100 protein-coding genes, 3 tRNA genes and 1 pseudogene (2 of these 104 only partly in view) are annotated in these 115,343 nt (G+C 40.9%); 52 read left to right on the top strand and 52 right to left on the bottom strand.

Annotated elements, in window-relative coordinates; genetic code table 11:
* Nucleotides 1–874, bottom strand: partial view of an alkene reductase gene (locus QUB80_RS20525; protein WP_289791365.1) — the 5' portion only. Its footprint begins 242 nt before the window's first position; 874 of the gene's 1,116 nt are visible here — the first part of the coding sequence; its start codon is at nt 872–874; its stop codon lies beyond the left edge, outside the window.
* A 254-nt stretch (nt 875–1,128) separates the two neighbouring features.
* Here QUB80_RS20525 and QUB80_RS20530 point away from each other — a divergent pair, with 254 nt between their 5' ends.
* The 3 genes from QUB80_RS20530 to QUB80_RS20540 all read left to right on the top strand — a co-directional run bounded on the left by QUB80_RS20530 (nt 1,129) and on the right by QUB80_RS20540 (nt 3,496).
* Nucleotides 1,129–1,557: a MarR family winged helix-turn-helix transcriptional regulator gene (locus QUB80_RS20530; RefSeq protein WP_289791366.1), complete on the top strand. Its 429-nt coding sequence runs from the start codon at nt 1,129–1,131 to the stop codon at nt 1,555–1,557.
* A 249-nt stretch (nt 1,558–1,806) separates the two neighbouring features.
* Nucleotides 1,807–2,421, top strand: a complete 615-nt coding sequence (locus tag QUB80_RS20535; RefSeq protein WP_289791367.1) for a Crp/Fnr family transcriptional regulator — start codon at nt 1,807–1,809, stop codon at nt 2,419–2,421.
* A gap of 163 nt (nt 2,422–2,584) precedes the next feature.
* A complete protein-coding gene (locus tag QUB80_RS20540) occupies nt 2,585–3,496 on the top strand; it encodes a helix-turn-helix domain-containing protein (protein ID WP_289791368.1) in 912 nt (303 codons plus the stop codon).
* Between the two features lie 69 nt (nt 3,497–3,565).
* Here QUB80_RS20540 and QUB80_RS20545 read toward each other — a convergent pair whose 3' ends face one another.
* The 4 genes from QUB80_RS20545 to pgeF all read right to left on the bottom strand — a co-directional run bounded on the left by QUB80_RS20545 (nt 3,566) and on the right by pgeF (nt 8,535).
* Nucleotides 3,566–4,069: a response regulator gene (locus QUB80_RS20545; protein WP_289791369.1), complete on the bottom strand. Its 504-nt coding sequence runs from the start codon at nt 4,067–4,069 to the stop codon at nt 3,566–3,568.
* Nucleotides 4,070–4,597: 528 nt separating this feature from the next.
* Nucleotides 4,598–5,581, bottom strand: a complete 984-nt coding sequence (locus QUB80_RS20550) for a TAXI family TRAP transporter solute-binding subunit (RefSeq protein WP_289791370.1) — start codon at nt 5,579–5,581, stop codon at nt 4,598–4,600.
* Between the two features lie 243 nt (nt 5,582–5,824).
* Complete coding sequence (gene aqpZ, locus QUB80_RS20555) at nt 5,825–6,583, bottom strand: aquaporin Z (RefSeq protein WP_289791371.1); 759 nt, start codon at nt 6,581–6,583, stop codon at nt 5,825–5,827.
* 1,151 nt (nt 6,584–7,734) lie between these two features.
* Nucleotides 7,735–8,535, bottom strand: a complete 801-nt coding sequence (pgeF, locus tag QUB80_RS20560) for a peptidoglycan editing factor PgeF (RefSeq protein ID WP_289791372.1) — start codon at nt 8,533–8,535, stop codon at nt 7,735–7,737.
* A gap of 77 nt (nt 8,536–8,612) precedes the next feature.
* Here pgeF and QUB80_RS20565 point away from each other — a divergent pair, with 77 nt between their 5' ends.
* Both QUB80_RS20565 and QUB80_RS20570 read left to right on the top strand, forming a co-directional pair.
* Complete coding sequence (locus tag QUB80_RS20565) at nt 8,613–9,425, top strand: biotin--[acetyl-CoA-carboxylase] ligase (RefSeq protein WP_289791479.1); 813 nt, start codon at nt 8,613–8,615, stop codon at nt 9,423–9,425.
* A gap of 89 nt (nt 9,426–9,514) precedes the next feature.
* On the top strand, nt 9,515–11,128 hold the full coding sequence (locus QUB80_RS20570) for a peptidoglycan DD-metalloendopeptidase family protein (protein ID WP_289791373.1): 1,614 nt from the start codon (nt 9,515–9,517) through the stop codon (nt 11,126–11,128).
* A 136-nt stretch (nt 11,129–11,264) separates the two neighbouring features.
* Here QUB80_RS20570 and QUB80_RS20575 read toward each other — a convergent pair whose 3' ends face one another.
* Nucleotides 11,265–11,945: a riboflavin synthase gene (locus tag QUB80_RS20575; RefSeq protein WP_289791374.1), complete on the bottom strand. Its 681-nt coding sequence runs from the start codon at nt 11,943–11,945 to the stop codon at nt 11,265–11,267.
* Nucleotides 11,946–12,285: 340 nt separating this feature from the next.
* Here QUB80_RS20575 and QUB80_RS20580 point away from each other — a divergent pair, with 340 nt between their 5' ends.
* The 6 genes from QUB80_RS20580 to QUB80_RS20605 all read left to right on the top strand — a co-directional run bounded on the left by QUB80_RS20580 (nt 12,286) and on the right by QUB80_RS20605 (nt 20,001).
* Nucleotides 12,286–12,783 (top strand): bifunctional nuclease family protein, encoded by a 498-nt coding sequence (locus QUB80_RS20580; RefSeq protein ID WP_289791375.1) that lies wholly within the window; start codon nt 12,286–12,288, stop codon nt 12,781–12,783.
* Between the two features lie 78 nt (nt 12,784–12,861).
* A complete protein-coding gene (locus QUB80_RS20585) occupies nt 12,862–13,995 on the top strand; it encodes an aldo/keto reductase (RefSeq protein WP_289791376.1) in 1,134 nt (377 codons plus the stop codon).
* Between the two features lie 324 nt (nt 13,996–14,319).
* Nucleotides 14,320–15,906: an NCS2 family permease gene (locus QUB80_RS20590; protein WP_289791480.1), complete on the top strand. Its 1,587-nt coding sequence runs from the start codon at nt 14,320–14,322 to the stop codon at nt 15,904–15,906.
* Between the two features lie 178 nt (nt 15,907–16,084).
* Nucleotides 16,085–17,419 (top strand): deoxyguanosinetriphosphate triphosphohydrolase, encoded by a 1,335-nt coding sequence (locus QUB80_RS20595; protein WP_289791377.1) that lies wholly within the window; start codon nt 16,085–16,087, stop codon nt 17,417–17,419.
* A 585-nt stretch (nt 17,420–18,004) separates the two neighbouring features.
* Entirely contained in the window at nt 18,005–18,892 is an 888-nt protein-coding gene (locus QUB80_RS20600) for a DNA adenine methylase (protein WP_289791378.1), read from the top strand.
* Nucleotides 18,862–20,001, top strand: coding sequence for a restriction endonuclease, SacI family (locus QUB80_RS20605; RefSeq protein ID WP_289791379.1), 1,140 nt, complete (start codon nt 18,862–18,864; stop codon nt 19,999–20,001). The genes QUB80_RS20600 and QUB80_RS20605 overlap by 31 nt, the downstream gene beginning before the upstream one ends.
* Before the next feature lie 73 nt (nt 20,002–20,074).
* On the opposite strand, the gene QUB80_RS20610 is transcribed toward QUB80_RS20605, so the two are convergent.
* Both QUB80_RS20610 and QUB80_RS20615 read right to left on the bottom strand, forming a co-directional pair.
* A complete protein-coding gene (locus QUB80_RS20610; protein WP_289791380.1) occupies nt 20,075–20,305 on the bottom strand; it encodes a type II toxin-antitoxin system HicB family antitoxin in 231 nt (76 codons plus the stop codon).
* Entirely contained in the window at nt 20,302–20,535 is a 234-nt protein-coding gene (locus QUB80_RS20615) for a type II toxin-antitoxin system HicA family toxin (RefSeq protein WP_289791381.1), read from the bottom strand. The genes QUB80_RS20610 and QUB80_RS20615 overlap by 4 nt, the downstream gene beginning before the upstream one ends.
* Before the next feature lie 162 nt (nt 20,536–20,697).
* On the opposite strand from QUB80_RS20615, the gene QUB80_RS20620 reads away from it, so the two are divergent.
* Nucleotides 20,698–23,466, top strand: coding sequence for a U32 family peptidase (locus tag QUB80_RS20620; RefSeq protein ID WP_289791382.1), 2,769 nt, complete (start codon nt 20,698–20,700; stop codon nt 23,464–23,466).
* Between the two features lie 126 nt (nt 23,467–23,592).
* On the opposite strand, the gene QUB80_RS20625 is transcribed toward QUB80_RS20620, so the two are convergent.
* Nucleotides 23,593–24,774 carry a TolB-like translocation protein gene (locus tag QUB80_RS20625; protein ID WP_289791383.1) on the bottom strand — a complete coding sequence of 394 codons (1,182 nt, stop codon included), beginning with the start codon at nt 24,772–24,774 and terminating at the stop codon, nt 23,593–23,595.
* A 461-nt stretch (nt 24,775–25,235) separates the two neighbouring features.
* Here QUB80_RS20625 and QUB80_RS20630 point away from each other — a divergent pair, with 461 nt between their 5' ends.
* A complete protein-coding gene (locus QUB80_RS20630) occupies nt 25,236–26,177 on the top strand; it encodes a tetratricopeptide repeat protein (protein WP_289791481.1) in 942 nt (313 codons plus the stop codon).
* Between the two features lie 314 nt (nt 26,178–26,491).
* On the opposite strand, the gene QUB80_RS20635 is transcribed toward QUB80_RS20630, so the two are convergent.
* The gene (locus tag QUB80_RS20635; RefSeq protein ID WP_289791384.1) at nt 26,492–26,617 is read right to left on the bottom strand and encodes a hypothetical protein; all 126 of its coding nucleotides are present in this window, start codon (nt 26,615–26,617) and stop codon (nt 26,492–26,494) included.
* Nucleotides 26,618–26,632: 15 nt separating this feature from the next.
* Entirely contained in the window at nt 26,633–28,546 is a 1,914-nt protein-coding gene (locus tag QUB80_RS20640; RefSeq protein ID WP_289791385.1) for a thiamine pyrophosphate-binding protein, read from the bottom strand.
* A 361-nt stretch (nt 28,547–28,907) separates the two neighbouring features.
* Here QUB80_RS20640 and QUB80_RS20645 point away from each other — a divergent pair, with 361 nt between their 5' ends.
* Both QUB80_RS20645 and QUB80_RS20650 read left to right on the top strand, forming a co-directional pair.
* Nucleotides 28,908–29,681, top strand: a complete 774-nt coding sequence (locus QUB80_RS20645) for a DeoR/GlpR family DNA-binding transcription regulator (RefSeq protein WP_289791386.1) — start codon at nt 28,908–28,910, stop codon at nt 29,679–29,681.
* A 238-nt stretch (nt 29,682–29,919) separates the two neighbouring features.
* Complete coding sequence (locus QUB80_RS20650) at nt 29,920–30,579, top strand: cytochrome b N-terminal domain-containing protein (protein WP_289791387.1); 660 nt, start codon at nt 29,920–29,922, stop codon at nt 30,577–30,579.
* Here QUB80_RS20650 and QUB80_RS20655 read toward each other — a convergent pair.
* A complete protein-coding gene (locus QUB80_RS20655; protein WP_289791388.1) occupies nt 30,546–32,468 on the bottom strand; it encodes a cation:proton antiporter in 1,923 nt (640 codons plus the stop codon). The two genes, QUB80_RS20650 and QUB80_RS20655, sit on opposite strands and share 34 nt — an antisense overlap.
* 359 nt (nt 32,469–32,827) lie before the next feature.
* On the opposite strand from QUB80_RS20655, the gene QUB80_RS20660 reads away from it, so the two are divergent.
* Nucleotides 32,828–32,900 (top strand) — tRNA-Glu (locus tag QUB80_RS20660).
* A 241-nt stretch (nt 32,901–33,141) separates the two neighbouring features.
* Here the strand turns inward: QUB80_RS20660 and QUB80_RS20665 are convergent.
* From QUB80_RS20665 to QUB80_RS20675, 3 genes are all read right to left on the bottom strand, one after another.
* Nucleotides 33,142–33,756 (bottom strand): SRPBCC family protein, encoded by a 615-nt coding sequence (locus QUB80_RS20665; RefSeq protein WP_289791389.1) that lies wholly within the window; start codon nt 33,754–33,756, stop codon nt 33,142–33,144.
* Nucleotides 33,725–35,806, bottom strand: a complete 2,082-nt coding sequence (locus QUB80_RS20670; protein WP_289791390.1) for a GAF domain-containing sensor histidine kinase — start codon at nt 35,804–35,806, stop codon at nt 33,725–33,727. The genes QUB80_RS20665 and QUB80_RS20670 overlap by 32 nt, the downstream gene beginning before the upstream one ends.
* Nucleotides 35,807–36,533: 727 nt before the next feature.
* Nucleotides 36,534–36,869 carry a ribbon-helix-helix domain-containing protein gene (locus QUB80_RS20675; RefSeq protein WP_289791391.1) on the bottom strand — a complete coding sequence of 112 codons (336 nt, stop codon included), beginning with the start codon at nt 36,867–36,869 and terminating at the stop codon, nt 36,534–36,536.
* A 405-nt stretch (nt 36,870–37,274) separates the two neighbouring features.
* Between QUB80_RS20675 and QUB80_RS20685 the strand changes: the two genes are divergently transcribed.
* Both QUB80_RS20685 and QUB80_RS20690 read left to right on the top strand, forming a co-directional pair.
* Nucleotides 37,275–37,793: an HNH endonuclease gene (locus tag QUB80_RS20685; protein WP_289791393.1), complete on the top strand. Its 519-nt coding sequence runs from the start codon at nt 37,275–37,277 to the stop codon at nt 37,791–37,793.
* A gap of 16 nt (nt 37,794–37,809) precedes the next feature.
* Nucleotides 37,810–38,199: an alr0857 family protein gene (locus QUB80_RS20690; RefSeq protein WP_289791394.1), complete on the top strand. Its 390-nt coding sequence runs from the start codon at nt 37,810–37,812 to the stop codon at nt 38,197–38,199.
* A gap of 31 nt (nt 38,200–38,230) precedes the next feature.
* Here the strand turns inward: QUB80_RS20690 and QUB80_RS35275 are convergent.
* Nucleotides 38,231–38,444 (bottom strand): annotated as a pseudogene (locus tag QUB80_RS35275) (polysaccharide deacetylase family protein); the annotation flags it as partial.
* Between the two features lie 19 nt (nt 38,445–38,463).
* A tRNA-Arg gene (locus tag QUB80_RS20700) sits at nt 38,464–38,537 on the bottom strand.
* A 394-nt stretch (nt 38,538–38,931) separates the two neighbouring features.
* Between QUB80_RS20700 and QUB80_RS20705 the strand changes: the two genes are divergently transcribed.
* The 4 genes from QUB80_RS20705 (at nt 38,932) to cutA (ending at nt 42,023) form a co-directional block, all read left to right on the top strand.
* Complete coding sequence (locus tag QUB80_RS20705) at nt 38,932–39,588, top strand: Npun_F0813 family protein (RefSeq protein WP_289791395.1); 657 nt, start codon at nt 38,932–38,934, stop codon at nt 39,586–39,588.
* 116 nt (nt 39,589–39,704) lie between these two features.
* Nucleotides 39,705–40,586 carry a hypothetical protein gene (locus QUB80_RS20710; RefSeq protein ID WP_289791396.1) on the top strand — a complete coding sequence of 294 codons (882 nt, stop codon included), beginning with the start codon at nt 39,705–39,707 and terminating at the stop codon, nt 40,584–40,586.
* A 24-nt stretch (nt 40,587–40,610) separates the two neighbouring features.
* On the top strand, nt 40,611–41,567 hold the full coding sequence (locus QUB80_RS20715; RefSeq protein ID WP_289791397.1) for a helix-turn-helix domain-containing protein: 957 nt from the start codon (nt 40,611–40,613) through the stop codon (nt 41,565–41,567).
* Nucleotides 41,568–41,696: 129 nt separating this feature from the next.
* Nucleotides 41,697–42,023, top strand: a complete 327-nt coding sequence (cutA, locus tag QUB80_RS20720) for a divalent-cation tolerance protein CutA (RefSeq protein WP_289791398.1) — start codon at nt 41,697–41,699, stop codon at nt 42,021–42,023.
* Nucleotides 42,024–42,175: 152 nt separating this feature from the next.
* Here cutA and QUB80_RS20725 read toward each other — a convergent pair whose 3' ends face one another.
* The gene (locus QUB80_RS20725; RefSeq protein WP_289791399.1) at nt 42,176–42,712 is read right to left on the bottom strand and encodes a DUF4330 domain-containing protein; all 537 of its coding nucleotides are present in this window, start codon (nt 42,710–42,712) and stop codon (nt 42,176–42,178) included.
* Between the two features lie 332 nt (nt 42,713–43,044).
* On the opposite strand from QUB80_RS20725, the gene QUB80_RS20730 reads away from it, so the two are divergent.
* On the top strand, nt 43,045–43,914 hold the full coding sequence (locus QUB80_RS20730; protein ID WP_289791400.1) for a M48 family metallopeptidase: 870 nt from the start codon (nt 43,045–43,047) through the stop codon (nt 43,912–43,914).
* A 46-nt stretch (nt 43,915–43,960) separates the two neighbouring features.
* On the opposite strand, the gene QUB80_RS20735 is transcribed toward QUB80_RS20730, so the two are convergent.
* Complete coding sequence (locus tag QUB80_RS20735) at nt 43,961–44,719, bottom strand: metallophosphoesterase family protein (RefSeq protein ID WP_289791401.1); 759 nt, start codon at nt 44,717–44,719, stop codon at nt 43,961–43,963.
* Nucleotides 44,720–45,506: 787 nt separating this feature from the next.
* Here QUB80_RS20735 and QUB80_RS20740 point away from each other — a divergent pair.
* Complete coding sequence (locus QUB80_RS20740) at nt 45,507–45,725, top strand: hypothetical protein (protein WP_289791402.1); 219 nt, start codon at nt 45,507–45,509, stop codon at nt 45,723–45,725.
* Nucleotides 45,726–46,107: 382 nt separating this feature from the next.
* On the top strand, nt 46,108–46,293 hold the full coding sequence (locus QUB80_RS34920; RefSeq protein WP_336622331.1) for a 4-Cys prefix domain-containing protein: 186 nt from the start codon (nt 46,108–46,110) through the stop codon (nt 46,291–46,293).
* Between the two features lie 342 nt (nt 46,294–46,635).
* Here the strand turns inward: QUB80_RS34920 and ftsH3 are convergent, their stop codons facing one another.
* The 11 genes from ftsH3 to QUB80_RS20795 form a co-directional block, all read right to left on the bottom strand.
* The gene (gene ftsH3, locus QUB80_RS20745; protein ID WP_016876546.1) at nt 46,636–48,480 is read right to left on the bottom strand and encodes an ATP-dependent zinc metalloprotease FtsH3; all 1,845 of its coding nucleotides are present in this window, start codon (nt 48,478–48,480) and stop codon (nt 46,636–46,638) included.
* Nucleotides 48,481–48,574: 94 nt separating this feature from the next.
* Complete coding sequence (locus tag QUB80_RS20750) at nt 48,575–49,393, bottom strand: aminotransferase class IV (RefSeq protein ID WP_336622333.1); 819 nt, start codon at nt 49,391–49,393, stop codon at nt 48,575–48,577.
* 51 nt (nt 49,394–49,444) lie between these two features.
* On the bottom strand, nt 49,445–50,233 hold the full coding sequence (locus QUB80_RS20755) for a hypothetical protein (protein ID WP_289791403.1): 789 nt from the start codon (nt 50,231–50,233) through the stop codon (nt 49,445–49,447).
* Between the two features lie 298 nt (nt 50,234–50,531).
* The gene (locus tag QUB80_RS20760) at nt 50,532–51,908 is read right to left on the bottom strand and encodes a glycoside hydrolase 100 family protein (protein ID WP_289791404.1); all 1,377 of its coding nucleotides are present in this window, start codon (nt 51,906–51,908) and stop codon (nt 50,532–50,534) included.
* A gap of 5 nt (nt 51,909–51,913) precedes the next feature.
* On the bottom strand, nt 51,914–54,610 hold the full coding sequence (locus QUB80_RS20765; RefSeq protein WP_289791405.1) for an MGH1-like glycoside hydrolase domain-containing protein: 2,697 nt from the start codon (nt 54,608–54,610) through the stop codon (nt 51,914–51,916).
* Between the two features lie 27 nt (nt 54,611–54,637).
* Entirely contained in the window at nt 54,638–55,945 is a 1,308-nt protein-coding gene (locus tag QUB80_RS20770; RefSeq protein ID WP_289791406.1) for a phospholipase D-like domain-containing protein, read from the bottom strand.
* Nucleotides 55,946–55,967: 22 nt separating this feature from the next.
* On the bottom strand, nt 55,968–56,585 hold the full coding sequence (locus tag QUB80_RS20775) for a class I SAM-dependent methyltransferase (RefSeq protein ID WP_289791407.1): 618 nt from the start codon (nt 56,583–56,585) through the stop codon (nt 55,968–55,970).
* A gap of 115 nt (nt 56,586–56,700) precedes the next feature.
* Complete coding sequence (locus QUB80_RS20780; protein WP_289791408.1) at nt 56,701–57,336, bottom strand: hypothetical protein; 636 nt, start codon at nt 57,334–57,336, stop codon at nt 56,701–56,703.
* A 489-nt stretch (nt 57,337–57,825) separates the two neighbouring features.
* Nucleotides 57,826–58,992, bottom strand: coding sequence for a glycerate kinase family protein (locus tag QUB80_RS20785; RefSeq protein ID WP_289791409.1), 1,167 nt, complete (start codon nt 58,990–58,992; stop codon nt 57,826–57,828).
* Nucleotides 58,993–59,091: 99 nt separating this feature from the next.
* Nucleotides 59,092–60,579 carry an ATP-binding protein gene (locus QUB80_RS20790; protein ID WP_289791410.1) on the bottom strand — a complete coding sequence of 496 codons (1,488 nt, stop codon included), beginning with the start codon at nt 60,577–60,579 and terminating at the stop codon, nt 59,092–59,094.
* A gap of 98 nt (nt 60,580–60,677) precedes the next feature.
* A complete protein-coding gene (locus tag QUB80_RS20795) occupies nt 60,678–62,222 on the bottom strand; it encodes an SLC13 family permease (protein WP_289791411.1) in 1,545 nt (514 codons plus the stop codon).
* 171 nt (nt 62,223–62,393) lie between these two features.
* Between QUB80_RS20795 and QUB80_RS20800 the strand changes: the two genes are divergently transcribed.
* The 3 genes from QUB80_RS20800 (at nt 62,394) to QUB80_RS20810 (ending at nt 66,250) form a co-directional block, all read left to right on the top strand.
* Entirely contained in the window at nt 62,394–64,010 is a 1,617-nt protein-coding gene (locus QUB80_RS20800; protein ID WP_289791412.1) for an iron uptake porin, read from the top strand.
* Nucleotides 64,011–64,938: 928 nt separating this feature from the next.
* Nucleotides 64,939–65,337: a hypothetical protein gene (locus QUB80_RS20805; protein WP_289791413.1), complete on the top strand. Its 399-nt coding sequence runs from the start codon at nt 64,939–64,941 to the stop codon at nt 65,335–65,337.
* A 643-nt stretch (nt 65,338–65,980) separates the two neighbouring features.
* Nucleotides 65,981–66,250 (top strand): GlsB/YeaQ/YmgE family stress response membrane protein, encoded by a 270-nt coding sequence (locus QUB80_RS20810; RefSeq protein ID WP_289791414.1) that lies wholly within the window; start codon nt 65,981–65,983, stop codon nt 66,248–66,250.
* Nucleotides 66,251–66,355: 105 nt separating this feature from the next.
* Here the strand turns inward: QUB80_RS20810 and QUB80_RS20815 are convergent, their stop codons facing one another.
* Together QUB80_RS20815 and QUB80_RS20820 are read right to left on the bottom strand one after the other, a co-directional pair.
* Nucleotides 66,356–71,587: a translocation/assembly module TamB domain-containing protein gene (locus QUB80_RS20815; protein WP_289791415.1), complete on the bottom strand. Its 5,232-nt coding sequence runs from the start codon at nt 71,585–71,587 to the stop codon at nt 66,356–66,358.
* A gap of 133 nt (nt 71,588–71,720) precedes the next feature.
* A complete protein-coding gene (locus QUB80_RS20820; protein ID WP_289791416.1) occupies nt 71,721–72,245 on the bottom strand; it encodes a L,D-transpeptidase in 525 nt (174 codons plus the stop codon).
* A 365-nt stretch (nt 72,246–72,610) separates the two neighbouring features.
* Here QUB80_RS20820 and QUB80_RS20825 point away from each other — a divergent pair, with 365 nt between their 5' ends.
* Entirely contained in the window at nt 72,611–73,102 is a 492-nt protein-coding gene (locus QUB80_RS20825) for a hypothetical protein (protein WP_289791417.1), read from the top strand.
* 83 nt (nt 73,103–73,185) lie between these two features.
* Here the strand turns inward: QUB80_RS20825 and QUB80_RS20830 are convergent, their stop codons facing one another.
* Nucleotides 73,186–75,180, bottom strand: a complete 1,995-nt coding sequence (locus tag QUB80_RS20830) for a di-heme oxidoredictase family protein (RefSeq protein WP_289791418.1) — start codon at nt 75,178–75,180, stop codon at nt 73,186–73,188.
* A 186-nt stretch (nt 75,181–75,366) separates the two neighbouring features.
* Nucleotides 75,367–76,467 (bottom strand): phosphate ABC transporter substrate-binding protein PstS, encoded by a 1,101-nt coding sequence (gene pstS / locus QUB80_RS20835; protein ID WP_289791419.1) that lies wholly within the window; start codon nt 76,465–76,467, stop codon nt 75,367–75,369.
* A 101-nt stretch (nt 76,468–76,568) separates the two neighbouring features.
* On the opposite strand from pstS, the gene QUB80_RS20840 reads away from it, so the two are divergent.
* Nucleotides 76,569–76,706 (top strand): hypothetical protein, encoded by a 138-nt coding sequence (locus QUB80_RS20840; RefSeq protein ID WP_289791420.1) that lies wholly within the window; start codon nt 76,569–76,571, stop codon nt 76,704–76,706.
* A gap of 378 nt (nt 76,707–77,084) precedes the next feature.
* Here the strand turns inward: QUB80_RS20840 and QUB80_RS20845 are convergent, their stop codons facing one another.
* Together QUB80_RS20845 and QUB80_RS20850 are read right to left on the bottom strand one after the other, a co-directional pair.
* On the bottom strand, nt 77,085–77,255 hold the full coding sequence (locus QUB80_RS20845; protein WP_289791421.1) for a hypothetical protein: 171 nt from the start codon (nt 77,253–77,255) through the stop codon (nt 77,085–77,087).
* Between the two features lie 137 nt (nt 77,256–77,392).
* Nucleotides 77,393–78,676 (bottom strand): flavin-containing monooxygenase, encoded by a 1,284-nt coding sequence (locus QUB80_RS20850; RefSeq protein WP_289791422.1) that lies wholly within the window; start codon nt 78,674–78,676, stop codon nt 77,393–77,395.
* Nucleotides 78,677–78,929: 253 nt separating this feature from the next.
* Between QUB80_RS20850 and QUB80_RS20855 the strand changes: the two genes are divergently transcribed.
* From QUB80_RS20855 to QUB80_RS20865, 3 genes are all read left to right on the top strand, one after another.
* Nucleotides 78,930–80,558, top strand: coding sequence for a cyclic peptide export ABC transporter (locus QUB80_RS20855; RefSeq protein ID WP_289791423.1), 1,629 nt, complete (start codon nt 78,930–78,932; stop codon nt 80,556–80,558).
* Nucleotides 80,559–81,251: 693 nt separating this feature from the next.
* The gene (locus QUB80_RS20860) at nt 81,252–82,442 is read left to right on the top strand and encodes a glycoside hydrolase family 10-like protein (RefSeq protein ID WP_289791424.1); all 1,191 of its coding nucleotides are present in this window, start codon (nt 81,252–81,254) and stop codon (nt 82,440–82,442) included.
* A 426-nt stretch (nt 82,443–82,868) separates the two neighbouring features.
* On the top strand, nt 82,869–83,129 hold the full coding sequence (locus QUB80_RS20865; RefSeq protein WP_336622332.1) for a hypothetical protein: 261 nt from the start codon (nt 82,869–82,871) through the stop codon (nt 83,127–83,129).
* Between the two features lie 226 nt (nt 83,130–83,355).
* On the opposite strand, the gene QUB80_RS20870 is transcribed toward QUB80_RS20865, so the two are convergent.
* The 4 genes from QUB80_RS20870 to QUB80_RS20885 form a co-directional block, all read right to left on the bottom strand.
* Complete coding sequence (locus QUB80_RS20870; RefSeq protein WP_289791425.1) at nt 83,356–83,589, bottom strand: hypothetical protein; 234 nt, start codon at nt 83,587–83,589, stop codon at nt 83,356–83,358.
* A gap of 122 nt (nt 83,590–83,711) precedes the next feature.
* Entirely contained in the window at nt 83,712–84,293 is a 582-nt protein-coding gene (locus QUB80_RS20875; protein WP_289791426.1) for a methylmalonic aciduria and homocystinuria type D protein, read from the bottom strand.
* Between the two features lie 628 nt (nt 84,294–84,921).
* Nucleotides 84,922–85,047, bottom strand: a complete 126-nt coding sequence (locus tag QUB80_RS20880; RefSeq protein WP_289791427.1) for a hypothetical protein — start codon at nt 85,045–85,047, stop codon at nt 84,922–84,924.
* Nucleotides 85,048–85,145: 98 nt separating this feature from the next.
* Complete coding sequence (locus tag QUB80_RS20885) at nt 85,146–85,352, bottom strand: glycogen debranching protein (RefSeq protein WP_289791428.1); 207 nt, start codon at nt 85,350–85,352, stop codon at nt 85,146–85,148.
* A 523-nt stretch (nt 85,353–85,875) separates the two neighbouring features.
* Here QUB80_RS20885 and QUB80_RS20890 point away from each other — a divergent pair.
* A complete protein-coding gene (locus tag QUB80_RS20890) occupies nt 85,876–86,391 on the top strand; it encodes a GNAT family N-acetyltransferase (protein WP_289791429.1) in 516 nt (171 codons plus the stop codon).
* An 82-nt stretch (nt 86,392–86,473) separates the two neighbouring features.
* On the opposite strand, the gene devC is transcribed toward QUB80_RS20890, so the two are convergent.
* On the bottom strand, nt 86,474–87,640 hold the full coding sequence (gene devC, locus QUB80_RS20895) for an ABC transporter permease DevC (RefSeq protein WP_289791430.1): 1,167 nt from the start codon (nt 87,638–87,640) through the stop codon (nt 86,474–86,476).
* Between the two features lie 216 nt (nt 87,641–87,856).
* Here devC and hetI point away from each other — a divergent pair, with 216 nt between their 5' ends.
* The 5 genes from hetI to QUB80_RS20920 all read left to right on the top strand — a co-directional run bounded on the left by hetI (nt 87,857) and on the right by QUB80_RS20920 (nt 93,026).
* On the top strand, nt 87,857–88,576 hold the full coding sequence (gene hetI / locus QUB80_RS20900; protein ID WP_289791431.1) for a 4'-phosphopantetheinyl transferase HetI: 720 nt from the start codon (nt 87,857–87,859) through the stop codon (nt 88,574–88,576).
* Between the two features lie 241 nt (nt 88,577–88,817).
* The gene (gene cbiD / locus QUB80_RS20905) at nt 88,818–89,903 is read left to right on the top strand and encodes a cobalt-precorrin-5B (C(1))-methyltransferase CbiD (RefSeq protein ID WP_289791432.1); all 1,086 of its coding nucleotides are present in this window, start codon (nt 88,818–88,820) and stop codon (nt 89,901–89,903) included.
* 314 nt (nt 89,904–90,217) lie between these two features.
* Complete coding sequence (locus QUB80_RS20910; protein ID WP_289791433.1) at nt 90,218–90,841, top strand: precorrin-8X methylmutase; 624 nt, start codon at nt 90,218–90,220, stop codon at nt 90,839–90,841.
* Nucleotides 90,842–90,944: 103 nt separating this feature from the next.
* Nucleotides 90,945–91,730, top strand: coding sequence for a DUF1350 family protein (locus QUB80_RS20915; protein WP_289791434.1), 786 nt, complete (start codon nt 90,945–90,947; stop codon nt 91,728–91,730).
* Nucleotides 91,731–91,901: 171 nt separating this feature from the next.
* Nucleotides 91,902–93,026, top strand: coding sequence for a PP2C family protein-serine/threonine phosphatase (locus QUB80_RS20920; protein ID WP_289791435.1), 1,125 nt, complete (start codon nt 91,902–91,904; stop codon nt 93,024–93,026).
* Between the two features lie 98 nt (nt 93,027–93,124).
* On the opposite strand, the gene QUB80_RS20925 is transcribed toward QUB80_RS20920, so the two are convergent.
* The gene (locus QUB80_RS20925; RefSeq protein ID WP_289791436.1) at nt 93,125–93,454 is read right to left on the bottom strand and encodes an STAS domain-containing protein; all 330 of its coding nucleotides are present in this window, start codon (nt 93,452–93,454) and stop codon (nt 93,125–93,127) included.
* A gap of 1,276 nt (nt 93,455–94,730) precedes the next feature.
* Here QUB80_RS20925 and QUB80_RS20930 point away from each other — a divergent pair.
* On the top strand, nt 94,731–95,462 hold the full coding sequence (locus QUB80_RS20930) for an acyltransferase (protein ID WP_289791437.1): 732 nt from the start codon (nt 94,731–94,733) through the stop codon (nt 95,460–95,462).
* On the opposite strand, the gene grpE is transcribed toward QUB80_RS20930, so the two are convergent.
* From grpE to QUB80_RS20945, 3 genes are all read right to left on the bottom strand, one after another.
* Nucleotides 95,459–96,121, bottom strand: coding sequence for a nucleotide exchange factor GrpE (gene grpE / locus QUB80_RS20935; RefSeq protein ID WP_289791438.1), 663 nt, complete (start codon nt 96,119–96,121; stop codon nt 95,459–95,461). The genes QUB80_RS20930 and grpE overlap by 4 nt on opposite strands.
* A gap of 114 nt (nt 96,122–96,235) precedes the next feature.
* Entirely contained in the window at nt 96,236–96,730 is a 495-nt protein-coding gene (locus QUB80_RS20940; protein ID WP_289791439.1) for a Dps family protein, read from the bottom strand.
* Between the two features lie 112 nt (nt 96,731–96,842).
* The gene (locus QUB80_RS20945; RefSeq protein ID WP_016876500.1) at nt 96,843–97,106 is read right to left on the bottom strand and encodes a ParB N-terminal domain-containing protein; all 264 of its coding nucleotides are present in this window, start codon (nt 97,104–97,106) and stop codon (nt 96,843–96,845) included.
* A 121-nt stretch (nt 97,107–97,227) separates the two neighbouring features.
* Here QUB80_RS20945 and QUB80_RS20950 point away from each other — a divergent pair, with 121 nt between their 5' ends.
* Nucleotides 97,228–99,042, top strand: a complete 1,815-nt coding sequence (locus QUB80_RS20950) for a SpoIID/LytB domain-containing protein (protein WP_289791440.1) — start codon at nt 97,228–97,230, stop codon at nt 99,040–99,042.
* Nucleotides 99,039–99,236: a hypothetical protein gene (locus tag QUB80_RS20955; RefSeq protein ID WP_289791441.1), complete on the top strand. Its 198-nt coding sequence runs from the start codon at nt 99,039–99,041 to the stop codon at nt 99,234–99,236. Before QUB80_RS20950 ends, QUB80_RS20955 begins: the two co-directional genes overlap by 4 nt.
* A 195-nt stretch (nt 99,237–99,431) precedes the next feature.
* On the opposite strand, the gene QUB80_RS20960 is transcribed toward QUB80_RS20955, so the two are convergent.
* The gene (locus QUB80_RS20960; RefSeq protein WP_289791484.1) at nt 99,432–99,731 is read right to left on the bottom strand and encodes a ferredoxin; all 300 of its coding nucleotides are present in this window, start codon (nt 99,729–99,731) and stop codon (nt 99,432–99,434) included.
* Nucleotides 99,732–100,110: 379 nt separating this feature from the next.
* Here QUB80_RS20960 and QUB80_RS20965 point away from each other — a divergent pair, with 379 nt between their 5' ends.
* From QUB80_RS20965 to map, 3 genes are read left to right on the top strand one after another with little or no spacing between them, the layout of a single operon-like run.
* Nucleotides 100,111–101,091, top strand: a complete 981-nt coding sequence (locus tag QUB80_RS20965) for a Gfo/Idh/MocA family protein (protein ID WP_289791442.1) — start codon at nt 100,111–100,113, stop codon at nt 101,089–101,091.
* A gap of 50 nt (nt 101,092–101,141) precedes the next feature.
* Nucleotides 101,142–101,615 carry a GNAT family N-acetyltransferase gene (locus QUB80_RS20970; protein ID WP_276752531.1) on the top strand — a complete coding sequence of 158 codons (474 nt, stop codon included), beginning with the start codon at nt 101,142–101,144 and terminating at the stop codon, nt 101,613–101,615.
* Nucleotides 101,616–101,663: 48 nt separating this feature from the next.
* Nucleotides 101,664–102,440, top strand: a complete 777-nt coding sequence (gene map / locus QUB80_RS20975; RefSeq protein WP_289791443.1) for a type I methionyl aminopeptidase — start codon at nt 101,664–101,666, stop codon at nt 102,438–102,440.
* A 165-nt stretch (nt 102,441–102,605) separates the two neighbouring features.
* Here map and QUB80_RS20980 read toward each other — a convergent pair whose 3' ends face one another.
* A complete protein-coding gene (locus QUB80_RS20980) occupies nt 102,606–103,226 on the bottom strand; it encodes an antibiotic biosynthesis monooxygenase family protein (RefSeq protein ID WP_289791444.1) in 621 nt (206 codons plus the stop codon).
* A 75-nt stretch (nt 103,227–103,301) separates the two neighbouring features.
* Here QUB80_RS20980 and QUB80_RS20985 point away from each other — a divergent pair, with 75 nt between their 5' ends.
* The 3 genes from QUB80_RS20985 (at nt 103,302) to menD (ending at nt 106,875) form a co-directional block, all read left to right on the top strand.
* Entirely contained in the window at nt 103,302–103,457 is a 156-nt protein-coding gene (locus QUB80_RS20985) for a hypothetical protein (protein ID WP_289791445.1), read from the top strand.
* A 545-nt stretch (nt 103,458–104,002) separates the two neighbouring features.
* Nucleotides 104,003–104,722 carry a DUF8692 domain-containing protein gene (locus tag QUB80_RS20990; RefSeq protein WP_289791446.1) on the top strand — a complete coding sequence of 240 codons (720 nt, stop codon included), beginning with the start codon at nt 104,003–104,005 and terminating at the stop codon, nt 104,720–104,722.
* 287 nt (nt 104,723–105,009) lie between these two features.
* A complete protein-coding gene (gene menD, locus QUB80_RS20995) occupies nt 105,010–106,875 on the top strand; it encodes a 2-succinyl-5-enolpyruvyl-6-hydroxy-3-cyclohexene-1-carboxylic-acid synthase (RefSeq protein ID WP_289791447.1) in 1,866 nt (621 codons plus the stop codon).
* A 78-nt stretch (nt 106,876–106,953) separates the two neighbouring features.
* Here menD and ftsH2 read toward each other — a convergent pair whose 3' ends face one another.
* A complete protein-coding gene (ftsH2, locus tag QUB80_RS21000) occupies nt 106,954–108,840 on the bottom strand; it encodes an ATP-dependent zinc metalloprotease FtsH2 (RefSeq protein WP_289791448.1) in 1,887 nt (628 codons plus the stop codon).
* 488 nt (nt 108,841–109,328) lie between these two features.
* On the opposite strand from ftsH2, the gene QUB80_RS21005 reads away from it, so the two are divergent.
* A complete protein-coding gene (locus tag QUB80_RS21005) occupies nt 109,329–109,634 on the top strand; it encodes a hypothetical protein (RefSeq protein WP_289791449.1) in 306 nt (101 codons plus the stop codon).
* A 110-nt stretch (nt 109,635–109,744) separates the two neighbouring features.
* On the opposite strand, the gene QUB80_RS21010 is transcribed toward QUB80_RS21005, so the two are convergent.
* The 3 genes from QUB80_RS21010 to QUB80_RS21020 form a co-directional block, all read right to left on the bottom strand.
* Nucleotides 109,745–110,242, bottom strand: coding sequence for a hypothetical protein (locus QUB80_RS21010; RefSeq protein ID WP_289791450.1), 498 nt, complete (start codon nt 110,240–110,242; stop codon nt 109,745–109,747).
* Between the two features lie 185 nt (nt 110,243–110,427).
* The gene (gene gltX / locus QUB80_RS21015; protein WP_289791451.1) at nt 110,428–111,873 is read right to left on the bottom strand and encodes a glutamate--tRNA ligase; all 1,446 of its coding nucleotides are present in this window, start codon (nt 111,871–111,873) and stop codon (nt 110,428–110,430) included.
* 194 nt (nt 111,874–112,067) lie between these two features.
* A tRNA-Asp gene (locus tag QUB80_RS21020) sits at nt 112,068–112,141 on the bottom strand.
* A gap of 333 nt (nt 112,142–112,474) precedes the next feature.
* On the opposite strand from QUB80_RS21020, the gene QUB80_RS21025 reads away from it, so the two are divergent.
* The 3 genes from QUB80_RS21025 to QUB80_RS21035 are packed head-to-tail and all read left to right on the top strand — an operon-like array spanning nt 112,475 to nt 114,025.
* Nucleotides 112,475–113,080, top strand: a complete 606-nt coding sequence (locus QUB80_RS21025; protein WP_289791452.1) for a hypothetical protein — start codon at nt 112,475–112,477, stop codon at nt 113,078–113,080.
* A 13-nt stretch (nt 113,081–113,093) separates the two neighbouring features.
* Nucleotides 113,094–113,588 carry an SLOG cluster 4 domain-containing protein gene (locus QUB80_RS21030; protein WP_289791453.1) on the top strand — a complete coding sequence of 165 codons (495 nt, stop codon included), beginning with the start codon at nt 113,094–113,096 and terminating at the stop codon, nt 113,586–113,588.
* A 29-nt stretch (nt 113,589–113,617) separates the two neighbouring features.
* Nucleotides 113,618–114,025 carry a PPC domain-containing DNA-binding protein gene (locus tag QUB80_RS21035; protein WP_289791454.1) on the top strand — a complete coding sequence of 136 codons (408 nt, stop codon included), beginning with the start codon at nt 113,618–113,620 and terminating at the stop codon, nt 114,023–114,025.
* Nucleotides 114,026–114,326: 301 nt separating this feature from the next.
* Here QUB80_RS21035 and QUB80_RS21040 read toward each other — a convergent pair whose 3' ends face one another.
* Nucleotides 114,327–115,343, bottom strand: the 3' portion of a protein-coding gene (locus QUB80_RS21040; protein ID WP_289791455.1) for a dihydrolipoamide acetyltransferase family protein. Its footprint extends 297 nt past the window's final position; the window shows 1,017 of its 1,314 coding nt (coding positions 298–1,314); its start codon lies off the right edge, out of view; the stop codon is at nt 114,327–114,329.

Genomic DNA, 115,343 nt, shown 5'->3' on the forward strand with positions numbered 1-115,343 from the left:
TATAAATGGGACGAAAAATTGGCAAGACGGGATTGAGAACTTCACGATTAGCTAAATCGACTTCATTTGGCTCCATTAAGTGAATGTAAGCCAGATTAAATTCATTGAGTGCAGCGATCGCATAGCTAAAGGTTGCCTTGGGATTTGAGTCTTTCATGCCGTAGAAAGTGTTACTGGGTGAGAGCTTAATGCCAAGACGGTTGCCTCCCCATACACTGCTGACAGCTTGTACTACTTCTAGTAAAAAACGAGCGCGGTTTTCAACAGAACCGCCGTATTCATCATCACGTTGATTAGAGCCATCTTGAAGAAACTGATCTATTAAGTAACCAAAGGCTCCGTGTAACTCAACACCATCAAATCCTGCTGCCATTGCATTTTCTGCTCCTTGGCGGAACTGCTCGACAATTTTAGGGATTTCATGGGTTTCCAGAGCGCGGGGTGCTTCAAGATTAACTTTGCCAACGGGTGTATGTAACGTTCCTTCCGCAGCGATCGCGCTTGGTGCAACAGGTAACTCTCCATTCAGTAAGGAAGGATGCCCAACGCGCCCACTGTGCCATAATTGCAAGAAAATCTTTCCGTCTTTTGCATGAACTGCTTGTGTAACTTGCTTCCATGCCTCCACCTGTGCTTGAGAGTATATTCCCGGACAGTTCATGTATCCATTGCTCAGGGGAGATACCATCGTGCATTCAGTAATAATTAATCCTGCGGATGCCCGTTGAGCATAATAACTTGCCATCAAACTGGTTGGAATTGAACCTACTGCCCGCAAGCGAGTCATCGGTGCCATGACGATTCGGTTGGGCAAAGTATACGCCCCTAGCTGGATAGGCAAGAAAAGATTAGCGATTGAATCTAGAGCTTGCATAGTCTAATCGTGTACAAGTGATTTATCAGTACTGCACTTCGACTCTGTAGAGAGAAGGATTTTTATTGACGCTAAACACACTATCAAAATCAGCTTTGGTTATCTGCCTCCGTAACTCGTATCTTTGGAGTCGGCTTAATTCAGGTATTTGAATAAAAATTTACAGAACAATAGCTACTGTGTCTTTTCTATTCTTGCTAAAAATAGTCAGTTTTTGCGATACTTTTATTTAGTTGGCTAAATAAATTGGTTCTATGTCTTCTAAACCGATGCGAGAAACTATCGGCTACCTGATGGTGCTGGTTTCTAGAGCACATCGCAATCTAGTCAGTGCGGCTCTGGCTGACTTAGGACTTTACCTTGGGCAAGAGATTTTACTGATGTACCTGTGGGAAAAGGACGGGTTAACTCAGTCTGAACTAGTCGAGCGTATGGAAATAGAACCCCCAACCCTAACCAAGATGTTGAATCGGATGGAAAGAAGCGGTTTATTGGAGCGTTGTCGCTGTCCGGAAGATGCTCGCTCCTACAGAGTTTTCTTGACGGAATCAGGACGCAGTCTACAAGAACCCGTCACTCAACTTTGGCATAACTTTGAAAAGCGGATCTTGGCTGATTTTACTCTTGAGGAGCAACTTTTGTTTCGTCGGTTGCTTCTGCAAGTCCGCAGCAATCTGGCTTGAGAAGAAGGCAGTCCCAATGAAACAACGTTTCATCGCCAGGCATGAAAAACCTCACCCCGTTCTGTCGGACACCCCTCTCCTTGCTAAGGAGAGGGGCAGGGGGTGAGGTGACTTTCAAGTCAGAGGGCAGGAGGCAGAAGGAATAAGATTTTTATGCTTTGTTTTGTAATTAAATCACATAGGTATCTAATTTAATTTTTTTGAAGTTTATTTAGCCGGCTAAATGTTTTAGCGATCGCAGGAGGTTGTATGGATTTGTTAACACTGGATAGTTTACCGCCACAGTTGCGGCAACTCATTTCATGTAGAAATTTAGAACCAGGAGAAGTTCTTTTTCAGCAAGGAGACGAAGCAATTGCTTTTTTTGTAGTCGAAACGGGGCGATTGAGACTGGTACGTTATAGCAGTGATGGCAAAGAAGTGACTTTTCAAATTACTCGCTCTGGAGAAAGTTTGGCAGAAATGGCGCTATTTTCAAATATTTACCACTGTGCTGCTGTAGCAGAGGTGTCTTCACGAGTGATTGTTTATCCTAAGCAGCCACTTTTATCAGCATTGCGCAACTATCCTGATCTCGCTGAAGATTTTATGGCAATGCTAATCGGAAAAATTCACGATTTAAAGGTGCGCTTGGAATTACAGCATATCCGGGCGGCGCATGAACGAGTATTACGATACTTGCGGTATATAGCCGATCCTACCGAACAAACAGTGGTGACTTTTGATCGCCCTCTCAAGGATATTGCTGCAGATATAGGTTTGACACCAGAAACTCTTTCCCGTGCCTTGGCTCGCCTAGAGCGAGAAGGAAAAATCAGGCGATCGCGACTACAAATTTTGCTTCAGAATTCATCTGCGGCTTGATTGTAATCAAGGGAATATGCAACAAAAAAATATACTATATTTTCAGTTTTCAATAATGTCTTGCTAATTAAGAATTGCTTAAGCTTTGATTAAGAATGGGCAAGACTGCGATCGCGATGTATGTCTTTTCATGTATGTCTTTTCAAATTGTGCTTGTAACTATATGCTGAGTTGCCAAAAATTAGAGCAAGAAGAAACTTTACTAATTGATTTTCAACAGAAAGATGCTTCATTTGAACTATTTCCCAAACCACCTGTTCTTAGTAGTCACAATTCTGGATGGAGTGGAATTCACTTCGAGTTTCATCACCAGCCTAGTCATGATACTCCAGAACACCGTTTGACAATGCATACTGTTTGTATTGCCTTCAACTCTACTCCTTCAGAACGATGGTTTGATGGATATAGACAAACCGAATACCAAACAGTGGGAGCAACAGCGATTATTCCTGTTGGAACACTTCACCGTTCCCTTTGGTTTCAAGATGTACAATTCATGTTTGTAGCAATTGCTCCCGAACTTTTGATAAATTTAGGTGCAGAAGTAAATTTACCTGAAGATATTGAACTTATTCCTCAGTTTGCAACGAAAAAAGACCCACTTATTCAAGGCATATTTTTAGCTTTTAGAGATGAGATAGAATCAATCAATCAAGGTAATAACTTGTATATTGAGCAACTAAAAACAACATTAGTTATTCATTTATTAAAGAAATATTGTGTTAAACAACCTCATATATTGATTTATAAAGATGGGCTACCCAAATACAAGTTACGACAAGCACTTGAGTACATTAACACCCATCTTAACGAAGATATTAAATTAGCTGATTTGGCTGGAGTCGTTGGTATGAGTCAATTCTATTTTGTACGCCTTTTTAAACATTCAATGGGTGTTACACCTTATCATTATGTAATTCAGCAACGAGTAGAACTGGCAAAGCAATTATTGAAGCAAGGTAAAGTGACAATTACTGATATTGCATTGCAGTGTGGTTTTGCTAATCAAAGTCATTTTACGAGGCATTTTCGTCAACTGACAGGAGTTACACCCAAGGCATATCAAAAGCAATAGAACCAATTAAGTCTTTTGATTGTGTAATTTTAGGCGATCGCTAACAAAATTATCTGTTGATTTCAGTTATTAAGGAACTAAGGCAATATTAGATTCTTCAGTAGACACTAATACATCATATACTTGTTTTATAGCTAATATTGAAACTAATTCAACCAATGCATCAGGATTGAATGGTTTAGCCATATAATTAGAGAAACCTGCATTAAAAGCAAGTTTTATTGCCTTTTGATAGGTAAGTGTTGTAAGAGCTATAGCTGGGATCTGTGCTAATTTCCCCTTAATATTTCTGAGCTGACGAATTAGTGAATAACCATCCTCATCAGGTAAAAAAATTTCGCTAATCAGAATATTTGGTTGCAATTGTGGAATCTTTTCCAAAGCTTCACTTGTTGTTTTTGCTAATACTACCTGTGTATTGTACGGTTCAAAAATAAATCGAACCAATTCTAGAGAATCAAGATTGTTGTCTACTACTATTACTCTTAAATCGCTAAGAGCCTGTGAAGTAATTGTATGTCTGAAGTGATTGTGGATATCTATCGACGGATTCTCACAATAGTCAGATGTCATGCAAATATACTTGGGGTTTGTTCCGCTAATCAAGTTTGCCATCTGTTGGACAAGCATTTGGTTGGTTTTCCTTGTTTTGTCCATTGAGTAACTTTAACTAAGTGCTGCTACTGACTTACTAAAAAATTTCTCACCCAAGCGATGACGCTCTTTATTTGTACTTTTAGTGAAAATCGTAAGAAGAAAAACCTTATAAAAAATGTATTGAGTGTAAAGCCCCAGAAAGGGTAGTGATTTAACTTAGATTTATAACTATCCAAACACTACCAATTAAAGTTTAAATTGAGGTAATAGAATGGTAAAGAATGGAAAACAAAGCTAATACAGTTGTAAAACCCCCTCCTCTCTCCTAAAAATTAGCCGCAAAGCTTTCATGGTAAGCAGAGGATAGGGGGTAACGTGGCTCTAAACTTAGAGGGCAATAGACGCCTTTACATCAGTTGCTTCGATTGAGAGAGTCGCAGTGCTTTGGTTCTTGTTACGAAGTTGAACTTGGTAATGAAGGTTTGTAGGCTTCTGCCTCCAAGCTTACTGCTCTTTGAGAAAATTTCGTACACCCTGATGATAATCTATGCCTTTAAAACGGGGGCTGTTAGCTTCCGCAATACTAAATAAGCTCCAGAAAGGATTTTTACTTCTTAATTGTGACGCTTGAGGGTAGGTAGCTTTTGCTAGCTTATATACTTGTTCTGAAGGTAGAGATTTATTCACAAAAATGAATGAAGTACTAGCAACTGTGTTAACTGCTTCCTTTTGCCAAGGATATGTATTAGCAGGAATTATTGCTGGATTATAAAGAACACTACCACGTGTATAAATCTGCTGAGGAATTTTAAATTGCTGCCGATTGATTGGTAAAAGTTTAAGCGTTGTACCTTCTTGAGCAGAAATATTTTTTAGTAAAGGATTACCAATTCCAGCAGTGTAAAAAGCAGCATCAAGTTCTCCTGTTCTCACTTTTTCAATTGACTCTTTAACTTCCATTGGAAGTAAGGATTCATTAACTACATCTATATCATGAAGTTGGTATAGAAAAATAGCACTGACATAGGTTCCTGAATTTTCTGGGCCAACACCTACATTTTTACCTTTGAGATCTGCAAAAGATTTGATTCCAGATGAACTATTGACTATAACATGAATAGTTTCTGTATTGACTGGAGCAAAAATTTGAATGTTATCAGCAAGCTTTGCAATACTTTTATCGCCTGCATTTCGTAATAGATACAAAGCATCCTGTTGAGCAAATGCCATATTAGCACTGCCATTGCCTAGTTCTATTAAGTTTTGAAATGAACCTGGAGATTGTTCTTTAATTGTTAAATTAAATCCAGATTTTTTGAGCACATCTTTGAGTTCTGTTGCAGCTTGGTAGTAAAGACTTGGTGGTTTAGTTGATACAAAAGATAATGTCTGTTGGGCAATAGTTGAGTTTCCAGCGACCAAGCTTATAAATGTAACTATAGAAGCTGTTAATAAAGCTAAGAGAAAAAACAGTTTAGATTTTCTCATCTTGAAAATTCCTACTCAAAATATAAAAATACTTATACTAGCTTTTCGCTATCAATCTTCTTTGAGCTTTTTCAAAAAGTTACTACAGTCAAACTACATAATGTTTGTAAATTTCGTCGTTCAATCTAATTTAAGACTACAAAAATAGATATACATAAACTGTCCCAGCAATCTCAATTATGTTAATCATAAAACTAGTAGATTGCTGGACATTGCGACTAATCTTTTATGTATGATCGGAAGCTATTTCAGTTGTAGTTCTGCCTCACCTACAACTTGCTCTCCTGATTCACCTAGAACTTTTGAGTAGAAAAATCCTGCTAAGATTGCACCTAAGATAGGAGCAACCCAAAACATCCATACTTGCCTAAATAATTCTACTCCTGCAAAAAGCGCTGGCCCTGTGCTGCGAGCAGGATTAACTGATGTATTGGTAATTGGAATACTAATTAAATGGATTAATGTTAGTGCCAAACCAATAGCAATAGGTGCGAAACCTTTGGGAGCACGTCCATCCGTTGAACCTAAAATCACGATTAAAAAAACAAAGGTTAGTACAACCTCTGTAATAAAACAAGCAACTAGTGAATAACCCCCAGGAGAATGTACTCCAAAACCATTTGTTGCTAACGGGTTAGAACCAGACAGCGTAAAGCCTTGTTTACCAGTTGCAATTAAATAAATTAAGCCTGCTGCGACTATTGCTCCTAATACCTGGGCAATAATATATGGAAGTAATTCAGAGCCTGGAAAACGTTTTCCTGCCCATAAACCAAATGATACAGCTGGGTTAAGATGACAACCCGAAATATGACCAATTGCATAGGCCATAGTTAGCACTGTAAGACCAAATGCCAAAGAAACGCCCACAAAGCCAATTCCCAATTCATTGGCTTTTACATCAGGAAATACTGCGGCAAAAACAGCACTTCCGCACCCACCAAAAACTAGTACAAAAGTTCCAACAAATTCTGCAAGACAACGTGTAAAAAGAGATATCATTTTTTTCTCCATGCTCTATTCAATTTCTGCACAAATTGTTAAGACATTTTTAAAATCTGGCTTGGTTTTAATCTTCATGCCATTTTGTTCCTAGCTATCCTAAATCTGATAAACACGTGAACATAAATTTTTCTACAAAGATACTGGGTATCTTCCCATGCTCCATTCAAGAAACCATTAGGTTAGATGCAAAAAAAAGCAAAGGAAATTTAGAAAAATCTCATGACTAAATCAAGGATTTACACAGTATTTTTCTATTGTTCACGGCAATTTATCTAGACTTAACAATTTTGTGCCGTAAGTATATGGAAGAGAAATAAGAAACTTATAAGAAATTTGTAAGAATAACGAGTGATGTTAGTGATGCAAAAAAATGTGATCGCCTAATCTAAAAACGTTAAATGCATACATATAGCACTTCCAGCTATATTAATACCTGGTGTAGCAATAAATACACTAGCTAACCAATGAATTACATATTAAATTACTCCGAATAAATACAAATAATTAGCTTGCAAAAACTTAATGTTTTGTTAATATTTGTCCATTAAGCTTGGCAATCTACGCCACTCTATATTCAGCAAAAGTGATTATAGAATGTCGCTTTCAAAGTGAATGAACTTATTTGAAAGTAATATTATTTATCTAACTATTGCTTTTATTTTAGCATCTATCTTTAGATATATTTTCTATATTTATTAGATAGTCATTATTTGTGATTGATTATTTTTTACCACGTACTATCAAGGGTTACAAACATTTAAATTATATGATACTTTTGATAGATGTTATATTTTTTATTTAATGCATATAGAATAAAAATAATTTTAATAAAATGTATAAAAATAAATACTATTTGTCACATTAGCAAGAGAAAAACATTTGAAAATAATATTTAATACTATTACTAATATAGTCAAATTAAGAATTTAAATTATCGTAGGTAAAAAAGATTATTCTTAGTTTCTAGTTCTAAAATTTTTGCTTACACCTGTTAAACACTGTTCTAAGCTTTATGTATGATTCAACAGAGAGTTACGTGTACTAATTGTAGAAGCTAAAACCAAAGGGACAGGCAAAAAACCCATCCCATCTGAGACTGACAACTAGAGTACACTAAATTACTTTATGTCACTAGCTTTGAAGTATTCTCAACTATTAGGAGTAATGCTAACAATCCCAGACCACTGAACTTTTTTAAGGTTGTCACGACGGTAGGAAAAGAAATGTTCTGGAGTTTGGTAAGTACAGTAAGGAGCGATCGCTATTTGTTCTATACTGATGCCTAGATTTTCCAGCTGCAAGAAATTTACTTGGCGGACATCCACCCGCATTTTTGTCGGATCAGGATCGGGGAGTAAAGGAGATTTGGGTAGGTCTTGTAATGCCTCAACAATAACAGTTTCATCTTCATGAGAGATAATACTAGCTCCGATTTGGGCTGCAACTTGTGTAGATACCTGGTAAACTTCTCCTGCGATCGCAGGCCCCATCGCTATTCGTAAATCTGGGATTTTACTGCCTTGTGCTTGCAGACGAGCAATAGCTTGCGGCACAATTTTGGCTGCTGTACCTCGCCATCCGGCGTGTAATGCTGCTACCCGACCAGTCTTTTCATCGGCAATCAGTACGGGTGTACAATCAGCAGATGCTACCCAAACAGCTTGTAGCGGTTCCTCGCTCATCAAACCATCCGCAGCTGCCAACGCAGAATTATCATCTTCTTCATTTCCACTCGATAGCTGACTAGAAATTTCTGAAGGTGTGAGAACAGTATTGCCATGCACCTGCTTCAAGCGATATCCTGAAGCATCTGGATGCAATACCACAGTTAACTCTTCTGGAGAGCGAGGCCAAAACTGTTGGGTAAAAAAGCCGTGAGGCCAAGCTTCTAGAAGACTACAAGTCAGGTAAGACATTCCTTCCCAAGTGCGCCAGTACCAAGTATGCATCTTCCACTAAGTCTCAAAACAACATCAAAAAGCAATCAATTCATGCTAACTTGAACAAGCAAATTTGGGTAAACCCTGTGGGATTGAATCAGCAACAGCTAGAAGCAGCCCTGAAAGCAGGGCGAAAAAATGCTTATTTACCATTTTGTTTCTATTTAGTAGAGTCAGTCGCCTCAACAAATCAAACCCTTTGGGCGTTGCTCGATCAAAGAGCGCAACCAGGATGTACAATTATTGCCACTCAGCAAACTGCTGGACGGGGACAATGGGGGCGGCAGTGGGCTTCTGCACCAGGAGGATTGTATCTTTCGCTATTGTTAGCTCCGAATATAGAAGCCAACCAAAGTTATCAATTAACTTTTGCAACTGCTTGGGGCATAGCCTACCAATTGCGAGAATCTGGTATTAATGTTGGAATTAAATGGCCTAATGATTTGGTCATCAATCAGCGTAAGCTGGGCGGTATTTTAACGGAAACGAAAATCAACCAAGGGCAAATCACACAGAGCGTCATCGGCGTTGGCATTAACTGGACTAATCCAGTGCCAGAAACCGGAATCAATTTGGAAATGTGGCAAACTGCCAAAAATCCCAAACCAATTTCCAGTCTGGAAATGCTCGCTGCCAAAGTTTTATTGGGAATAGAATGTGGTATACAGTGCCTTTTTGAAGAAGGAGTAAATATATTATTGGCTCGCTATCTAGAGTTGCTTGCAAATGTGGGCGATCGCATTTGTGTCAACGATATGGCAGGCACTGTTGTTGGTGTAACATCTACCGGGGAACTTCGTGTCCGTTTGCAAACATCTGAATCCCTAACGGTAATAAAACCAGAAATTTATCTTCAGCCCGGTACAATCAGTCTGGGCTATAGCAAAGTCTCTGGCTAATTCTCTAGCTTGTCCAAAATTTTAAATTTGGGCTAAGAAAATACTGAGATGATCATTTTAGGCTAACTACACACAACATCAGAGAACCAATGAAGCAGCGTCATAACTCTGTCCACAATCGCTTGCACCACCTATGGCAGCGCACTCTGCCAGCTCAAAGTCTCTGTTTGGTTGGCAGCTTCAGCCTTGTCAGTAGTGGTTTGGCATTTGCTCAAACCGATTCAGCTATTGACAACATTGTGCCTACAGTTGAAAATTCCCAACCAGCAGCACCAGTAGCAGGAAATATCGTCAAAAAAGAAACGGTTGAGCAGACAATCATAGCTTCAGAAGCAGCTAAACCGCAGCCAGAATTTTCCCAACGCCGAAACAGACTTAAACAAAGACTGAAGAAAGTAGAAAGTTCTCAACCTACCGAAACAGTCAAACCACAGTCTAGAGTTGGTGTGAGAACATTCAAAACTGGGGTAACAGTTTCCCAACCTGCAACATCAACAAAAATTTCTGCACCCCAAACTAATCTTGTCCGAGAGCAAAAACCCAAAGTAGAATTTGCTGCTCCCGTTGCACCTCGTTCTATACCTAAACAATTGCCAACAGTTGCCCAACCCGCAAACGACTCCCCAGGCATCGCCAGTTGGGCAGCAGGAAAAACCAAGGATTACAATAACGCTTACATCGACCCCACTGATTACAATCAAAATACTACGTCTAAATATGACGCACCTAGTAGCGTAGTAGTTATAGAACGCGCTAGCGGTTGTCAAGCCGTTTTAGCAAGAGGAATTTCTAGTCTTAATTGTGCCAAAGCAGCAGGTACTTCTGTTGCCAGTACTCAAAAAACCACACCCGCGTGGTTAAACAAAAGTCAAAACACTCGGATTGCAGCCGTTCCAGCAGTACAGCGTGTTGCTACTAATACAAGCAACACTGGATTGCGCGCTCCACGGGTAGTTTCTAAGCTGGTTACTAATACTGGATGGCGTTCTAACCAACCAGTTTCTACTAATGTTGGTAGAAGTGTTTATCAAGCAAATCGCTTTATTCCCAATCCCAGCGAATTTACTCCTACCACGACAGTTAGTTCTGTACCGATCGCACCGAGTGGTGGTATTTTATCAGCCCCAGTTACAGCCCAAAACATTGCACCCCGACCCAGTACGGTAGCCTACAATATCCCATTGGCAACAACATTGCCACGTATTGCCTTTAGTGGTATTTACGGTCGTGGAATCGCCTACAATCCTTCAGGGTTAATATTCCCCCTGAATGTTCCTGCACCAATTACCTCATTATTTGGTTGGCGAACTCATCCCATTAGTGGCGATCGCCGTTTCCATGCTGGTATGGACATAGGTGCAGCGATGGGAACACCTATTTTAGCGGCATACTCCGGTCAAGTAGAAGCTGCTGGCTGGCAGGGTGGTTATGGCCTAACCGTTGTCATGAGCCACAATAATGCTCAACAAACACTTTACGGTCATATGTCAGAAATCTATGTTCAACCCGGACAAAGGGTAGAACAGGGAAGTGTAATTGGCAGGGTAGGTAGTACAGGTAATTCTACAGGCCCCCACCTGCATTTTGAAGTGCGTCAACTCACACCCCAAGGATGGGTTGCAGTGGATCCGGGCATACAATTACAGTTTGCTCTCAATCAACTAGTAAATACCTTACAAACTGCACAGGTAACTAGGGACTAGGGACTGGGGACTGGGGACTAGGGACTGGGGACTAGGGACTAGGAACTGGGGATTAAGAATAAAGAAATCTTAATACCCCATCCTTGATAACCAATACCCAATCACTAGTACCAAATACCCAATCCCCAATCCCCTTTCACAGATACCCATGCTCTGCTAGAAAAATGGGCGTTATTTGCTCGTGATTGGTGTCTTTTGAGTTTTTTGGCTCTCCCTTGCCCATGACAAGGAATTTTTCTACATATTTACCCAGAATATCCCCTTCTAAATTTACCGAACTGCCCGGAACTAGATAGCAAAGATTGGTCTCGGCATAGGTAAGAGGAATCACCGCTACTTTAAACTGGGAAAATTCTGGCTCGTAATCGGCAACTGTGAGGCTAATGCCATTAATGGCGATACTGCCTTTAGGAACAAGATAACGAGCGATCGCATCGGGAGCACTAAAAGTCATTTCCCAAGACGTTGCCGTCTGTTGTGCGGCAATTATACGCCCTATGCCGTCTACGTGTCCCATCACAAAATGACCACCGATTTTACTACCTACTCGTAGAGAAGTTTCTAAATTGACATATTTTGGTTCTGCTTGTTCTATTCCCAAGGTTGTACGACGTAAGGTTTCTGGTGAAGCAGTGGCGACAAAGCCGCCAGGCAGGACTTTTTCTACAGTCAAGCAAACGCCATCTACTGCTACGCTGTCACCATAAGCTAAATCTTGCATAACTAAATCAGATGATTGGCTGATGCAAGTGATTTGCCAAGAATCCCCTCCCAGGGGACTTATTGTTCCTAATGCTTGAATTATTCCTGTAAACACGGCTTTTTAGTCAATTTAATTCTATTTATTGCGTAATTTGCACTAAAATCAACTGGTAATTTTCCCAAGTATCCTTATTTTTAAAGTATATTTTCTGACTCAATTTTGTATAAAGATTTCAACACATTTACAGCAATTACAAGGCATACTTGGATCAGTAGATTATTGCGGAACCAAACTAATTTAACTTACTCTGGTATTCGCAACCATTTGGGAGTTTAATAGAAGCAATTATAGAGAAAAAAGAAGTATGTTTGTTATTGTCCCAATCTTGCCCAACCAAGGGTATGATTTGTTACAAATGCTCTCTAGCGCTCAAAGGATTGTAGAGGCTTAGCCAATGATTGAAATGAAAGTCGCTGGCATAGCATTAGATGCCATAACTCGTAGCCCAATTGTACTTTTGAAAGATGCTTCAGATCGCCGTGCTTTGCCTATTTACATAGGTCAAGAACAGGCTAGGGCAATCATGAGCGCACTGGAGAATCAAAAGCCTCCAAGACCTTTAACTCACGACTTGCTCGTGAATATTCTAGAGGCGTGGAATATGACTCTAGAACGCGTTATTATTCATTCACTACAAAAGGATACATTTTATGCAGTTTTAATTCTTAAACAAGGGGAAGTCAAAAAAGAAATTGATGCCCGTCCTAGTGATGCGATCGCTGTTGCCCTCCGTACAAATACGCCTATTTGGGTAATGGAAGAAGTAATTGCTGATGCTTCTATCCCTGTAGATAGAGATGCAGATGAAGCAGAGCAACAAGCTTTCCGTGAATTTATCTCTAATCTTCGTCCTGAGGATTTGATCAAACGCTTTGGCAATGGTGAATCTTAGAAAAGTTATTGGTCATTAGTCATTAGTCATTGGTAAAAGACAAATCACAAAAGGCAAATGACATAAGGACAACTAAAGATGCGATACCGACGCTTTGGGAAAACACAGCTGCGCCTTTCAGTGTTTTCCTTGGGAGGAATGCGCTATTTGGCAACACCAGAGAACGTATGGCAAATTATCGAAAAAGCCATAGCGCTAGGGATTAATCATATAGAAACTGCTAGGGGTTACGGTAAAAGTGAGGAGTATTTAGGAGCGGCGATCGCTTTGGGATTGCCAATAACTCGTTCGCAGCTTCACATTACAACTAAAATCCCACCCACAGCAGATGCTGACACAATGCGTCGGTGCATCAATGAATCCCTAGAGAGATTACACCTCGATTATCTCGATTGCTTAGGGATTCATGGCTTAAACACTTGGGAGCATCTCGATTGGGTAAAAGCTAAAGGCGGCTGTATGCAAGCAGTCAAAGAAGCAGTTGCTGAAGGCCGTGTACGACACGTTGGCTTTTCCACCCACGGTTCCCTAGACTTGATTTTAGCAGCCATAGATACAGATTTATTTGAATTTGTCAATCTGCATTATTACTATTTTTTTCAGCGCAATTTACCAGCAATTCAACTAGCCGCCGCAAAGGATATGGGTGTGTTCATTATCTCTCCTGGTGATAAAGGCGGGCGCTTATACACACCCTCCCAAACTCTAGTTGATTTGTGTTATCCTTTCTCACCCCTAGAATTAAACTACCGCTTTTTACTGAACGACCTCCATATTACTACCCTAAGTGTGGGGCCAGCAACTCCAGAAGAATTGACTGAACCTTTAACAGTTAGCGATCGCGATGGAGAGTTAACCTCTGAGGAAATTACTGTCTTAGAAAGACTAGAAAATCACAAAAACGAGATTTTAGGTACTGATAAATGCAGTCAGTGTTATAAATGCTTGCCCTGCCCGGAAAATATTAATATTCCAGAAGTACTGCGACTGCGAAATTTGGCAATCGCCTATGATATGACTGACTACGGACAATACCGTTATGGAATGTTTGAAAATGCAGGTCATTGGTTTCCAGGCATGAAGGCAAATCGTTGTACAGAATGCGGTGACTGCTTGCCAAAGTGTCCGGAAAATTTAGATATTCCCGCCTTGCTAGAAGATACCCATGAAAGGTTAAAAGGGCGAAGTGGTAGGCGGTTGTGGGGTATTTAATAGAGATTACGAACAGGAGTGGGAGAGGGGGAGAATGAGGCAGTAGGAAAAATCCTTGTCCTCTTGTTTTGGATACATAATCCCAATTCTCCTTGACTTTTCCGTTCCCCTTCCCCCAACCCTGTTAAGAGTTCTCTTACCTAACTAGATAATTTATTTTGCACAACTACGTAATACCAAATTGGCACGCGGGAGTCTTGTTTCAAAATTCTGGACTAGCCTATGAATAAAATGTTTTTAATCCAAAATCCACGCATTGGTATAACCATTGCTGGTATCCTGAAGGCGGCAAGACTACTGCAAGAAAATTGTCAAAGTAAAACAATGGAAATTGCTACAACCAAATTCCCCCGTTGGTTCGTTCGCAGAGATATTGACGGTTTCTTTGGGCTAGCGCTCGATAATTTAATCCAAATTCTGTTAATTGTCAGTTTGTGTCAAGGAGTGCTAGGCTTTCCTGTTTCGTTAGTCTATGGACGCATCTTACCAGGAATTGCTTTAAGTTTAATTGTCGGCAACTTTTATTACGCTTGGCTAGCAAAAGAGCAAGGAAAGCGCGAGCAGCGAGAAGATATTACTGCCCTGCCTTATGGTATTAACACCGTTAGCCTTTTTGCTTATATTTTTCTAGTGATGCTGCCAGTGAGATTGGCAGCAATTTCTGGTGGGGCATCAAATGAACAAGCTGCTGAATTAGCTTGGCAGGCAGGATTAGTGGCTTGCTTTGGCTCAGGTTTGATTGAATTGGCTGGAGCTTGGGTTGGCGATCCACTCCGTCGTCTTGCCCCCCGTGCAGCACTGCTTTCTACTTTGGGCGGTATCGCCATTACTTTTATTGCCATTGGCTTTTTATTTCGTACCTTTGCCAATCCTGTAGTAGGTTTAGTACCTCTGGGTGTAATTCTGCTAACTTATTTTGGGCAAGTGCGATTTAGCATTCCTGGTGGATTGTTGGCTGTTCTGTTGGGAATTACCTTGGCTTGGGGAACAGGTTTGTTGAGTTGGGATAACGCCAAGTTTGCCACCGCCTTACAACCGATTGGATTTTATCTACCAGGATTGTGGCTGGGGAAATTGTGGAGCAGTCGTTCAGTATTAATCGAGTATTTCAGCATTATTTTACCAATGGGGTTATTTAACCTTGTTGGCAGTCTCCAGAATTTAGAAAGTGCGGAAGCTGCGGGCGATACTTATCCTGCTACTCCTTCTTTGGCGGCAAATGGTATTGGCACGTTGGTAGCTGCTATTTGTGGTTCTTGTTTTCCAACCACGATTTATATTGGTCATCCTGGCTGGAAAGCTTTAGGGGCAAGAGTCGGCTACTCTATTCTTAATGGCATCATTATGGGCTTGTTCTGCCTAACTGGAACTGTAGCAATATTGGCTTACTTTGTTCCGATTGAAGCAGGGATGGCAATTGTATTGTGGATCGGGATTGTAATTGTCGCTCAAAGTTTTACAGCAACTCCACCCCACCATGCACCTGCTGTCGTTGTTGGTTTATTGCCAGGAATTGCTGGTTGGGGTGCTTTAATTGCCAAAAATGCGCTTCGAGCAGCTGGTTTGGGTACACCAGAAAAACCTTTAACACCCGCTTTAATTGAGCAGTTTAAATTGAGCGATACCTATATTGATGGAGCTTTTGCTCTCGAACAGGGATTTATTTTTTCAGCCATGATTTTAGCCGGTATTACAGTTTACATTATTGAGCGAAAATTTCGCCATGCTGCATATTGGTCTGTTTTAGCTGCTGTACTTTCCTGGGTTGGATTAATGCACAGTTATCGCTGGACTGTTGCAGATACAGTTGTAAATTTAGGTTGGGGAACTGGAACACCTTGGGCAGTTGGCTATATTTTGCTGGCAATTCTCTTTTTCTATGTCGATTGGCAAGAAAGACGTAAAGCTTGAGGCGATCGCACCAGCCACTGCTGTCTAACCCTTTTCATCTCAATAAGGCAGCACAAGTTCTTAGCGAATTAAAAACTCTGCACACCTTTGCGCTTTCCCTGCGTTACTTTGCGTTTAAAAACGCTACAATTTTACGCAAATCTGTACTTAATCTACTCCACTCTCAAACAATCCAACTATGATGGATTGGAAAACACTTTTAACACCTAAAAGACTCGGCAAACAGCAACCAGAAAACCTTCAATTTGGCCGTACTCCCTTTCATAGAGACTACGATCGCCTGGTATTTTCTTCTCCTTTTCGCCGTCTCAAAGATAAAACCCAAGTTTTTTCTTTACCCACAAATGATTACATTCGTACTCGTCTAATTCACAGCCTTGAGGTTTCTTGTGTTGGTAGATCGCTGGGCAGGATAGTTGGAGAGCAAATTGTACGAAAATATCAGCTTAACAAATATGGATTTAGTGCTTCAGACTTTGGTGATATTGTCTCTGCGGCTTGTCTAGCTCATGATATTGGTAATCCTCCTTTTGGACATTCTGGAGAAGACGCTATTCGTACAGGATTTGAATCTTGGTACAGTACAATTTTTAATTCTAAAAAGGAAATATTAACCAAAGCTCAAAAAGCTGATTTTGATTTATTTGAAGGCAACGCCCAAGGCTTTCGGATTATTACAAAACTAGAAATGCCGCAAAGAAAAGGAGGAATGCAACTCACTTGTCCAACATTAGCCGCTTTTACAAAGTACCCGCAAGAGTCTTTTATTCCAAAGCATATACTTAATGGTTATGTAGGTAGAAGTGTAGAAAAATATGGTTTTTTCCAAGCAGAAAAAGAATTATTTACCGAAGTAGCAGAAACAGTAGGGCTAATTCGTCGCAATCATAATACAGCATGGTGGTCTAGACATCCACTAGCATTTCTTGTTGAAGCCGCAGATGATATATGCTACTCCATTATTGATATAGAAGATGGCTATCGCATGGGTTACATTCCATTTGATGAAGCTAAAACTTTGTTAAATGAAATTGCCCAAATTGATGATTTAGAAAATTCTTCAGAAAGCAAAGCAGAAAAAGTAAAACGTCTACGTGCTAAAGCTATCAACAATCTGATTGAAGAAACTATCAAGACTTTTCTAGATAATGAAAACAACTTACTTAAAGGAGAATACGACCAAGGATTACTAAGTCAAAGCATTTATGCTCAACATCTGAAAAAAATTGCTGAAGTGAGCCGCATTTCTGTTTTTCAGCATCCTGATATTGTGGGTATAAAAATTGCTGGATATGAAGTTTTAGGAAAACTATTTGCCGAATTTGTCAATGCAGTTTTATATGACAGCAACAAAGGCAGATTGATTCTTTGTATGCTTCCTCAAGAGTATCACCCCAATGATAATGATGATATATATAACAAAATTCTGAGAATTACCGACTATATATCTGGCATGACTGATTCTTATGCTACCAGTGTATTTCAGCAAATTAGTGGTATTTCTTTGAGATAGAAATTTATCTTTTTTACTTTAAAAAATTTCGTATCGGTTAGTCTAAAAGAATTTCGCAAATCTACAATGGCTTTTACTATGAGCGCGATCGCACCTCATGAGTGCAAAAATTACTGATATGAGTTAGCAAATAAGTAAATTAAGAATGTAATTTGCCGTTTGTCTGCGGAAAACACTAAAATGAGTGCGCGATCTACTGAAATGAGAAAGCAATTAGACATTTTGAGTAAGCAATATGCCTTTTTGCCTGCGGAAAACACCAAAATGAGAAAGCGATCTACTGAAATGAGAAAGCAATAAGGCTTTTTGAGTAAGCAATATGCCTTTTTGCTTGCGGAAAACACCAAAATGAGAAAGCGATCAGGCATTTTGAGAACTCATTTAAGCATTTTGAGAAAGTAATCTGGCATTTTGCTGATTAAATTCGACAAATGTAAATCTCTCTTTATACCTCTTGTGTCATTTTTGCAGCAAAAGCAATAACCATAGCTGAGAAGTGCGATCGCTTACTTCTCAATACTTTTATGGCATATTATTTTAGACTAGATATCTTGAACGGAGCTAAAATCCTACAGGGATAAAATAATGGGTAAAAACAAGCTCATAGCTTTTGGTTGGTATGGTGGCAAATTTAGCCACCTTGATTGGCTTTTACCCCTTCTACCAAGATCTGTGCATTACTGCGAACCATTTGGAGGTTCTGCGGCAGTTTTACTCAATCGTTACCCTTCGCCTGTAGAAACATACAATGATATGGACGGTGAGGTTGCCAACTTCTTTCGCGTACTGCGAGAGCAAAAGGAAAATTTAATTGAGGCTATTGGACTAACTCCCTTTTCGAGAGAGGAGTTTGAAATTGCAATCTCTCAACCTACCCCAAATATATCTGAGTTGGAACGAGCCAGACGGTTTTTTATTAGAGCAAGACAGGTAAGAACTGGATTAGCACAAAAGGCGAGTGCTGGCAGATGGGCGCATTGTAAGCTAACAAGCCGCGCTGGCATGGCTGGAGCAGTTTCAAGATGGTTAGGAAGTGTAGAGGATTTGCCGGAAATTGCTCAAAGGCTCTTACGAGTTCAGATTGAGCATGACTCAGCAATCAGAGTTATTAAACGCTACGACAGTGAAGATACATTATTTTACTGCGATCCTCCATATCCACACGATTCGAGAGGTGATACTCAAGCTTATGCTTACGAAATGACAGATGAACAGCATCGAGATCTTGCCGATGTTCTTCATAATGTTCAAGGAAAAGTTGCGATTTCAGGATATAAATGCTCTCTTATGGAAGAACTCTATAGCGATTGGAAAGCAATACAAGCACCAACTAAAGCTTGCCATTCTACAAAAGGATTACGAACAGAAGTACTGTGGTTAAACTACGACTTAGATAATATTGCAGAAAATGCAGACGATAATTTAGAACAGGTAGAAATAGAATGTCAACCCCATCAGCTATCCTTGATTTAGCTTTTGAAAGGGTGATCGACAAATTTACACAATCATTCATAAATGATGCTGCCATTTCTAGAAACATTAAATTTGTCTGTCGTAATCCTCAAAATCGAGCAGGGGTTCGGTTACTGTTAGCCTGTTTATTAGCAAAAACTCATAGACAAAATTTAGACATTCGCAAGCCTTATACAGAAATTGGTGATAGGGATTGTTATTCAGGTCGTACATACGATGAAGCGTATATTACAACCTTTATAAATAAACATCAACTACCATGTAACCCAACAACAGCTTTTCTTACACCTGCACTTCGTAACAGAAATATTGTTCTGACACCAGAAGTTAATTTAGTTGGGAAACCCCCTATTCTTTACAGAACTGTACTTAATCTGCTTGATGATGTCCATGCAGGGCGAATTTTAGCGGAAGATATGCTAGCTGAAACTCTTAGATATCTTCTTATTATTAGAAATGAAAATCGTCAGCGGCTTGCTAGTCTGATTGCTAATATAAGCACACTTGAAGGAGCAATTCCTCTTTCTGCTGAAGCAATTGTAAAGTTGATTGAGCAGCACTTAAGTTGTCGCAATTCCAGTCGTTTGCCTGTGTTAATTGTTGCTGCTGTTTACCAGACAGCTTCAGCTTATTTGGGAAAACGTGCTTTAACTCTTGCAAATCATAATGTAGCAGACAAGCAAACAGGTGCTATTGGGGATGTTGAAATTACACTAATCGATGATGACAGTGTGATAACCAGCTATGAAATGAAAATGAAAAAAGTTACTGTAGATGATATCAATCGTGCTTTACAAAAAATAAGAGATTCTGATACAAAAATTGAAAACTATATTTTTATTACTACAGATATTATTGAACCATCTGTTCAAGAATATGCCGCAGAAATTTATGAGCAGACAGGTGGAATTGAAGTTATGGTTTTAGACTGCATAGGTTTTCTACGTCATTTCCTACATTTTTTTCATCGGCTACGAATGGATTTTCTAGAGGCTTATCAAAAATTTGTATTAGATGAACCTGACAGTGCTGTTAGTCAAGCGTTGAAAGAGGCTTTTTTAGCGCTACGTCAAGCTGCTGAAAGTGGTAAGGGAGAAGCAGAGGAATAAACACTGAATGATTATTTCACTAATGAGTGCGATCGCCCCACTGCTGCAAACCACATATCGCCCTAACTCTACATCATGCTACATTTAACGACTTCTCAGGAAAAGTTATAGGCTCCGGCAGGGGTTTCCCTTCTTCTTGATACCATTCGATCAAGGACTCAATCACCTCTTGTCCGTGTTTGGCTGCTTCCTCATACGTCTTGCCGTGAGTATGAAATTGCTGCCAAGGAAATTCTGGGAGGTGCACTAGGTAGCAGTTATCCTCATCCGACCATTGAATGACCATACTATAGCGGTAGTTCATTCTTCTTCCTCCCCTTCTTCTGACTTTTGCATTTCCTCTAACTTATCCAAAACTCGATTAACTTGCTTTTCTAGGTATCTCGGTGCATCATCTCCATCTTTTCCAGCAATAGTAACTGGTTCATCAGGTATTAAAGGATGAGTCCAAAAGCTATGGCTACCTTTGGCAGGACGGTAGACAAACCCAGCCTTCAATAAAATTGCTTTTAACTGCCTAATTTTCTTGGGCATCTACATTACATTAATATTTACCATTTAATTTTTGACTACTAAGTATAAGTATTATCTTCATTTATGTGTAGGTAATATTTCGCCTACAGACTCATTCCCCCCCACCATCTCCCTCGGCAACGATAAAATCACAAAGGTGTCACCTATCCTGCCTGAGTAACGATGAAAGCCGATATCCAACTTACCGAAAACATGCAATCCACCTTCCAACTCCCCGAACTTCTCGCGCCCGCAGGTAATTGGGAATGTGCGAAAGCCGCCGTAGAAAATGGTGCAGATGCGATTTACTTCGGTTTGGATCGGTTCAACGCACGGATGCGGGCAGAAAATTTTACTGAGGCGGATTTGCCAGAATTAATGGAGTATTTGCACCGTCGCGGTGTAAAAGGCTATGTCACCCTCAATACGCTCATCTTTCCTCAAGAATTGAGAGAAGCAGAACAATATATCCGTTCGATTATTGCGGCGGGTGTGGATGCAGTAATTGTCCAGGATATAGGAATTTGTCGTCTCATTCGTCACCTTTGTCCTGATTTTCCCATTCATGCCTCTACTCAAATGACTATTACGAGTACCGCAGGTGTGGAATTTGCGGAGGTACTGAGGTGTAATTTAGTTGTTCTTGCCCGTGAATGCTCTTTAAATGAAATCAACAAAATTCAAAGTCAATTGGCATATAGGGGAGTATCGCTTCCATTAGAAGTTTTTGTTCACGGGGCGCTGTGTGTTGCTTATTCCGGGCAGTGTCTCACGAGTGAAGCACTGGGGGGACGTTCTGCTAACCGGGGCGAGTGTGCTCAAGCTTGCCGGATGCCCTATGAGTTAATCGCAGATGGGGAAACTGTAAATTTGGGAGATAAAAAATATCTCCTCAGTCCGCAAGATTTGGCAGGGTTAGATGTTTTGCCTAATTTAGTAAAGTCTGGAGTAAGTAGTCTCAAAATTGAAGGGCGGTTGAAGTCTCCAGAGTATGTTGCTAATGTCACTCGTGTTTATCGGCAAGCGTTGGATCGGGTGATGGTGGAGTTGGAAGAGAACGCGGGAAATAAAAAGGACACGGGGACGCGGGGACGCGGGGACGCGGGGAATAAAGAGGACACGGGGACGCGGGGACACGGGGACGCGGGGAATAAAGAGGACACGGGGATGCGGGGACACGGAGACGCCGGAAATGGGAATAAAAGCTTCTCCGCGTCACCGCGTCTTACAGTCTCCGCGTCTTTAGAAGAACACTACAACTTGGAGATGGCTTTTTCTCGCGGACTTTATACTGGGTGGTTCCGTGGAATTAACAATCAGGAGTTGGTTCACGCCCGTTTTGGTAAAAAGCGTGGTGTTTATCTAGGAGAGGTGATCCGGATTGGAAATGAACAAGTAACTGTGCGATACTCCGAAGGAGTCGCTTCGCGAACGCAAGTACCAGTGAAGCCGGGTGATGGTGTAGTTTTTGACTGCGGGCATCCAGAAGCAAAGGAAGAAGGTGGTCGTATATATGCGATACAAATGAAGGGTAAGGAAGTGGTGCTGACGTTTGGGCGGCGCGATTTGAATTTGCGGCGGGTGCATATCGGTGATAAGGTTTGGAAAACCAGCGATCCGGAACTTGATAAGCAATTACGTCAGAGTTTTGCTGGGGATACACCAAAATTTCAACGTCCTATTCATTTCGAAGTGCATGGGGAAGTTGGGCAGAATTTAGTTGCGATCGCTCGTGATGAAATTGGTCACGTTGTTCAAGTAGAATCTTCAATGCCACTGGTAGAAGCGCATACCAAACCCCTGACTGGAGAACGTTTGCAGGAACAATTTAGTCGTCTCGGTAATACTCCTTTGTGTTTGGGCAATTTGTCAAATCACTTAAATGGAAATGTAATGTTGCCCGTGAGTGAGTTAAACCGAATCCGGCGGGAAATTGTCACGCGGTTGGAAGAATTGCGAAGTCAACCTCAACGCTGGCAAATAAATCCCAATGCTTATCTTTCCGATTTACTTCCCTCTCCATCTCCCCATCTTCCCATCTCCCCGTCTCTGATAGTGCTGGTACGCAACCTCCAGCAACTACAAGCTGTACTCCAAACAGAAATTGAGACAATTTATTGTGAATTTGAAGATCCTCTGAAGTATTGCAAGGCGGTGCAGATGGTACGGCAGCGAAGAGATGAAGAGACGCGGAGACAAAAAGACGCGGTGACGCGGAGAGGGGTAAACTCTTCGTGTCAGCAAAGTTCCCCCACTCCTACAATCTGGGTTGCGCCTCCCCGCATTACTAAACCAGGAGAAAACTGGATTTTGCAGCAGGTGCGTTCCTCTGAGGCGGATGGGTATTTGGTGCGGAATTACGATCACTTGCAGTTCTTTGCCGAAGCTCGTTGCATTGGAGATTTTTCTCTCAATGTTGCTAATCCCTTAACAGCAAATTTCTTGAAAAATCACTTTGGTTTGGAACGCCTAACGGCATCCTACGATTTGAACATTAACCAATTGGAAGATTTGCTGAAGAGTTCTCCTCCTGACTGGTTTGAGGTGACAATTCATCAGCATATGCCGATGTTTCATATGGAACATTGTGTATTTTGTGCTTTTCTATCTACAGGGACGGATTTTCGCAACTGTGGACGCCCATGCGAAAAACATGAGGTAAAATTACGTGACCGAGTCGGTACAGAACATATCCTTCATGCTGATGCTGGTTGTCGAAATACAGTCTTTAATGGCACAGCCCAAACTGGAGCCGAATACGTACAGCGTCTAGTAGAGCTTGGATTGCGCCATTTCCGAATTGAATTTTTGAATGAGACTCCTGAGCAGGTGACTCAAACGATACATCGATACCAGCAATTACTGCAAGGCGAGATTACAGGTTCTCGGCTGTGGCGCGATTTGAAGTTGCAAAATCAATTAGGGGTGACTCGCGGTTCTGTTACTAATTAGAAAGGCAGAGGGCAGAGAGCAGCGCGCCCTTGCAGGTTAAGCGCGTTGTAGCGACTGCCCAGAGGCAGTGGGCAGAAGGAATTAGGTACTAAGGGTTTTTATATTGGTTTACGCATTTCACTAGGGTTATTGTAAGGAGGAGTTTACGATCGCCACATTTTCAATCGAGTTACCAACTAACACACGCTCTGTACACCCATCGGGATCAATTACGTAAATGGCGCTGCCGTTGGTATAGACAATTGTGCCGTCTTCTCCTAAGTCAAAGGATAAAACTCCTTCTGCGATGACTTCGGCTACACCATTGGTTAATTGTCGTACCAACTGCCACGATCGCGGCACCCAAGCAGGGGCATCTTTTTCGTCAAATTTGTTATCTCTCATCGTTTCGGGAGTAAGGAACTCACCCCAAACTTTCATTTGCTGTTTGCGATCAAGAGATTTTCGCGTGCCTGCTGCCATTAAAGGTTTACCTGTATAAATTTGGGTAAAAAAGTTCAACCATTGAAAAATTGCATAGGCAAGCCGGAAAGGTATGAGCAAAATTTCCCGCAACAATCGCAGCAAGTTCACCTGTTGTTTGGGACGGAAGGGGCGACGAATATAATATAGTGTGCCGTCAACCTTCATGCGCGGCCCCAAGAAATCATATTTACGATCGCCTACTAAGGTGGTGATGTCTTTTTGATCGCAATCTAGTTTTTCGATTGTGAAAGGAGCGCGATCACATACGAATCCCTGGCTATTGCGTCCAATTCCTGCGGACTGAAATACCAAAGCCTTTGTTTTTCCAGGAATCCAGGATGGTGCCAAGTCAATAGAGTCTCCTTCTGTCACTTCATGGGGACGAGAACCGTTTTTAGCCATCATGGCGATGTTAGCAATGCCACTGCGATGAAGAGTCGTACAAGCAATCAGTTCATGTTCAAAATGAAAACTTAAATATCCGACTTGAAAATCAGCGTTATGAAACAGGCGTTGTTCATGCTCGCATCCAGGCTCAAGCGTAAAAATGCCACCTACATCTCCTGCCTCTAGTGCATAGAGCAACTTACCCTTTTCTCCTTGGCAAAGGCTATTGATGACTACATTCAGCTTTGCTTCAGGTTGTTGCTGCATTTGCTCCACAACCCCGGGAGGCAACATCATTTCCATTAATCCTCGATTTTTCCATGCTTTGCGTCGCTGAGTTTGTAGCGATCGCTGTTGAACTGATTGCCCAAACTGGCTTTCAAATTCGCGAACGGGTGCTTGAGGATATTTCAGATACAGTTTGCCTTGAGCCAGATACGCAATACTAAGATTCATTGCTGGAATTCCGATTTTTGTACTTAGTATTCCCAAAAACATACACATTCTTAGGGACTAGGGACTCGGTACTAGGGACTAGGAATAAAGAAATCTTAATACCCAATCACGCCAGTCCATACCCTCCGGGAAGCCGCCCGAAGGGCGTCTACAACGGGGGAAACCCCCGCACGTGGCTGGCTCCCCAATACCTAATCACCAGTACCCAGTACCCAATCACCAGTACCCAGTACCTAATCCCCAGTACCCAGTACCTAATCACCAGTACCCAGTACCCAATCACCAGTACCCAATACCTAACCCCCAGTACCCAGTACCCAATACCTAACCCGCATTTTGCGACTTTGCGCAACACCCTAAAGAAAGGTTTTAGATTTGCAATAAAAATCAATTAGGAATTTGGCTATGAAGTTATGTTATTGTTTTGTGAATCGGAAAAATAAATTTCATCCTAAGGTATGATGCCAAACTCCTTTAAACTCACCCTAAATGTGGAGGCAGAATTTTTTTTCCAGCAAGGGTTGCGAAGGAATAACGTCCAAAAGTTTGAAGCGGCGATCGCTAGCTTTGATAAAGCACTCAGATGTAAGCCAGATTATCCGGAAGCCTTATTTCAAAAAGGTTTTGCTCTCGGTTCCTTAGGTCGTCACAAAGATGCGATCGCTTGTTTTGACGAAACTATCAAATTACGTACCGATGACTGTTGGGTTTGGCACAACCGAGCGATAGCTCTAGGAAAGTTAGAACGCCACCTAGATGCTCTCAATAGCTTTGAGCGAGCGATTGAATTTAACCCCAATGCTGCTACTGCTTGGCATAATCGCGGTCTCACCTTGTGCGATTTGGGACTATATGAAAAGGCGATCGCTAGTTTTGAGCGCACCTTGAAATTGCAAGCCGATGCCTATTGGGCATGGAACAACAGAGGTAATGCTCTTAGACAACTGAAGCGCTACGAAGAGGCTCTCAATAGCTACGATCGCGCCATTGAGTTCTTCGTGAATAACGTGTTGGCTTGGCATAATCGAGGCGTAACGTTGAATGAGTGGGGGCGTTATCACAAAGCCATTGCCAGCTTCGATCGTGCCTTAACAATTCAACCCAACCATCACAAAGCTCTACTAAACCGAGGTTTGTCTTGGGAAAAATTAGGGTATTACGAAGATGCGATGAAAGACTACAACCAAGCAGCAGAGTTACAACCCAAAGATCCTGTCGTCTGGTACAGCAAAGCTCGCTGTTATGCCTCACAGAACAATATCGCAGCAGCAATTGAGAACCTACAACAAGCAATTAACCTTAGTCCAGAAACATACCTACCAATCGTCGCCAATAACTCAGACTTTGACAGAATCCGCTCTGATGAACGCTTTCAAGCTTTAATCCAAGAGCAAAAATATTAGAGGTGTTGCGATCGTGTGAGGAGAATAACCTACAAACATCTAATTCAGGAGCAAAGCCAGAGGAACTGGGGGATAATTTAGAATATTTCTCTTGTTATATTCCCCCCACTTCCTGATTAAAATTCTTACAAAAATATGAAATATTTTATGTTACCTTAACCCCAGCTAATCACTTCATCGTTAGAATCTCTCCGCATCAACCTAATACACTATAATCTGGCTCAAGTTCTCGCATCCTATTTGCGATCACCTCATCCTTTCTTTTCCAACCGCAAGTAGAATATTTATCAAAATAATTGAATTGTAAGCACAATTTAACCAACCTGACGACGATGCCCACGCGATCGCTCCAATTTGAGTTGGCGATCAGCCCACAGGCTCAAGCCTGGGGCTATACAAACAAAGCCTGCCAGAAACAGGCTTCGTTTGTGTAGCCGCACCCTTTAAGGTGACGACTATTTAACTAACTCCTTGACTTTATTCATAATGCTCACTGGATCTATGCCTTGATGGGGGAATTGTTCCCACAAACCGCCGCAACCTTCGTGATGAGTGCCAAGATAAGCATATTTGGGAGTATAATCGCGCTCTAACAGCCAGGAACCAAAACGGCTACCCAATCCGGTGCGACGGTTAAAGGATTCTACTACCAAAGCGAAGGGAGCGTTACCAATTTTAGCCATCATTTCTTCATCGATAACGTTCAGGGTTGATTTATTAATCAAACCGACATCTAACCCTTCTTGCTTGAGACGCTCTACAGCATCAAGGGCGCGATAAAGAGCATCGCCAAAGCTGATGATGTAGCCTTGCGTTCCCTCTCTAACCACCTCATCTTTACCGGGAACAAATTTGTAGCTGCTACCAAACAAGTCATTATTATTACTGTCCTTGATATTGGGTACCTTGGAACGAGTGGAGAAAATAAACCGCAGCCCAGGCTCAAAGAATACAGCTTCCACACAGGCTTTCATCTGATTCACATCAGCTGGAAAGTACAGACGTGTTTCGTAGCCATCATCCAAGCCATTGTCAGCGAACATATTATTTAAACCGAAGTGGCAGGTGTTATCTGCCATGTCATCTATACCCGCATGAGAAAAGTGGCAAAGTACATTCGAGTAGTTCAGCCGTGCCATCGTAATTTCTGAGATGCACATTTCCAAGAAAGCGCTGAAGGTTGCGAAAATACCTTGTTTTCCTTCCTCCATTCCAAATCCGGCAGCAGCAGAGAAGTTACCTCGCTCCATAATGCCGGAGGGAACAAAAATTTCTGGGTAGGCATCGTGAATCTTCTTTAAACCACAAGAGCCTTCCAAATCGCTATCGATCACCATGACTTTTTGCTTGCGCTCTGTTTCGCTCATGCGACTCAGCACGGCAACTACTGCTTCACCAAACACATTGCGGTTAGCACCCCATTCGTTACCTGAACCGAGGAAAGTATAGGTTTGTTTGGGTTTGGTAATACTCTTGAGGTGTTCGACAGCAGCCGTCTGTCCGCGAGATTCCAGATATTTAATTGCCAAATCTACCGAAATCACGTCATGTCCGTGATTGGAGCCTTCTAAGCCTTCAATACCGGGACACATGGGACGTTTGTTGATTATAGCGATCGGCCCTGGAGTAGTCACTGCTTCGCACAGACGGCTATATAAATCATCTAAGTCTTCCCCATCTCCCTCTAGTACCTTCAAACCGTGCCCTTGTAAGGTTTTAGCAACGCTGAAACCGGGCAGGTATTTAGAAGGATGTCCGGCGATCGTCACGTCATTATCGTCAATAATTAACTTGACGTTGAGATACTGAGCAACAGCCAAGCGCGCTGCTTCGGCGTCGTTACCTTCCTGCTGAGAACCGTCAGAACCAAGACAGAAAACTACTTTGCCTGGATTTGCCATTGCCACGCCATTGACATACGGCCACATATGCCCCAACCGCCCAGAGCTAAATTTTACACCAGGAGTTAGTCCCAATTCGGGATGTCCCGGTAAGGTTGAGTGTGCTTCGCGATAACGCAGGAGTTGCTCGGGTGGTAAATTTCCATGCAGGGCTGCCATTAAGTACTGAGTTGCTACTCGATGTCCTGCCTCATCGAAGAAAATTGGTACAAACTGATCTGATGCTCCTCGAAAAAATGCGTCGAGAATCATCACCTCTGGTACTGTGTCATAAGGGCCACCAGTATGACCACCTACTCCTTTAGCTGCCCCAGTCGCTGTGAAGAAAACGATCGCATCACGGCAAAGTTGAATGTTTGCTTTGAGGATCTCTCTTTGCTCAGTCTTCAGAGTCGCATTCGCCGGATTAAGTGCCAGAGGTTTGTAAGCACCGAGTTCTATGGGAAATTTGATGTCAGTAAAAGTCATGACTTAATTCCTTGGGAAAGAGGGTACTGGTGATTGGGTACTGGTGATTGGTGATTGGGTACTGGGTACTGGTGATTAGGTATTGGGGATTGGGGATTGGTGATTGGGTATGAGGGATGGGGTATTAAGATTTCTTGATTCTTAGTCCCTAGTCCCTAGTCCCCAGTCCCTAGTCCCTAGTCCCCAGTCCCTAGCCCCTAGTCCCTTTTACTTCCCCTATGCACGAATGTGCTTGAATTATTTAAAAGTAATCCCAAATATGCAAAAACCTGCACGCCTATGAGTATAAACTCACAAAATAAGTATAAACTCACAAACGTGCAATTTCAAGATGAAATGTGCAACTTCAGGAAAACTAGTCATGCTAACTGCGGAGCGACGACAATTAATCTTAAATATTCTTCATCGTGATAAAAAGGTGCTTTCATCGGAACTTAGTACAGTTCTTAAGGTTTCCGAAGATACAATTCGTCGGGATCTGCGGGAACTAGCTGAATCTGGTTTATTGCAGCGCGTGCATGGAGGAGCGCTACTGGCTTCTCCTGCGATCGCCAGTTATGCTGATCGCCAAAAACAAGCACCCAAAGAAAAAGAAGCGATCGCTCGTGCAGCAGCAAAATTGGTTTGTCCTGGGCAAGTGGTAATTTTAGATGGGGGTACAACAACGCTCCAAGTAGCTCGTCATTTGCCTTTAGATTTGCAAGCAACAGTAGTCACAAATAGCCCTCCAATTGCCATTGCCCTAGCAGAGCATCCCAACATTAAAGTTGTGATGCTGGGCGGACAACTCTACAAAAAAGCCTTAGTAAATGTGGGTGCTGCGACAATTGAATCATTACGCATGATTCGTGCAGATTTGTGCATGCTAGGGGTGTGCAGTCTACATCCAGAAATTGGAATTAGTGTGCAGAACTTAGACGAAGCCCACGTCAAACGAGCAATGATTGCTGGAGCAGCAGAGGTAGTTGGATTAGCAACAGCACAAAAGTTAGATACTGCTGCTCCGTATGTCGTGGAGTCAATTCATGCACTCACTTATCTTGTCACTGCACCGATAGTATCTGATGAAATGCTAGTTGCTTACAAAGCTTTGGGTTTAACAATTATTCGCGACGCTCTTAACCCTACAGCCTAGAAAAGAGGAGGGGGACAAGAAAGCACCAGGAGCAGAGGAGAACAACCAACTACTGTACGGGCGGGTTTAGAAGATAAATTGTCGGTTTTAACCCAAGGATAATCAACAAAACCCGCCCCTACTAACCACTAACCACTAACAAATGACCAATGACCAATAAATCTTCACCACTCTTAACTTTTCTTAGCTAGACTTGTAATAAAAATATGTATTTAGCTAAGCAAAGGAGCGGTGAGCCATGCAAAACACCGAGTTCGATAGGGTGATACGGCGCATAGCAACGATACTCTCAGTCGTAATCATTACGCTGTCCTTTATTGCTGCTTCTACTGGAATTTTGCTGTCTTTTTATTACGAGCCTGCAGCAGGGAGAGCTTACCAGTCTTTGAAAATGATTTCAGAGCAAGTACCTTACGGTTGGTTATTCCGTAAAGCCCACAATATTGCTGGTAATGCAGTAATTGCGATCGCTCTGGTGCAAATTGTGGTGATGTTTTTGGGCAGACGCTATCGCAAGAGTTGGCTAGCAGCTTGGATCAGTGGGATTTTGTTTATCTTAATGGCGATTGGGTTGTCATGGACAGCGATGATCTTAAGCTGGGATCAAGAAGGCTTCTGGCGTTTTAGCATTGAGTTGGGAACAATCGAAGCAATTCCTTTAATTGGTTCACAACTGCGAGAAATTCTGACTGGTGGTGCGATTAGTACACTCACGATCCAGCGTCTTTACACAATCCACAGTTACATTCTCTCGCTCGCTGCCATCATTATTTCTGTGGTGCATTTGTTAAGCACGCTGTGGCAAGAAAAGCAAATGCAGCGAGAAGGAGTAAACTCTGAAGTTAGTAACTCCCAACAGTTAATTCAAGGTGCAGGAACGTCACTAGCAGAGAGTTGAGATAATTTATTGATCGGCACTTCTTCAACTTCTGGTAATTTTTCTAGGGAAAGGCGAGTAGATTGACTAGCACCAGAAAGACGTTTTAAAAGGTTTGGTCTAGGATCGTGCAGTAGGTAGATAATGCGATCGCCTGCCTGCCAAGGTTCGCCCGCAGGCATAATCTGCAATTTCTCATCCCGTTCTAAAAATAGGGGTACTAATTCACCAGTGCGGATTAATGCCTGCAATTGCACCTTTTGCAAAGAAAAACCATTCTCCTTGAGAGTTGAGATCCCTAACTTCACTTGCTCATCGTTCAGGTACTGAATCCAAGTTTTAATTTGCAAGTCGCTCAGAAAAGCTTGGTTAACTTTGGTTTTATTTGTCGAATTATTAGCTTGCGGATCGCGAGGGAAAACAGCTAACACCCGTGGCGGGTTAAACTCCTCTGCCGCTCGTTGTGCCAAAACAAAATTTACCTCACCATTTGTGGTCATAGCCAGAAAAGTCCCCATAGCAGACAGTCCTGCTTCTTCTAGAACATTAGCATCTAAAGCACTGCTAGTTATCACCTGAAGATTTTGTGCTTGGGCTTTTTGGCTAGCTTCTTGATCAGTATCAATCATTACTACTGGTTCTCCCCGTTCTTGCAGCAGGCGAGCAACCAAAATACTCAAAGGATTACAACCAACAATAACTGCTCCAGCAGACTCTTTGGGCGTAATTTGCAGCCATTTAGCAATCCAACCAGCAGTTAAACCTTGGCAAAACACTGTCATGATAATTGTCAAAAAAACCAAGGCTTTAATTGCATCACCACCATTGATGCCATGCTCTGTCAGCAAAATTGCAAATAAGGAAGCAACAGAAGCAGAAACAATTCCGCGAGGGGCTACCCAACTCAGAAACAGTTTTTGTCGCCAGTTGAGGTCACTATTCCACGTACACAAGAGAATATTAATCGGACGAACAACAAACATCAATGCCAGAACAGTAAATAAACTGCCCCAACCCAAGGCAAACACACTAGCAATCGATAAATCGGCTGCTAGGAGGATAAATAGCACTGAGACACAAAAAATCGTCAGTTGACCTTTAAAATGCCGCAGTAAGCGTTCTTCTGGTACCGAAGCAGCTCCAAATACAAGTCCTGCCACCACAGTTGCCATTAGCCCCGACTCGCTACGGATCATTTGTGCGAGTGCAAATAAGCCCCACAAGCCAGCTAGTACAACCAGGTTTTTCACCTCAAAGGAAAGAAAACTGGCACGCTTGCAAATCAAAGCCATCAGCCAACCACCCGCAGCACCAATAGCCCCGCCAATACTGAGGCGCATAAATAAACTGCTAATGGCAATCAGGGGGTCGGCATTGTCGTTTAAGATTGTGTTTAGTACCACGACAGCAAGAATGGCTCCGACTGGGTCAATTAAAACTCCTTCTCCTTCCAACAGGGTAGCAACTTGTCGCTCCACATTAATATGTTTTAGCAGGGGACTGATTACAGTCGGCCCTGTAACCACAACCAAAGAAGCGAACAGAAAAGCGATCGGCCAAGGAAACTCCCCCAACCAATGAGCCGCCATGCTGCCACCAAGCAACGTGATCAGAGTTCCCAAGGTGACAAGTAGTTGCAAGCTTGTGGAGACTTTGTTTAACTCTTGCAATTCCAGACTCAGTCCGCCTTCAAACAAAATTATTGCCGTTCCTAAAGCAACAATCACTTCTAGCCCAGTACCCAACAAATGCGGGTGTAACACTCCAATGCCATCAGAGCCAAGCAAGATGCCAAACAATAATAAAAATACAATGCTGGGTACCCGCAGATATGCTGCCAGTACCTGAGCGCTAATGCCTGCAACAACTGCGATCACCATTTGCAGGGTGATTTCAAAAGATGCTTCCATGTGCTAGATTTTGAGCGCTATTTTTCAAAATCTTTGGTAAAGAATGGTAAATCTTCGCTTTTGTGGATGCGATACCACACCCCCATTCTTTACTAAATAGAGAAGTTGTTTCATACTTAGTTGTATATATTACAGCATTTTTGAGTCGGTCAAACATAAGTTGATGCTAACGCTTGAGATATAAGCGCTGCATAATGATACTTGCCCCAAAAGTGTATTTTTTTGAGCATTCGCTGTCAATAACTTTTACTTCCAACCAGTGTAGCTGCTGCAATTGAAAATATTGCTAGAAATTTATTCACAAAACCTGTTGACATCAACTGTAAAAACAGTTAGATTTATAAAAGTGTGAACCACGCGCCCCCATCGTCTAGAGGCCTAGGACACCTCCCTTTCACGGAGGTAACGGGGATTCGAATTCCCCTGGGGGTATCTCAAGTAGATGCGTAAACATGAAAAGGGCAAAGGTTCATTTTAAATTTCTTCTTTTTGTGTGTTTTCGCAGGTAATATCATGTAGAAGTACTCCTGTGATAGTCTTGAGGATTTCTACATTATTTCACCAACACTTTACGAATAAATATTAATTGTGAATCAAATGCGCTGCGAAAATTTGTGAATCGAGAATATTAATGATGACGCGAGTAATATCTAGATGCGTCATCAGCAGTTGTTTAACTTGCTAACACCTCTACACGTTGGCGAATTGCAAGTAGATTGAGTTGTAAATCTTTGGCTAGCCGACGTTCAATGATTCCTACTGGCATAGTGCGTTTCGGCCAAACTCTCAATATGTAGCAAAGATTAGTCCCCATTTCTTGGGCGAGAGAATAAGGCTCTAAGCCCCAACATCCAGAAAAATCTTTAAAATCTCCTTCTACCATCCGGAAAGTAATTTCCTGTGGGAATTTTTCTTCTAGATCGAGAACCACACGAGCAGAAAAATTAAAGCGCAAAAAGCGTTGAGAGCCAATTTGCTCTAAGCGAATACCACCATTGGGATGCTCCAACAGACGACTTGTAGCTAAGTTAGGAATAAAATCAGCCAACGCTTCGTAATCTGTAAGCACTTTCCAGACTTGTGCCACTGGTTGTGGAATTTGGATCTTAGCAGTGATTTGCCGCTGTCGCTCCGCGATTTTCTCAATCTGAACTGCTACAGCTTGCAATTGGTGAGCATTACCTGCCAAATCCTCTTCCAGGTAGGTTTCGTCTTCAGTGACGATTGAATCGAGCTTTTCTGGTGTGTATTGTTCTTCAGTCACTTTCAGAATATGATTTGCTTTCATCAGAAAATTGGGGCAAGGTTAAGCTAAAGCAGATTTTGCTGAGGTTGGTATTCTCAATCGGAATGCTTTCCACCGCAATTTCCCCATTTAAATGCTGTACCAAGGACTGAACTAGGGCAAGCCCCAAGCCTGTACCTGGAATCCATCGTCCTTTACCACGACGGAACTTATCGAATATATAGGTGGCTTCTTCTTCAGAGATACCATTTCCTATATTAATTACCCTTATGATAACTCGATCAACTTGCTGGATAACTTGGTGCTCGGCTTGTAGTTGAACAACTGTGTCTCTTTCTGAAAATTTGCCAGCATTAGTTAACAACTCTTGCAGAATTCGATCAAAGCTCTCTAGTTCTGTTTGTAGCTCTAATGCTTGATTTGCCAAATCAAGATAAATTCTTAATCCGTTATCTACCAGTTTTTTCTGAAAAGATGCAGCTATCTCTTGAATTCTTGTATTTAAATCGATAGTTTCAAATTGTGGACGTTCTTGATGAGTCTCTAGCTTCTGGAGCGTCAGCAAGTCATTAATCAAGTTTATTTCCTTGCTACACTCTTCTTCTAAGATATCTAAATACTTAGTCTGCCGCTCTAGTGTGATTCCTGGTTGACGTAGAATACGTATTGCCATACGCATATTTGTCAGAGGATAGCGCAAGCGATCGCTCATGTTACTTAAAAATTCATCTTTCAGTTCGTTGAGTTCTCGCAGTTGCTCTACGTATTGCCTTTGTTTTTCGTATAATTTAGCCTGAACGTCTAAACTGCGCTGTAATTGAGCTGTACGCTCATCCACCAACATCTGCACCTGCCGCAGAGTTTGCGTTTGAATAATAACATTACTGACTTGAGCGCAAACCATTTCTATAATATTGACTTCTGCTGCTTGCCAAATCCGAGCTTCTGCTTGTTGTAGCACCAGAAATCCTAAGATTTTGCCTTGGCTTTCCAAAGGCATAAGCAGCATGGCAGGCAGTTGCTCCAATCCAAACACTGGTGCAACCTGAAGCATATCGCTGCGATCCATGTAGTCATTCAGGATGATTGCTTTACTAGACTCGCTAAACACACGCTGGCACACGCCACATTCTGAGAGCCAAAAGGAATTCTCCTGAGTATCTAATTTACTGGAGTGGAAACTTTCTGTAGTTCTTACCCATTCTCCTACTAAATTTGCTTTCGCTTTGGGAATCTGTCTTTTCGGCAAAGTTCTAAATAGCGGATCAGCATATTTTAAAAGTATGAGCAAACCACGATCTGCTCCCAAAGACTCCGCAGTTGAAGCGATCGCCAATTGCAGCATTTGGTTTAATTCTAAATTGCTACGACCAAGGATCGTCAATTGCTTAATTAGGTTTTGATGCCGGGCGCAAACTTCTAGATACTGCTGTTGTGAAGCGATTAACTGTCCTTGTGCTATTTGAGAAAAAGCGATCGCGCAAACTGATTCCACTGCTCTGAGCAAATGTTTTTCCGACTCACTCCAATCGTATATCTGTGATTTAATCAGGCTAATTACACCGTTTTTGTTAGTGCCAAACCGAGTAGTAATTGCTAAAACAGCTTTTATGGGTAGCGGCAAAGATTGACATCCTATAGCCAAGCTGTCTTGAATTGTTGAAATATCCTCTATGGTTGGTTCACAAGCACACTGCACTACTGGTAAATCCAATTGTTCCAATGAAAATATTTCGTCAGAACGCTGCAAACCAAAATACTCTTGAGCACACCAGTTCCCAATTATTTCTTCACCGGATGCTTCACCCTTAAACGTCACTAAGCAGCAGCAATCTACTTGAAATGCAATCCCTAGCACTTGGGCTATATCTTGCAGCATACCTGCTGCAGTTGAGCTATTGGCGATAATTTGATTGATCTTTTGTGCCAACCTTAGTGCTGGTTCTTCCTCATACTGCATCAGTTTGACCGGATATTGTGTGAGTCGATCTACTTTATTTATGCACTGTCGGGGTGATGACAAACCCTTTTCTATTTCTGGTAAGCTCTTGAATCTTGACCCCATTGTTTTTGTACCCAAACCTCCTGCCATATGCTTACTCCATTTGTGTGACTACACCCTCCTGAGTCAGACATCTTTAAATTTCAAGAGCTTCTCTCACTTGTTATAGCCCCTTTCTATTCCAGATGGCCAATTCTTATATGCAAAACGCATTGAGTAATAGAATACATAAAATCTACTAAGATGCCGAAGCTGAATAATAGCTGTTTATTAAGCGTTTACTTAATTTACCAACTTTGACCTAAGAATACCCTGTTTGTAACTATACACAAACCGTAATTTCTCTGGAATTATGAAAAAATCTTATGAATTTATACGAATTAATACTTAAATATAGATTTAAAAATGTAATATTTTTTTCATTGTTATTTGGATTAACAAATCAGTATAAGCTTGAGTTAAATAGCACAGATACCTATATATTAAGCATAAAATTACACTTTTATCCTTTTGGTAGGAAAGTAGCAAATAAAACCTTGCTTTTACTATTAATACTTTTCTTTTAGATTTTTTTTAATTTTGACTAGGTTAATATTGTGTGTCTGGTGAATTTGTTTAAAGTCGGCTATTTGATAAATTTTTGAATGCAAAATTTTTCAAAGTTAGCCACCATATCTTGTTATAAGTTTATGTAATAAGTATTTAGTTTTTATTTTTTTAATTATATATATTAAAGTCTACTAGTCCAACGACTATGAATGCAGCCTAGTTGAAATGCCAGTAATAATAACTAGGCTGCACTCACTTGAGTCCAAATTTATCCAGCCAAGCTTTCGATACTTAAAGGAACCATATCGCCATTTCTTGTTAGTCCCAATAGCATCGGTTGTTGCGGTTGAATGACTTGGCCTGTTAATACACAGCGTTCCTCTTGCTGGGCAGTGGCAGATATACTAGCTCGAATATCAGCTTTGGAAAATCGGGGTTTCCATTCTCCTGATTTTTGCTGGACATAGTTCCAGAGAATATCGCGGATCAAGGCTTGATATCCCTGATTGCCAGCTAGTTCCTTCAACTTATCTTTCAATTCTCGCTCTAATCTGATGCTGGTGACTTCCATATCGGTGGTTGGCGTGCGAGCAATCGTATGCATGAGTTTTTTCTCCTTAAAACTATAGACAGGATAGTAATACAAGTGTAGTATGTTTAAAGGAATGTTCAATAGGTGAAATTTTCTGTGAAATTCGTTTACCCCAACTCTACTTTCATGCATGTTAAGAACTCCCAAGTCAATTGGGAATTAACCGCCGTGGAAGTGGAGTATTTATTTATGGGGTGTGGAAACCGAAAGCATCTTCAATTCACAGAGGGTAATCGTGATTTTAGATATGCCAGGATTAGTGTACTTAATCGAGCACCACAAATAGACGAAGAAAGCGGGAGGTACAGGCACCAGGATACTGTACCGATATAGGAATAAAAGACTTAAAAAAGGTCAATTCCCAACCCCCGCTTCAAATAAGAAAGGAGCGGGGGTTTTTAAATGAGGAGTCAAACCGTGACAAGTGCAACGCAAGTTTTAGAGCAATCCGTGGTGGTGTTTTCTCACAATTACTTGCCATTGTGTCGGGTAAATATCAAGCGCGCAATTGTACTTTTAGTAACCAACAAGGCTGAACCACTAGAGATAAACACGGTTAGCGGATGGCAAGTTCATTCACCTAGCTTGGTAGTGTATGTGCCAAAACAGATTCGCTTGAAAATTACTTCTTGCGAGCGAATATGGAAAGTCTCGCCAGTGAATAGGCGAGAAGTATTGCGACGAGATCGTTACAGTTGCCAATATTGTGGTAGTAGCAAAAATTTGACACTAGATCACGTGATTCCCCGTTCTAGAGGCGGGCAACATACTTGGGATAACGTAGTTGCTGCTTGTGAACGGTGTAACTCCTCCAAAGGAGACAGAACCCTCAAAGAAATTGGTATGCACCTGCGTACCACGCCAAAAGCACCAGTCCATCCGGTGATCGCTTTTGCAGAACAATTTTGGTTGGACTTGCAAATAAACCTGGAATAGCATGAGAGCATGAGGAATGCTGAAACTAACTTATACCGAAACAAGCTTTCACCTAGAGTGTCTGACTCAATCCTTAGAGGAGTGGGTAGCGCAGCGAGTGATTTTGGCATTGCGAGTCGGTCAAAGTCTGTGCGTTGAACCCAGCAGTGCTTCCTTTTTGCTTCCTGTCGATCTGCCAGGATTAGAACAGCTCAAGTTTGAGGTGCAGTGGGATGAGAGAGAAACGATTATTTTGTGCGTCTGTGATGCCAATTATATTGAAGTTACTTTGCGGGGTTCTTGGCTTTCGGATGGTTCTGAAGATGTAAAAGGTGTGTTTGTTACCACCATAAGCGATCGCACTGAGCTATTACTGTACAAACTTTGGTTAGCAGCGACAAGCTGTGCTTCGGCGATGAGTGAATGAGCAATTTACAGGGTAGACAAAAAGCCTACCCTCAATTTTTCATTTTCAGTAATTCGGGGATTGTCACAAATTGATAGACTTGCTGTTTAAGACCACTAATAATTTGTGGTTAGGCTTTTACTATTCTTTGAAGATTAACGCCGCCATCATGCATTAGAACAAGAGTGCCTGGATTTGGCACCTTTCAACACATTATTTACAAATGCTTACGGTTCGGTACGAGGGGCGGCATTTGCAGAAGTAAGCTAGAACCTATATATCATACGAGCGCGGCAGGACTCGAACCTGCGACCAACTGCTTAGAAGGCAGTTGCTCTATCCACCTGAGCTACGCGCTCATTCTTAAAAGAGGCTATTTGAAACTAACTTTTAGTTATTTTATCTGTCCTCCTACTATAATGCAATCTAAAATTGCGGAATTTAGGATTGTGAGGCTAAAATTCAAGTCACGACATGAGAGAGCCTTTGGCTCTAGTTCTCGTTACCAGGTTTAACCTAGTAATCAGGATTTCGGGGCTGTCTACTCCAAAATGTTGGTAGGAATGCAAGATGTGAAGTTAGCTATATTTGTATAGTTTATAAATTTGTTTAGACGTATGCCTTTTGTCAGGTTTTGCAAGACGGTTACCACAACAAAACACGCAAAGACGCTGGGTCACTCTGCCCTAATAGAGTTATGATATCTGCCATGTTAATTAAGAATGCCCCTGTGAGGAGTTATTTGCCAGTGTCATGTTTATTCTGAAAAAGCAGGATGTTGAAATATCGACTATTCAGCACCCAAAACGGGATCAGCAGATCCCTGTCCTCCATTATCAGGGGCAAACCTTTAGGTTAATTAGCGTCTTCAAAGCTAGCCAAGAAGAAGAAGCCAGAGCCTTATGGAGAGATTTTACTGATAATCAGGGCAAAGCCTGTGTTCTTTTGGAGGAACCAGATCGCTTTAGCGTTTGGGGCAAAATTCGCCTAGATCAACTTAGCGGTGATACAGGCGATCGCGCTAGACTGGATATATTTACTCAAGCAAGCATTTTGCTGCTACAAGCCGTATACATGGATATAGAAGACTTTTTAGGTACTAGGCAAGCGGCATTATTTAAGAAAGAAATTACAGCCAAACTTCAGCAGTGGCAATTCCCTCAAGTTTCTTCTCCAGAGGAAGTCAAAAATCTGCTAGAGATGAATCCACAAAAAGATAAATTACCAAGTTGGAAAGAAAATCACATCATTACCCTGTTGCAAGAACTGCATAAGCTAGGGAAAGGCTATTTTGGCAATACTAACTTTGCTCATTCAGTGGTTGATAAGCTACAAGGTATGCCTGAAGAAGAGCGATCGCTATTCTTGGGTTGGCTAAATCAATCTCCACTGAGTAAACTGTGGCATTAGTATAACGGTGTTTTTAGCAAGTAGATTTTTATACTATAAAACAACTTCATGAAGGTTGTTTTGCTAGGTTTCTACTCGCGAAACACTGTCAGCATACGTTGACACAGTGAATTTATATGAGTAGCATTTACAACAAGCCTCAAAGTTCTAAGTCTTTATTGACGACTCAAAATATTGTCTTATGTGGCATAATCTGGGGTATATTGGCATTTTTGTACTTTTTGTTATTTAGTGCCAAAATTCCCGGTGCAGATGGGACAGAAACACGTACCGGATGGTACGTTCTTGGTACAAATATTTTTGAAGCACTAGCTTACTTATGGTCTGGTATCCTATGCTTGAGGAATTGGCGTAGCGAGCAAATAGTTAGCGGTCGCAATGTTTGGCTAGCTATTGGTATCGGTATGCTTTCCTATTTCTTGGGAGGGATAATTTTTGGCTATATCGAAATAGTTTTACAAGAAGAACCCTTTCCTTCAGTAGCCGATGTATTTTATGTAATAACATATTTGTCGCTGGGCGTAGGTATGATTTTAGCAGTGGCTTCTAGAAGATTACATTTGGAAATATCGCAGTGGATAATAGTATTGGCAATAGGAGCCTTGGGCAGCACACTAGCATGGTTGATTGGAAATCAGCCACAGACAACAACAGTCGTCAGTCAATCTTCTTGGTTAGAAGTTGTTGCTTCTGTTTTAAATTGGTTTTATGTGCTGAGTGACGTATTGCTGTTAATTTTCGCTACTACCCTACTCCTGGCTTTTTGGGGTGGAAGAGTTTCTCTTTCTTGGCGTATGATTGCAGCTGCGGCATTTTCGCTCTACATTGCAGATATATGGTATAAATACGCCGAGAATTCGATTCCAAATTATCAAAGTGGAGAGATACTAGAAGTGTTTTGGGTGTGGAGCGGAGTTTTATTTGGCATGGGTGCAGCCTTGGAATATGAGGCATCATTAAACCGTTCCCGGCGAGAACGGGGAAAAAAACGTGGTTAGAAAAAAGTTTGCTTGGTGTCTATTGTGAGAAAACTAACAGATTCTGATAAGGAAGAAATCCTCAAATTATATCGTCAAACTGCTGAAACGACCTCAACTTTAGCGGAACGCTATGACGTAAGTAATTCGACTATTAGCCGTTTACTCAAAAGTACTTTGCCAGAAGACGAGTATGAATATCTCGTTTCTTTAAAGCGTGCAGCTAGAACTCCTGAGGGCAGAGCGCAGGTAACCTACGAAAACCCACCTTTATTTACTCAAGTTGAGCTAGAGGCAAAGGAACAGGAACTGCCACAACAGAAGCCTCCTTTAGAGGAGGAGTTTAGCCCCGTTACTGCAACTGAGCCAATTCCTAAGAGCAGAAGAGTGAAGCGGCGTTCTTCAGCAACGGAGGAGGTAACACCATCTGTCGCAGAACAGTTAGAACTGTTACCCAAAACCCAGGAAATCACAAATATTCCCAGCCCGCTCATAGAGGATAAACATCCGAATGCGCAAGCAATAGCTCAGATTTTGGGTGAAGATTTGTTAGATGAATCAGAAGAGTTGGAGGATTTAGACGAAGATCTTGATGAAGAAGACTTCGATGATGAAGACTTCGATGATGAAGAAGACTTTGTGGAAGCACCACGTTTAGTGACAAGAGCTAGAATTGGTGATTCATTTGTGCGGGTTTTGCCGCTCTCAGCAGCTAATTTACCAAAAACTTGCTATTTAGTTATTGATCGCTCTTCGGAATTAATTACCAGACCACTTAGGGATTTTGGTGATTTAGGACACATTCCTAGCCCAGAAACTCAGGAAAGAACGTTGCCCGTATTTGATAATCATCGAGTAGCAAAACGTTTTTCTACTAAACGCGATCGCGTAGTTAAAATTCCTGATAGTAAAATGCTACATAAAGCTCGTTATCAACTGCAAGCTAAGGGCATTACTCGACTGCTAATAGATGGTCAAGTATATTCCTTATCTTCTGTTTAATTCAAAGATGCGATAGACTAAGTCCGAGCAAATTTATTACGTTTCTACAACAGTCAATAGTTAACGGTCAATAAGTAAAGAGATTGACCATAAACTATTGACTCTTCAAAATTCTAAATGATAGGAGCTATGGCTAACTCTACTGCCTATGGTGTAGTGTTGGTAACAACTGCCTCAAAAGAAGAAGCAGAGGTGATCGCTTCTGCTCTCGTAGAAGCCAGACTGGCTGCTTGTGTAAGCTTGTTTCCGATTCAATCTATTTATCGCTGGCAGCAAAAAATACACAATGAGCAAGAATGGCAGTTGTCCATTAAAACTGATTTAAGACTATTTCCACTTTTAGAATCTAAAATTCGCGAACTCCATTCTTATCAAGCGCCAGAAATTATTGCTCTGCCTATTGTTTACGGCTCAGAGCTTTATTGCCAATGGATTTCGGAGCAAATTGGGAGTTAGAACTGTTAAAGCACTTCTCATGTAGTCTGACGCAAAGACGGGGTAACAAGGCGACGCGGACAATAGTATGTAGCAAGATTTTGAAGAATTGATATCACATAAAAAATAGTCCCCATTTCTGAATATGAGATGGAGACTATTTTCCGCATCAGCTATGACTTATCTTTAACCCGAATATCAATAACAGATGCGTTGAAATTGTAATTAAATCCATCCAATTCAATTGGAACTCCAATTTTGAGTTTGCTCGAACCCATAACCGGGCCATTATTTGTGATTGTAGCTTTACCATCTAATGTCACAAGCATATCTGTACTAAAATTGTTTGCTTTTGGATCTGGCATTTCTTTGATAGAACCATCTGGTTGTGGAACTAAGACAGTTCTGGGTAATAGTCGCGCCGATTTAATATTAATAGTACCGTGGGGTTGATTGCGGATAATAACGTTTGTTTTACCGCCTTTTGTTAAACCTTGATCGAATAACTGTTGAGGATCACGCACATTCAAACCACGCACAATCAAATCAATCTCAACTGGTTTTGTTGTAACTCCAACTTGGGCAACAGAACCAGTTGTACCAGGAAAGAAAAAGATGCCAAATATAACTAGCAATATTACCAGTGCAGCACCTACGTCGAGAATGTTGAATTTACCGAATAACCGACCTTTGGAATCTAAAATAGTCATAACCAATTTTTCCAAATCAAAGCAGAGTAAGTATTTCTGGCAGTATGGTAAGAGTAGAAGTGTATGTTTTGTTATCTAAATTGACAAATTTCAATCATTTTTATCCTTAGATCCACTGAACCTCACGCATCACTGCCTTTTATATTTTTTGATCGTGCAACAGTTTATCACGAACGCTGTTTTTAGTTCATATTCAAAATAAATAGGATAAAACAGCCGTATACCCAAGTAAAAATGCTAATACTTGGATCATTAATTCAAAATGCAACTTATAAAACCTTAAATCCGTCTCATCTTTCATGTTCTGCCAAAATACTCCTCAAACGGGATAGATGATGAATAGGAAAAATTTATATTTTAATTACAATTTTTTTTGGCGTCGTTATTTTTATCCTTTAGTTTCTGTATTAGTAGCGCTGAGTATTTGCTTGAGTACAGCCCTGCCTTCCCAAGCTTTGGATTGGTTACCTTTACTTTTACGGGGAGTTCAAGTACTTCAGCTTTCTAATATATCTGATCGCCAAGAAGCTGATATTGGTAAACAAATCAACCAAGAATTGTTAAGCGGTGATGTGCGACTATATCGCGATCCGGAAATTAATCGTTATGTGGAACAAATTGGGCAGCGTCTAGCAGAAAACAGCGATCGCCCGAATCTGAAATTTACTTTCCAAGTAGTTGACAGTGATAGTATAAACGCTTTTGCTACTTTGGGAGGTTATGTGTATATTCATACAGGTTTGCTCAAAGCAGCAGCCAATGAAGCAGAACTAGCAAGTGTAGTTGCCCATGAAATTGGACACATTGGCGGTAAGCACTTAATCAAACAAATGCGGCAAAAAGCTATTGATGAAGGTTTGTTAACAGCAGCCGGATTAGATCGCTCTACAGCAGTGCAATTAGGAGTGCAATTGGCACGTAACCTGCCCCGTAGCCGCCAAATGGAGTTTGATGCCGATCAAAGAGGACTGAAAACTTTTTCACGCACTGGTTATGCTCAATCGGGAATGATTTCCTTTATGCAAAAGTTGCTCAGTAGCAGTAGCCAACGTTCTGTACCAACATTTTTAAGCACTCACCCGGCAACTAGCGATCGCATTGAAGCTCTCAAACGCGCCATGAATAATCAACCAAGTAACAGCAACCAAGGATTAGATAACACTGCTTATCAAGCTAGTATTCGAGCACTACTCAAGTCTTAGTGTTGCTTTGGTTCTTTGCAAATTGTGTCCCCTCCCATCCTTGCCGCTACGCCAGACAATGCCCGCGATCGCTAACTCGAATCTGTTGTGGTTGTATAGTTGTTACCACTTCTTGTAAAGGTAGAGTGCGGACACAGTTTTTGAAGACGTTAACTTGATATACTAAACGATTTGTAATATCTAGTGCTGTTAACCAGCCACTGCGCGGGTGATACGCGCCAGTATCAATATCAATCCATCCTTGTCCTTGCGCTAGTTTCCCAGGTACAACACCAGGCAAAGTAAAGGTGATAGTGTGACCAATAATTATTAACTTATCGGGGAAATAGGGCTTCGGGATGCTGTGGAAGTCATCTCGTACCCAGCACATTTGCTCGGCAGTTTGTTCAGCTAAGGGAATTGAGGGATCAACGCCAGCATGAACTAACCAAATATCTCCCAAATCTAAGTGTGTAGGCAAAGTACTGAACCATTCTAGATGCTCGTGGGGGATAGTAGCTTCTTTATAACTAGCTACTGTTGCTTGCCCACCACTATAAAGCCATGCTTGCACTGTTGGGGTAGGAATACGTTTGGTAAAAATGTTTAATAACATCTGCTCGTGATTCCCCAACAGACACTGATAAGGACTATTTTTGACAAAATTCACTACCTGTGAGCTTTTTGGCCCGCGATCAATTAAGTCTCCTAAAAAATAAACTTGATCGTCTGATGTAGGAGCGATCGCCTCCAACAATCTCATTAAACCTTGATAGTGACCATGCACGTCTCCAATTATTATGCGGCGTTGCCTAATTACGCTCATCGGCTTTTTGCTTGAATAACATTGCCTTATCTTGCTGCTACAGATTAAACTGTCTAAATTTCGCAAACTTATTGCAAAATTCAGAATCTATCTAAATTATTCCCAATTTAACTCTGTATTACTAAATATTTATTTCCTTCTTACAGGTGATTATAGAGTAACCGACTTAAAAGAAGTCAAAAGCTTAAAAATCATCCATGGCTTGTTTTACTAGGCTTGATGATACTTTCTTTGTAGCGTAATAACACACAAAATTTGAAGTTGTGAACAAGCATTGATAATAACACTTTGAATTTTATAGTTGAGAGAGTGCGCAACTAAATCCAGTTTATTACTGAGTATATATATTCTGTGCATACCAGTGTCATTCTCTACTGCAACTCTATGCAACTTGGTAGCACTTCTATGAAAGACTAAATCAGCAAATAATGTATCTATTGTTACACTTAGTCTTTAACAAAAGATTAATAAATTAGTCAGTTTTGTAACAAATTGCTTGAAATCCCACATTTAAAATAACAATACTTAAGGTTTTGATCAAAACAGAAGCAAAGTTAATCTAGATAAAATGCCTATCTATCGAAGATGTACCTCTAAGTAGGTATGTCAAGTCAATGAAATATTTATTAATATATAGGATATATACAATATGTTAAGAAACTGGAAATAATTAATACACTCGAAAGACATGGCACTGAAATACTCCTGATAGCAAGAACTGTTAAAGATGAGTTTTTCCTAATTCCCAAATTTTGAGCCAACTTCTTTACCAACGGAGTAGAAAGTAATGAATAATCAGCAATCATCAGACTCTCAAGGATTTCTAGGCAGTCTGAAGAATGGAATTTGGCTGTTTGGTATCTCATCTTGGTTATTTGGCATTACAGACAGAAGTATTGCTTCTTTCTCAGATGGATATCTATCTGCATTAGATCTGACACAGCTATTTACAGCATCTACCTTTTTTGTGGCATGGCTATTTTTAAAGCCATCAACTAGACCTTAGGGGCTTGAAAGACTTAATTGTTAACCATATTTGTTTTGGTTGGTACTATCTTGTAAAAATTTGCAAGTTCAAGAAGTAAAAAATAAATACCAAGTAACCAGAGTGCGTTAATCAGTGTATCTGTATTTATTGGCATAATATCGGGGTAATTCTGCAAAAAATTGCGAATTATCCCAAAATTTAGCTATAAATTTAATTTCTGAGCAATTTATTGATATAGTTTGATATCTATACATAATTAGAGTTCCGGCTTCTTGAAGAAGTTAGAACTCTGTGTCTTTAAGACTACTAAAAATCTATAGTTTTTATTTAGCTTTGGGTAGATATTACTAACTGCAATTGTATATTTGTTTTATGAGAATATTTAAAACCCGTAGCATCGATGAGCTACTGTATTAACCCTATCTGTTCAAAGCCGCAAAACACACGTAAGACTCTATTTCGTGAGGGTTGTGGCTCTGAGTTGCTCTTGGATGGATGCTATCGAGTTACTCATCTACTGAGCGATCGCAGGTACTTTGGTTTTAAATCGGCGCTCTCCATAAATTTCAACTCAGATAATATTTAGACAACACTAAGAAGTCGTGCAAAATAAATTATCTATTTAGGCAAGGGAACAGGGAACGGAGAACAGTTAACAGTAAAGGAAACAGCAATTTTAGTCGTGTTGAAAAATGGCTAAATATTTATGCATAGGTACTTATCAGGATCTACACCGAGCGCTCGTAATTTTAAATTTGTATAACATGATGAGATTGGCAATTGTCTAACAATCAGGATTTCTTTAATTCTAACTAGATTGTATCTTTTGCCCCTGCGTGCAAAAAAAATTAGAGCAATTGTGGAAAATCCAGCAATTGCCCTGACTTTTAAGATTTTTGAGTTAATTAATAACTTAACTCCCGATTAATTACGCAAACGCCGCAGTCTTGACATCATTATTGCCCAGCAGTTCTTGTAACTCTTCGGCATCCACAGTTTCTTTTTCAACTAACATTTCTGCAAGCTGATCGAGAACGTGGCGGTTATCTGTCAAAACTTGTTTGGCACGTTTGTAAGCCGCATCTACTAATTTACGGACTTCTTCATCAATAGCAGCAGCAGTTTCTTCTGAGAAATCGCGCTCTGACATGATATCGCGACCAAGGAACATATTGCCTTGCTGACGACCGAGGGCAACAGGGCCTAAGGTTTCACTCATGCCAAATCGCGTTACCATCTGCCTAGCAACACGGGCTACTTGTTGCAGATCGTTAGAAGCACCAGTAGTTACCTCTTCTTCACCAAAGATTAATTCTTCAGCGATACGACCACCCAATGCTACTGCCATCTGGTTTTCTAGATAAGAGCGGCTGTACAAACCACTATCCATCCGGTCTTCGCTAGGGGTAAACCAAGTTAAACCACCAGCACGACCGCGAGGAATAATGCTAATTTTTTGTACTGGATCATAGTCTGGCATCAACGCACCAACTAAAGCGTGTCCGGCTTCGTGATAAGCTACTAGTTGCTTACGCTTTTCGCTCATGACTCGGTCTTTCTTCTCTGGCCCTGCTAAGACGCGATCGATGGCATCGTTAATTTCATCCATCGAAATTTCAGTCAGATTCCGGCGTGCTGCCAGAATTGCAGCTTCATTGAGCAGGTTAGATAAATCAGCACCGGTAAACCCAGGAGTACGGCGGGCGATTCTCTCCAAGTCAACATCCTTGGCTAATGTCTTGCCACGGGCGTGAACTTTAAGAATTTCGACACGTCCAGAGTAGTCGGGACGATCTACCACAACTTGACGGTCAAAACGACCGGGACGCAACAAGGCAGCATCCAAAACATCGGGACGGTTGGTAGCGGCGATAATAATGATGCCAGTGTTGCCTTCAAAGCCGTCCATTTCTGTGAGCAACTGGTTGAGGGTTTGTTCTCGCTCATCGTTACCACCACCCAAGCCTGCACCACGCTGACGGCCTACGGCGTCAATTTCATCGATGAAGACGATACAAGGAGCATTGGCTTTGGCTTGCTCAAACAAATCGCGGACGCGGGATGCACCTACACCCACAAACATTTCTACGAACTCAGAACCAGAGATGGAGAAGAAAGGTACACCAGCTTCGCCTGCAACTGCGCGAGCTAGCAAAGTTTTACCAGTTCCAGGAGGCCCAACAAGCAGTACACCTTTGGGGATTTTGGCTCCCACGGCGGTAAAGCGATCGGCGTTTTTCAAAAAGTCTACAACTTCATTAAGTTCCAACTTGGCTTGATCGATACCGGCGACATCACCAAAGGTAACTTGGGTTTGCGGCTCCATTTGCACTCTAGCTTTGGACTTACCAAAGTTCATAGCTTGGCTGCCGGGGCCATTTTGAGCGCGACGCAGTAAGAAAAATAAACCAACCAAAAGTAATACAGGGAAAAATAAGCTGCTAAGTGCCTTAAACCAGAAACCATCGTCGGTTTGGGGTAAAACACTGATATCAACGTTATTTTTGGTAAGAGTATTGATTAGATCTGGATCGTTAACTAAGGTCACCAGCTTTTTGTTGGGGTCGTACTTGGGAGTAACAACCGCTGTAGACCGATCGGAACTGAGGCTGACTTTTTCGACTCTGCCTTTTTCAACTTCTTGAATAAATTGACTGTATCGCCATGTTTCTCTGCTTTGGGGTTGCTTGTCAAAAAAGGCTGTTCCTAAAGCAATGACAACTATAAAAAGCAGCGCGTACAGCCCCGCATTTCTCCATCTTTTATTATTCACCGAGGTCAGTCCTCCTGTACTTTTTTGTGCGAGGGCATTTTTAAGAATTATGTTAACTTATTTTAAGTTATACCAGACTTGACATCTGTAATGCTCAGAAAAACCCCCGCATTTGCTTAAAAATATGATGGTAGGGATTATATTGTAGCTGTCCAGTCGGTTGGATGACAGTGTGGATCGGAACAATTTCAACTACACTGTTGCTGGTAGCGATCGCTTCAAATCCCTTGACTAAATCTGCTGTCCAAGGTTCTTCTCTCACCTCAATTTGCTTTTGCTTCAACCAGTTCATCAGCTGATAACGCATGATTCCCGGCAAAATTCCCACCTTCAAAGGAGGTGTCCACCAACAGCCATCTCGCCAACCCCAAAGATTGCCCGTACTAGTTTCCAGCCAATTTCCTTGTGCATCTACTAAGATAGCTTCTTCAGCATCTAACTTGGTGGCGTTAGTTTTTGCCAACCAAGCACTGAGATAATTTCCTGTTTTGTGACCGGGTAGAGAGCGATACAATTCTGGTGATGTTAAACAGGCTTCAACACCATGTTTTTGTTTTTCCGTCAGATTATTTGGTAATAATCTACCAGTTATCCATTCTCGTCCATCGGGGAAAATGGTGATTCTGAGAATGGGAAAGCGTGTCATGATTAATTTAGCACCTTGACGCAATCGCGCTTCATCTGGTATTGACCAGCTAAAAGTTTGTAAGCTAGATTTTAGGCGATCGTAGTGTGCTTGCCAGTTAGTTAATCTATGGGCAAGAGAGTTGTCATAAACTCGTAGAGTAGTAAAAACAGTCGCTCCATAGAGTAACCCCGGATCGTCAATTGTTAATTCCAGGGTTTGAGATTGAATTAATTTGCCGTCGTACCAGTAAATGTTTGTAACCTCGCGAGAAGGGAAATAGGAAATAGCTAATGGCTGATAGTGAATACAATTAACTATTAGCTATTAGCTATGTAATCAATCTTTTTCAGGTAATTTAATTCTAATAGTTCCGTCATCATTTTTGATAACTTTGCCACCTAAAGCTTCTATTTCTTTAATTGCTCTTTGACGAGTTTTTTCATCTACTTGATTATTTAATACCATTGTCCAAGTAGAAATCTGAGCATATTTGCTATTAGGATTTTTATGTAAAAATTCGGCAGTTTTATAAGAAAGATAAGCTATTTTTTTACTTTCATCATCTGTATACTTACTAGCCCAACTAGCTGTTTCTGTAAACGATTGTTCAGAAGCTTGAGAATTACCTAAAAATAATAATTCATCAATTCCTTTATAACGCCATACATAGTAAGCTCTGTGTGGAACCTTAGGAGATAAAGACTTTAAGCTTTCCTCCATCAATCCTATAGACCGCTCTGGCATGGCAGCATACATAGATGTACTGTTAGAAAGCCCTAAATAAGCCTGTAAAAATCGTGGATCGCGTTTCAAAATTACTTCAAAATACTCAGGACTGAGACTGTAACCTGTTTTGGCGCGAACTTCATCATCGCCAAAGTATTGTAAGAAATTTAGATATACCCAATTTGCAATTAAATTATTATAGCCAAAACTTGGCATTTTTTTTAGTAAATTGAGCCGGGTTTGTTCTAATTTTATCTCTTTTTCTAAAGTTAATATTGAGGTATTTTTTTTAATAGCAATAAATTGTTGCAGGCGTGGATATTGCAGCAAGCCAACTCCTGAAATACACAGACAGGCAGTCAAAAATGAACCAACAGCTTGACGAGTGAAAACTAACATCTGCTTGCTTAAGAAAAACTCAGACTACAGTTACATAGTTCCCGCAAACGTCACTAAAATAACAGTTTGAATTTATCTAAACGTAGGGTGTATTACGGCTATGCAAGGATTTGAGAATTTAAGAGAATTAGAATTAGCCGTAACGCACCATAATTGTGCGGTGCGTTTAAGCAGCGCGTAACGCACCCTACAATTTAAAGCTTGAAGTTATCTAAATATAGGATGTTTATAGCTATATAAGCATTTGTAAAGTTTAAGAGAGTGACAATAGCCGTTACGCACAATATTTATAGATGCTTTACGCAAAGTCACAGCCTAAATTCTGATTATCCTCCTCAAAAGTAATTAAGTCTAAGTAAGCAGGATTGGCGATGATTTCTTTTGCGGCTAACAATCCAGCAATACTCCAAGTTTGGTATATTCTGGCTTCTTTGCCAATTAAGCGCCCATTTTTACCATCGTAGTATTCGGGAAATCTATCTCGTGTCAAACGGCTTTGGGCAATCTCGATCGCGCGTTGGGCAAGTTCTACTCGACCTGTTTTTTCTGCTGCCGCTGCAAATAACCACAGTAAAATTGGCCAGTTGCCTCCATTGTGGTAAGACCAAGGAATGTTTTTAGGATCGCATCCTGTGACAATATGCCATTCCATACCTTCTAAGGCAGGGAAACAAATTTTTAAAGGCATATAACCAATTAAGTCGTGCCAGCGCAACTCAAATAAGTCCATAATGCTTTGGGACTCTTGCTCGCTCGCTAAAGAAACTAAGATTGCTAGCAGGTTTCCTAAGGTAAAAAAGCGAAAATCCATTCTTCCGGGCCCTAAATTTCCGACTAAATACCCTGCATTCTCAGGTAACCATTCGGTTAACCACATAGGAATAGATTCAGCATAAATATTAAACTTATTGGCAATTTCTTTACCGAATTCATCGCTATTGTAGCGATAGATTTCGCCTAATCGCTTTAAGTCCAGCCAGTAATACTCGCGGATGTGGTAATTTAAAGCTCCCATTCGCTGCTTAATTTTATGGGAATAGCTGTAGTTATCTCCATCTGGTAAAAGTAATTCATCAGCAGTGCGGAGAACAGCATAGAATAACACCTGAATTTCCAGAGGATGCCCGTAAACTCCTAAACGACGATCAATCATAAATGCGCCGTCAGGAACTAGCATCGTTGGGTACATGGCAAAGCGATGCACCAGACACATATCGAGAATGAGTTTAATTCCCTCCTGGAAACCTGGCTGATGGGCAAAAGCTATGTCACCCGTGGCTTTGACGTAGGCTCGGAGGAGAAAAATCCACCACAAACAGGAATCTACTGGAGGAACGCGAGCGATCGCATGTTCACCAAAATCGGCAGTTAAATATTCTTTGTTCCCATCAAATTCTACTTTGAAACTGGCAGGCATAAGTCCCGGCCCTGGTTCAAAGCAGTCCATCTGCTTTTCATGGCTTTGCAACAACAGTGTTTCTATTAAGAAATGACGGACAATCTCTGTCTTGCCTTGCATCAGAAACACCAAGGCTGAGGGAACAAAATCGCGGATGAAGCATTGATCGTAGTTCAGTGCATCTAAGTGGGGATCTTGTGCTGCGACTGTACCAACTGCTCGTCCTTGATAGTAAATAATAGATTTTTCCAATAATTCCCAGGCTTCCTGAATCATGGCTGTTATCGGTTTCCAGACAATGAAATTAAATCCGAAGCGATCGCTTGTTGTTGGCGAGCTTGTCTTTGCTTGTAATTATCTCCACAGTGGTGAATCAAATACGCTACCAATCCTGTCCAACCTGTTTGATGATTAGCTCCCAATCCTGCGCCATTATCACCGTGAAAGTACTCGTAAAACAAAATTAAATCGTGCCAGTCTGGATTATTTTGAAATAGATAATTACCACCATGAACGGGACGATAATTCGTACTACCGCGCAAAAAGACGCTCATTAATCTGTGAGATAACTCTGTTGCAACTTCGTTTAAATTCATAAATTTTCCAGAGCCAGTAGGACACTCAATTTGAAAGTCATCACCCAGATAGTGATAAAATTTTTGTAAGGATTCTATGATTAAGAAATTCATGGGAAACCACACAGGGCCGCGCCAGTTAGAATTTCCACCAAACATTCCACTAGTTGATTCAGCAGGTTCATAGTCAACTCGATGCTGTTGTCCATCTACTTCAAAAATGTAGGGATGTTCAGCATGGAATTTGGAGGCAGAACGGATACCATAAGGGCTTAAAAATTCAGATTCATCCAACATTTTTTGGAGAATTGCTTTCAGCTTTTCTGGATTAACAATAGCAAGTAGTCTTCTGGCTTCACTACCTGGAATTTCTAAACAGGCAATATTTTTTTGCAAATCGGGACGATTGTTAATAAACCATTCAAAACGCTTTTTAAACCCTGGAAAAGCATTTAAGAGACTTGCTTCCATCGTTTCGACTGCAAACAAAGGAACTAGCCCCACCATTGAACGAACTTTGAGGCGTTGACGCTCGCCATGAGGTATATGCAGTACATCATAGAAAAATTGATCATCATCATCCCAAAGATGAATATCAGTCTTGCCGATGTGATCCATAGCATCGGCAATATAAAGAAAATGCTCAAAAAATTTGCTGGCAATATCTTCGTATGTGGGATTAGTTTTTGCTAGTTCCAAGGCAATGGTTAACATATTCAGGCAATACATTCCCATCCAACTTGTACCGTCAGATTGTTCTAAATGTCCACCCGTTGGTAATTCTGAACTCCGATCAAAAATACCAATGTTATCTAATCCTAAAAATCCCCCTTGAAAGACATTATCGCCATTGTTATCTTTGCGATTTACCCACCAAGTAAAATTGAGTAGTAATTTCTGAAATACTCGTTCGAGAAACTCGCGATCGCTACGACCATAAAATTCTTGCTCAATCTGATAAACTCGCCACGTTGCCCAGGCATGAACAGGAGGATTAACATCACTAAAGTGCCACTCATAGGCGGGAATTTGGCCGTTGGGATGCAAGTACCATTCTCTTGTTAGTCTCGTCAATTGACGTTTGGCAAAATCTGGATCGATCATAGCAAGAGGAATAACATGAAAAGCTAAATCCCAAGCTGCAAACCAGGGAAACTCCCACTTATCGGGCATAGAAAGAATGTCATCGTTATAAAGATGTGTCCACTCTTGATTACGGGGATTATGGCGCTGGGGTGGTAGTTGAGTAGGATCGCCTTTGAGCCAGTCTTCTAGAACATAGTAATAATATTGCTTTGTCCAAAGTAAACCAGCAAATGCCTGTCGCTGTACATTTTGAGCATCTTCTGAAAAATTTCTACCCGAAATATGCTGGTAAAATTCATCTGCTTCTTGCTGACGTTTGGAAAAAATAGCATCAAAATCTGTATCAAAAGCTGCTATTAAATTCTCATTATCAGTTAAACGTAGATGAATAATTGTAGTTTGTTCAGGAGCAATAGTTAGCTCGTAATGAGCCGCCGCCTTGGTTCCAATTTGTTCAGGATTTACAGCTTCGTTTTGATTGTGAACAATATAATTATTAATCCCATCTTTGACATAGGGAGAATGATTTTTTGTCCCAAATAGTCGCTCATAATTAGTTTCATTTTCAGTAAATAAAAGCGATTTGGGGTTTTGGCAATATAGCCATCTATCTCCTAAAGATGGGTGAGATGCTTTGATAATATTTGGAGAAACTTGAGTCAGAGTAGGTTTGGAAGAGTTTTCTTGCCAAGACCAAGTATTGCGAAACCAAATTGTAGGTAACAAATGGAGATGCTTGGTTTCGGAAGCTCGATTAATAATACTAATTTTGATTAAAATATCTTCGTCTGCTGCCTTAGCATACTCAACGAATACATCAAAATATTCATTGTTATCAAAAATATTTGTATCTGCTAACTCAAATTCTGGCTCATGATAGCCCCTTTGCTGATTTTCTTTTACTAATTGGTTATAAGGAAATTCTTTTTGGGGATATTTGTAGAGATATTTCATGTAGGCATGGGAAGGAGTATTATCAAGATAAAAGTAATATTCTTTGACATCTTCTCCATGATTACCTTCTGGCCCGCTCAGACCAAATAGCCTTTCTTTTAAAATTGGATCTTTACCATTCCAAAGCGCGATCGCAAAACATAACCGTTGATGATTATCACTAATACCAGCAATCCCGTCTTCACCCCAACGATAGGCACGAGAGCGGGCATGATCGTGAGGAAAATAGTTCCAGGCGTTTCCATCAGAACTGTAATCTTCCCGAACAGTTCCCCATTGCCGCTCGCTCAAGTAAGAACCCCATCTCCGCCAGTATGCCTTGCGATTGCGGTCTTCTTCCAGTCTTTTTTGTTCTGCGGTCATATTTTTAATCCTCCTATATAACAAGCATTAAAAAAGTGGTTTTACAATCAGTCCCACACGACCGAGTAGCTTTTCTGTTAAAGGGCGTTTCTCCCATTCTTGTTGAGAGAGACATTGACTCTCAGCTTGTGCCTGCTCAAATAAACTGCCAATTTTTGAAATTAATTGCGGATTTCTGGTGGAGACGTTTAATTCATCGTTGTGATGATAACTACGGGGGTCAAAATTCGCACTACCAGTACTTACCCAATCATCATCAATTAGAGCTAGCTTGGCGTGCATCATACTAGGTTGGTATTCGCACACTTGGATTCCTGCTACTAGCAGTTCACCATATAATTCGCGGGAGGCAAAACGGACTATCGGTTTATCATTTTTTTGTCCCATCGTTAAGATACGTACATCCACACCCTTGTTTTTGGCTTGAATCAACACATTGCGAGTATTGCTGTCAGGAACAAAATAAGGACTGCCAATCCAAATCCGTTGCCGAGCTGCTAAAAAGCTAACTTGAAACAGCATCCTAATTGTGGATTCGCTTAACGTAGACGTATCATTGGTTACGTATAATTTAGTTTCTTCTTCTGGTAATGCTTGCACTACTTGCTGTGCAAGATCTACTGTCGCGCCAGTATAAACCCAATTTTGTATAAAATTTCCTTCTAAAACACTGACAATCGGCCCAGAATAACTCACCTCAAACTCCAGCCAAGGAGCGCGATCGCCAATTTCTGGATCACCATCCCAACTATCCGAAACTCCCGCGCCACCAATCAAAACCCGCTCGCCATCAATTAAAAGTAGTTTGCGGTGTGTGCGAGAATTGTATTCCAATGGTGCTCTCCAATCAAAGTTTCGGAAAAGGCGCACCTCTATACCCGCTTGTCGCAATCTTTGCCAATATTCATTAGGGATAGAACCCGTACCAAAGTTGTCAATTAACAGTTGTACTTGCACTCCAGCTTGGCTGCGTTCAATTAATGCCTGAGCAAACTCGTCGGCGCGGCGACCAGGTGTCATGTAATATGTTTCAAAGCGAATTGTACGCTTGGCATTGCGAATTGCGTCTAATCGAGCAGCATAAATAGCATCTGCTCCAGTCCAAAAGTCAGTGAATTTACCACTAGTAGTTAAAGCATTGGACAAACTTACAACCAAAAGTGGAAAGCGTGGCTCCTCTACAGAAGGAGCATTAGTGATTTTGTACTCAACTTCTTGACGGAAAAAACCTCGCAAATAGAGAAAGCCCAAACCACCGATCAAAAAAACTAAAACTCCTCCACCTAACCACTTCGCTAACTGAAGTTTTTTTGAACTCCTTTTTTCTGTTGGCATTTTGAGTCAGGTAACAGATGCCTTATCGTAAGTTCTGGGGTACGTTCTCAGGAACAACCCATAGATAGATAGTTCTACCTTCCACTCGCACTACTTGCTGTGGCTTCCACTCGCCCATATCGAAGTCGTGGGATACAATCCGGGTGCCTGGTTTAAGTTCTTGCAAAAGCTTGGGTCGAAGTTTGATATTGATATCCGGTAGTAGATAGAGTGTTACCACCGTTGCATCACTGAAATCAGTTTGAAACAAATCTTGTTGCCGAAACTCCACGCGATCGCTTATTCCTGCTTGTTTGGCATTAGCTTGACTTTTCTGCACCAAATCTGGATTAATCTCCACACCAACGGCACGACGAACATTATATTTCTGCACAGCAGTAATTGGTATTCTGCCGTCACCACTGCCAAGATCGTAAAGTACGTCATTACTGCTGACTTGTGCCAATTCCAGCATGGCATTCACCACTGATTGTGGTGTTGGAACAAAAGGTACATCTGGTTTGCGTTCTTGGGCTTGGGGTGTAGTTGTGGCAGTTGGTGTTTGTGCTTCAAAAGTGCGCTCTTGTGTACATCCGGCAATTCCCAAGCCAATGATACTAATACTTGTAAACAGTCCGAAAAGTATTTTTTGCCACAGCATATTTTTGTCCTTTTTCCTTTAGCAAGCTGCAAGCCAGCAGTGTTAATAAGCTAGGCTTGCATACTTTGAGGAAATGGCATTACACAAATGTTTGAATGAGCTAATTTGCAAGTGTTTAGAAGTTATAGCCAACTCCTAACTGTAATCCGACATCAGTTTCATCAATGAAACCAACATTTACACCTGCATTAGCTGTAAATTCATTGGACAGTGGCACATCAACACCACCAGTAATTAGAAAACCAACTGTACTATCCCTACCTGTGGAAATAGCAGCTCCACCGCCGATGTAGGGAGCGACATTGAGTTGTTGTTGTGTAGTTTCTGTGACTGGTTCCACTGGAAAGTCAAGTGTTAGCGGTAGAAGAATAACAGTATTATCACCAAACAAAGCTCCAGGACGAGCAGAGAAGTTATTAGTTAAACCAAACTTACTGAAGACAGCAAAAGCACCTTCACCGATTGTGGTATCACCAGATAATCCAATGTTGCCGCCTACTCCAATGTAGCTAGAACCACCACGGGTAGCTCTGCCAGGTGTGATTGCTTGTGCTACTTCAGGAGCAGACGCTTCAGGTGTAGGTGTCTGGGTTTGTAATTGAGCAGCATTAGTACTGACATTTGCATTTGTAGTTCCTGCTAGTGCTGTAGCTGAAGTAGTTGCTGCATTTGCTTTGAAACCACTAAAAGTAAGAATACAAGCGGTGAAACCGACAAGAGAAAGTGTACGTTTGACAAGACTAGAATTCATTGCTAATTTCTGTGAGGGGTAAGTTAAAAATCAAAGTCAACAAAATTTTTGAGAACTGTTAGTCTACAAAAGTCAATTTAGATTGAGTCAGACTTTATAGACTGCTAGTTCTATCTTTTTAAGAAAAGAAATCACAGCAGTTTGTAACAAGTTTTAGCTACAAAACTTAGAACTCACAACCAGAATTTAAAGCCTGTTTGATTTCTGGCTCCTGATTCTGCTGTAATTATCTTTCCTATCTTTAATGGTTAAAAATAAATGTGACTGGAAAGTGACAAGTAGTCTGTTTTTTGGGGTTTTTCGCAGATATTTTTATAATGTATGCCTTTTATGGGATTTTTTCAAGGCATTTAAAGGTTGAAAACTAACCTTTAGGAAGAGGAGGGGAGGTGGGGAGGTGGGGACAAGGAGACACGGGGACAACTAACCACTAACTAATGATTAGTGACGCACGATTAAATGTGTCAATTGCATACGTAACAGCTTAATTTATCTAACTGACTGAGCGAGTTTTTGACCGACTTTAATTAAGCGCATTACTCGTTCTGTTGCATAGGTTAAAAGTTCAGGTGTGTTGGCGATCGCTTCAGGTAGGCTACAAGGTTCTTTAAGAATTGTGGAAAAGGAGTCAATGCCATAGTCAAAATTCACTCGCGCATCCTTACCGATTGTGCCAGCGATCGCAATCACGGGCAGATTATAGCGCTTGGCACGTTGTGCTACTTCTACCGGAATTTTACCTCGCGGTGTTTGGAAATCAATACTTCCCTCTGCCGTAATTACTAAGTCACTTTCTTGCAAAAGGCTATCTAGTTCTAGATACTGCATCACAATGTCATAGCGCGGATGGAGGGTAGCACCTAAAAAAGCATACAACCCCGTCCCCAATCCACCAGAGGCACCGCTGCCAGGCATTTCTCGCACGTCAATTTTCAACTCTTGCTCAATCACATCTGCATAACGATCTAGTGCGGCTGCTAGTTGTTCGACTGTTTCCGGAGATGCTCCTTTTTGAGGCCCGAAAACCCTTGCTACTCCCTTTTCACCACACAATAGGTTGTGCCAGTTACACGCTACATCAATTTTTACTTGTTCTAGGCGGGAGTCACGCTGGCTCATGTCAATGGTATGGAGTTTAATCAACTCGCCACCGCCTCTTTCTAACTCATTACCAGCTGCATCTAACAAACGTATTCCTAAAGCTTGGGCCATCCCTGCACCACCATCGTTTGTGCCGGAGTCACCACAACCAACCAAAATTTGTTCCGCTCCTGCATCCAGTGCGGCTTTGATTAATTCACCCACACCATAAGTAGTCGTTTTCAAAGGATCGCGAGCATCGCGGGGAACCAATCGCAATCCTGCCGCCGCCGCCATTTCCAATACGGCAGTTTTGACATCTGTACCCCCAAGAAAGCCATAGTGTGATTCTATTAATTGTCCTACGGGGCCAGTTACCCTGACTGAATGCAAACTTCCACCCGTAGCAGCAACCAATGCCTTAGTAAAACCCTCACCACCATCTACCAGTGGCGCTTTCTTAATTGTTGCATCAGGTATAGTACGTAGAACCCCTGTAGCAATACAATCAGCAACTTCATCCGCAGCCAAACTCTCTTTAAAACCAGAAGGGGCAATTAAAACTCGTAAAGTCATAGATTACTCCTTAGTATTTAGTTATTGGTTATTGGTTATTGGTTAGTAGTTAGTGGTTCTCCCCATCTCCCCTGCCCCCCTGCTCCCTTGCTCTTCATCTCACTCCTCACGCCACGGCAAGCGGATCTGAACGTGAGTACCTAAACCAGGTTCGCTGCCAATCGTCAGATGACCTCCATGTTGCTCTATGATCGCTTTCGTGAGCTTGAGTCCTACACTGGGGCGTTGCTTGCGGGAGTCTTCAAAGGTGACAAAGGCTTGGTTAATCAATGGTTGCTCTATACCTGCACCGTCATCGGCAACTTCTATGAGTAGTTCTGTGCTATTGGTAGCATCAGTTTCAAGATATGACCGGATACCCAAACTTCCTCCTACTTTCGGCAGGGCTGAGAGAGCATTGCGTATTAACTCAGCCAAGACTTCGCGTAGCTTGAGCCGATCCACAACAGCGTAGTGAACCTCTGGAGCAATTTGTAATTCAAAGCTGACACCTCGACGCACAAAGTCGTCTTGGAACCGTAGCATCACTTCGTAAAGTAATGCCCGGATATCTGTACGAGCTAGATTTAAATCTAGGGGAAAACCAAATTCGGTGAACCGTGTGACTGCTTGTAATAATTGATCGAGCTGATCAACAAGTGCCTGCTTTTGCTCAACTATCACTGTGCCATTACCATCTACTTCATAGTTATTTAGTCCGGCAACCCGCGATCGCAACTGCGACACCAGTCTGTGCAGTGTCAAGCGGGATGGAAGGTTGTGCCAGTCTCCTCCTGTAGCAGTATCTGTCTCACCTCCAGCCATAGCTTTTAATCCCATCACTTGCTCTCGTTGGGCGATCGCTGCGGTCATGTGATTAAAAGCACGATTCAGCGCTCCTAATTCATCTTTGCGTTCCTCATCCAAGCGACGCTGAAAGTCACCCCGCGCCACATCATTCAGTGCCTGTTCTGCCTCACGTAGGGGAGCGAATAAATCGGAAGCTAGGTAAGCAAACAGCAATAAGATGAGCGATAGAATCCCAAAAGCAGAGATTGTCAGCACAAGTTGTGCCGTTTGGCGAGTGTTTTGAGTTTGCTGGCGAATCATCTGACGGATCTTTTGATCGGAAGCCACCGCTTGTTCAGTTACCTTCTGAAATTGCTCAAAATCTTCCTCTTCTAGTTGCTCCTCCATGATCTCTAAAGCTTCATCTCGTCGGTTGGCGTCTATCAAATCAAAAACTTTACGGGAATTTTGGATCAAATTGTTGTAGGCATTACGAACCTCCTCCACTTGTTGGCGTTCTGCCTCACTATCAGCTAACTCAGCCCATTGCTGGAAGTCTTTTTCCACAGGCTCGATAGATTCTTCAAATTCCTCTTTGGCATCATCATCATCAGCAAGGATTCGATCTGGCACTTCTTTAAGGGCGCGAAAGGTTGCCGCCCGTACACTTTGTAATAGAAGACTGCGTTGGTAGTGTTCTTGAAGGTTATCTTCGCTGGCGTGCCATTGAGCGATCGCCCACACAGTCACCCCACCGCTTGCCAGTGCCAACAATGCTAAACCACTAAATATAGTTAATAATTTCTTCCGTAGGTTCATTATTAGTAATTGGTTAGTGGTTAGTAGTTAGTGGTTAGTTGTCCCCTTGTCGACGGACTCCGCACGGAAGTGTCCTCCCCGTGTCCTCTTCCTAGCCCCTACAACGTCAAACCAACCCAACGCCAGTAACTGTAGTAGAACAACACCATCAGCCCCAAATGGACAGGAAGCAATACTGAACTGAGGCGTAGCAAATCGGTAGGTTTATAAGTTTCGCCTTCGAGTTCTTGAAACATTAGCAGTGCTTTAGAACTGACTGGAAATGTCAAACAGTAATCCATGCCGACGGTACTAATAAACATCACTGCAACGGGGTTGAGTTGTAAACTGTTGCCCAGGTAAAGCAAAGCGGGAACTAATGCTGCTGCCCGTGCAGTATGAGAAGTCATATAAATATGGGATGTCAGTGAAATAAATGCCAGTGACACTAAAATGAGCGATCGCGAATTAGTACTAGCAATACTGCTAATAGTAAAAAGTTGGTCAATAATCCACTGCGCTGCCCCTGAGTCAATCAACGCCCTACCCAAGACTAAAGCTGCACCCACAAAAATTACTAAATTCCAGGAAACAGATTTGAGTCCCTCTTTCCACTTCAAAACCCCTATTCCTGGCAGAGTTAAAATCAGTGCTCCAACTACTGTTACCGTGGCAATCTCAAATCCATGCCAAGATTCTGTTAACCACAAAGCAATCATAATTCCTACCACAATCAGGGTAATCCCTTCTGAGCGAGAAAGCGGTTTGCCCTTGCCTTGAGGAATATGTAACTCCTGGTTGAGGCGTTCTTGATCTAAAAATAAACGCATGATTACCCAGCATGAAGCATAGCTGGCAACTACGCCAAAAGGTAAACCGTAAATTACCCACTCAGTAAAAGAAATTCGCTCTTTGGTTATTTGTTGAAGTAAGTCATTGGCGATTAGGTGTGAACCTGCACCAACCAATGCCACAATTGTTGACACTAAGATGATGGTCGGCATTAGTAATGCTAAAGCACGAATAATGCGGCGATCGCTTGTGGCACTGGTAATGCTGCGAAACACAGGAATTGCTACAGCAGCCCTACCAGAAGTAGAAGGAATTAAAAAGGACATGGGAATTAATACGGTAACGAGCAACCAAAATACACCCTTTACCGTTTTTGCTCTGGACACGACTAATTGCGTGAGTCGTCCTGCCAAACCAGTTTTTTGCACTGCCCCGCCTAGCACAAAAGCACCAATCATCAACCAGACTACATCTGACGCTAAAGCATCAAAAAGTTGTTCCTGAGAAATGCCGCCCACCAGAACTAACAGCATCATCGTAAAGAGGGCGATGTAGTCCGCACTAATGGAGGTAGTTGACCATAAAATTGCCGCTAGTAAGAAGGCAAATAAAGCTAAACGTGCAGGATGAGGCAGCGAAGAGGGTAACAACACGGCAATACTAGCGATCGTAGTCAGTGCTAATGGTAATACCGCATCGACAACCCAACGAAACTTTCGCTTTTTCGTTTTTTTGCCAGCAGCCTGATGCTGAGTACCCAAAGCAGTAGGTGTAACCTGCTGCAAGCGCTTCGTATCAAAACGACTCCAAAGGCTTGCCTTGTCTGATTCAGTTTGCCTGGATACAGATTTAGAGGCAGAAGCTTTTGTCATTTTTATCTTTGTTTTAATTTGTCAAAATCCACAATTTATCTTGGTTTTGGGTTAAGAAAATGTGTCCTAAGGTTAATAAAAGGTTAATTATAGCAAGTACTATACTTAGTTTTGCTATTACAGCATTACTACCCGTAGAGAGAATTGAGACATAGCTTACCTATCGTTGGAATGAAACTTTTAAAAGTGATCTGGAATGTTGGCAAACAGAGCTTATTGCCTGCCATTGCAACCATGCTATTACTAACAGTAGAAACTTTAGCATCTGAAATAGATGAGGGGAGCTATTTTTCAACAAGCACTCCATCTGTGGTTGTAAACCAGAATCTTAACCATGCAGATTCACTCACTCAAATGAATTCTGTATCCGATTTAGCAGAGATTCTACCAAGTGATTGGGAGACTCAATCTCTCCAGTCATTAATGCAGCGTTATGGTGTAACTGAGACAGATAGTACCTTTAGTGGCAACCGAGTTATGACTCGCTATGAATTTGCTGCTAATCTTGGGGCAACTATAAATCACATCAATCAATTGGTACTTGCAGGAAATACTAAATTAGTTGCTCAACAAGATTTAGAAATACTAAAACGGTTGGGTACAGAATTTGCCCAAGAGCTAGAAATTTTGCAAGGACGAGTAAAGCGTTTGGAAGCTAATTTGCCGCTTCTAGAGGTACAACAATTTTCTACAACTACTAAACTTGAGGGAGAAGTTCTGTTTGCGATTGCAGCAGTTGCAAGCGGTGACAAAGCTGATAATTCAGGCGAACCTATTTCTGATAATCTTACCTTCAGCAACCGGGTACGGTTAAACTTGGATACCAGCTTTACTGGCAAAGACCGACTACGAACTCGCTTGCAAGCTAGAAATGTTCCTGAATTAGACGAAGCAACAGGAACTGATATGGCGCGTTTAGCCTTTCAGGGTGATAGCTCTAACAATTTTGAAATGAGCCTTTTGGAGTATCGCTTTCCGATTGGAGAACAAGCGATGGTTTATTTAGAGGCGGTGGGAGGTGACTTAGATGATGTGATTGTAGATACACTAAACCCTTATTTGAGTGGTAGTGGTAGCGGTTCAATTTCTCGGTTTGCCCAGCGTAACCCAATTTACCGTCAGGGAGAAGGTGCAGGAGTTGGTATAGTTTACAACTTTACTGAAGCTTTGAGTTTGAGTTTGGGATATATCGCGGATGAGATTAACGAGCCAGAATTGGGGTTGAGTAAGTCGAGTTATGGTGCGATCGCTCAACTTACCCTACAACCAAGCGAAAACACTGGAGTAGGTTTGACTTACATCCGCTCTTACAATAATTTAGACACGGGTACTGGCAGTCGTCGCGCCAACGATCCTTTTAATGGGCAAAGTGATGCAATCATCGGTGACTCCTTTGGTTTAGAAACAGCGATCGCTCTTAACCCTAGCTTTACTCTTACTGGTTGGGTTGGCTTTACTCTTGCCACAGCCGAAGATTTGCCTAACGCTCCAATGGCAAATATTGTTAACTGGGCGCTGACTTTAGCTTTTATTGATGTTGGTACAGAAGGAAGCATTGTGGGAATCGCGATCGGGCAACCACCCAAAGTTACTAGCAATGACTTTGAAGTTGCAGGTGAGGCATACAAAGATGAAGATACCTCTTGGCATCTAGAAGCTTTCTGGCGTTACCAAGTTAGTGACAATATTGCCATTACTCCGGGATTGTTAGTGATTACTAATCCAGAAAGCGATCGTGACAACAACACAATCTACATCGGCACAATTCGTACAACATTCAGCTTTTGAAGCAAAAGTCACATTTCCTCTTGCCTACCTGCGCTCTTGCACATAGCGTCTACTGCCTCCCGATTTGAAAGAGGGTTTAGGGGTGTAAGGGTTTAGGGGAGCCAGTACGGTTTTAAGCTCATCCCCCGACTGAAGTCTGGGGGATTTCGCGGGCATCGGGAATTGGGAATTGGGCATTGGCCAATGCATGAATGCCCCTTGCCCCAAGACGACGGACGACGGTTCTGAGCGCCCCTTAAAGGAATGGGCTTCCCCGTCGTCTTTTGGTGAGGCAGCACTTTTGGGGGGTTTCCAACGGACAGTTCCTACAACGGGGGAGACCCTCCGAAGTCGCCACCCTACGGGAAGCCGCCCTCCGGGCGTCTACAACGGGGGGCTTTGGGGCCCCCACGGAGTGGGGTTGGGGGGAAACCCCCGCACGGCGCTTCTGTTGGCAACGGACTGTCCTCCGCCGCAGGTGACTGGTGTAGACACGTAGACGGACGTAGTCCGGCTTCTCGCAGAGTAGTGGATAAGCGAAAGTAAGGGTTCCCCGGCATAAAGGAGCCAGTGCGCCCTTGCGGGTTAAGCGCGTCGAGTGCGACTGGCGTCACCTGGCGTGTGTAGGAGAAAAAACCTCTTTCATCTTTGGCGGGTGAAACTTGTTTCATAACGACTGCCTTATTTCTTGAAAGCGTTGTGGATGAACAGCCTGTGGGAAACTAGCTTGATATTATTCCTTTTGGCATACAACCATATCATTGCAAGCAAATCTCCTGGCAGATATACGGTTACTGAGCTTTTGCTACACCTATAATTATGGTTTTGCGAAGCACTCAACACAGAATTAACCACTCCAGATGAGGAGTACAAAATACTTACACAGTATATGTATTAACGCCACAATACACTTACACAAAAATATAAAGACTACCAAGGATAATGAATTATGTATCTCAAGAAATTACCAGTACAAAATATACAAAGCAATACAAATGTAAATCAGGCAACTCAGAGTGAAATAAAAATAGATATTGTTCAACTCAATAAATTTATTCAACCTGATATGGTAATTGCTCTCGGTGGTGCCACTATCAGCTTCGTCACGATTTGGGCAGGAGTTTTATTAGTTCTCTCTAAGATGAGAAGAGTAGCCGAAGATAATAAATTTTATTTCTCGGTCAATTCCTTACAGAAAGTACCCTGTAAAACTTGTCATTACTTTTCCAATAATTATCACCTGCATTGTGCAGTACAGCCTTCTATTGTGCTCACAGAAGAAGCAATGAATTGCAGTGATTACTGTCCTAAATGTATAAACTTTTCGAGCAAAACAAATAATAATTGAAAATAGGGTTTAGGGGCTAGAAGAGCTAGCGCACCCTTGGAGGTTCCACGCTATATGCTTTATGCCGGGAAACTTTAGTTGAGCAGTGGCTCCTATGTTGTAGTGACTGGCGTGCTAGAGATAAGAGAAGTGAAGTTTTTATTTATATAGGTGTCTGTAATTCAGCAAGGGTTAATAAACATCAAATTTTAACTGTTTTTCTTTGTCAATCACTCTCACAAAGGATTTTTCTTAAATTTTTAATTGAATTCATATATGTAAAGATAGATACCTTATATGATTGAGCTTCTAACTATAGAAAGAATATTCCTCTGACTGTGGATAGTTAACTTAGCCAGAGTAGATTTGGTAATTTAAGAATATCAACAAACGAACGCACTGGCAGAACTTTGACACCGCTTTAGTTCTTTGTGGTGGTTTGAAGTCAAGCGATGCCGTAACTACCAACAGTGCATATATGACAACGACATAGATGGTTGTAGAGTTTGCTCGCTTAACTCTACTTTATCAAGAACAAGAGGATTCTGTTTTCCTCTACAGCGGTTGGAGTTCGTGAACATCTAGGGTCTATCGATATCTGTTTTAGCTCTTAGAAAACAATATCTCACAATTATCTTATTCACACACACTAAGGAGTTGAACCATGAATATTCTTGCTTGGATTGTATTAGGTTTGTTAGCGGGTGCTATTGCTAAAGCTATTTATCCTGGTTCTCAAGGAGGCGGCATTCTGAGTACCCTAGTTTTAGGAATTATCGGTGCCTTCATTGGTGGAACCTTAGTTACTTTACTACAAACGGGAACTTTTGCGATTACATCTGCAACCTTAAGCATTCCTGGCTTAGTTGTGGCAGTGCTGGGTGCAATTATAGCTATTTTCTTGTACTACCAATTTGCTCGCAGAGCTTATTAAAGCTTATTAATTAAGTAGAGCAACCAAATCTTTAGATCCCCAACTTCTCACCAGAAGTCGGGGATCTGTGTGTTTTAATCCAAAATTCTTTAATCCAAAATGGTATTAGAACCGTGTTTCATACTCAACTACTGCTCTGCTCTCATCTGCTAAATTTGTGGAACCTCGCAAAAGAACTTGGTCATTGAGGCGGTAAATTATGTTGTAACGGAAGGATTCGTTGGCAGCAAAAACTCGCGATATGGAAGCAGAAAGATCATCAGAAATACCAACCACCGCCTCTGCTGCTAAACCAAGCACTGAAACATTTGATGCCGGATTGGTTATGACAGTAGGAAATATCCGCAAATCTCTTAAACCGATCGCTTCACCAAATTGACTAATGGTTCCTTGCAATCCTGGAAAGAGAGTAGAACCAGCTATAGTAGCAATCCCCAAACCAGGATCGGCTTGTCCGAGAACATTTAAGAAGGAACCTCCGATTAAAGCAATAATTTCCGCTTCACTACGAGCAGGTTCACTAGTTAATTCTAGATTATCAGCCAAATCACTAGCAGGGCCTTGTACTCTGGCTTCAACACGAACAGTATTTAAAGTACCGAAATTGATGGCAGAAATATCTTGAATTTCACTAGAACCGGCTGTAGCTGGTAACCGACTGCCGCGAACTTCAGGTACAAAAGTTACTAGCCGAACATCTAAAATGGGGTCAAAGCCAAGATTAGGAGTAAATGTCGCCGTTTGTTCGTAACCACGAGCCAAGCCGAATTGAGTAACAAATAAATTGACTTGCCCACGTCTAAGACTAATTGTTCCTTGAGGGCGAGGTTGAGCTAATGTGCCGTTGAGGGTAATATCACCTTCTGCCACAAAATTGAAAAGTGGCTCGGCAGTAACGCGAACATTATCTTCTAAGAACACCTGTAAATCTGCAAATCGTATAGGTGGAGTAACAGGAGTTTCGTTAGTGGGTGTTGGAGGAGGTGTTGTATTTGTTGTAATTTGAGTAGGTGTTGTACTCGTTGCAGTTTGAGCAGTACTTAAACCAGCAATTCTTTCCCTTAGGGATATTTCCCCATTACTTAAGCGAACATCTCCACCAATTTGTGGATCTATTGCTGTTCCGGTAATGACAATATTGCCACTAACTCCGCCTTGATACAATTGTGGAAGATTTAGTTGCAGATTTTCTGATGTAATCGTCAGGGGATTTGTTGCTGCTTCTTGTTGAGCATTTTGAGTGGCAAAAATAGGCAAAATTCCCTTAGCAGTTAATTGTCCTCGGCTGTATTCGCCTTGGAGTTGCTCAACGTTGAAGCGATCGCCCACAAAGCGCACCGTTCCAGTTACATTTGTCAGTGGTTCAGGCAGATTTTGCACGTTCAAAGTCGCGTTTTTAATTGTCGTAATGCCGCTAATAACTGGCTGATCTAATGTGCCTTGAATTTCTACATCTACTTGTCCCTGACCTTTAACCCAACTAAATTGATTAGTAAAGGCGTTAACTACTGCTAAACCTTCATCTTGTACGTTAGCCTGGATACTAATTTGGTTACTATCAGGTTGAACGGTAGCGAAAGGTAATCCAAAGGGTAGGCTGCCTGTAATTTGTACTGGTTGTGTACCTGTGCCTGCAATTTGTATAGTACTGCCAAAATTCAAGCGAGCGTCGTTGTAATTGAAGCTAACTTGTGCTGTTTCTACAGATTGTTTATTTACAGTACCATTCACCAGTCCTATTTCGCCTATTGCTCTAGGATTCTCTAAATTGCCTGCTAGAGTGACTAGGGTGTTCAGTGTCCCCGTAATATCAACAGGCAAATCAGGTAAAAAAGGTTCTATGAGTTCTACTGGTAACGCTTCTGCTCGCGCTTGTCCAGAAAGTTGCTCTTGACTCAATTGTCCATTGAAAGCCAGGAGCGAGCCATTCAAATTTGCTCGCAGGGGTAGTAACGTCAAAACTCCATCTGCAAAATTACCTTGAGCAATCACTTGATTGATATTGTATTTACCCCATACCCAATCCGAACCTGTTAAATCAAAACCGATATTCAACCCTTGCTGCAAAGTGCCAGTTACTGTTACGTTTCCATTAATTGCCCCTGTTAACTCTGCCAGTGTTGGTATTCGCTGTGCTTGTTGCTGCTCCTGGCGCTGTTGGGCAACAAGTGCTTGAATTTGCTCAAAAAAGCGCAATTGTGTCAGTAAAGGAGCATCTGGTAAACTTACAGGCTGAGTTTGTAGTGCTTCTGCTCCCGCTAAATCTGGAGTTTCTAAGCCAGTGGCTAAGTCTTGAAAACCAAAGATGCTGACTGCTTGCAATACTTGCTCTATTCTGGCTTGGTTGAAGCCAAGTTGAAATTGTAGCGGGCGATCGCCAACAGTTGGCAACTCACCACTGAGGGAGTAAATGCCCTCTCCTTGGCGGATTTGACCCTGTTGTAAAGTAAAAGTACTATCAGCAAAACCGATACGCCCTCGAAATTCATCTGCGGTGATTCTGCCGATTCTAGGTTGGGCGATCGCTACATCTCCAATAAAGGTATTATTGGTTAAATTAACGACTAAATCCCCAGATATATTTCCGGCAATCGGTCTTAAAGTTGCACCAGGGGGAACGAAATTTTCCAGCACAGCTACAGGAAAATCGCGGACGTTAACAAAAAGATTATCTCCTTCAGTTCTGCCAGTTGCGACAGCGCGATCGCGTTGAATTAAAAATGAAAGTGGGCGATTATTGGGGTCAAGAGTAAGGGCAATTTGGTCTTGTTTGCCAGTTAGTTGAAGTCGTGTTCCTTGTTCTGGCTGAAAATTTACTTGCCCTGTAAGCAGCGGATCGAACGCCACTCCATTAACTGCAAAATTTCTTAACCGAATATCTCCAGAAGCGATCGGAGTCGTAGGAGTACCTGTAAGTTGTCCGGTAAAATCAACTTGACCTGCAAGTGCTACATTTCCAGGTAGGTTAAGGGGAAGATTTTGCAAGTTATAGTCTCGCGCTCGCACATCCAAGTTAAACCCAGTAATTTGGGGTGTTTCCTCCACTTGAACTGCCACAGTACCCACAACGCTCAACCCCGGTGCAGTCGCCTGTAAAATTTGCAAGCGATCGCCATTCCATTGAAATTGGGCAGTTAAAGGTTGTTGGAGTTGGGCTAAACCTTGGGAAAAGCGTACCTGCCCTGCTGCTTGGATATTTGAGAGTTGGAAAGATTCAGTAGTTCCAGTTGCACTTACTTCACCATTGAGCCGTCCCCGCAATTGTGGTGATAAAGTATTTAGTTGAACTTGGGAAATATTAGCTAAAGCTTGCCAGCGCCCTTCATCTAAGCGAATATTTCTCAGGTTTACCGTGCCATCCGCTAAACGTAAATTAGCCTGTCCTGCGGCTTGAATATCTGAAAGTTGAAAAGATTCAGTCGTTCCCAACAGATTCAAGTTAGAACTAACGATTTGTCCTGGCGGTAAATTTTGTGCTATTTGACTGAGTGGAACTTGGGAGGCATTAACAACAGCTTGCCAACGACCGTTATTGAGGCGAATATTACTGAGGTTAACACTGCCTTGTGCCAATTTGACATTTGCCTGTCCTGAGCCTTGAATAGCCGACGGTTGGAAAGATTTTGTCGTTCCAGATAAAGCAAACTCACCGTTTAAAACACCTTGGTACTGGGGTGGTACTTGGGGAAGGCGACTCAACTGAATGCTATTTGCGTCTACAAAAGCTTGCCATTTTTCTTGGGCAAGGCTACCTCTAGCTTGGATTGTACTCCCTGCTACTTTAAAAACACCATCTTGGAACCGGACAACTCCCGTGTTTTCGATTAAAATTCCAACTTGACCAGAGTAGGTAGCACCAGGTGCTTGCAATTGTACTGCTGTTTGGAAATTACCAGGAATACCGGAAACTTGGGCATTTGCGGAAAGATTGCCAATTGTAAATGTCGGAGCAGCTTCATAGATTTTGGCGATCGCATCTCCAGGTAAATTCTGTGCCTGCAAGTTGAAAGCAATTTTGTTTTGAGTTCCTAACCCAACTCTACCGTTACCAGTAATTTTTCCTCCGACTGTTGGCGTTGCCTGAATATTAGAAAGGACAAGTTCAGAAGGAGTCAACCGCAAACGACTGCTGATATTACTAAATGTCAAGCGGTCAATTTGAGCAGGTTTAACACTACTAATTGTTCCCGTTAAAATCGGTTTTTGCAGTTCTCCTTGTAATTGCAAGTTTGCTTGTACTGTTCCAGCTGTTGGAACTGGTAAGTTAACATTTAATGTATCTAAAAGATTTTTAACGCTAGCTGCTTTCACCTGAGCCGTAAGGTTGTAACCAGTTTCGGTATTTAACTTGCCACTGGCTTGCAGAGGAATGCTGCCATAGCTTGTATTTAAGTTTTCTACTGCAATTGTTTGACCCTGAAATTGCAGTTTACCCGTAGTATTATTAAATGCTCTGGGGACATTAGCAATTTGTGCAGTTACTTGATTTAAACCGACAGTTCCAAACAGAGCAGTTTCTGGTTGAGTGGGTTGAAATTGGACTGTTAAGTTACTATCTAAACGACCACCTTGTAAATCGAGTGGCAACTCTATCAATCGAGTCACATCAGAGGCGAGCAGATTAGAGGAATTAATTTTGAGATTAGTTTGGTTTACTTTTAAGTTCGTCTCTCCAGCAATTCGTAAATTTCCTCCTCTCCTGGGTTGACCGTTGAGTGTAAAATTAATGCGTTGATTTTGATCTAGAAAATTAGCTACACCACTGACTTGAGTTATCCCAACAAAAGCCTTAGGTTTTTTTGGCTCAGAATAGGGGAACAACAATACATCAGCGTTTTCTACCCGGATTGACTCCAAATCAGTTCTGATCAAACCGACTCCCTCTGTGGGTGGAGTTTTTATTTCCGTCGTTACCCAGCGACCTTCTTGATCCTGTGCAATATAGACATTAGGTTGAACTAAGGTAACATTTAGTTTTAAAGTTCGATTGAGCAGTAGTTGCCACGGATCAAACTGCACCTCCACCGCCCTAGCCCTAAGATTATCTGGATCTGTGGCTGTTGCAGGTACTGATGATGGGCCGAAGCGTAAACCATTAAAGGAAATATCTTGGATTTCTCCTACCTGTACAGGTCGTCCAAGTATTTGCTGGATGTTCTTTTCTACTAGTGGTGCTAACCTTTCGTTAATAAAGATCCAAGCCCACAACGCACCTCCCACAGCACCAGCAAGCAAAATCACACCTATAGCCATACTGGTGCGACTTAACAGAAGGAGTCGTAAACGCCTGTTAAAACTCGATTGAGGTTGATTATCCCGATTTGGAGAGCGTGTCATCTCTCATATCTCTAAAGAACAGTTCTAGGCAATGCCAAGTTGTATATTGCTCGGCTTACATTTTGACAGATTTAGAACACATCTATCAAAAGTAGAGTCAGAAAACAAGACAAATAAAACTTCATTTATTTGATTATTTGATGACGTTTACCGACGTTCCAAAAGTCACCAGTTGAAATAATTCTTTAATATCTCTGTTGTACATTCGTAAACAACCGTGGGAGATTGCTTGCCCTACAGTTTCAGGATTAGGAGTACCATGAAACCCAACCCAATTTCGCCCATCAGTCCAAAAACCAATCCAATAATTTCCGAGAGGGTTCTCTGGTGTCCCTCCTTTAATTGCTTGACCTGTTATCGGGTGAATCCACGTAGGGTTTTGTAATAATTGCTGTACTTTAAACTTACCTGTAGGAGTTTCCCAGTTACGCCGACCAACTGCGATCGGATAACTTTTAATCAAATTTTTACCTCGATATACAAATACTCGTCGCCGACTAAGATTTACTTCTAATCGAGTTGTTTGAGTTTGAGTTTCATAGGCATCCGGTAATATAAATATTTGCTCATACGCCCAAGAATATTGAGGAAAAACCAAGTTGAGCAATACACCGAGCATCAAAAATAAATAAATGGATTTATTGGTTTTATTCTGCATTTTTCTAGTAAAAGTCTACTGATTTTGCCGTTAATTTTGTTATTCTCTGTTTTTCGTTGATTAATGGTGATTTGCTAGATAATTATTTCTTAAAAAATAGCTATTGTCATTTTATTCTTAATCAAACTCTAGATAGATAAATAGCATTATTACTGTTTCTACACTTAAACAAAACATTCAATTTTAAATTCTTCTGCCAATTTACTTTTTGGTCAGAAAGTGTTGGCAATTCAAGACTTGAGCTACTGCAAAAATATGCAAATAATATCTATGAATTTATTTTGCTATCTTTTGCAAAAACTCTCAGATTGAATACACAAAATGTAAAGCAATTGCTCAAATTTTACCTAATGGAGATTTCATTCATGAGTAAAAAAAACACTAAGAATTTATTCACAAACATTGCTACTTTGATTGGCGTTGCTGGTGTTAGTGCTTTCTTTACCCTTCCAGCCAAAGCCGAAATCAATCTAAATCCTGCTAGTCTTGCTCAAGCTACCCCTGGTACAACTACTCCTGGAACTACAACTCCTGGAACTACAACTCCTGGTATTACCCAACCTGGTACAACTACCCCTGGAACTACAACTCCTGGTACAACTACCCCTGGTATCACCCAACCTGGTACAACTACCCCTGGAACTACAACTCCTGGTATTACCCAACCTGGTACAACTACTCCTGGTGTAACTCAACCTGGAACAACAGATGATACAACTAACATTGACGAAACTACCCCTGGCGCTCAACCCGTGCAAGATACAACTACACCAGGAGGCATTCAACAGGATGACACAACTACACCAGGAGGCGTTCAACAGGATGATAATGGTAATGGTGTAAGAGCTTTATGGTAAATGGTTAAATAATGACAATAATCCCCCTGTACTTTCTGTTTTTAGGAGAGCAGGGGGATTGATTATTTTTAGCGGCGTGATGTTTACGGTAGCACGGCTGGATCATCGTCAATCGAGAGCAGGAAGTTGATCAAGTCGGTTTGCTGTTGTGTAGTAAAACCTGCTTGTTCATCAACCCAGTAGGGGTGTCCTTGACCGGTTATATTTGATCGCTGTAAGTCGGAACTTGCTTTGTTAGCAGCAACCATAGGCTCACGCAGGTTACGATCAACTAGCGATCGCAAGCTAGCTTCGGCATCTGGTAAAATACCACGCATCAAAGTACCTGCCATACCCAATTGTTGGGAGTTTGCAACAACAAAGCCTCCTTTTTCATCTTGCTTGAAGGCTTCTCGGCTAGCTGCAACCCCACCATCATGGAGATAAGGCGCACTGAGGTAAAGTCCAATCAAGTTTTGTACTTTATAGCCACCAGCAGGATCGCTAATAGCATAGGCTAGCTCAATATCTTCCTGAGGCGTAATATCTGTAGGTATTGACAGTACAGCTGGATTAGATGGCAACGGCACAGGTACGTTACTTGGATAAGTATCTGGTGGCGCAAACTGTTCAGCAAAAGACTGCGATGCTGGCGCTCGGTTGCCTTGAGTTTTCACCTCTTGCACAGGAATTACCTTATGGTTGGTAAAGTACCTGCCACTATGGCAATCATTACAATTAGCCTGCGTAAAAATCTTTGCTCCACGCTGGAGAGTTGCAAGATCAGCAGCTTCGTGAGGAGGTGGTGCTAAAGTATTTTGCCAAGCTGACATCCCATTGAGTTGAGCAGCCACAGGTAAACCAGGAGTCACTGCCATTAATCCATTCTGCATGAACAGGGAACCTTTGGGGTATTCTGGCATCCGAATAGTGCTGTTGATTCCAGGTTCTCCAGGTGTAGGATCTACCTTGTCTAAAAATTCGGAAGGTTGGGCTCCTTCTGGAAGACGAAATTCAGATTTGGAAGCGTTTTGCAGCATTGTTCCTAAATAGGTTTCTTTATCAATGCCTAGTACTTCTTCGCTGGTATCTGCTGTTGTTGTTGGATCTGCATTCAATCCAAATACCGCATTATTTAGTGTGGTTAATCCGTGGAACCAACCAATGGAAGCAACGCCACTCCAAGCATAAGGCCAAGAATCGTGGGTATAGGAAGATGGGATCTGAGCTGAGTTATTTTTTAGATCGCCATTAGAAACAAAGTTACCAGGAGGCCAGGATAGAATCGCTTTATCTACTTCGTCTTCCATGATTTTAGAGTCAGGAAGAAATGCTGTTTCTCCGTTCTTGTCGATATAGGTATGCTTTCCAAGGGGAATTTTTGTGGGATTGACATCTGTCTGCCGGAAGAGAGCAGCTGAATTACTAGCCATTGCAATTAATGGCCCCAAATTAACGTCTGTATTAATTGCACCTTCTAATATACGCCCAGTTTCTTGATTGACTGTGGCATGGCATAAAGCACAGGTAATACCTACTCTCGGTTGAGCATGATTGATTTTGAGGGTAATTCCTAAGGGAAACAAAGAACCCTTAGGTACATCTAAACCGGTATTGAGTACCGTACCTGCGGGGAAAGTGCGATCGCCGACGGTGATATCTTGGTCTAAGGGAATCTGAAGATTAGTAGTTTGTTTGCCCTTCAAAGCTAATATTGCTTTGGTGATGCTACCTAGATTAATCGGCCCATCTAGAATGCCAACTATATCTGTAAACAGATATTCATTACCAAAGGTTTCTTGATAAAAAGCATCACGTCCAAGGTTGATTAACTCTTCAGTAATTTCAACTGCACCATTCTCAGCAGAAAGGGCTTCACGTCCTTTTTCTGTTTGCAGAAACTTATTCGCTTCTTCTTTACTAACTACGTAACCCAGCACGTCATAGGAGCCAACTCCTTTGGGTGCAGATTTTGTGATTGGAGTATATGTATTGTTGACTGAAGGTGGTCTTCCTGGCAAAGTTATTTCTAATTGAAAACCCAAAAAGCCAACAAAAAGAAGTAAAGAGATTAAGATAATTATGCTGCGTAATCGCATAGCTTTTTCACTGTGATTTGACTATCAATTGCTACAGTGAATCCTTGCAGTTATTGGTTGTGTTGATGTTCCATTGTCATTTATGAAATTTTGAGCCACTGTTGGATATATTCACATCTTGTATCAGTTCCATCAGCCTACAAACCCTCGTTACCAGGTTCAACCTGGTAACGAGAATTACTATACTTATTGCCCTTGAGCCACTTTAATTGTGTCTAAAGCTGCAATGACTTTTTGTGAGACGTCATCAGGCAAAGGCAAATAACCTAATTCTTCAGCATACTTGTCGCCTTGAGACAAAGCCCACTCAACCACGTTTTTCATTGCTTGTGCTTTAGCAGGATTATCATACTGCTCGTATAGCAGCAACCAAGTTAAACCAACAATCGGGTAGGCTTGCTCCCCCTTTGGATCTGGAACTAGGAGTGCGAAATCTTCAGGAATCTGAGCGCCTTCAATTGCACTAGCAGCCGAACCTGGTTCAGGTGTGATATAATTACCAGCCTGGTTCTCAAGTACAGCCATTTGCAATTTGTTTTCCCTAGCGTAGGCATATTCTACATAACCAATTGCTCCTTGAGTTTGTTGAACTTGAGCGGTTACACCTTCATTTCCCTTAGCACCGATACCTGCTGGCCATGACACAGATTTGCCAGCACCCGCTTGCCATTGTGGGCAAGCACTTTCGAGGTGATTAGTAAAAATAAAAGTCGTTCCGCTACCATCAGAACGATGGATGAAGGAAATCGGAGTATTGGGTAAGTTGACACCAGGGTTTTGCTGTGCAATTTGAGGATCATTCCAGGTTTTGATGTTGCCTTGAGCAATTCCGCAGTATGCTTGTCGAGATAGCCTTAAATTATCTACCCCAGGAAGGTTGTAGGCAAAGACAAGCGCGCCTCCTGTCATTGGCAATTGAATTGGGCGCCCCCGTTGTGCGGGAAACTTATCACGTTCTTGTTGGGTGAGTGGCGCATCAGTAGCTCCAAAATCTACAGTTTGTGCCACAAATTGATTTACCCCGGCACCACTTCCAACTGACTGATAACTAATTTGGATATTAGGATTTTGCTTATTGTATTCAGCAAACCAACGCTGATATAAAGGCGCTGGAAATGAAGCACCTGCACCGCTAATGGACACTCTTTCACTAGGAGCGCCAGGTGTTCCAGGGGCAGTAGCAGTTGGGGTTTGAGGTTGGCAAGAGACTAGCCCGGCTGCTAGTGCAGTTAAAGCAATAGAAGCTGACCAATGATTGACATGAAAGCCAAATAAGTTCAAGTACATTGTATCCTTGCCTCAAAATTGATTAAGTTTGCTATCGCTCTAAAGTTCGATATTTATTACAAAACTACAATTGCCCCTTTTGTGCGCAAGGCAGCTTGAGAGTGAGATTGTTACACCAGCGCAATCCGAATGCTGGCAAAGTTTATCCAGCGTCGATATTAAGCGATCGCCTGGATAAACTCTTGAAAAATAGCGTTCATACCTGGGGTATTTTTACTGAGTACTCTCAACACTCTTAGTGTTGAGAGTAAATGTGATTAGAAAGTGACAATTAAATAAAGTTGTATCTATGTGTCTGTTTATATAAGTATTTTTAATGTAGTTTTGCTTAATATTAGTTACAATAACTTAGTACGTGATTATAAATGACATTAATACTCTAGCGCTTAGGAATAAGCAACATAAGAGCCTTTTCACATAGGACAGAGACTAATCCTATGTAAGTAATTTTTTCAAAAATTAAACGAGATTTCTCTAACAGTTAGAAAACAAAAGAACTTACACCTATAAATTTTGTGTAAGTTCTTTGATTGAGTAAAAACTACATTATAAGATTCAAAGCATTGGAAACTTTTGATAACAGATTAACCTTGCTGATTTCCAAAGCAGAGACAAATTTAATTACCAGCTTGATTGAACGGATAACTAACAGGGCTTCCCCCAGCAGATTGTGTAGATATTCTTCTAGGGGCGCAAGCTTGTGTAAATAACAAAATGCTAATTGATAAGACAATTGTAAACATTCTGTTCCAGCGCATATTGTTCAGATAATTTATTAAGCTCTTCATGAGTTCAACTCCTTGATTGCAGATGTTCTGTTATCTTTATAGAATTTGCCAATATAAAAGTCGATACAGAAAAGTTAAGGAATTAAAGGTAGAAGCTCACTTAACTTAAGACTTAACTTTTACAACCTCATTCTTAACTAAAATAAAATCTTCAATTTTTGACGCGATAACAATTGTTTTTCCATCAATTGAAAAGCAATTCTTTTACCTGTACACCAGCCGTAATAACCATAAGTTGCGGATCTAGCAGCAGTTTTCTCAAAGCCCACAAAGTAAAGTGTAGCGTCAACAATCGATTGACATTTACCATCTGTGTTTGGTAATAAACTATCATTCAGATTAAGATACAATTCAGACTGTTTCAAAAGTTTATTGATACTAGGACGAAAGCCAGTGCCTAAAATAATTGCATCGTAATCTTGTGTTACACCATTGGCAAAGATTACGCCTGTTTTTGTGAGTTGCTGAATATTATTAGAGATAACTTGAATATTTCCTTTTTTAATTTGTTTAACACTACCTCTATCTACCCACGCCACACGTCCCTGATTAACTTCCATATCCATTGGCCCTTTATCTTCTGGATAGATAGAGTAAGCACTCAAATCTAAAGCAAAACGCTGAATAAATTTATCGGTTTCTTTGATATCTGCTTGCAATTCTTCTGGAGAGAAATCTATTGATCTCTCCATAGCTGCTATTTTGCTATCTGTTGTATATTGATTAAATAACTGTTTAAAATATGACCTACTTCGCCATAACCAATGTTGTAGTACTCGTAGTCTCGGATAAAGAGGAAATACCCAACGTTTACCACGTATTAACATATCTATACGAGCAGCACCGTGTTCATATAAATCTAGTGCTATTTCTGCTGCTGAATTCCCTGAACCAACGACTAAAACCTTCTGATTTTGATAAGGGATGCCATTTTGATAGGCACTACTATGAATAATAGTACCCGAAAAATCTTCTTGCCCAAAAAATTTGGGAATTACAGGTTCGTTATTTAGCCCAGTGCAGATAACAAGTATCTTGCAGTGTAAAATGTCTTTGGTTGTTTCTATTTGCCAGTTATAATCTGTTTGATTCTGATTATCTGTTTTGCTAATATTTTGTACTTCTTCACCAAAACGAATATGTGAATTAACTTGGAAATGATGCGCATATTCTGTTAAATACTCTACTATTTCATCTTTCGTCTTAAATGTAGAATATTTTTCCTTACCCTCAAAGAAAGGTAGAATAAAATAAGGATTTTGAGTTACTAATCGGTCATATGAATTTTTCCAGATAGTTGCAACGGTTTCACCTTTTTCTATCACAATAAAGTTATTAATACCAAAATTTTTTAAACTTGCAGCTACAGTAACACCACAAAAACCAGCCCCAATAATGATAATGTCTAGTTCAGCGTTCATAAAATTTATTTTGGTTATAAATATTAACTGTTATCTTTATAAAATCAGGAGCTTTCATAGTCGATATAGATTAGTTAGGGAATTTCAGCTATTTTCTAACCTACTTAACTCTCGTTCCTGCTTCCTCCTTGCATGAGTTAAGTGTGTAAGTTAAGCCATTTCTCTCCCAGTTTCCTTAACTTTTCTATATCGACACTGCAATAATCAACCTCTATATATAAACAGCAAGACTATTTATATCGAAAGAGTTGATATGAACTTAATAACTTTGTTAGTACGCTCTTCTTGGAAAATTCTGACTCTTGCTGCGTTTATCGGGTTATTAAGTGGAGTTAGTACGGCTGGATTGCTGGTAATAATTAATACTCATATTAATCAACCATCACTAACAACATTAATTTGGAGTTTTATCGGACTTTGTTGTCTAAAATTTATTACTAATATCATTTCTAAAAATTTGTTAATAAATTTGGCAGAAAAAGCTATTTTAGAATTACGTCTCACGTTAAGCGAGAGAATTTTAGCCACACCACTATATCATTTAGAAATTTTAGGAAAACATCGTATCTTAGCTACATTAACAGATGATGTTTTAACAATTTCTCAGACAGTTTATATTATTCCTACTTTGTGTATTGACATAACAATCGTAGCAAGTTGTCTTCTGTATTTATTTTGGTTATCGCCAATAATATTTTTTTTAGTACTTATTTCTTTATTGCTAGGAATAATCAGCTATCGACAGGTTGCACACAAAGCAACATTATTTTTTATCTTAGCTCGTCAGCAAGAAGATAGATTATTTAGCCATTTTCGGACTATCACCGAAGGAACTAAAGAACTGAAACTTCACTTTCAGCGACGACAAACATTTTTAAAGAAAGAACTTAAAGAAACTGCACAATTATATCGACGTAAAAATGTAGTTGGGATGACTATATTTGCTGCTGCTGCTGGCTGGGGTAATAACTTATTTTTTGTAGTTGTTGGATTGGTAATTTTTGCTCTACCAACTCTCCAAACTATCCCTATTCATATTTTATCTGGTTATGCGTTGACTATTCTCTATCTGCTTTCACCTTTAGATTACATTATGAGTGCTATTCCTGCTTTTAGCAAAGCTACCGTCGCTTTAAATAAGGTTGACTCTCTCAAACTATCATTATCCAATCACTGTTATGAAAGTAATTTCATGAATTGGGATGAAGCAGATAATTTTTGTCACTGTTTAGAATTTTTGGGTATCACTCATACTTATCATCAAGACTCAGAAGAAGCAGCTTTTACTCTTGGCCCAATTAATTTGACTGTTGCGGGTAGTGAAATTGTTTTTATCGTCGGTGGTAATGGTAGTGGTAAATCTACTCTTATTAAGTTAATCACTGGTTTATACATTCCTGAACAGGGAAAAGTTTATCTTAATGGCAAATTAGTAAATGCAAAAAATCAAGAGTGGTTCCGCCAACATTTTTCAGTGGTATTTTCTGATTTTTATTTATTCAATAATGTCTTGAATTTAGGTAAAAATATTGCTGACGAACAAATTTACTACTATTTAGCTAAGTTACAACTTGACAAAAAAGTTCAAATTAACAATGGTATACTTTCTACGACTCTGTTATCTCAAGGACAGCGAAAACGTCTAGCTTTATTGACAGCTTATTTAGAAGATCGCCCGATATATGTATTTGATGAATGGGCTAGTGATCAAGATCCTGCGTTTAAAAATGTTTTTTATACGCAGATATTACCTGAATTGAAGAATCAAGGCAAAACTGTAATAGTAGTTACTCATGATGATCAATATTTCTATTTATCAGACAGGATAGTAAAGTTAGATTATGGTAAGATAAATAATGTTTATAATTATGTAACATCTTAATCTTAAATGTTAAATTTTTTGTTATATAACATCTTTTCTTAGTAACCATTTGCTACTTTTATGCCCTTGTGGACAAGTAACGACTTTGTGCTCCCAATCTACTAAAATTACACAAATTAACGCTAATCTCCAAGGTGACTCGGCTGCTTGTCCCCATTGGGAGAATAATCTTACACAAGCTTCATCAGACAGCACTTGTCATCTTGCCAAGGGATTGTAAGGAAAAATATTTATCTAGAAGCTTCATTTGCGTAGCATTCTCGTAAAGCTTACCCCATAACTCTTGGGCGATCGCTAGCAATTAGTGTGATTCCTCCAGCAATTCCTTGGTGGGCGTTTGCAGGTGCATTCCTATTTGCCATAGCACAGGATATCTGCTCAAGAAACTTAATCGGCTGTTCTATGTCTTATGAGTTCGAGCACGCCCGTTATGATTAAGCTGTTAAGCGATCGCCAAACTAATTGCCAAATTAAGTAATTTTTCTTTTTTAAAGTAAATTTAGGCACTAATGTCTACTATCTACGTCAATAATTCTAATGCGTAGAAACCTGCTTCAGAACTATAGAAGCAGCAGTTCGATATGCACGGAATGAATCTGGTAAATATAAATACTGGAAGACTTTATGACTAGTAGATTCTTTCACCAAAGCATACGATGGTACGCCTGGGTAGCTAAAACAGTATTCAAACCAATGAAATTACATTTAGTTTTTCCAAATTTGCGGCGATCGCTGAAGAGTTTTTTTCCGATCTTGATAATAATATCATTTTTGACACCAATTTTAATACACGATTTTACCCCAGCCATTGCTCAAATACCCCGTCAGGAAATTCGGGGTGTTTGGATGACGAACAATGATTTTAATATCCTCAGGGATCGGGCAAAAGTGAAAGATGCTGTAAGCCAACTGCGACAGCTGAACTTCAACACAATCTACCCCGTAGTCTGGAATTCTGGCTATACAATGTATCCTAGTGCTGTAGCACAAACAAAAGGTATCCCTTTTTTGTTTCGAGGCTCAGATGGACATGATATTCTTGCAGATCTGATTGCCCAAGCTCATCGCCAAGGTTTGCTCGTGATTCCTTGGTTTGAATTTGGTTTCATGGCTCCCCAAACTTCAGAGTTGGCATTAAGTCATCCCAACTGGCTGACGCAAAAGTGGGATGGTAGCGAGACTTCGATTAGTGCTGCCGGTGAGGTTGTATGGCTCAATCCCTTCCGCCCAGAAGTACAACAATTTATCACAAATCTCGTGCTGGAAATCGTCACTAACTATGATGTCGATGGCATTCAGTTTGACGATCACATGAGTTTGCCCCACGAATTTGGCTACGACAAGTACACAGCTGCTTTATACAAGCAAGAAACCAAGAAAAATCCTCCGACAAATCCCAAAGATCCACAATGGGTGCGTTGGCGGGCAGATAAAATTACGGCATTTATGGTGCAACTTCACAAAGCTGTAAAAGCTAGAAAACCTCAGGCAATTTTCTCCGTTTCTCCCAATTACTATGACTTTGCTTACAAACTTCACCTCCAAGACTGGTTGAACTGGGTACAGCAGGGAATTGTGGACGAGTTAATTATGCAAGTCTATAGTTCTAATATGCAAAATTTTATCGCCAATATTTCTCGCCCAGAAATTCAACAAGCACAAAAAGTGATTCCAACTGGAATCGGGATTATGGCAGGCTTGCGAACTAATCCAATTCCAATCCACAATATTCAGTTCCAAGTGCGCAATGCCCAAGAACGTGGTTTGGGTGTAGCTTTCTTCTATTACGAAAGTCTGTGGGAGTCAGCGCCAGAACCCCCTGAACAGCGATTGGCTGTATTTAAAAATCTCTTCCGCACTCCCGCACTTCGCGCCAGAATATAACAGCCTTTTGATTAGGTGGGGCGATCGCACTTTATTAGGATGGATATTGCCCCCCAATAACAGCATTCTTGCTCTAATTCTCGTTACCAGGTTCAACCTGGTAATGAGGGCTTGGAGGCAATAATACCATTTTGGATTTTGCGAAAAGTTTGTAGACGCGCAGTGGCTTCCCCGACTTGTGGCGACTGCGTACACGCGAAGCAGGTTCTCGTTAGAGTCTCCTCCGGAGGAGACTCTAAGCTTTTCAAGACGGACTTTGGATTAGAAATCGCTTTAATCTATCTGGGTTTTATCAATTAATCATTTTTTAAATTGGCATAAGACATCAGTTAACAGATTGTTACATAGTTTTTATCATATTTTTATATTCTTCCGCACTATAATTTAGATAGCTATCTAATTAGATTGGCAGGAAGACATAAAATTATGCACAAGCACGATGTTCTACTTGGAAATGCAGCTAGACGCTTACGTGTAGGAACTAGAAGACAACAGTTTATGCACAGACACGGTGTTTCGCCTCTGGAAGCTGCCAGACGCTTGTGTGTAGATCAAAGCAATCTGTATATGGCTTTGCAAAAAGGACAAATCCCCACCATGAGAATGAACGGACGAACTTTATTGAGTCATGGAGCTTTAAGGGAATATCAAGCGAGAAAAAACCCTAGAAGTACCTATCGCTATTAAACAAAAAACCTCAGCTGCTCAAGCTGAGGCGATTAGGAGAATTCAAGTTACGATGATGGGAGATAATAAAATTTAGAATTTTGGATTAAAAATGGCTTTGGTGCATCTGAGTTGTGTCAATTTTCCAGTTGATATGGCAACACACAAGTAAAAAAACTAGCTCATAACCAAGGCAACCAAAGTCAAAAGAATAAACAAAAAGCCATAAAACTGTACTTAATTTTGATCAAGCCCTGATCAAACGTGCTTGGGCTAGATCGCGTATTAATGAAGTTTTAGAATAAATGTAAGCTCTCAAGGTGTTAGTCTCTTCACTGCTGAGGGCTTTTTTATCAAGCTGTTCTAATAACTGCTTTACTAAATCTGTATCACCAAGTCTGAGAAGAGTACTGGTTTGGGTTTGTTCAACTACCAACCAAAGTTGACGTAATGTTGTCGAGTTCACAGGGCATACATTCATTACAATCGCTCCTTCTCTAGCTCAATACATAATTAAGTTGTTGAGAATCTAAAGAAAATCTTAAGCTAGAAAATCTAAAGAAAATCTTAAATATTACAAAAGTTAATAATTTAGATGCGTATCTAAATTGATTTCTCTGTAAAAGCTTTCCAACTTTTCTCCTTCCAGCCATGTAAGGGAGCCATACTTTTGATTACACTCTCAATAATGAATGGGTAAGCTGCTGATAGCAAAATGCTAGGATAAACGGCTGTTCCCCAGTGTGGATGTATTAGTACGCGACATTTATTTTTAATAACTGGATAACCGAGTAAAGCTTTTACTGCTGCGGTATCATCATGAGGAAATTTTCCTGGGCGAGAAAATAGGGGATAGCCAGTACGCGGATCAATTAAGTCTGTTAGATAACCGCGATCGCGTAAAACAAAAGCAACATCAAGCCCAAACTTCATAAACTTTTCTCGCAGCCTTTGTTTTTCTGCTTCTATTTCTAGGCTACTTTCCACTATTTCATGTTTAGATTGCTGGAGAAAAATTACAACCCAAAAAGAAAGCTGATTTTTCCAATCCGGTAATATTTTTTCGCAATTAGCACAAATGTACTGGCTGGGAGAGTGAATTGAAATTTCAACTGCTTGTGCGGTTGTGCCTATTAAATGAATGGGATAGTCTACAGCAGAAGTGTGAGCCACTGGGTGATTCATTAATCTTATTTATTTTTTCAAAATCTTAAATTTTTACTATGCTTAGATAATAACTCTTTTACTTTCATAAAAAGCATTCACTTTCTGTTTAAGCACTATCTATTTCAAGTCATAGTCAATCATTTATTATTTCTTAATCTTCATGTTGTATTTTCTTAACCTAATAATTAGGTAGCATCATTTATATCGTCTATGCTACTTCTTTGCTTATAATCACCAAGACGTAGCATTTCCAATCTCTCTTTAGATAGAGGGTTTTAGTAGATGGCACATTTTTCAAGAGATGCCATCAGTCTGTTTAAAGTTTTTGTGATATGTGAAAACCCCTAATGACAAGATATATTGGGGGTTATCTGGTAAAAAGATTACGTAAATTTGATGAGTTGATTAAATTTAATTTGATAGTTGAAATTGGCAAGGCAATTAAGGACGAGGCACCAGGAACAGTAATACCATTGTGGATTTTAGAGAGATTGGAAATAACTGTAATGGATATAGGTTGTATCAATACATATGTCGCAATCTTTTATATAGCGATTCCCTATTAAGTGAGGTACACAACCAATGTTTTAAACGCAGAGGGGCGCTAAGGTAGCGCACACAGAACTACAAGCGCCTGCTTGCAGCGTTAGCGTAAAGCCCTGCGGGCATGGCTGCGCTTACCGCGTAGCGTATCGCTTTGCGACTTAGCTCCTCCACAAGGAGGCTCATCACTTCGGTGGTGACGCAGAGGTTTGTCCAATTTTATTAGCAATGTACTCAGTACCTAAGCAGATTAGGAAACGCTATAAATTAGTAGAATTAGTCAAACTCTTAAGGTAAATTGATTGCGAATATGTGACAACTAACGTCTTAATCCAGCTTTAAAGCATTAACTGGAACTTCATCCCAAGAATCAACTGTCCGTAATTGCGCTACCCAACCAGATGCCTTTTGTGTATCAGTCAAATTCTTTTGAAATGACTCATGGCAATCTTTGGCTTGGGACTCATTACAGCAGGCAATACAAGCATAAATCATTCCAGATGGATCAATTTGTTCGTTTACCCAAATAGTCATGCTGTATTTCCTCGATAACTTTAGTTGAAAGATAGCTTGCTCTTAATCCTAGAATACTGCAAACACTCTCAATAGCTGATGGTTAACAACTAATAGTAAAAACAATTAGTATTTAAGGTTTTGCTTTGGCGATCGCTAGTCTTACACCCAATTGGCGAGCGGGAGTCTTGTTTCAAAATTTTCGACTAGCCTATTAATCAATAGTTTGAATCCAAAATCACGCCACTTGCACTCAACGCGCTTAACCCGTAAAGGCACAGTGGCTCCAAAATCCAAGATCCACGCATTGGTATTACTCCTCCTATCTGACACGAACTATCCATGACTGCCACTAGTTACTTATTAAGGCTAAAGAAGTGAGGAGAGCTTTTAACCAAGAGATACCCATGCCACCCCGTAGTACGTGCTGTTTTTGTACCTCATGCGTCAGTTTTGCAAAGTGGAGAAAAATATCTCCAGAAATCTGAAAATTTATGAATAGGATTTGAATATTTATCAATGAGATAAAACCATAAGCTTTTATATGATACTTGAGACACAACATCTTACAATTCATCGTTACCAAAACGATGATGTAGATAAGCTTTTAGCGATTTTATCCAATCCAATCACAATGCATTATTGGCCGCAACCTTTGACACGAGAAGGTGTAGAGGCTTGGATAGCACGCAATTTAGAGAGTTATCAGGAGCACGGCTTTGGGCGCTATCAAGTTATTTTGAAAGAAACCGGAGAACTGATTGGTGATGCTGGTATTTTAAAATCAACAGTAATAGGTGAAGCTATCAATGATTTGGGGTATATTGTTCACAATCCATTTTGGGGATATGGGTATGGAACAGAAGTTGCTACTGCGCTCAAAGATTACGCGTTCACAAAGCTAAAGCTTGATAGTTTATATGCTAATATGCCTTGGAATCATGAAGCTTCGCGACGAGTAGCTGAAAAAATTGGGATGAAATTTATAAAGAAATTCGCCAATGAACGAAATAGAAATATCCAGACACTACTGTACGTTGTATATAACAATTCAATTTGATTTGTGAAATTTTGCAATTTACTAATAATAATAAAGATTTACCTGCTCTACCTCTACTATTGTTTAATTCGTCGAACTTACGTTAAAAAACATCAGCCGGATCGGCAGAATGCATTTTTCGCATCGTACTGACGGCAGAAATCATACACATTATCACTGTTAAAAGAAAGACGGATACACTTCGTTCCACAGTCATAAAAATAGGTAGCATCGTAGCAGACGCTGCGATTTGATAAAGCCCCAGTGAAACTATAAATCCTGGAATGAAGCCTAACACAGCTAAGAGTAAAGCTTCTTGGATCAGTACAAGTACTAAATAGCGATCGCTATACCCAATTGCCTTGAGCATGGCGTACTCTGGTAAATTATCGGCAACGTCAGCATAAATAATTTGATAAACTATGACGATGCCAACAATAAAAGAAACAATTACACCCAAACCAAAAATGAAACCGATGGGAGTTGTGTTTGCCCAATAAGATTTTTCTGCCTCTGCAAAACCCTCAGGAGTAAGGATGATCGCATCATCGGGTAAACCTGCTGATAAATTTTTTGCTACTTCTTGTACATCAGCATTCGGTTGTAACTTAATCAAACCTACCTGAATTTCACGAGGATGGCGATCGCTAAATAAAAGTAGAAATGTGGAATCGCTAGTAATCACATTGCCGTATGCACCAAATGAGGCACCCAAGGTAAATAAACCAGTAACCCGAACATTAACATCATTTAATTCAGCTTCAACAATTGATTGCTGTTGATATAAACTGGCAATAGGCCCAAACTGTGGTAGAGAAGCTCGATCAAAAAATATGGTGTTTAGCTTTTGCAGTTGACTGAGGTTTTGATTAACTTCAGCAAGTTTAAATGCTTTTGTTCTTGGATCGGTACCAAACACCAAAATTGTCTGTGTGCGAGATGTTTGAGGATTTTTCCATTTTCCTATACCCATGTAGATTGGACTTACCGACTCTACACCTGCAAACCCTAACGCCTGGTACAGTCGCTCTCTGGAAATATTTTTGACTGAATACACACTTTGAAAGTGAGGGTTTACCAGTACTAAATCTGCATCAAGAATCCTTTGTGGAGCTGTGGAACTCTCGAACAGCGAAGCTTCAAACCCCATCTGAGCAAAGATGAGAATATCTGCAAAGGCAATACCTATTATTGCTATCAAAAGACGAGTCTTCTGTTTGATCAACTGCCGCCATGCTAGAAGGGTTGTGCGAAAACATTTGCGAAGCATTTACCAGAGATCCCATTTTTGGACAAGTCCTGCTAACATATCTCTTGCAAAATGGATTAAAAACCGGAGAGCTAGGTAAAGAATGGATAACGGATATAACAGAGAAATTGCTTATAAAGCCAATACATAAGCTAGTCGTGATATCCGCTACGTAATTTTTTGGCAATTTTGATATGAAATTAAAGAAAACTGCAAAATCCCAAATTTCATGAATTGATGACTTTTGCTAATCATGAGTGGTTTCCCGCTCCGACTGATTTAACTTTATTGCCGGATGATGTTCATCTGTGGCGAATCGAGCTTGAGCGATCGCAACTCGAACTAGAAAGTTTGCTGACAACTCTCTGTGGTGACGAAGTCGCAAGAGCTAATCGATTTTATTTTCAGCAACATCAAGAGCGTTTTATTGCAGGTAGGGGTATTCTCCGCGCTATTTTAGGACGTTACTTGCAGATTGAGCCACAGGCAGTGCAGTTTGACTATCAAGCTCAAGGCAAACCATTATTAGCTGGTAAATTTGCCTGTAGCGGGCTATCGTTTAATTTGTCTCACTCTCAGGATTTGGCTTTGTGTGCGGTTACGACTCACCGCCCAATTGGAGTTGATTTAGAATATATCCGCTCTGTAAGTGATGTAGAAAGCCTTGCTCAAAGATTTTTTGCACCTAGAGAATATGCTGTAGTGCGATCGCTTCCTCCCGATCAAAAGCAACAGATATTTTTCCGTTATTGGACTTGTAAAGAAGCATATTTGAAAGCAACGGGAGTAGGAATAGCTCATTTGGAGGAAGTAGAAATTTTCTTGACACCAGAATCACCAGCAAAGCTTAATACTGATGAGGAGTGGAGTCTTGTAGAGCTAATACCCGCTCCCAATTATGTGGCTGCAACTGCTGTGGCTGGTTCAAGATTTAATTTGAAGTGCTGGCAATATTGAGGGGATAGTCATTAGTAGGGGCGGGTTTAGAAGATAAATTATCAGTTTGAACGGCAAGATTATCAACAAAACCCGCCCGTACACTAGTTGGTAGGGCAGGGTTTATTTAGATATTTTTTCATCCTAGAAAGATTGTTGTTAAAATCAGCCCGTACGGTAGTTAATGGTTAACTCGCGATCGCAACCTATTCAATAATATTGAATGTACAAAAATTCTTTAAATCTACTTCATTAACAGCCAATGGCTCGTACAGGTTATACCTTACCAGTTTTTGCAGTAGCTGCCGCGAAGGCGGCTCTAATGCATCTGCTAGAAAAAATAGACTCTCAACAGTCTGTTAAACTTGACATTCTGCCAGGTACAGCAGAAATTTTTATCTCTCAACTAGCAAGGCTAGAGCCTGAAAGTGCCTTAGCAATCACTCTCAGTGAGCCAGGCGATAATCTAGATTTAACTAGAAATACGCCCATCTGGGCTTGGGTGCGGTTGTCTGAGCGACAGTCTCAAGCTTTGGCTTTGGAGGCTGGTGAAGGCTTGGGAAAAACTGCATCGGGAAAACCAGCAATATACAGCTATGCCCGTCAACTATTTGATACCAATTTATTGCCATTGATTCCGCCAGAGCAAACAGCAACAGTATCGATTATTCTGCCCGAAGGACGTCAGTTGGCACAACGAACTTCTAATGAGGCTTTTGGTATTTTGGAGGGATTAGCATTGTTGGGAACTAGCGGTATCTCTCAACCTTTGTCAGCAGCTGAACACTTGGAAGAATTTCGTTTGTCGTTGGGCGATCGCGTTACATTTTCTCCCCATTTAGTCTTTTGTATTGGCAGCAATGGTATGCAAGTAGCACAACGTTTAGGTATACCAGAATCAGCCATTGTACAAACAGGTAATTGGATTGGCGCAATGCTTGTAGAAGCTGGGTTAAACCAGGCAAAATCTGTTTTATTGTTAGGGTACCACGGCAAGCTAATTAAGCTCGCAGGCGGTATTTTCAACACATCTAGCCATTTAGCAGATGCCAAACTAGAAATTATTAGTGCTACTGTAGTTGGAGTTAGTAGCGATTTAGAAGCAGTACGAGCCGTTTTAGATGCAAAAACAGCTGATGCAGCATACAAAAAATTGGTGGAACTAGGCTTGTCAGAATTAGTATTTGAAACGCTAGCTGAAAAAATTAGTCACAGGGCTACTGCATACGTGCAAAAATACGCCAATGTCGCCCTTAAAGTTGGTACGGTTTTATTTAATCGTCAAGGTGAAATTATCACTCAAGACTCACAGGCAAAAGAAATTTTAATGATTCAGCGATCGCTTTAACTGAAAATTTAAGGGCAGGTTTATACCGAGTTGCGTTCAAACATATTAATTTTGGCAGGCAGGGGGGCAGGGGAGCAGAGGGGAGAATAACTACTAACCACTAACTACTAACTACTGTACGGGCGGGTTTAAAAGATAAATTGTCGCTTTTCACCAAAGTTAATCAACAAAACCCGCACGGCAATCGCTACAACGCGCTTAACCCGACGCCAGGTGCTACAACGCGCTTAACCCGCAAGGGCGCACTGACTCCGCAACGCCCTGCCTCCCCTACTAACTACTAACTACTATCCACTATCCACTAACAAACACCTATGAACTACCTTCGGGATGGCAACGAAATCTATCGCCAATCCTTTGCCATCATTCGCTCAGAAGCAAATCTGTCTCTACTTGCCCCAGATGTGGCAAATATTGCCGTGCGTCTAATTCATGCCTGTGGAATGACAGATATTGTGGATGATTTGGTAGCTTCACCAACAGCAGTACTATCAGCACGTACAGCCCTAAGAGCAGGAGCGCCAATTTTGTGTGATGCTCGGATGCTAGCAGAAGGAATTATTCGACGGCGGCTTCCTGCGGAAAATACTATAATTTGCACCCTCAATCATCCAGATGTGCCGCAGCTGGCTCAGAAATTTGCGACAACTCGTTCTGCTGCCGCCTTAGAATTATGGCGATCGCATTTAGAAGGAGCAGTAGTAGCAATAGGCAATGCGCCTACCGCTTTGTTCCGATTATTGGAAATGTTAGATGCTCAAGCAGCAAAACCAGCTGTAATTTTGGGCTTTCCTGTTGGATTTGTCGGAGCCGCAGAATCGAAAGCACTACTAGCAGCAGATAGTCGAGGTGTGCCATTCTTAACATTATTAGGAAGACGGGGTGGAAGTGCGATCGCTGCTGCCGCCGTCAATGCTCTAGCTATAGAACAAGAGTGATGTCGAAACTACGTCTATTTAGCTAACATCAGAGTTAGGCGTAAAGCCTGGTTTAACATAAAAAAGTATTAATTCACCAATTACAACTGCGATCGCCCCTCTAATGGATTGGAAAGAAATCTCTGGTAACTGGGTGTTACTTCCCCAAAAACCTATCGGTATCATTCATTTTTTAGGGGGTGCATTTGTCGCCACTGCACCTCACATCACTTACCGTTTATTACTGGAAAATACAGCAGAAAAAGGTTTTGTGGTTATTGCCACGCCGTTTGTGAATACTCTAGATCATGCGGCGATCGCAAAACAAGTTCTTCTTAACTTTGAACGTGTCTTAGTACGCTTAGAAGATAGAGGCTTATTAAGCAAAGGCTACCTCCCCATTTATGGCATCGGGCATAGTATGGGATGCAAACTCCATTTACTCATCGGTAGTTTGTTTCCTGTAGAACGTGCTGGTAATATTCTCATTTCTTTTAACAACTACGCTGCCCGTGATGCTATTCCCTTAGTAGAACAGTTAAATTCTAATTTTCAGTTTAATGCTAATCTTACTGTTGAGTTCACCCCTTCACCACTAGAAACCACTAAACTTGTGCAGGAGCGGTACAATATTCGTCGTAACCTGCTCATCAAATTTACTAATGATACTATCGATCAGTCAGCAGCTTTAACTGAACTGCTAGAACAGCGCTTTCCAGGTATGGTAACAGCGCAAACACTTCCAGGTAATCATCTCACACCTCTAGGACAAGATGTTAAATGGCAACCAGGCAAGGAATTTAACCCCTTAGATGCGATCGGGCAATGGTTCAAACAAGAAATGTACCGAGATTTGCATCAACTCAAACGCACTATACTTTTTTGGCTCAATCCCCTGTCACCCTTATAATTAGCTTTTTGTTTACATTTATACTAAATTTGGGCAAAGTAGATTGATAGACAGTTAACAAATTACTTCTAGCAGCCAATAAGATTACCTGTGGAATTCTAGCTTCCGCTCGTTTATTTACACTTTGGCTGATAAAGGTAATCTTTGAAATTATAAGCACACCTATCTCTTATGTTTCAAATTTTAGTAATTGATGATGATCCTGCAGTACAGATTCTCTTAAAAAGAATGCTGGAAAAACAGGGTTATGAGGTAGTAGGTGCTAGTAATGGTGAGGAAGGGATAAAACAAGCACTAATCTGTCATCCTGCACTGATAATTTGCGATTGGATCATGCCAGGGATGAATGGGTTAGAAGTTTGCCAGTGTATTAAGGCAAACCCAGAGTTGTCTACTACATTCTTTATTCTTTTAACATCCTTATATTCAGTTGCCGATCGCGTCAAGGGCTTAGATGCAGGTGCAGATGATTTTATTACTAAACCCATAGAACATAATGAACTGCAAGCGCGGGTGAGAGCAGGATTGCGTCTACACCAGCTAAGTCGAGATTTACAAATCCAAAAGCAAATTTTAGAAGCTGAATTGGAGGAAGCAGCCGAATATGTACGTTCGCTCTTACCTCCACCCATGACAGAGCCTTTGAGAATCGATTTTCGCTTCATTCCCTCACGTCAACTTGGTGGTGATTGTTTTGATTACTACTGGCTCGATTCTAATTATCTAGCAATATATTTGCTGGATACTGCCGGACATGGGCTGAGAGCAACTCTCCCTTCTATTTCTGTTTTGAATTTACTCCGCTCTCGTGCTCTTAAAAACTTAAATTACTATCAACCCAGTGAGGTACTCAGAGCATTAAATGACACATTCCAAATTAATTATCAAAATGACAAATATTTTACTATTTGGTACGGAGTTTATAACCGTATTAAGCATCAACTTGTTTATTCTACTGCTGGACATCCACCCGCAATATTAACAACAGCTAAATCAACTGATATCACCAAGGCAAAACTTCTAAGAACTCCTGGTATTCCCATTGGAATGTTTCCACAGGTAAAATATGTGGATGGTTTCTGCGATATCGAAAAAGATAGCACCCTCTATATTTTTAGTGATGGTGCTTATGAAATTGCTAAACCAGATGGTATGCTTTGGGGTTTGGAAAATTTTGTGAAGATGGTTGTTAATAGTAATTACCATCTCGATCAAATCATAAATCAGTTAACTGCATTGAAACAACAAGAATCTTTTGATGATGATTTATCTATACTACAATTAAAATTTCATTAGTTACGTATCTTTCAAATATAATTAAATATTAGTCTAAAATAATTAGACAAAATCTTCTAATTTGACATTGCTTAAATATAACTTTTATATCTTCATGCTTATTCACTTTTAAATACTTCCGCACTCTTAAATTCATCTTGATCGGTAAAAATCTCAAAGACTTTATCCATACCAGTTAACTCAAATAATATTCTCACCTGCTCATTCATAGAACATACTACTAATTTACTCTCTACTGCCCGCAAAGTTTTAAAAGCCAACACAAGAGCACCAAGTCCAGAACTATCCATAAATGTTACGTCTTCCAAATCAACTAATATAATCTTTGCCCCACTTTTTAGAGTTTCGGCAATTTTTTCCCGAAATTCCTGTGACTTTGTAGAGTCTAAAATTCCACTTGGCTTAACTATTCCTACTTGAACCATCATATAATTTCAGTAATGTTTATTGTCATCGAGAATGTTCTAAATCTAGAATTATATCCTATTTCCAATTATTTATGACAATTATGCATTTTATAAATTAATAAATTATTTAGTAATTTAGTAATAAATTCAGTAGCAAATAATAATTGAGATTAATTTAGCTTCTTCACTAAGGTATCTAGATGCTGCTATGTGCAGCGATGAATTAGGCGATCGCTCTCAACAGACAGAGGTAATTTACCCACAAAAGAGTAATTCTAATATTTAGATTAAGTTTGAAGTTATGAAACATTTTTCAATTTGTGTTATTTATTTTGAGTTATTAAATTTACACCTCGTTCAGATGAACATAACCTAACTTAAAATCCTGTAAAAAGCGACTTTTAATCCTATGTACTGCTTATTGCCATATATTACAACAGCTAATAGCCACTGTGTAATTTACACGTCTGCCTCTTTGAGTCTATGTATGGGTAAATTAAATAACTAAACAATTAGTATTATTACTTACACAATTTGCCATGTCTTTTTTAAAAATTTATTTTTTTTATTTCAACTTTACTATCTCTTAACAAAATTATCGCACTGCTTTCCTCTAAGATTATATGGATACATTATTCGTATAACTATAAGAAAGCTGTCCATAATACAATATATTTAGACTTGTGCATCATGACTACAGCAGCAAACTCCACAAATAGGCTGCTAGGGGGCCGTTACAGCAACCGAGGAAGTATTTACTTGTTTGCTCCAATGGTTGACTTCAACATAATGGCTGAAGTTGGAGAGACTCCCCCTTAAATTGATGTACTTTTACTCGGTTAAAATTTTCATAAGTGATTCAACAATTGTATATCAATAAGAGTGTGAGGAGATTTTACTCCCTACTTGGTACAGCTTGAATAGATGTAGCTGAATTAATTAACTCTTTTGCTTGTTGACAACAGAATATTAAAATGACAAATCTATCAAACTTTTACTTAACAAAAGTTGCAAGTAAATTGTTTGTTGTCTGATTATTCAGAGTGAAACTTTGTAAGTGACTAGGTCAAATATAATCGTCTCAACCATGAAATTAACCAAATTTTGACATATTTTGGTTTGTATAGAGTTGATAATTCTGACTACTAGTGCTTATTTTTCTTGATTTACCAAGGTTATTAAGCTTTTTGCTGCCAAAAATCAAAAATTGCGATATGTCATTTCTAAAAGCAAGCTAAAGTTAATAACTTTTCAGAACTCTTTTCAAGAAATATAGTTAGCTGAGAGTTATACAAAGATGAATAGAAATAGCCAAAAATACCCTTCCAAGTGGCAACGAGTTCAAGAAACTATTTTATTTAATTTGTCAAAGGGTATACCAACAAGTATAGGTGTAAAATTAAGAAATTTACTTTACCGTAATATTTTTGCCAAAATTGGTAAATCTGTTCGTATCCAATATGGAGTAGAATTTATCGAACCTAGCTGTATTGAAATCGGTAACAATGTGGCAATTTTTCGAGGTGTTAATATCAACGCCAACGGACACCAAAATAACAAAATTTATCTAGCAGATGGAGTTGTTATTGATTATGGTGTTGACATTAGATCATTAATAAACACGTCTATCTACATAGATAAAGATACTTTCATCGGCCCTTACGTATGTATGGCTGGGCCTGGAAATATTAAAATAGGTAAAAACTGTCTAATTGCATCCCATACGGGCATATTTGCTAATAATCATATTTATTCAGATCCAACCCAATCTATTGAATCTCAAGGCGTAACTTGCCAAGGTATTGTGATTGAAGATGATTGTTGGCTAGGTTCTGGGGTAAAAGTCTTAGATGGTGTCACCATTGGTAAAGGTAGTGTTATTGGTGCCGGTTCTGTTGTTACAAAAGATATCCCTGCCTTCTCTATTGCTGTGGGTGTGCCTGCACGAGTAATCAAAAGCCGTAAGGCAAAGGAATTTATTGACTCTCGATTACAAGGCATCGGGGGAGAGCGACAACCATCTTCTTAATTTTTGTGGGGACTCACCTTAGCTCTATATAACAACTTGTCACCTTGACGATAACCTGTGTAACGCACCTTAACAATTTCTCCTGGTTGCACATCTCCATCCATTAATTGGTGAAATTGAGGATCGTAGGGTAATTCTGATCCTACAGGTGCGATCGCTTCTATTTGCCAGTGCTGTAGAAGTTTTTCCAAAGGTTTTTGCACCAGAGGAACTATGTTAATCGCACTTAACTGTGGATTCTCTCGTGCTTTGTGAGCGGCAGTAGGAAATTGTAATAACAAAGATTCCAGCAGTTGTAAACTTGACTGCTGGAACTGTTGCTGCAAAACTAAGTGCTGTTGCTCTAGTTGTAATTGCAAGCGATCGTATTCATTTCTTAAATCTGTGATTTGTCCTAACAAATCCTGATTTTGTGTAACTTTTGCTTCTATTAACTCTTGGCGAGAAAAAGTTGCCACTAATTCCTGCAATGACACTTGTAGCACTTGCGATAATTTTAGCAGCACATCCACTCGCATTTGCTCCACTCCAAATCGTCGCAACCGCAAAACTTGACGTTCTGAAACGCCAGCAGCACCACTCAAGGCTTTAAAACTAGAAATACCCACTTGCTGCATCAATTTTTGCAACTTTGGAGTGAAATCATTATTATCAGGCATAGGAGTTAGAGGTCAGAGGCTAGAGGCTAGGAGATAGAGGCTAGAGGGTAGAAATAGCGAATTCTGAATAAATCTAAAATCCTTCTAATCCCTAGTCCCTAGTCCCTAATTTTTTTATTCTTCCAGCAAACTTCTCAACATCCAAGCAGTCTTCTCATGTACTTGCATCCGTTGAGTTAATAAGTCGGCAGTGGGTTCGTCGTTTACCTCCTCTACAACAGGGAATATGGAGCGTGCAGTGCGTACAACAGCTTCTTGCCCTTCTACTAGGAGGCGAATCATGTCTGTAGCTTTGGGAACTCCTGGTGTTTCTGGGATGGAGCTAAGTTTGACAAATTCACTGTAGGTTCCCGGTGCTGGATAACCAAGTGCTCTAATCCGTTCGGCAACTAAATCTACTGCTAATGCTAACTCTGTGTACTGTTGCTCAAACATCAAGTGTAACGTTTGAAACATCGGCCCCGTGACGTTCCAATGAAAGTTATGAGTTTTCAGATACAGAGTGTAGGTGTCAGCCAACAAACGAGATAATCCCTCAGCAATTTTTGCTCTGCTAGCTTCGTCAATACCAATATCAACAGGTAAAGATGTTTTGGTTTGAGCTTGCATATGATTCTCCAAAATTAGTTAATAGTCATTAGTTAGTGGATAGTGGTTAGTGGTTAGTAGTTCTCCCTCTCTCCCACTCTCCGTGTCTCCACCTCCCCGTGTCCCCACCGCCTCAGGCTAGATGCCGCATCAAAACGCTTTTGGGAGCTTTACGAACTCTAGCTAAGATTGTTTCTTTGCCTAAACGTTGGCAGGCTTCATAACGATGACATCCAGAAAACCCATAATATTGTCCATCCACTTCTAAGACATCGATTGGCTCTTGCTGCCCAATCTCGCGAATAGATTCCATCAAAAATTCTACTTTCTGGGGATCGTTTTGACGTGGTAAAGGGCGTCTAATTTGATTTAAAGGAATTTCTTGGACTTTTACCATAAACTGTTTATTTAACTTGTCACATCTAAATAAATCATACTCATTATGACTTCACTTTGCAACTGCTTTTTATAAAAGGATTATAAGGATTTATGATGTTGCCAAAACAATTGGCTAACTAATGCCACAAAACAATTACACTACAAAGAAAATTTGTCGTCCCACCCAAGGCGGCACTGCCAGCAGAATCAAGTTAATTGCTATGAAAATCTCGCTCTGGCGTCGTTCCTACACTGTAATGACAACATTTTGTTTATTGGGGTTAACAGCTGCGTCTCGCCCTGAAATGAGTACGGACGTAGAATTGCGGGTTGGAATCGTACAGCGATTTGGAGATAACCCCAAAGAACAGCTACAAATAGAACCCACTCAAGGCGATCGCTTGCGGGTGGAGTTTCTCAAAGGTAATCAACAGCAAACCCTAGTCACCACCAATCCCATTAAACTGGAGGTGATCATGCAACCCTTAGCACAACCAAAAATTGAAGAACAGGTGGTGCTAGGAACCTATCGCACTTATGAAATTGCCGAAGATAGCGCCCAAAAATTCCGTGCTCAAGGCATAGAAGTGGAAATAGCTCAACCGGAGCGTTGGCAAGTGTGGGCAAAACGGGATGTTTATAATACTCCTTTGCTGCGCCGTTTGCTGTTAGAGAGCGTGCGAGCCAACAATAATAAAATGGCATATGTTGATACTCAAGTTCTGCAACAGGTACCAAAAGTCAATTGGATCATCGATGGTAAACGTTATAGTCGCGATCGCCTAGAAATTAGCAGTAACAAAAACTTAATTCGGGTAAAAAAAAGCAATAAACCAGAGAATACTCGTTTATATCCAGGACGTATACAATTACAGCCAAATGCCTACGGTACTTTTACTCTAGTTAATGAAGTACCTTTAGAAACCTACCTGCGCGGAGTAGTACCATACGAAATTGGTACAACTGCCCCAAAAGCAGCACTGGAAGTACAAGCAATTATTGCCCGCACATATGCCCTGAGGAATTTACGGAGATTTGCAATAGATGAGTATCAATTATGTGCAGATACTCACTGCCAGGTATATTATGGGCTTGCAGGAGTAACAGCCGAAACGGATCGGGCAATCAGGGCGACGCGGAGTATGGTACTTACCTACAATAACGAGCTAATAGATGCTTTATATTCATCTACCACTGGTGGTATTACAGCTTCCTTCAGTGATGTTTGGAATGGTGAGGATCGTCCTTACCTACAACCCGTGGTGGATGCTCCTGACAATATTTGGAACTTGGCTACACAAAATTTAGCTGAGGAAAATAACTTTCGGCAGTTTATTAACTTAAGCAAAGGATTCAATGAAAGTGGATGGGATGTATTCCGTTGGCGCAGGGAAAGCAAAATAGAAGATATTGCCAAGGGATTGCAGAAATTTCTCAAGGTTAAGAAAAGCCCCTATGCCGACTTTAAAACTATTAAAAGTATGAACATAGTAGAACGTAGCAGGAGTGGACGTATCCTCAAACTAGCTGTTGATACTGATATAGGCACATTTTACTTACATAAAGACGAGGTTCGCAGTGCCTTTTTCGCTCCTGTAAGCACGCTATTTTACCTGGAACCCTTAAGCAAATCAGATAAGGACAAATCAGACAAAGATAAATTAGATAAGGACAAATCAGACAAAGACAAATTAGATAAGGACAAATTAGACAACAGCAAATCAGACAATGACAAATCAGACAAAGACAAATCGGAACTATGGGGATATGCCTTTGTTGGCGGCGGACTTGGACATGGAGTAGGCTTGAGCCAAACTGGTGCTCAAAATTTAGCTAAACTAGGTTGGTCAAGTGCAAAAATACTTGAGTTTTACTATCCTGAAACTCAAATTAAAGTTCTCAACAATACTATCAAGCTAGACTCCTACGGGCAATTGCTGACAACGAGAGAATGAAAAGTCTTATTCCTTCTGCCACGCCAGATGCTAAAACGCGCTTAACCCGACGCCAGGTGACGCCAGTCGCTACAACGCGCTTAACCCGCGCAACGCGCTGGCTCCTTTATGCCGGGGAACCCGTCCACCGCACTGGCTCCGCAAGGGCGCAGTGGCTCCTCTGCCACCTGCCTTCTACTTATGCCACACTATAAAATAAGTCAATAAAGCAGGAACACGACTAATTGTGTTCCTGCCTCTGACTAAAAAGTAAACATTCTGCCAAATTCTGTTTTAAGAGCAGACACAAAAGAGGAAAATTTTTCTCTAACCGTGCTGCTTTTTTTCTTTCACTATCTCTACAGCATTGATAATCGCTGCTGGAGACAGACGTGTAAGGTGTTTGAGCTTTAGTAGAGTTCTTCTTCTTTGTGGGTTTCGATGGTACAGTCAGAAGTCGGGTAAGCAACGCAGGTTAAAACATATCCAGCTTCTATTTGATCGTCATCCAAGAATGACTGATCACCTTGATCGATGGTACCAGATTTGATTTTACCAGCACAGGTAGAGCAAGCGCCTGCGCGGCAAGAGTAGGGCAAATCTAGGCCAGCTTCTTCAGCAGCATCTAGAATGTATGTGTCGTCGTCAACTTCGATTGTTTGATTCAGCCCTTCAGCGTCGTTAATTAGTGTAACTTTATAAGTTGCCATGTAGTAGTCCTCTCTTTCACAAACGGCAGTATAAGTTATCCTAAAGCAAGCTAAACGGCTTACCTTGTGCAAGTAGCCGCCTGTTAAATTTTGCTTCACTTTTGATACTACGGGAAAAATAAAAAGATGTAACCGGAAATCGACCGCGATTAGTAATGAAATTTGGTTAGGTAATATTAATAATATTTTCTTATACAAAAATGCGTCTATTGGCCAATGTATTAGATAAGTTTATACCTACCAAAGTTCAGTCAAATATATAAAAAAACAAATCCACATACCAATAAAATGGATTGTATTTTTATGACTTAGTGCAAAAGCGCTGTGATCAAAACAAATTACTTTGCCTTTCAAGGCAAGCTGTATAAAATTGGCGAAAATGGAGAAAGCAAAACTGCGGGTGGGTTTGGTTGGTACTGGGTATGCAGCAAAGTTAAGAGCAGAAGCCTTGCTGCGTGATGAGCGATCGCACTTAGTTGCTGTTGTTGGGCATAAACCAGAAAAAACAGAAGCCTTTGCTAAGGACTTTCAGTGTTCTGTTATAAGTTCTTGGCAAGAATTAGTAGCAACAAATCAAATAGATCTAATTGTGATTTGCACTGTTAACCAAGATCATGGTGCGATCGCTAAAACCGCACTTTCCTACGGTAAACACGTAATAGTTGAGTATCCTCTATCTCTAGACATAGCAGAAGCTGAAGAACTGCTCGCCTTAGCCAAGATACAAAACAAACTCCTTCACATCGAGCATATTGAGCTTTTAGGCGGGCTGCATCAAGCCTTAAAGCAACACTTACCACAAGTTGGTCATGTATTTTACGTCCGCTACAACACTATTAAACCTGAGTACCCAGCACCTCGGAAATGGACTTACAACCACAACCTTTTCGGCTTTCCAATGATGGCTGCTCTGTCTCGCTTACATCGTCTTACAGATTTGTTTGGTAAAGTCTTGACCGTTAACTGCCATCATCGATTTTGGGCAACCCAAACAGATTATTACCAAAGCTGTTTTTGTGTCACTCAACTATCTTTTAGTAGTGGATTGTTAGCACAAGTAATATATGCAAAAGGCGAAACTCTCTGGCAAGCAGAACGCAGGTTTGAAGTTCACGGTGAAAGTGGTGGATTAATTTTTGATGGTGAGACAGGAGTTTTAGTGAAGGCAGGAGAAAGCACGCCAATAGAGGTTGGTAGTCGTCGGGGGTTGTTTGCAAAAGATACAACTATGGTGTTAGACCATCTTTTTCATGGTACTCCCTTGTACGTTACCCCAGAAGAAAGCTTGTATACCCTCAAAGTTGCAGATGCAGCAAGGCGTTCTGCCGAAACAGGATTGACTATAGTAGTTGAAGATTAGTTATCAGTCACCCCAGCATCAAAATGGGGAATAAACTGCTGAGGGAAATCATGGAGATTAATCTTAGAGAAATTAATCAGGATAACTGGAAAGAATGCATTCGCCTCAAAACTACTGAAGAACAAGAAAAGTTTGTAGCTTCCAATCTTTATTCACTGGCCGAATCCAAGTTTTATCCATCTAGTGTTGCGTTTGGTATTTATCATAATGAAACTATTATCGGCTTTATTATGTATGACCGGATGGATAGTGGTTATCAAAACAGTGGTTACTTCATCTGGCGCTTTATGATTGATAAAAATCATCAAGGAAAGGGATATGGCAAAGCTGCAATGCAAGCAGTGATAAAATTACTTCAGCAAAAGCCAGACTGTAAAGAAATTTTGATTGGCTACAAACCGGAAAATATAGTGGCCGAAAAACTGTATCTCAGCTTAGGCTTTCAGAAGACAGGTTTAATCGAGCATGGAGATGTCCTTGTATATCTTCCGTTAGAGCCATCAAAGGACATGATAGCAAAGTAACAAAACCCAACCCCCCATACATATAGCCAATTTTGTAAATAAAATTTCATGAACAAACAACAAACAATTGTTATTTTATCCAAAAGAGAATTAGATAAAATGCGTAAGGCTGGACGCTTGGCAGCCGAACTTTTAAACTATCTCGAACCGATGGTAAAGCCAGGAGTTAGCACTCTTGAGTTAAATGATGAAGCAGAACGGTGGACGCAGGCGCATGGAGCCAAAAGCGCACCACTTGGCTACAAAGGTTATCCCAAATCAATTTGCACTAGCATCAACGAAGTAGTTTGTCATGGTATTCCCAATGCCAAGCAGATTCTCAAAGATGGCGACATCATTAATATCGACGTGACACTGATTGTAGATGGTTATCACGGTGATACATCTAAAACGTTTTTTGTCGGAACTCCTTCCCCAGTTGCGAAAAAGCTAGTGGAAGTCACAGAGGAATGTCGTAGAAGGGGTATTGCAGAGGTTCAGCCTGGGGCAAGAATTGGAGACATTGGTGCTGCAATTCAAGAATATGCTGAAGCACAAGGCTTTTCTGTGGTACGAGATTTTGTTGGACACGGCATCAGTAACATTTTCCATACTGCACCAGATATCCCTCACTACGGTACGCGCGGTAAAGGCAGAGTTCTCAGACCTGGTATGGTATTTACGATTGAGCCGATGATTAACGAAGGTACTTGGGAAGTCGAAGTTCTAGATGATGGGTGGACTGCTGTAACACACGATCGCAAACTGTCGGCACAATTTGAGCATACCATAGCTGTTACTGATGATGGCGTAGAAATTCTGACACTGCGGGAAGGGGAAATTTAACGATCAAATTATGTCAACACGACTAGGCGAAGCATAAAACTTGGCAGCATAACACGATTCAATGGTAGTTGAGGTATGAGGAAAGAACTTATCACCACAATCAACATACTCAGTAGGCAATTTGGCTCAAGCATAATTGTGTCCTTCTTCCGTTGCCATGAAGTGTCAGCTGGCTGACGCAACGTGAACAACATTGTATAGATGGAACTCATTGCGGGCTAGCCCCTCCCAATAGGGCTTGTCCGGGTTGAACCCTGGTTGCTTGAGAATTGCTTCAAATGCCTCCTTGCTTTCCCACTGACCATAATTAAACATCCGCGTTCCATCTAAACTACGGTGAAATGTTGCAGAAATTAGCCCTGGCGCATCATTCATAGCCCGATCTAGTTCAACCGTTGTCCGCTTCACCATTTCTGGTTGGTTTGCTGGCATCATGCGAAATTCTGCCAGATGTGTAATGCGATCACCTGCACTAATCTCAACTTCTGTTGTTCTCGATTTGCTTGCCGACACTTCTAACTGCAACGAGTCTGGTGGAAAAAACTCTCTGAACACCACTGGACGCTGCAAACTGCGATGATCAAACTTGGGTTGCCACTGACTGTAGGTGAAGACACGAACCCCATCTAAACTTTGATGCACACTAGCTGATACAAAGTAGGCGTTGGACTTCCAGGATTGGATTTGCTCTTTGATAGCATTCACTAATCCTGATTGATGCCGCTCTGCAACTGTGTACAAATCTAATCCAACGAGCGCGTTATTTAACCGATCAATCTGAACCATAAGCACTCCTCAATATTTGTCGGTTTGCTTGTTCTGATTTGATGTTAAACACCAACGAATAACCTAGCAACTGAGTTGTGCCGCGCTAACACTGATCGCCCCCAATCTCCTTTGACATTATATGTCTTCGATTTTAGAGCATTGCCATTGCAACATGGAATTCGAGTGCGATCGCATTCTCTCAAAGGCGAAGCCACAATATTCAAACCCAGTAGTATCTTTAACCATTAGCTTTTAACCCATACTTAATTGCAGCCTAAGTTTTAATTTTTTATTAAATACATCTACCCAAAGATAGGTATTTTATATAAATTCAATATATTTAGGTAAAGTAAAGGTTAAGTCATTGCAAAGTTGTTAATCTTTAATTAACCTTAGCTTAATCATTTATGCTATTTATGCTAATGTGTTTAAGTACCAAAAGTTATGTTTCAACTAACAACATCACTCTTGATTTAGCTCTAAATCTCAAAGATTTTGAGTAAGAAACTTGATTGATCAAATAAATATTTCACTTCACTAGTGGTTCATGTCATTAGAAGCCATTACCCTACCTTGAAGACGGACTACATCCGTCTACGTGTCTATCCGCAAGGTGGGACACAAAGAGGAGGGTACTGACGTGGGCGGGTTCCCCGACTTGAGTCAAATGTCCGTCGCAAAGAAAGAAAAATTAAGAATAAGTTTACTCCTCAAAATTAATACGACAGACCACTAGTTAGTCAAAATATAGCGAAGCATTCAAATCAATCTCAGACTAATAAAATTGGCTTGGCATGAAATTTAGATTAAATCTATCATCTCAAAATATTAAACATTTGTTTCCAGTAGCACTCAAGGTTTATTTACCAACTTTAATTTTTATCATTCTGGTTTGGTGTCTTAGTAAGATATTTAATATTTCCATGTATGAACTGACTGCTGACCCAGCAGAAGTTGTAGGTAAACCACCCTATACAGGATTATTTTCTAATATTGGAATTGTGTTGTGGAGTTGCACTGCTGCAATCTGTATATTCAGTGCTTTCTTGACTAAATTCAACCAAAGTTGCTTTAAAAAATGGTTTAATTTTTTATTAGCCTCTTTTTTTCTAACATCCTTCTTGCTACTAGATGATTTATTTCAATTACATGAGACATACCCCGTTCTTTTTTTTGGAGTGGATGCTAATCTACCTGAAAACAACAGGTCATTACAAAATCTATTAGAAGGATTATTTTTTATTGTTTATTTTATCTATGTTTTTCTTTATCTGTTTTACTTTAGAAAACAGATTCGTCAAACAGAATATCAGTTTCTTGCTCTAGCATTTATATTCTTTTTCCTGTCCATAGCAGTTGACATGAATTCTATGATCAAGATAGGACATGACATTATAGAAGAAAGCTTTAAATTATTTGGTATTATTACTTGGTTAATATATTTCTCTAAAACCTGTAGCTCAATAGTTCTTCAATTGGCTGGTAACTTAGCTGTACATCCTCAGAAAACTTAATCGCTCTCAAAACCTTACTCATAGCCGATGTTACTCAGGAATCAAAAATTAAATGAGATATTTTGCCAAAAATTGCAGTAGATTGAGTGCGATCGCTTGTGTGAGGAAATCATTAGTGAATAGCATTAGCTGAGATTGTGATAGTATCTGAAACTAATGGGCAAAGCCATTAGACCGTTAAGTCAGGTAGGAGCCATCCTGAGTGAGAAGATAAATCAAACCGGGTAGAGTAAAGACTTCATACTTTTGCACCAGACGGTAATTATTTTCTTGCTCGATTTAATTTCATGTCAATTGGTTTCAGAAATACAAATGAACTATGGGCTGCAATCTTGACGCAGACATTAAAGCGCTTAGGATTAACTTGCGCCGTAATTTGTCCTGGCTCGCGATCGACACCCTTAGCAGTCATTTTTGCTCAAGAATCGCCCACTCTAGAAGTAATTTCCATTCTTGATGAACGTTCTGCTGCCTTTTTTGCTTTAGGTAGGGCAAAAGCAACTGGAACTCCCACCGCAATTGTTTGCACCTCTGGTACGGCAGGGGCAAATTTTTACCCAGCAGTTATTGAAGCAAAAGAAAGTCGTGTACCATTGTTACTGTTAACAGCCGATAGACCCTCGGAGTTGCGAAATTGCCATTCTGGACAAACAATTGACCAGTTGAAATTATATGGTAATTACCCAAATTGGCAAGCAGAGTTAGCGACACCATCCGCAGAGATAGGAATGTTAACTTATCTGCGGCAAACAGTGATGTATGCCTGGGAGCGATCGCTTTATCCTGTACCTGGGCCTGTACATTTGAATATACCCTTTCGTGACCCCCTAGCACCCATTTCAGATGGGACTGACTTCAATTCCTTACAGTTACACTTTCAGTCAGAAGACTTCTGGACAGGTATTTCTCGCCTCTCTCCAACTCTCCCTCTCTCCCCTTCTTCCTCTCCCCTTCTACAAGAATGGGAAAAATCCGATCAAGGTATTATCATCGCCGGAGTTGCACAACCACAACAACCACGGGAATATTGTCAGGCGATCGCCCAACTTAGCAAGTCTTTAAAATTCCCAGTTTTGGCAGAGGGACTATCACCTGTTAGAAACTATGCCGAGCTTAATCCCTATATAATTTCCACCTATGACCTGATTTTACGGAATCAACAATTAGCAAAACAACTAGCACCGGAAATAGTAATTCAAATAGGTGAAATGCCCACCAGCCCAGTGCTGCGTAATTGGCTCAAAACCACAGCAGCAAAACGCTGGATCATTGACCCCAGCGACCAAAATCTCGATCCCCTCCACGGTAGGACAGTTCATCTGCGGGTGAGTGTAGAGCAGCTTGCTGTTACCTTTGGAGAAGACACGAGGAAAGAGGACACGGGGACGCGGGGAAGTGGGGACACGGAGAATATATTTGATAATTTCTCCGCGTCACCGCGTCTTCCCCTCTCCGCGTCTTTCTTTGGGTCTAATGTCACCCCATCCTCTTATCTTCAGAAGTGGTGTACAGCAGAAGCTAAAGTTAGGTTGAATGTCGATCAAACCTTAGCAAATACATCGGATTTACTTGAAAGTAAAATTGCCTGGTTACTGTCTCAAATTCTACCCAGAGAAACACCTATATTTATCGCCAACAGTATGCCCGTAAGGGATGTAGAATTTTTTTGGAAACCCCATCAATCAGGTGTAAACACTTTTTTTAACCGGGGTGCGAATGGAATTGATGGTACATTATCCACTGCTTTAGGAATTGCCCATCACAATCAAAGCAGCGTCATGTTGACGGGAGATTTAGCTTTATTGCACGATACCAACGGCTTTTTAATCAGAAATAAATTTGTTGGACACCTGACAATAGTATTAATTAATAATAATGGCGGTGGCATTTTTGAAATGTTGCCCATTGCCAAGTTCGATCCGCCCTTTGAAGAGTTTTTTGCTACCCCCCAAGATATTGATTTTGCTCAGTTATGTGCCACTTACGGTGTAGAGCATGAATTGATTACTACTTGGGAACAGTTTCAGAACAGATTAAATCTACTACCAACTACGGGAATTAGGGTTTTAGAGTTGCGGACAAACCGCAAATTTGATGCTAAGTGGCGTCAGGAAAATTTGGGTAAGTTTTCAGCAGCCCACACTTTTGAATAGCTTGACTGTAGTTTTATCTAAAAAAAGGAGATGGACAGCGCCATCCCCTTTTCACCCATACCTAATTACTTGGAAAAATTACAAAATTGGTGTATACTGCGGTTTTTCAGGTACGGTTGTGTACTCAGCAACTATTTGGCGGAACTCATTACCGTCAATGGTTTCTTTCTCAATCAACAAATCAACCAAACGGTCTGTAACGGTACGATTTTCCCGGATAATCCGCTTTGCTGTTTCGTAACACTCTTCAACAATGGTGCGGACTTGAGAATCGATACGTGCTGCGCTCGCTTCGGAATATTCTGAACGAGTCATCCAGTCACGACCCAAGAACACTTCGCCTGTCTGGCTTTCTAAGGACATGGGGCCTAAGTCAGACATCCCGAAACGGGTTACCATTTGCCGTGCCATACTGGTTACTTGTTGCAAATCGTTACCTGCACCAGTGGTGACTTCATCTCGACCAAAAATTACATCTTCGGCAGCACGTCCACCTAAAGCACCTGTAATTCTGGCTTTGAGTTGAGCGCGAGTAATCAAACCTTGCTCTTCATTGGGAGTAAACCAAGTCAAACCTTGCGCTTGTCCCCGTGGCACCAAAGTTACTTTTTGTACCGGGTCGTGGTCTTTGAGCACAGTTCCGATTAAAGCGTGTCCAACTTCGTGATAACCAATTAAACGCTTACTCTTGCTATCTACCAGAGGTGTACCTTCCATACCAGCAACCACCCGATCCACAGCATCGTCAATTTCTGTGAGGGTAATAGCTTCTTTACGCCTTCTGGCAGTGAGAATAGCTGCTTCATTGAGTAAGTTAGCTAAGTCTGCTCCTGTAAATCCAGGAGTACGGCGAGCGATCGCTTCTAAAGAAACACCAGTATCAAGTTTCTTATTGCGGGCGTGAACCTTCAAAATTTCCAAACGTCCTTTGATATCAGGTGAATCGACAATTACTTGCCTGTCAAAACGTCCGGGACGTAATAGCGCCGCATCGAGTACATCAGGACGGTTGGTGGCAGCGATGATAATAATGCCTGTGTTGCCTTCAAAACCATCCATTTCGGTCAGCAGTTGGTTGAGGGTTTGTTCTCTCTCATCGTTACCGCCACCGATACCAGCGCCCCGTTGTCTGCCAACAGCGTCAATTTCATCTATAAAGATGATACATGGAGCATTGTCTTTCGCTTTTTTGAATAAGTCGCGGACACGGGATGCACCCACACCCACAAACATTTCTACAAATTCTGAACCGGAGATGCTGAAGAAGGGGACGCCTGCTTCACCAGCAATGGCTTTTGCCAACAGAGTTTTACCAGTTCCAGGAGGCCCTACTAACAGTACTCCCTTAGGAATACGTGCGCCCACAGCAGTAAATTTTTCTGGCTGTTTGAGGAAGGTAACAACTTCTTGAAGCTCTTCTTTCGCTTCTTCGATACCTGCTACATCGTCAAACTTGACGCCTGTTTTGGCTTCCATTTGAAAACGAGCTTTAGATTTGCCAAAGCTCATGGCTTGTCCGGGGCCACCAGGTAAGTTACTGGAACGACGGAACAAAAAGAACAATCCAGTAATCAACAAAATAGGAAAAATTAGGTTTCCTAACAATCCCCAGATTGCCCCATCATTCCGCATAGGATGGGCATCAAAACTTACTCCTTGTTCTTTGAGCTTGGTAATTACTTCAGGAGCATTAACAGGCAAATCCACCCGCACTCGTTGGACACGATTGTCGAGATCCGGATCTACGGCTTCCACAATTGCAGTTCTACCGCCTTCATAAAGATCTACACTCGCGATGCGATCGGCGTCCAAATATTCCAGAAAGCGACCGTAGGTCATACGGGTGCTGGCTGTATTTTTACTCATATCCGCAGGAGCACCAGAAAATGCCCCTTGCCAAAAGAAAAAGCCTATTACCAAAGCTGGCAACGTCCAGAGAACCAGGACTCTCCAGGAGAATTTCATCTTTTTTTTGCCTCTAGATGCCGATACAAATAGTCATTGATATCCACCGGGTGGTGCAATATCTTTCCGCCACTGTAATCAGTGTGAAACGGAGTTTATAAATTCATTTTGTTTAATTTAACGTCTTGACGTAGTTTGCTATAGAACCATTTGGGCGCTATGGCAAAGCCATACCGTCAAAAAGAATCTTAATTAAATTTAACTTAATTTTAATACAATACACCAGACAAAGTGAGAAAGCAGGCAAATAGGGAGTCTGTGAATCCCACAGTGAGTAACAATTAGGAGACATAGAGTCTGATCGCATTGTCTGACTCATGACACTAGTCATACCAAACATTCTCACTTAAGCAAGGGTTTGGTTCATTACTTTTTTCACTAGTTTATGGCAGCTTCTATTTCTATGATTCTGGGAAATAAGATATCAGGCTAGCTCAAGGCTTTGATTGCCTCGAATCTAAATGTTAAAGAAATAGGGAAATTTAGTGATGAAGATAAAACAGATTATCGCTGGTGTCATGCTTACTCTACCCTTTGCTGTTATCTCCCTTCCAACAGAAGCATCAGCATCAGAGCTGATTGCTAGAAAACATATTCACAGATCTCAAGGGAGAGCAAGGGTAGTTGTTCCAGCCAGAAGAAGGGTAGTTGTTCCAGCCAGAAGACGAGTAGTTGTTCCGCAAGCCAGAAGAAGGGTAGTTGTTCCAACTAGACGTCGGGTATGGGTTCCTGCACGTTGGGAGAATACACGTTACGGTCGCAGAATGATTCCTGGTCGTTATATTTACAGATAAGAGCTTCTTTGAGGGTTTCTACCACTTTGGCTTGAAAGAAGGTATACGTAAACAAACTTTTTTCATGCCTGCTGATGCATACAATTCAGCAAAAACTACTTCTATAGTGGTTATTTAACTGCTGTTATTTGCAGACTGTAAGGAAAATACTTGTCTTTTTGGTATGAACCAACCCAAACCTGATAGGTTCCAGGTAACCATTCACCAAGAATGCCAGGATTTTTACTCTCAAAATCATCATTGCACCAAATACCACCAGGGCCACTAACAATCAAGGTAGTATCTTCAGGACTTTCTACTTGCAATTTCAGATAGTCAAACTTACTTGTTAACTTGAGGATGTGGTCTGGTTTTTCATCAATAAAACCGGCACACGGGCCTGTGGAAGTTTCGGTTTTATTGACCACTTGATTTCCTGGCAACGAACCACCACTCATTCCTCTAACTGTCATGGGATCTGGAGAGAATTTAAGACCAATGGTGACATCTGCAAATATGGGTGGTGGTGATTCTTCTGCATATGTCTTATTATTAATTATCAATGCGATCGCTAACATCGCCACTACAAACGATGGCCTGATCGCTCGGTTTAAAAATTTACTTAACATTTAATATTTTCTAAACTTTTTCAGTATTTTGAGTGACATTTATTTTACATACCAAGTTCCCTCATTGAGGGAACTTGCCCATCAGCTATAAATAAGGACGCACGAACGTGCGCCCCACCCATCTGTATTTACTATTCAGATGATATTAGTCTTCTTCAGGTATTATTCCTAAAGTCAATTTTTTACTAATTGCTTTCTAGTGTTGCCTTCATTAAGCGGTGTTTGTCTAATCCAATTTGATTTAGTAGCAACCACGATTGAATTAAATCTGGGCCATGCATATCTCCAGTCAAAGCAGCCCGAAGACTACGCATAACTAAACCTTTTTTCACGTTTTGCTCTTTCACCACCTGTTTAATGATTTCCTGGGCGCTAGCTTCGTTTAGTTCCTGCTGATTTTCTAAACTAGTTATCACCCTGTTAAGGGTAAGAGCAACACCTTCCTGCTTGAGTTGGGTAGCAGCTTCTTCACTAAATTCCACAGAATCGGTGAAAAACAGTTTGCTCATCTCTACAGCGTCCACCAAGCGAGTCAAACTTGGCTGAATTAAAGTCACTAACTGCTCTAACCAAGAGCGATCGCGTCCGCCTGTAAATTGATAGCCAGCTTCTTGCCAGTAGGAAATTATCAAATCTGTCAGTTTATCTACAGGCATGGCATGAATATATTGACTATTGAGCCAATCTAACTTCGCCCAGTCAAACTTTGCGCCTGCTTTATTTACACGCTCAAAGCTAAACTGCTTGGCAGCTTCTTGTAAAGTAAAGATTTCCTGAGTAGAATCTGGAGGCGACCAACCCAACAAGGTCATATAATTTACTAAAGCTTCAGCAGTAAAACCCATTTGTTTAAAGTCAGAGATGGAAGTAACGCCATCTCGCTTAGAAAGCTTACGTCCCTCCTGATTCAAAATTAAGGGTGTGTGGGCAAATTCTGGTAATTTTGCTCCAAAAGCCTCATATAACAGGATTTGTTTAGCAGTATTGGCGATGTGGTCTTCTCCTCGGATCACATGGGTAATTTGCATATCCATGTCATCGACAACAACCGCAAAATTGTACAGAGGTTGACCGATACCATCTGCGACGGCACGAGCGATAACCATATCACCGCCCAAATCGCTACCCCGCCAAACCATCTTCTCTCGTACTAGGTCATTCCAGACAATTTCCCGGTCGTCATCTATTTTGAAGCGAATTACAGAGCTACGCCCCTCAGCTTTGTAAGCTGCTTCTTGTTCTGGAGTCAGATTGCGGTGACGGTTGTCATAGCGGGGAGCCTGTCCTCTTGCTTTTTGGGATTCTCGCAGTGCCTCTAGTTCTTCAGCAGTGGTGTAGCAGCGATAAGCTAATCCCTTGTCTAGAAGGGTTTGTACCGCGCTTTTGTAAATTTCCAAGCGTTGAGTTTGAAAAACTGGCCCCTCATCCCAGTTCAATCCCAACCATTGCAATCCCTGGAGAATACTTTCCGTATATTCGGGACGCGATCGCTCTAAATCTGTGTCTTCTATTCGCAGGATAAATTTGCCGTCGTGGTGACGAGCAAATAACCAGTTAAATACAGCTGTTCTGGCTGTACCTATATGTAGATTCCCAGTTGGGCTGGGAGCAAGACGCACTCTAACAGTCACAGCTAATCCACAAATCCTTTATGATAGCAAAGCACGATCATTGTAGGGTATTCCGCAAATAATCATCATGAGATGAGAACTGAGAAATTGCTATACGCCACAACTGGATGAGAATACAAGCAGAAATTTCAGTTGCAGAAGACAATAAAAATTACGTACTCCACAAGCAAATACTTAATTTTTTAAATATCCAACGGGACTGACGGGGCTCGAACCCGCAACTTCCGCCGTGACAGGGCGGTGCTCTAACCAGTTGAACTACAGTCCCTTAATTGGCAACTTTATTATTATGACGAATACATAGGAGACTGTCAAGTTTTTTTTAAAAGTCATTAGTAGGGGCGGGTTTTATAGATCATTTTTCATTAAAACCGACAATTTATCTTCTAAACTTGCCCGTACGGTGAGTAGTTAATTACTCTCTTTTTCCCCCTTGTCTGTTTGTTCCCCTGTTCCCTGTCCCCTCTCCTTGCGACCGGGTTTGTACGCAAGCTTTATAAAATTTAAGTAATTTTTATGTAAAAATACTTAAATATCTATTCCGTAACTCTACGAATTTAGATAAAAGTTGAATATATAACCACAAATATATACCAACTTAATGAAGCGATATTTACCAACAAAAAGTCTAGCCTCTACACAGTTAATAAAAATCGCTGTAATTGCTTTAATTTCGCTCGGCGGTGTTGGTATGGTTGCCGCAGGATTTGTTTTTAAACAAACTTTTAGCAACTCAAAGGAAAGTCAGACTGTAAACGATCCATCTCGCTACGGAGAAATTAGGCATAAACTTTGGACTAACCAAAATCAATTAAAACACTTTCCTACGGATGTTGCTGCCCATTCTTCAAATGTATACCTTGCTTATTCTCCCGCTTCTTCGCAAGGAAATAGCTTTTTCCAAGTCAGGTTGAAACTTCCAAATCAACAGATAAAAAAATTACTTTCTGAATATAAAACCATTGCTAAATTTAAGTATAGAGGTGGTAATATAAATGACCACGCTAACTTACCTAATGGTGTACCAACTACTTTTTTTTATACCAGTGGTTCTCAAGAAGATTCCTTTCCTTATTCCTATGAAATATTAGTATTAGATGCCCGCGATCGCGGTAATTCTGACTTCAAATGGAATCATGGAGAAAGTTACGGAGTCGCAATTGATAGTTCAGCATCAGAAATAGTTTATTGGGCTGAAGCATGGTAAGAAAATTTGAGTTATGAGAAAAATCATAATTGGAGTGATGGGGCCAGGAGGAAAGGCAACAGCAGTTGATTTAAAAAATGCCTATGAACTAGGTAAGCTCATTGCTCAAGCTGGGTGGGTTTTACTGACTGGCGGTAGAAATGTTGGGGTAATGAATGCAGCCAGTCAGGGAGCAAAATCTGTCAATGGTTTAACGGTTGGTATTCTGCCGGATGCTAATCAACAGACTATTTCTGAGGCAGTCGATATTGCTATTTTTACTGACATGGGTAATGCTCGTAATAACATCAATGTACTTTCTAGTAATGTGGTAATTGCTTGTGGATTAGGTGCGGGAACAGTTTCAGAAGTTGCATTAGCTTTGAAAGGAAATAAGCAAGTAATTTTATTGAGTGACGACAAACAAAGTAAAGTTTTTTTCCATAATTTATCTCCAGAAAATATTTATGTGGTTGAAAGTGCCGAAGAGGCAATCGCAACTGCTAAGGCAATTTTAAATACGGATTGAGATTACTACTAGATATTGAAAATTTATCAATGAAACTTGTAGCTATTAGGCTGAAACCCGATAAAGATTTAAGAAAAAGTTTAAAGAAATTTGCCTTAGATAGAAATATTCAAGCAGGATTTATCATCAGTGCGATCGGCAGCCTTAAACAAGCAAAAATTCGCTTTGCCAATCAACAAACCAGTACATTATTAACCGATAAATTTGAAATTCTTTCCCTCAACGGCACAATCGCAACAACAGGTGTTCATCTTCACATTGCGATTGCCGACTCACAAGGTAAAACCATCGGCGGGCATCTCGATGATGGATGTATTATTTACACAACAGCGGAAATAGTTATTGGTACAACAGATGCTTTTACTTTTCTGAGAACTATTGACGAACAAACAGGGTATCAAGAATTAGAAATTATTGATAAGATGAAAAATAATTAATATGTTGTTACTAGACTAGGATCTTTTTTATAAACAGTTCACAAATCATCTCATCACATAATAGATTGATTGCAAAATCCAATTTTTAGGCGATAGCAACCACAGATAAATCAAGAGATGTAATTGATTGCAAAATCCAATTTTTAGGCGATAGCAACCACAGATAAATCAAGAGATGCACACGGATAATTTATCTGTGTTTATCTGTGTCTATCTGTGTTCGATTTCTAAACAAAAACCAAAAAACTTGGAGTATTAAACCCCAAGTTTCAATTTTTATTCTCACATAAGAATTATTAATTTACATTGTCAAAGATTGAGGGTTAGTCTCAATTAACTTTGCCAAATCTTGCAAGAATGCCGCAGCATGAGCACCATAAATGATACGGTGATCGCAAGTAATATTTACCTGCATTTGTTGCTTGACGCCAAACATCCCGTCGGTTGTTGCCACCACTTGCGGACGAGATGCCCCAACTGCCAGGATAGAACCTTGTCCGGGCGGTAAGATAGCATCAAATCTATCTACGCCAAACATTCCTAAATTCGATACTGTAAATGTGCCAGTACTGTACTCTTCTGGCTGTAGCTTTTTGGCTCTGGCGCGTTCAACCAAAGATTTCCAAGTCCGCGAAAGTGAGTATATATCTAACTGATCGGCATTCTGTAGAACAGGTGTAATCAATCCTCCATCATCCATTGCTACAGCTACAGCAACATTGATGCTAGAAGGATAGACAATTCTTTGGTCAGAATAGTTAGCGTTAATAAGTGGGTGTTTTTGCAATGTCACCGCTACAGCTTTTGCCAATAGCGCCGTCATTGTCACGCCCTTAGACTTAATTTGTTTATAAAGCTTGTCTAGCGCATCGGTAGTAATATTGTAACCGACATGAATTACAGGCACGGAGAGGCTGGCTACCATATTCCGCGCTACAGCGTTCTGTAAGGTTGTTAAAGGTACAACTTGCCCAGGCACAGCAGCGACAGCTGGTGTAGGAGCAGGTGTTGGTTGGACAACGGAGGGTGGCGTGACTGGAGCCACTGCCGGTGTAACAGGGGTAGCGGTAGCAGGTTGGGTGCTAACTTTGCCAGAAGCCGCTTCTACATCTTCGGCTACAATACGACCGTGAGGACCACTGCCAGAAATACCAGTCAAATCAACCTTCAGTTCCTTGGCTAATTTGCGGGCGCGGGGTGAAGCCACAGTCCTCCCGGAACGGTTGTTAGAGCCATTTTGGGTTGCTACTGCGGTTGTTGCTACTGCGGCTGTGTCTGCCGTTTGTCCAGGAGCAGTGGCTGCGGTAGTTTGGGATTT

Origin of the sequence: Chlorogloeopsis sp. ULAP01, from assembly GCF_030381805.1 — a bacterium.
In the GTDB taxonomy this organism is placed as follows: domain Bacteria; phylum Cyanobacteriota; class Cyanobacteriia; order Cyanobacteriales; family Nostocaceae; genus Chlorogloeopsis.

Excerpts from the sequence above, each read along its gene's own strand:
- QUB80_RS20530 (WP_289791366.1), top strand. The coding sequence starts at position 1,129 with ATGTCTTCTAAACCGATGCGAGAAACTATCGGCTACCTGATGGTGCTG.
- QUB80_RS20535 (WP_289791367.1), top strand. The coding sequence starts at position 1,807 with ATGGATTTGTTAACACTGGATAGTTTACCGCCACAGTTGCGGCAACTC.
- QUB80_RS20540 (WP_289791368.1), top strand. The coding sequence starts at position 2,585 with ATGCTGAGTTGCCAAAAATTAGAGCAAGAAGAAACTTTACTAATTGAT.
- QUB80_RS20545 (WP_289791369.1), bottom strand. The coding sequence starts at position 4,069 with ATGACATCTGACTATTGTGAGAATCCGTCGATAGATATCCACAATCAC.
- QUB80_RS20550 (WP_289791370.1), bottom strand. The coding sequence starts at position 5,581 with ATGAGAAAATCTAAACTGTTTTTTCTCTTAGCTTTATTAACAGCTTCT.
- aqpZ (WP_289791371.1), bottom strand. The coding sequence starts at position 6,583 with ATGATATCTCTTTTTACACGTTGTCTTGCAGAATTTGTTGGAACTTTT.
- pgeF (WP_289791372.1), bottom strand. The coding sequence starts at position 8,535 with ATGCATACTTGGTACTGGCGCACTTGGGAAGGAATGTCTTACCTGACT.
- QUB80_RS20570 (WP_289791373.1), top strand. The coding sequence starts at position 9,515 with ATGAAGCAGCGTCATAACTCTGTCCACAATCGCTTGCACCACCTATGG.
- QUB80_RS20580 (WP_289791375.1), top strand. The coding sequence starts at position 12,286 with ATGATTGAAATGAAAGTCGCTGGCATAGCATTAGATGCCATAACTCGT.
- QUB80_RS20585 (WP_289791376.1), top strand. The coding sequence starts at position 12,862 with ATGCGATACCGACGCTTTGGGAAAACACAGCTGCGCCTTTCAGTGTTT.
- QUB80_RS20590 (WP_289791480.1), top strand. The coding sequence starts at position 14,320 with ATGGAAATTGCTACAACCAAATTCCCCCGTTGGTTCGTTCGCAGAGAT.
- QUB80_RS20595 (WP_289791377.1), top strand. The coding sequence starts at position 16,085 with ATGATGGATTGGAAAACACTTTTAACACCTAAAAGACTCGGCAAACAG.
- QUB80_RS20600 (WP_289791378.1), top strand. The coding sequence starts at position 18,005 with ATGGGTAAAAACAAGCTCATAGCTTTTGGTTGGTATGGTGGCAAATTT.
- QUB80_RS20605 (WP_289791379.1), top strand. The coding sequence starts at position 18,862 with ATGTCAACCCCATCAGCTATCCTTGATTTAGCTTTTGAAAGGGTGATC.
- QUB80_RS20610 (WP_289791380.1), bottom strand. The coding sequence starts at position 20,305 with ATGAACTACCGCTATAGTATGGTCATTCAATGGTCGGATGAGGATAAC.
- QUB80_RS20615 (WP_289791381.1), bottom strand. The coding sequence starts at position 20,535 with ATGCCCAAGAAAATTAGGCAGTTAAAAGCAATTTTATTGAAGGCTGGG.
- QUB80_RS20620 (WP_289791382.1), top strand. The coding sequence starts at position 20,698 with ATGAAAGCCGATATCCAACTTACCGAAAACATGCAATCCACCTTCCAA.
- QUB80_RS20625 (WP_289791383.1), bottom strand. The coding sequence starts at position 24,774 with ATGAATCTTAGTATTGCGTATCTGGCTCAAGGCAAACTGTATCTGAAA.
- QUB80_RS20630 (WP_289791481.1), top strand. The coding sequence starts at position 25,236 with ATGCCAAACTCCTTTAAACTCACCCTAAATGTGGAGGCAGAATTTTTT.
- QUB80_RS20640 (WP_289791385.1), bottom strand. The coding sequence starts at position 28,546 with ATGACTTTTACTGACATCAAATTTCCCATAGAACTCGGTGCTTACAAA.
- QUB80_RS20645 (WP_289791386.1), top strand. The coding sequence starts at position 28,908 with ATGCTAACTGCGGAGCGACGACAATTAATCTTAAATATTCTTCATCGT.
- QUB80_RS20650 (WP_289791387.1), top strand. The coding sequence starts at position 29,920 with ATGCAAAACACCGAGTTCGATAGGGTGATACGGCGCATAGCAACGATA.
- QUB80_RS20655 (WP_289791388.1), bottom strand. The coding sequence starts at position 32,468 with ATGGAAGCATCTTTTGAAATCACCCTGCAAATGGTGATCGCAGTTGTT.
- QUB80_RS20665 (WP_289791389.1), bottom strand. The coding sequence starts at position 33,756 with ATGAAAGCAAATCATATTCTGAAAGTGACTGAAGAACAATACACACCA.
- QUB80_RS20670 (WP_289791390.1), bottom strand. The coding sequence starts at position 35,806 with ATGGCAGGAGGTTTGGGTACAAAAACAATGGGGTCAAGATTCAAGAGC.
- QUB80_RS20675 (WP_289791391.1), bottom strand. The coding sequence starts at position 36,869 with ATGCATACGATTGCTCGCACGCCAACCACCGATATGGAAGTCACCAGC.
- QUB80_RS20690 (WP_289791394.1), top strand. The coding sequence starts at position 37,810 with ATGCTGAAACTAACTTATACCGAAACAAGCTTTCACCTAGAGTGTCTG.
- QUB80_RS20705 (WP_289791395.1), top strand. The coding sequence starts at position 38,932 with ATGTTTATTCTGAAAAAGCAGGATGTTGAAATATCGACTATTCAGCAC.
- QUB80_RS20710 (WP_289791396.1), top strand. The coding sequence starts at position 39,705 with ATGAGTAGCATTTACAACAAGCCTCAAAGTTCTAAGTCTTTATTGACG.
- cutA (WP_289791398.1), top strand. The coding sequence starts at position 41,697 with ATGGCTAACTCTACTGCCTATGGTGTAGTGTTGGTAACAACTGCCTCA.
- QUB80_RS20725 (WP_289791399.1), bottom strand. The coding sequence starts at position 42,712 with ATGACTATTTTAGATTCCAAAGGTCGGTTATTCGGTAAATTCAACATT.
- QUB80_RS20730 (WP_289791400.1), top strand. The coding sequence starts at position 43,045 with ATGATGAATAGGAAAAATTTATATTTTAATTACAATTTTTTTTGGCGT.
- QUB80_RS20735 (WP_289791401.1), bottom strand. The coding sequence starts at position 44,719 with ATGAGCGTAATTAGGCAACGCCGCATAATAATTGGAGACGTGCATGGT.
- QUB80_RS20740 (WP_289791402.1), top strand. The coding sequence starts at position 45,507 with ATGAATAATCAGCAATCATCAGACTCTCAAGGATTTCTAGGCAGTCTG.
- QUB80_RS34920 (WP_336622331.1), top strand. The coding sequence starts at position 46,108 with ATGAGCTACTGTATTAACCCTATCTGTTCAAAGCCGCAAAACACACGT.
- QUB80_RS20755 (WP_289791403.1), bottom strand. The coding sequence starts at position 50,233 with ATGTTAGTTTTCACTCGTCAAGCTGTTGGTTCATTTTTGACTGCCTGT.
- QUB80_RS20760 (WP_289791404.1), bottom strand. The coding sequence starts at position 51,908 with ATGATTCAGGAAGCCTGGGAATTATTGGAAAAATCTATTATTTACTAT.
- QUB80_RS20765 (WP_289791405.1), bottom strand. The coding sequence starts at position 54,610 with ATGACCGCAGAACAAAAAAGACTGGAAGAAGACCGCAATCGCAAGGCA.
- QUB80_RS20770 (WP_289791406.1), bottom strand. The coding sequence starts at position 55,945 with ATGCCAACAGAAAAAAGGAGTTCAAAAAAACTTCAGTTAGCGAAGTGG.
- QUB80_RS20775 (WP_289791407.1), bottom strand. The coding sequence starts at position 56,585 with ATGCTGTGGCAAAAAATACTTTTCGGACTGTTTACAAGTATTAGTATC.
- QUB80_RS20780 (WP_289791408.1), bottom strand. The coding sequence starts at position 57,336 with ATGAATTCTAGTCTTGTCAAACGTACACTTTCTCTTGTCGGTTTCACC.
- QUB80_RS20785 (WP_289791409.1), bottom strand. The coding sequence starts at position 58,992 with ATGACTTTACGAGTTTTAATTGCCCCTTCTGGTTTTAAAGAGAGTTTG.
- QUB80_RS20790 (WP_289791410.1), bottom strand. The coding sequence starts at position 60,579 with ATGAACCTACGGAAGAAATTATTAACTATATTTAGTGGTTTAGCATTG.
- QUB80_RS20795 (WP_289791411.1), bottom strand. The coding sequence starts at position 62,222 with ATGACAAAAGCTTCTGCCTCTAAATCTGTATCCAGGCAAACTGAATCA.
- QUB80_RS20800 (WP_289791412.1), top strand. The coding sequence starts at position 62,394 with ATGAAACTTTTAAAAGTGATCTGGAATGTTGGCAAACAGAGCTTATTG.
- QUB80_RS20805 (WP_289791413.1), top strand. The coding sequence starts at position 64,939 with ATGTATCTCAAGAAATTACCAGTACAAAATATACAAAGCAATACAAAT.
- QUB80_RS20810 (WP_289791414.1), top strand. The coding sequence starts at position 65,981 with ATGAATATTCTTGCTTGGATTGTATTAGGTTTGTTAGCGGGTGCTATT.
- QUB80_RS20815 (WP_289791415.1), bottom strand. The coding sequence starts at position 71,587 with ATGACACGCTCTCCAAATCGGGATAATCAACCTCAATCGAGTTTTAAC.
- QUB80_RS20820 (WP_289791416.1), bottom strand. The coding sequence starts at position 72,245 with ATGCAGAATAAAACCAATAAATCCATTTATTTATTTTTGATGCTCGGT.
- QUB80_RS20825 (WP_289791417.1), top strand. The coding sequence starts at position 72,611 with ATGAGTAAAAAAAACACTAAGAATTTATTCACAAACATTGCTACTTTG.
- QUB80_RS20830 (WP_289791418.1), bottom strand. The coding sequence starts at position 75,180 with ATGCGATTACGCAGCATAATTATCTTAATCTCTTTACTTCTTTTTGTT.
- pstS (WP_289791419.1), bottom strand. The coding sequence starts at position 76,467 with ATGTACTTGAACTTATTTGGCTTTCATGTCAATCATTGGTCAGCTTCT.
- QUB80_RS20845 (WP_289791421.1), bottom strand. The coding sequence starts at position 77,255 with ATGAAGAGCTTAATAAATTATCTGAACAATATGCGCTGGAACAGAATG.
- QUB80_RS20850 (WP_289791422.1), bottom strand. The coding sequence starts at position 78,676 with ATGAACGCTGAACTAGACATTATCATTATTGGGGCTGGTTTTTGTGGT.
- QUB80_RS20855 (WP_289791423.1), top strand. The coding sequence starts at position 78,930 with ATGAACTTAATAACTTTGTTAGTACGCTCTTCTTGGAAAATTCTGACT.
- QUB80_RS20860 (WP_289791424.1), top strand. The coding sequence starts at position 81,252 with ATGAAATTACATTTAGTTTTTCCAAATTTGCGGCGATCGCTGAAGAGT.
- QUB80_RS20865 (WP_336622332.1), top strand. The coding sequence starts at position 82,869 with ATGCACAAGCACGATGTTCTACTTGGAAATGCAGCTAGACGCTTACGT.
- QUB80_RS20870 (WP_289791425.1), bottom strand. The coding sequence starts at position 83,589 with ATGAATGTATGCCCTGTGAACTCGACAACATTACGTCAACTTTGGTTG.
- QUB80_RS20875 (WP_289791426.1), bottom strand. The coding sequence starts at position 84,293 with ATGAATCACCCAGTGGCTCACACTTCTGCTGTAGACTATCCCATTCAT.
- QUB80_RS20885 (WP_289791428.1), bottom strand. The coding sequence starts at position 85,352 with ATGACTATTTGGGTAAACGAACAAATTGATCCATCTGGAATGATTTAT.
- QUB80_RS20890 (WP_289791429.1), top strand. The coding sequence starts at position 85,876 with ATGATACTTGAGACACAACATCTTACAATTCATCGTTACCAAAACGAT.
- devC (WP_289791430.1), bottom strand. The coding sequence starts at position 87,640 with ATGCTTCGCAAATGTTTTCGCACAACCCTTCTAGCATGGCGGCAGTTG.
- hetI (WP_289791431.1), top strand. The coding sequence starts at position 87,857 with ATGACTTTTGCTAATCATGAGTGGTTTCCCGCTCCGACTGATTTAACT.
- cbiD (WP_289791432.1), top strand. The coding sequence starts at position 88,818 with ATGGCTCGTACAGGTTATACCTTACCAGTTTTTGCAGTAGCTGCCGCG.
- QUB80_RS20910 (WP_289791433.1), top strand. The coding sequence starts at position 90,218 with ATGAACTACCTTCGGGATGGCAACGAAATCTATCGCCAATCCTTTGCC.
- QUB80_RS20915 (WP_289791434.1), top strand. The coding sequence starts at position 90,945 with ATGGATTGGAAAGAAATCTCTGGTAACTGGGTGTTACTTCCCCAAAAA.
- QUB80_RS20920 (WP_289791435.1), top strand. The coding sequence starts at position 91,902 with ATGTTTCAAATTTTAGTAATTGATGATGATCCTGCAGTACAGATTCTC.
- QUB80_RS20925 (WP_289791436.1), bottom strand. The coding sequence starts at position 93,454 with ATGATGGTTCAAGTAGGAATAGTTAAGCCAAGTGGAATTTTAGACTCT.
- QUB80_RS20930 (WP_289791437.1), top strand. The coding sequence starts at position 94,731 with ATGAATAGAAATAGCCAAAAATACCCTTCCAAGTGGCAACGAGTTCAA.
- grpE (WP_289791438.1), bottom strand. The coding sequence starts at position 96,121 with ATGCCTGATAATAATGATTTCACTCCAAAGTTGCAAAAATTGATGCAG.
- QUB80_RS20940 (WP_289791439.1), bottom strand. The coding sequence starts at position 96,730 with ATGCAAGCTCAAACCAAAACATCTTTACCTGTTGATATTGGTATTGAC.
- QUB80_RS20945 (WP_016876500.1), bottom strand. The coding sequence starts at position 97,106 with ATGGTAAAAGTCCAAGAAATTCCTTTAAATCAAATTAGACGCCCTTTA.
- QUB80_RS20950 (WP_289791440.1), top strand. The coding sequence starts at position 97,228 with ATGCCACAAAACAATTACACTACAAAGAAAATTTGTCGTCCCACCCAA.
- QUB80_RS20955 (WP_289791441.1), top strand. The coding sequence starts at position 99,039 with ATGAAAAGTCTTATTCCTTCTGCCACGCCAGATGCTAAAACGCGCTTA.
- QUB80_RS20960 (WP_289791484.1), bottom strand. The coding sequence starts at position 99,731 with ATGGCAACTTATAAAGTTACACTAATTAACGACGCTGAAGGGCTGAAT.
- QUB80_RS20965 (WP_289791442.1), top strand. The coding sequence starts at position 100,111 with ATGGAGAAAGCAAAACTGCGGGTGGGTTTGGTTGGTACTGGGTATGCA.
- QUB80_RS20970 (WP_276752531.1), top strand. The coding sequence starts at position 101,142 with ATGGAGATTAATCTTAGAGAAATTAATCAGGATAACTGGAAAGAATGC.
- map (WP_289791443.1), top strand. The coding sequence starts at position 101,664 with ATGAACAAACAACAAACAATTGTTATTTTATCCAAAAGAGAATTAGAT.
- QUB80_RS20980 (WP_289791444.1), bottom strand. The coding sequence starts at position 103,226 with ATGGTTCAGATTGATCGGTTAAATAACGCGCTCGTTGGATTAGATTTG.
- QUB80_RS20990 (WP_289791446.1), top strand. The coding sequence starts at position 104,003 with ATGAAATTTAGATTAAATCTATCATCTCAAAATATTAAACATTTGTTT.
- menD (WP_289791447.1), top strand. The coding sequence starts at position 105,010 with ATGTCAATTGGTTTCAGAAATACAAATGAACTATGGGCTGCAATCTTG.
- ftsH2 (WP_289791448.1), bottom strand. The coding sequence starts at position 108,840 with ATGAAATTCTCCTGGAGAGTCCTGGTTCTCTGGACGTTGCCAGCTTTG.
- QUB80_RS21005 (WP_289791449.1), top strand. The coding sequence starts at position 109,329 with ATGAAGATAAAACAGATTATCGCTGGTGTCATGCTTACTCTACCCTTT.
- QUB80_RS21010 (WP_289791450.1), bottom strand. The coding sequence starts at position 110,242 with ATGTTAAGTAAATTTTTAAACCGAGCGATCAGGCCATCGTTTGTAGTG.
- QUB80_RS21025 (WP_289791452.1), top strand. The coding sequence starts at position 112,475 with ATGAAGCGATATTTACCAACAAAAAGTCTAGCCTCTACACAGTTAATA.
- QUB80_RS21030 (WP_289791453.1), top strand. The coding sequence starts at position 113,094 with ATGAGAAAAATCATAATTGGAGTGATGGGGCCAGGAGGAAAGGCAACA.
- QUB80_RS21035 (WP_289791454.1), top strand. The coding sequence starts at position 113,618 with ATGAAACTTGTAGCTATTAGGCTGAAACCCGATAAAGATTTAAGAAAA.